Raw genomic sequence first — 115,343 nt, forward strand, 5'->3', positions numbered from 1 at the left:
CGGCAAGATCGCATCGCAGGTCGGCTGGGGCCGCTACCGACTTGAAGTCGAAAGCCCCGAGACCGATGGCCCGGTATCAAGTGTTGAATTCAATGCCGGATGGATGGTGGAGGCTGTCTCGAGCGAAACGCCAGACGGCCTTGAAATCGCACTCGACAAAGCGAGCTACAGGACAGGCGAGACGGCGAAGCTCAAGATTTCTTCGCGTTATGGCGGCGAGTTGATGGTGACGGCCGGAACGGAAGACCTCATCGCCGTACAAAATGCCACGATTGGCGAGACTGGCGGCGAAGTGGAGATCCCAGTCACCGCCGAATGGGGCGCTGGCGCCTATGTGACCGCAACTCTCTTCCGTCCGGGCGACGCACAGGACAGCCATATGCCGATGCGCTCGATCGGCATCAAATGGCTGAAGGTCGATCCCGAGCAGCGCGCACTGCAGGTAACAGTCAATGCACCGGAAAAAATGCTGCCGCGCGCTCCGTTGAACATCAGCCTTGCGGTATCGGGTGCTGGAGCCACTGAGGATGCTTATGTCACGGTTGCGGCCGTCGATGTCGGCATCCTCAACCTGACACGTTACGAGGCGCCCGATCCCGAGGACTGGTATTTCGGCCAGCGCCAGCTCGGTCTTGAAATCCGGGATCTCTATGGCCGCCTGATTGACGCTTCTCTCGGCACGACAGGCAAGCTTAGAACCGGTGGCGATGGTGGCACGGTGGCGCTGCAGGCCAGCCCGCCGACGCAAAAACTCGTCGCCTTCTTCAAAGGTCCGGTGAAGCTTGACGCCGAAGGACGGGCGAATGTCCGCTTCGACATTCCGCAATTCAACGGCACGGCGCGTCTCATGGCCGTTGCCTGGTCCAAGGACGGGGTCGGCCACGGCGTCAAGGATATCGTCATCCGCGATCCGGTGGTCGTCACCGCCAGCCTGCCGAAATTCCTGGCGCCCGGCGACACGGCGCAACTGCGCCTCGATATCGCCAATACCGATGCGCCCGCCGGCGATTTCAGACTGCAGCTGATGGGCAACGAAGCCGTCGGCATCGAGGGGGCCGCAGCTTCCCGGACAATCCATCTGGATGCCGGTGAAAAATCCGATTTCACGCTGTCGGTGATCGGCAAGCAGCCCGGCAACGGCCTTGTTTCGATCAATCTGTCGGATGCATCTGGACTGTCGCTTGATCAGACAGTCGACATACCGGTCCGCCCATCGTCCCTGCCCGTGACCGAAAGGCGCGTCATCGCCTTAAAACCGGGGGCGAAACTGAGGGTCGACCAGGAACTTCTGGCCAACAGCGTTTTGCCGGGCGCCTCGGTCAGCGTCAACGTCACGCGTTCGGCCGCCTTCGACATTCCCGCACTGCTGATGTCGCTCGACCGTTATCCTTTCGGCTGCGCCGAACAGACGACGAGCCGCGCGCTGCCGCTTCTTTATCTCAGCGATCTTGCAAAACAAAACGGGCTCGAAGGCGATGCCGACGTCACGAAGCGTGTCCAGGACGCGATCTATCGTGTGCTGTCCTATCAGGCATCGGCGGGCAGCTTCGGCCTTTGGGGACCCGATTCAGGCGATCTTTGGCTCGACTCCTATGTCACTGATTTCCTGACGCGGGCGCGTGAAGAGAACTACGACGTGCCTGACCGCGCGCTGGTCCAAGCGCTCGAGAACCTGCAGAACGCGCTGAGCTACGACGTTGACGTCAAGACGCAGGGCGATCAAATTGCCTATGCAATCTATGTTCTTGCCCGCAACAGGAAAGCCTCGATCAGCGATCTGCGCTACTACGCCGATACGATGATCAACGACTTCCCGACGCCGCTTGCCAAAGCTCACGTCGCCGCGGCTTTGGCACTTTACGGAGATGCGACGCGGTCGAAGAATATCTTCGTCGACGCTTTGCAGATGACCGAGGATTCCATCGTTCAGCGCGTCAATCTTTCGCGCACCGATTACGGCTCTATTCTGCGCGACGGTGCGGCCATCCTGGCACTTGCGGCCGAAAGCCGCCCCGTCCCGCCAGTCATACCGGAACTGGCAAAAGCTGTTGGCCGCGAATGGGACCGCAGCAAGTGGACGAGCACCCAGGAACAGGCCTGGACGCTGCTTGCTGCGCGCGCGATCCAGAGCGGCGATGATTCGCTGAAGGTGGACGTCAACGGCGCGCTACATACAGGTGCCTATATGGCGAAGATGAGCGGCGACGCGCTGATGAACAATCCCCTGACGCTGACGAGCGCCATGGCCGAGCCGGTGTCGGCGGTCGTCACGACAGTTGCAGCACCCGTCACGCCGCTGCCTGCAGGAGGCAACGGCTTTGCTATCGAGCGCACCTATTACACGTTGGATGGCGAGCCGGCAAATGTCAGTGAGGCGCAGCAGAACGAGCGTTACGTGGTAGTGCTGCACGTCACCGAAACCAACGCCTGGCCGTCGCGCGTTGTCGTGACCGATCTGCTGCCAGCCGGCCTCCAGATCGATAATCCGAGCTTGGTCGACAGTGCTCAGCTCACCAATTTCGACTGGATCGGCGAACAGACGGCGGCACACACTGAATTCCGCAACGATCGCTTTGTTGCCGCCTTCAATCGGACCACCGACGACAACCGGGAAATCAATGTCGCCTATATCGTGCGGGCCGTCACCCCGGGCGCTTATGACCATCCGGCGGCGACCGTTGAAGATATGTACCGTCCCGAGTATTCGGCTCGCACGGCGACCGGCAAGATGGAGGTTGTCGCAGCAAGATAATGCGGCTCTGGCGCAAGCTCACGATTGGTACTGCGGCCGGTTTCATTCTTGCCGGCGCGGTTCTTTTTGCGCTGGACACTGCCGATAGGGCCTTTCCGCCGCCGCTCGATAAGACCGGTGCGGTGTCGGCCGAAGTGCTTGATGCCGATGGTCAGTTGCTGCGCGCCTTTGCGACGCCGGAAGGGCGTTGGCGTCTGAAAACCACGGTCGCGGACGTTGACCCGCAATTCATGCGCATGCTGATTGCCTATGAGGACCGGCGCTTCTACGAGCATCGGGGCATCGATCCGCTGGCAATCGGGCGCGCAGGCCTGCAACTGGTCACCAACGGTCGCATCGTATCGGGTGCCTCGACACTTTCCATGCAGGTGGCGCGGCTGATCGAACCGCGCGCCGGACGTTCGCTTTCGGCGAAAATCCTCCAGGTGACGCGCGCCATTCAGATCGAGCGGCGGCTTTCGAAGGAAGAGATACTCGATCTTTATCTGACATATGCACCCTATGGCGGCAATCTGGAAGGCGTGCGGGCCGCAAGCCTTGCCTATTTCGGCAAGGAGCCGAAGCGGCTGACAGTTGCACAGGCTGCCCTTCTCGTTGCCCTTCCCCAGCTTCCTGAACGACGACGCCCCGACAGGAACCTGGCGGCAGCGGAAGCCGCACGAAAACGCGTTTTGAATCGCGCTGCCGTGGCCGAAGTCATCGGCGAGGGTGAGGCCGAGCGCGCCGAGGCGACACTCGTTCCGGCAACGCGCATGCAGCTTCCGGCCCTTGCCGCGCATCTTGCTGAAGCAGCGCTTGGCAGCAAGCCGAGCCAGCGCGAACATCGCACGACGCTGAAAAAGCAGATACAGGCAGGGCTTGAAGCGACGGCGAAAAGTGCCGCGATGAAACTTCCTGCGAAACTTTCGCTCGCAATCGTGATGGCCGATGCGCGCACCGGCGAAATCGTCGGCGAAGTGGGCTCGGCGGACTACTTCGACGCGAGCCGTTCCGGCTGGATCGACATGACGCGTGTCAGCCGCTCGCCCGGCTCGACCCTGAAACCCTTCATCTATGGTCTTGCCTTCGAACAGGGACTGGTCAGCCAGGAAACGATCCTCGAGGACCGGCCTGCCGATTTCTTCGGTTACCGGCCGCGTAATTTCGACATGAGTTATCAAGGCGACGTGACGGTCCGCGAGGCATTGCAGCTTTCCTTGAATGTGCCGGCCGTCCGGCTGCTTGACGCCGTCAATCCGGCGCGGCTCTTGGTCCGCTTCCGCCGGGCCGGCGTTCGCCCCATCCTGCCGCCGAACGAAGCGCCGGGACTGGCGATTGGTCTCGGCGGCGTAGGCATCACGTTGAAAGACCTCGTGCAGCTTTATGCGGCGCTTGCCAACAGGGGTGAGCCGGTTCGCATCGGCGACGGCGTAACTGCCGTGCCCGGCAAGATAGACGGCGAGCCCTTGCTGGAGCCGGTCGCCGTTTGGAATGTTTCGGATATACTTTCCAGCGTCATTCCACCGGCAGGCGCCCCGCAACGCGGCATCGCCTACAAGACGGGGACCAGCTACGGCTATCGCGACGCCTGGTCAGTCGGCTACGACGGGCGGTATGTGCTCGGTGTCTGGGTGGGAAGGCCCGACAATGGCGCGGTGCCGGGATCGACCGGTTACGGCACGGCAGCCCCCATCCTGTTTGAGGCTTTTGCAAAATCGAACATTGCAACCACACCTTTGCCGCGCCCGCCCTCTGGCGCCATGCGCATCGCCCAGGCGGATCTGCCGGTGAGCCAGCGGCGTTTCTCGACAGATGCCAGCGGACTGCTTTCCACCTCCAGCCGAGAGCAGGCGCCACAGATCGTCTATCCGCCGGAGGGCGCGCATGTCGATCTCGGCGCAAGAAGCGGTGATCTTTCGCCATTGATATTGAAACTGCAGGGCGGCCGGGCGCCGTTCCGCTGGCTTGCAAACGGCAAGCCGCTACCCGATCTTTCTCGCCGCCGCACCAATCAATGGATGCCGGATGGTGGCGGCTACTCGAAACTGACGGTGATCGATGCGATCGGCCGTGCGGCAAGCGTCGGTGTCTTCATCGACTAAATCTTGAGCTGAGGGGAACAAAGAACCCGTTGTCACCGTTGCGGGCCGTCTCCTCCGGAACGGCAGGCGAACATGATACTTCCGACATCGACTTACCGCATTCAATTCCGCAACGGCATGACATTCGACCGGGCCATAGAATCTGTGCCCTATCTCAAGGCCCTTGGCATCAGCCATCTTTACGCTTCACCGATCTTTGCCGCGACGAGAGGTTCCACGCATGGCTATGACGTAACCGATGTCAATGAAATCGAGCCGGCTATCGGCGGACGCGACGGCTTTGACCGCTTGTGCCATGCTTTGAAAGACGCCGGGCTCGGCCTCATCCTCGACATTGTGCCAAATCATATGGCCGCCTCGACGGAAAACCCCTGGTGGCGAAGCGTGTTGAAGCTCGGTCAAGAAAGCCCCTATGCGGGCCATTTCGATATCGACTGGAGCGAACGGCTCACCCTGCCGATCCTTGGCAAGCCGTTCAACGATGCACTGTCGGATGGTGAACTACGCCTTAAACGCGATCCTGAAAGCGGCGAGCTGGCGCTCGGCTACTGCGATACACTCTTGCCCCTGAACCCCGACAGCACCAATCTTGTTCCAGCAAGCGCGGACGAGCCAGCGTTGGTCGACCTCGCATTAGACCAAGAGCTCATCGTTAGACTGCACCAGGCCCAGCATTGGCGGCTGACATATTGGAAAGAGGCGGCCAGACATCTGAGCTACCGGCGATTTTTCGAAGTAACGGGTCTGGTCGGACTGCGCGTTGAGGACGAGCAGGTTTTTGAAGATAGCCATCGGCTCATTCTCGAACTCGTCCGCTCCGGTCAGGTAGAGGGCTTGCGGCTCGACCATATCGATGGCTTGGCCGATCCGAAGCAATATCTGCAAAGGCTTCGCTCTGAGACAGGACCTAAGACCTATATAGTGGTCGAGAAGATCCTTGCCCATGACGAGACACTGCCCGCAAGCTGGCCGATCGCGGGGACCACCGGCTACGAATTCATTTCGGCGCTTGGCCATCTCTTCGTCGACGGAGGCGGCCTGCAACAGCTGGATACCATCTATGCGAATATCGCCCCGGACATGGTCGATACCGCTGCCGGTCTTCGCAAGGCCAAGCAATTGATGGTCTCGCGGTACTTCGAAGGCGAGACGACCCGGCTGGTGAAGATCGTCCATGGCGTTTATCCCGACCTTGACCGCCCCGCCATTGCGGCAGCCATCCACGAATCACTGATAGCCTTTCCCGTCTATCGCATCTATGGCAGCAAGGGTCGCCTTGAAGCACGCGATGCGGACGTGCTCAGCCGGGTCATTTCCAGCGCGGCAGAAAAGCTTGCTGACCGGCGAGCGATCGACGTTGTGGCAAGGTTATTGAAAGGTGAAGTACGGGGAGCAGCGGCGAAAGAATTCCGCCGCCGTTTCCAGCAGTTGAGCGGACCGGTCATGGCCAAGGCAATGGAGGACACCTTCTTTTATCGCTACACTCGGTTGCTTGCGGTAAACGAAGTCGGCTGCGATCCGGATCTCAAGCCGGGCGGCGTCGAGGCTTTCCATGCGTTGATGCTGAGGCGCGCGCAGACTCATGCACACGGGCTTTCGGCGACATCGACGCATGATACCAAGCGCGGCGAGGATGCGCGTGCAAGGCTTTACAGCTTGAGTGAAGGAGCCGATGTCTGGGCGCAGGCGGTGGAGCGCTGGCGCGAGATGAACCGTGATTGTCTGGTCGAGCTGCCGGGAGGGTTGACGCCGGAACCGAATGTCGAGTGGATGCTCTATCAAGCACTTGCCGGGATATGGCCGGAGGATTTCTCAAACGGTGAGGCCGAAGCGCTGATCGGGCGCTTCACGGCCTATGCGCAAAAGGCGATTCGTGAAGCAAAGCTCGGCACGAGCTGGAATGAACCGCATGCCGGCTACGAAGCAGCGGTCACAGCTTATGCAACAGCGTTGCTTTCATCGACCAACCTCGTCTTCCACGAGGATTTCGCAGCGCTAATGCGGCCCTTCATTGAGGCCGGCTATCTAAACACCCTGTCACAGACGCTGATTAAGCTCATGGCGCCCGGTGTTCCAGACATTTATCAGGGGGCCGAGATCCTGGATTTGAGCTTCGTCGATCCTGATAATCGCAGGGCTGTCGACATGACGGCATTGCATGCCAGCCTCCTGGAAGGAGCGCCAATTGCTAGTTTGACGGTGCCCGCGCTGAAGCAGCGCATCGTCCAAATCGGTCTTCATCTTCGAAAGCGGCAGCCGGCGCTTTTTGCGAAAGGAAACTATGTTCCGCTTGAGGTGTCAGGCAACCGCAAGGATCATGTTGTTGCCTTTGCACGAGAGTTAAACGGAACCTATGCAATGACCGTCGTTCCACGGTTGATGCTCGGGTGGCTCGATCCAGGCGTCCTATTCGCCGGTCCGGAATTCTGGAACGATACGGCAATCCAGGTGCCGGCCTTTCTTGAAGGGCGCCGCTGCGATCTCCTGACTGGTCAAATTCTCGATCCAGGAGGCAAGCTGCCACTTTCGGCGCTCCTTGGCAGCCAGCCTGTGGCGCTCGTAGAATCTGGTGGAACCGACGGAGGACCCTGACCATGAGGGTTCAGGGATCAAGGGTGAGAGCGCGTGGGAGCGGGAACAATGTTATCGCCCGTCGTCGGTCGAAATGGTCGTCAAGGCACAGCGCTCGCGCGCCAATAAAGGGGCGCAATTGACCGGGTCTCGGCCGTGTTCGTACCGGCCGTCGTTGTAACAGCGATAGCGGCCTTCGTCGCCTGGGACATGTTCGGGCAGGACCGCCTGTGGCCATCACCGCTTGCCCGTGCGCACTTGATCTTGCGACGCCGATGTCGATCATCAATGCGACGGTTCATGGCGCGCAGGAGGACGTGCTAATCCAGGATGCTGAAGCATTGGAGCGTTTCTCGAAGGTCGATTGCATTGATCCTCGACAAACGCTTGGCGTGCCAGTCGCTGCAGGCGTTTTCTAGCCGGTCTCGGGCTTTTTAAAGTTCGACGCAAGGCCTCGGTCTTGGTGATATGGCTTCCTGGGAGCCAGCTGTTTCGCAATCTCGCTTGGAATGACGAGAGGCATTCGCACGGTCCCGTTTAGACGATATAGCGCAGGCATCTCCGCAAGCCGAGACCAAGGGTGGTTCCTCCCATTTGTCAAAAAACATCAGAGGAACGGGAATAAAACCTCACGGGCTGTCGTATACTCAATCATGGAACGCAACGAACGGCCATTCGACGTTATCGGGCAGCTCGCAGCGCTGAGGCGCTACGCACGTGCGTTGGTGCGCAATTCGGATGACGCCGAAGATCTTCTCCATGATGCGCTGGTGCGCGCCTTCGAGAAGCGGCAGAGCTTTAGGCGCGGCGGCAACCTGAGGACCTGGCTGCTCTCGATTCTCCACAATGCCCATATCGACAGGGTTCGTCAGAATCGGTCCATAACGCGCCGGCACGATAAGGCAGCCATCGAGGCAGACCAGTCGCTGCCGGCGGGACAGGAGCATGCAGTGCGTCTTCAGCAGGTTCGTGATGCTTTCTTTGACCTGCCGGAAGAACAGCGCGAAGCACTGCATCTCGTTGCGATCGAGGATCTTTCCTACCAGGAAGCTGCAGCCTCGCTGGGCATTCCGGTCGGAACGCTGATGTCGCGCATTTCGCGCGCCCGGACCCAGCTTCGCGAGTTCGAGGCAGCGACGCCTCGTGCCTCACACCTGAAACTAATCGGAAGGAACGGCAATGAAAGCAGTTGATCCGATCATCGATGCCGACCTCGACGCCTATGTGGATGGCGAACTGGATGTGGCTCGCCGCATCCAGGTGGAGTCTTATCTCTCGGAGAATCCGGCGATTGCTGCAAAGGTCATGGCCGATCTGAGCATCAAGGGCGAACTGCGTCTGGCGCTCGCCGGAGAGAACGCCTTTGGCCGGATCGAGACCCGCGACGCCGCACGGCGTCTGGAGCGGGGACTTTCTTACGGCCGTATCCTGCATTCGGTTCAAAGGATTGCCGCCGTCGGCGTTCTCGTGATGGCAGGCTGGGTGGCGCACACGTCCTTTGGTGCCTTTACGGCGACGGAGGTCGCCGCATCCGTTCCCGCCCCGCCCTACGTCGAGGATGCGGTGCGCGCCTACCAGACAGCCAAGCTCCGCGAAACGATGCCTTCGCAGCCAGCGGCACAATATAATGCTGACGACATTCGTGCGGCGACGGCGATTGCGATGCCGGAGCTCCCGAAAGACTGGAAGGTTTCCGATGTCCAGATCTTTCCCTCTGAGTTCGGCCCCAGTGTCGAAATGGCGATCCGGGAACCGGACGGAAAGCAACTTTCGCTTTTTGCCGTGCGTCCTGGCGCGTTTGCCGTTCAGCCCGTCAGCCATCTGGCGCTCGACAATGCCCAGGCTGCTTACTGGCAGATTGGCGAGGTGGCCTATGCGTTGATTGCCAGCGACAAGGATCTTGAACTCGACCGGGCGGCCGAAGGGCTCGCCCGTTCGCTCTACTAGTGTCAACCCGAGGAGATCAAAATGAATCCGAACAATCCGCGATACGGCTACGGCTCCGCCGCAGGCTCGCAGGCCATCTTCGACGAGGGCCTCCGCCAGCATATGCTGCGCGTTTACAACTACATGGGTCTCGGCCTTGTCATCACCGGGATCGTAGCATTCATCGTCGGCAGTACGCCGGCCCTTTACGTGCCGATCTTCCAGTCGCCCTTGAAATGGGTCGTGATGCTCGCGCCGCTTGCCTTCGTCTTCTTCTTCACGTTCCGCATCCAGACGATGTCGGCAAGTGCTGCGCAAACGACTTTCTGGGCGTTCTGCGCGGTCATGGGACTTTCGCTTGCCTCGGTTTTTCTGGTCTTTACCGGCACGAGCATCGCGCGCACTTTCTTTATCGCCGCGACGATGTTCGGCGCGACCAGTCTCTATGGCTACGCGACAAAGCGTGATCTTTCACGCTTCGGCTCATTTCTGATCATGGGCCTGATCGGCGTCATCATCGCCAGCATCGTCAATATCTTCCTGGGTTCGAGCGCGCTGCAGTTCGCCATATCGGTGATCGGTATCCTCGTCTTCGTCGGCCTGACCGCATGGGATACGCAGAACATCAAGGAGCAGTATTCGGAAAATCACGATCAGGAATCGAACCAGAAGCTTGCTGTTTTCGGTGCGCTCTCGCTCTACCTGAACTTCGTGAACATCTTCCAACTCCTGCTCAACTTCACAGGCGAGCGGGAATAAAGACTGCGCTTCTGGGGGCAATGGAAGCGCAAGAACGCCCGGTTCGCCGTCTGTGACAGGATGGCGGGCCGGGTGTTCACTGAAATAGTCGGCCGGGCACCGTGCCCGGCCGTTTTGTCTCAGATGATACCCCAGGCACGGTAGCGTCCCCGGCCGGTGATTTCGCGGATGCCTATCTCGTTGAGAAGATTGAGTGCGCCCCGGCTCGTCACCCGCAACTGACGCGCAACCATCGTCGAGGAGACCATGGGCCGCGATAGGACGAATTCGGCAAGCTGCGGCAGGCTGCTGTTCGAGCGACGATCCCTGAATCGCAGTTCCATCTGCGTGCGGGCAAGCGACAGACGATCCATATCCTTAAGGCCGGCCGCCGCACTCTCACGCATTGCCTCGAGGAAGGCGAGCAGCCGCGTCGCCCGATCTCGCGAGCGGCGGCGCTCATGACGGATTACCTTCAATCCGGCATAGAAGGAAAAGAGATGAGAGGCGACCTTGCCCCGCGAGCGCAGGTAGCTCGAAACCAGAAGCCCGCCCAGCCAGTGCTGGCGCCGAAGCGGCTCAGTTCTCTCCCATGCCTCGAAAAGAACCGCTGCACCCAAGGCGGCAGGCAATTCATCGGCGAGCGGAATAACCGCACGCCAATCCGATAGACGCTGGGCCTCGTCCCATTCATCGTCGGCGAACAGGCCAAGCGGGTCGACAGGCGTCGCCTTCGGCCTTTCTTCCACCTTAGAACCTCTGGCGAGATGCGTATCGAGCAATCGCTGGGAGCGCGCGAGTACGGCGTCGATCTCGGCAAGTTCCAGTGACAGCAACGCTTCGCCTTCGTCCATTTCCTGTTCAGGCGACGCTGGCATGCTCCTAATTTCGGGTGCCCGCCCGGCATCATCTGGACCGCTGCCGGCAAGTACGTTCAATCCGGCGCCGCTCAGCGCCCAGAGCGGGTCGGCTGTCCAGATGCGGCGCCGCGCACGCAGCACGGCATGGGCAATCGTCAGCTCGTGGCTCGGCGTCCGGCTGTCCATATGTGCATCATGCAGCACCAGGTCTTCGACGTGCACGAGTTCTCCGGCAACCCAGAGCGCGCTTGCAGCGTCGAAAAAATGCCCCCGTTCGGCAAAACCAGCGCCGACTGGCGAACGGGCCACCCTCTCATCCAGCCTGGCCAGCATATCCTCCGCCAGCGCGAAAGCGGGCAACAGGTTCTTCAGCAGGGTATTGTCGATTTCGTAGCGCATCTTCTCGGCCGGAAGTCATCTTGCTGTTTACTTCCGCTATTTGTGGGATGATTCGCAATAGAGCTGTTGTGGATTCTCAGGAGGCCGGGCTGAAACGGGCAACAAGCGCGTGGCGGTCGCCGGGATAGGTAAAGCGCACATGCGTCACAGGCCCGGCACTGCTCCAGGTGCGGCGCTCGATAACCAGGCATGCTGCCGCGCGGGCAATGTCGAGCGCTGCGGCTTCCTCAGCACCAGCCGCAAACGCGTAAATCTTGTGCTCCGCCTTGCTCCACGGAACCAGTTTCAAAAGCCAGGGGCCAGGCGCGATTGCGCCAAAGTCGGCATCGGCCGCTTCCGTAACGGTGCCCAGATTGATCAGGCGCTGTTCAAGACAGAAAGGCCGGGTCCCTGCAAAATGAACGCAAACGACCTCCTTAACGAAGCCGCCGGCCGGAAGGTCTAGTTTGTCATCCGCCCTTGCTTTGCGGTTTGCATTCTTCATGACCGAATACGCGTACGGCAGATTCAGCGATTGAACTTCTGCTTTGATGTCATGAATTTCCAGCACGGCGGACTGCGCCTGCGGCTGGGTGACGAAGCTGCCCGACTTCTTGCGGCGCTCGATCAATCCGGCTTTGGCCAGCTGCGTCAGCACCTTGTTGACGGTCATTCGTGAGCAATCGTATTGCGCGGCGAGATCGACCTCGAAGGGGATGCGATATCCCGGCGGCCACTCACCGGAAACGATGCGACCTTCGATCTCGCTCAAGATGCGCTGATGCAGGGTCGCATCCTTGCTATCGTTCATTATTCTCTCCGCTTCGCGCCACCTGCTCTATTGCCAATGCAGCAGCAAGGAAAGACTTAGGCGGCAAGCAATTGGCGCATTGCAGCAAGGAAACGTCGGCTGATCGCCTCACGCTGCCGATGACGGCCGGCTTCGACCTGCTTGCGGCCAAGTGCCCAGAGGCAATCGACCGCGACGCTGCCGGCGAATATCCAATGGTCAAGGATTTGATCATGTGTGAGATAAGGCACCTGGCGGCAGTCAAGGGCGATGATATCTGCATAATTGCCTTCGGCGAGGCCCGCGGCAGCACCAAGCGCGCAACCACCACCCAAGAGCGCGTGATCGAACAGCGCTCGGCCCGTCGAGCCGCTGGTCTCTGCAATCACGTTGCGGGCGCGAAGTGCCAGTCGCTCGGAATATTCGAGCTGGCGGAGTTCCCCGGGAAGCGTAATCTGCACATTTGAGTCCGAACCAATGCCAAACCGTCCGCCCTCTTCAAGAAAGATCGGCGCTGGAAAAACCCCGTCTCCGAGATTGGCTTCAGTGATTGGGCAGAGACCGGCGACCGATCCGCGTTTTGCCATGCGCCGCGTTTCATCCTCGGTCATGTGAGTGGCATGGATGAGGCACCAGCGGCGGTCGACGGACGCATGCTCCAGGAGCCACTCGACGGGTCTCGCGCCCGACCAGGCGATGCAATCATCCACTTCCTTGAGCTGCTCGGCGATGTGGATATGGACTGGACCGCCTTCTGCAAGCGGCAGGAGCTTTGCCAATTGATCAGGCGTGACGGCGCGAAGGCTGTGAGGTGCAATCCCGATCTTTGCGCCGTCAAGCTTGCAGGTGATCGTGCGTGCCCGCTCCATCAGCCTGCCGAAGCCCTCAAGCGAGTTGACGAAGCGCCGCTGGCCATCGAGGGGAGCAGCACCGCCGAAGCTCGAATGGGCGTAAAAGACCGGCAGCAACGTCAGGCCGATACCGGCCGTCTCGCTCGCCGCGCCGATGCGTTCTGCCAACTCCGCAATATTGGCATAAGGACTGCCGTCCTTGTCATGATGCAGATAGTGGAATTCGCCGACGCGCGAAAAGCCGGCTTCGAGCATTTCCATGTAAAGCTGTGCGGCAACGGCCTCGACATGCTCCGGCGTCATAGAAAGCGCGAACCTGTACATGACCGTGCGCCAGCTCCAGAAGCTGTCGGCTCCGGGACCACGGGCCTCGGCAAGGCCCGCCATGGCGCGCTGGAAGGCATGGCTGTGCAGGTTGGGCATCGCAGGAATGACGAGTTTGTGGCACTCGTCGCCCGCCTCGGCCTTTGCGCCGACCGCAATCTTCGCGATAAGGCCGCCATCAAGTGTGAGACGCACGTCGCTTCGCCACCCCTCAGGCAGGAGCGCGCTCGCCGCATGAAGTGTCGTCATCGCCTTTTCCCTTCCTGTGGGCCTGTCATCTTTCTTTTCCATGGAAACGCCCAAATTTCCACTTGTCACCGGGTTATTATGTATATACATGTTTCGACAGAAGGAAAGGCGTAAAGCTGATGAACGGGAACAATCTTTTTGCGCGAGAGCAGAGGCCGAGCCTCTGGCGAAATGGCCGGCTGGCGACGCTCGACCCGGGTAAGCCGGGACTGGGTATTGTCGAAAAAGGCGCAATCGTCACGGAAAGCGGCCGAATCCGCTATGCTGGCCCGGAGGGCGAATTGCCGGTTTCCGTCATCGAACGTGCCGAAATCATCGACCTTGAGGGCCGCTGGGTGACGCCGGGACTCGTCGATTGCCACACCCACATCATTCACGGCGGCAACCGGGCGCGCGAATTCGAAATGCGGCTTGGCGGCGCGACCTATGAAGAGATTGCCCGCGCCGGCGGCGGCATCGTCTCCTCGGTCAAGGCAACGAACGCGCTTTCTGTCGAAGGCCTTGTGCAAGCTTCCCTGCCCCGCCTCGATACCTTGCTTGGCGAGGGGGTGACGACGATCGAGATCAAGTCGGGCTACGGTCTCAGCATCGCTGGCGAAGTGAAGATGCTGGAAGCTGCCCGTGTTATCGGCAATATGCGACCGGTGCGCGTCAAGACCAGCTATCTCGGCGCCCATGCGACACCGGCCGAATACAAGGACCGCAACCGTGAGTACATAACAGACATCGTGCTGCCCGCTCTCGAAGAGGCGCACGCCAAGGGCCTTGTCGATGCCGTCGATGGGTTCTGCGAAGGCATTGCCTTCTCAGCGGAAGAGATCGGACTTGTCTTTGATCGCGCCGAGGCACTTGGCCTTCCGGTGAAGCTGCATGCCGAGCAGTTGTCTAATCTCGGCGGAGCTGCACTTGCTGCCGAGTATGGTGCGCTCTCTGCAGATCATCTCGAATATCTCGATGATGACGGCGTGGTCGCCATGGCGGCAGCCGGAACCGTCGCGGTGCTGCTGCCGGGCGCATTCTATTCCATCAACGAAAAACAGAAACCACCCGTCAAGGCGCTGCGCGCCGCCGGTGTTCCGATCGCGGTCGCGACGGATTGCAACCCGGGCACATCGCCTCTCACCTCCCTGCTTTTGGCGATGAATATGTCGGCGACGCTCTTCGGCCTAACGGTTGAGGAATGTATTGCAGGGGTCACACGCGAAGGCGCTCGCGCACTCGGCGTCGTTGCCGAAACGGGCACGATCCAGGCCGACAAATCCGCCGATCTTGCCATCTGGGAGATCGAGAGTCTGGCCGAACTTGTCTATCGAATCGGCTTCAACCCGCTCTTTGCGCGTGTCTTCAAGGGCGAAAGGATCGACCGTTGACCATCATCCTCCACCCAGGTTCCGTTTCGCTGAAACAGCTGGAAAAAATCTACTGGACCGGCGAAGCGGCGGAACTCGATCCCGCATTTGATGCCGGCATAAGGAAGTCGGCGGCGCGCATTGCCGAGATCGCCGCCGGCAATGCCCCCGTCTACGGCATCAACACAGGCTTCGGAAAACTCGCTTCGATTAAGATCGACAGTGCCGATGTTGCCACACTCCAGCGCAATCTCATCCTCTCGCATTGCTGCGGCGTCGGCGCACCGTTACCTGAAAACATCGTGCGTCTCGTCATGGCGCTGAAGCTCGTGTCACTCGGCCGCGGCGCCTCGGGCGTGCGACTGGAGGTGGTGCGGCTGATCGAAGCGATGCTGGACAAGGGCGTCATACCGGTCATTCCGGAAAAGGGTTCCGTCGGCGCCTCGGGCGATCTTGCGCCGCTTGCCCACCTGGCGGCCGTGATGATGGGAGAGGCCGAGGCCTACTTCAAAGGCGATCGGCTTGAAGGCGCGGAAGCCTTGAGCAAGGCTGGCCTTGCGCCGGTCGTTCTGGCCGCAAAAGAAGGCCTTGCGCTGATCAACGGTACGCAGACTTCAACCGCGCTCGCACTTGCCGGCCTGTTCCGTGCGCATCGTGCCGCCCAGGCGGCCCTGATCACCGGCGCCATGTCCACCGACGCGGCCATGGGCTCTTCGGCACCGTTCCATCCGGATATCCATACACTTCGCGGTCACCGCGGCCAGATCGACACTGCCGCGGCTTTGCGGGCGCTGCTAGAAGGATCCGTTATCCGGGAAAGCCATATTGAGGGCGACGAGCGCGTGCAGGATCCCTATTGCATTCGCTGCCAGCCGCAAGTCGATGGCGCCTGCCTCGATCTTCTGCGGACGGTTGCACGCACGCTTGAAATCGAAGCCAATGCAGTGACCGACAATCCGTTGGTACTTTCCGACAACTCCGTCGTTTCCGGCGGCAACTTCCATGCGGAGCCGGTTGCCTTCGCTGCCGATCAGATCGCGCTTGCGGTCTGCGAGGTCGGTGCAATTTCGCAGCGCCGCATCGCCCTGCTCGTCGATCCGGCTCTCTCCTACGGGCTTCCAGCCTTCCTTGCCAAGAAGCCAGGACTGAACTCCGGTCTGATGATCGCGGAGGTCACCTCTGCCGCGTTAATGTCCGAAAACAAGCAGATGTCGCATCCAGCTTCCGTCGACTCGACGCCCACTTCGGCGAACCAGGAAGATCATGTTTCCATGGCCTGCCATGGTGCACGCCGTCTGTTGCAGATGACCGAAAACCTTTTCGGCATCATCGGCATAGAGGCATTGACGGCCGCACAAGGCGTAGAATTGCGCACACCGCTTGCCACCAGCGGTGAACTGCAAAAGGCGATCGCTGCCATTCGCAATGTGGTGCCGACACTGGAGGTCGATCGCTACATGGCCGGCGACCTGCAAGCCGTCAGCGAACTTGTTGCAACCGGCGTATTGAACGCGTCGGTTTCCGAAAACATCCTTCCGTCCCTGGAGATCTGAGATGAGCAATCCCCGTCACAACATCCGCGAAATCCGGGCACCTCGCGGACCGGTGCTCAATGCCAAGAGCTGGATGACCGAAGCGCCGCTTCGCATGCTGATGAACAATCTCGATCCAGATGTGGCAGAAAATCCCAACGAACTCGTCGTCTATGGCGGCATCGGCCGCGCTGCCCGTACCTGGGAGGATTTCGACCGCATCGTCGCGACATTGAAGACGCTTACCGAAGACGAGACGCTTCTGGTGCAGTCCGGCAAGCCGGTCGGCGTCTTCCGCACGCATAAGGATGCGCCGCGCGTCCTGATCGCCAATTCCAACCTCGTGCCGCACTGGGCGACTTGGGACCACTTCAACGAGCTCGATAAGAAGGGCTTGGCGATGTATGGACAAATGACGGCAGGCTCATGGATCTACATCGGCACACAAGGCATCGTCCAGGGGACCTATGAAACCTTCGTCGAGGCGGGCCGGCAGCATTATGGCGGCAACCTCAAGGGTAAATGGATCCTGACCGGCGGCCTTGGCGGCATGGGTGGCGCCCAGCCGCTCGCTGCCGTCATGGCCGGCGCCTGCTGCCTTGCCGTCGAGTGCAATCCGGACTCGATCGATTTTCGCCTGCGTACCCGATATCTCGATGCCAAGGCCGAAACGCTGGACGAAGCCCTCGCCATGATCGGTCAGTGGACCAAGGCTGGCCAAGCCAGATCGGTCGGCCTTCTTGGCAATGCCGCCGAAATTCTTCCTGAAATGGTCCGCCGCGGCATCCGTCCGGATATCGTCACCGACCAAACGTCAGCCCACGACCCGATCAACGGCTATCTACCGAAAGGATGGACGATCGCGCAATGGAAGGCGATGCGCGAAAGCGATCCGAAGGCTGTCGAAAAAGCGGCTCGCGCCTCCATGCGCGAGCATGTCGAAGCGATGATCGCATTCTGGGATGCAGGCATTCCGACGCTCGATTACGGCAACAATATCCGCCAGGTTGCTCAAGACGAGGGTCTCGAAAACGCCTTCGCTTTCCCCGGCTTCGTGCCTGCCTATATCCGCCCGCTCTTTTGCCGCGGCATCGGTCCCTTTCGCTGGGCAGCACTCTCGGGCGATCCGGAAGATATCTACAGGACCGACGCGAAGGTGAAGGAATTGCTGCCGGACAACAAGCACCTGCACAACTGGCTGGACATGGCCCGCACGCGTATCGCCTTCCAGGGTCTGCCGGCGCGCATCTGCTGGGTCGGCCTTGGCGACCGTCATCGTCTTGGGGTTGCCTTCAACGAAATGGTGAAAAGCGGCGAGTTGAAGGCGCCGATCGTGATCGGACGCGACCACCTCGATTCCGGCTCGGTTGCATCGCCGAACCGCGAGACGGAAGCGATGAAGGATGGTTCTGATGCGGTCTCAGACTGGCCGCTGTTGAACGCTCTTTTGAACACCGCCTCCGGCGCAACGTGGGTTTCTCTCCATCACGGCGGCGGCGTCGGCATGGGCTATTCGCAACATTCAGGCATGGTCATCTGCTGCGACGGCACCGACGATGCGGCCCGCCGCATCGAACGCGTGCTTTGGAACGACCCGGCGACCGGCGTCATGCGCCATGCCGACGCCGGCTACGATATCGCGCTTGATTGTGCCAAGGAGAAGGGGCTAAGGCTGCCGGGGATCTTGGGAGACTGAACCAATGCAGATCCTTCGCGCGGCCGATCACCGGCGCATGCCGTGGAAGAACGGCGGCGGCGAGACGGTGGAGGTGGCCGTTTGGCCGCCCGGTGCGGGCCTTTTCGATTTCGACTGGCGGGTCAGCATGGCCACGGTTGCTTTCGATGGACCCTTTTCGATTTTTCCCGGCATCGACCGCACACTTTCAATCCTGTCCGGCAGTGGCATGATCCTTAAGATCGACGGCAAAGAGCCTGCGCTCCTGGCACAGGACAGCCCGCCATTTGCTTTTTCGGCCGACATTGGCGTCACGGCACGACTTGTGGCGGGGCCGATCACAGACCTCAATGTCATGACGCGGCGGCACGCCTTTGCCCACAAGGTCGTAAGGCTGCATATCGAGCAAAGCTGGAGCGGCTCTCTACCGGCCGCAGTATCGCTTGTGCTGTGTCACGAAGGCAAAGCAGCATTTGAACTGGCCGAAGAAAGCGGCATGATTCATACCGGCGATGTCTTGATGATCGAGGCTCATAACCGCGAAGCTTTGACGCTTGCTGGTGCTGCCACCTGCTACTTGATCAGCATTATGGAAGCCGATGACTGAAGGAGCCGGCATCATCGACCCTCGTGGAGCCGCTTGGTTTTGAGATCTGCTCGCCGCGTTTGCAAAGACAAGCAGCGAAGGCGAGCATGGACCCACTATCGGCAAAGCATTGAGCGGGACGGCGAGCCGGCGTTCCGGCTCGCTATTGCCTGCCCCTGAACCGCCGCTGATAGGAGGCGTCGTAAAGAGCGCTTTCGCGAAAATCGCAGGCAGCAAGCGTCGGACCGACGAAGATGATCGCCGTGCGCTCGATCGGTTCGAGGGCGACCCTCGCCTCGATGTCGGCAAGCGTGCCATGCACGACGCGCTCGTCCGGCCAGGAGGCTTTGACGACGATCGCAACAGGACAATCAGCGCCGTAAAGTGGTGTCAGTTCTTCAACGACCTGGCTGAGCGCATGAATTGCCAGATGTATTGCAAGCGTCGAGCCCGTGGCGCCAAACTTGGCGAGCGTTTCCTCACTCGGCATCGGCGAAGCGCGGCCCGAGACGCGCGTAAGCACCAGGCTCTGAGCAACGGCCGGAATCGTCAGTTCCCGGCCCAGGGCGGAGGCCGCAGCAGCAAAGGCCGGAACGCCCGGTGTCATCGTGTAGGCGATGGCATGCTTGTGAAGACGCCGAACCTGCTCAGCAACAGCGCTCCAGACGGATAGATCGCCCGAGTGCAGACGAGCCACATCCTCCCCCGCGTTGGTCGCACGCACAAATTCCGCCTCGATCTCATCGAGTGACATCGGTGCGGTATCGATGATGCGCGCATCCGGCGGGCAATAGTTGAGCAGTTCGGGCGATACGATCGATCCGGCATAAAGGCATACCGGGCATCTGCCAATGAGGTCCCGGCCGCGAACGGTGATGAGATCAGCCGCACCTGGGCCGGCTCCTATGAAGTGAACCGTCATTTCTAGTCCTTGATCCAGCGCCATTGCACCACCGGCATTGCCGGGCGCCAGCCGCTCATTGCGCCGAGCGGGGCGGCTCGGCAAACCTCGATCCTTGTCAGAAAGCCGCCGCGCCTGGCTTGTTCGGCAAGCAGAACGGTCTCCATTTCCAGTGTCACCGCATTGGCCACAAGGCGCCCGCCGCTTTTGAGCGAGATGATTGCGGCATCCATGACGCCTGGCTCGCTGCCGCCTCCGCCGACAAATATGGCGTCAGGTTCCGGCAATCCCCTCAAAGCCGCAGGGGCTCTTCCCTCGACGACGGCAAGGTCGGGCACCCCGAACGCGGAAGCATTTCGCGCGATCCGGCTGACGCGACCTGGCGATTGCTCGATAGCGACCGTCTTCAGTGATGGGTCGCAGAGCATCCACTCGATGCCGATCGAACCCGAGCCGGCTCCGATATCCCACAGCAGTTCCCCATGGCGCGGTGCAAGTGCCGACAGCGTCAGAGCGCGGATTTCTCGCTTGGTGATCTGCCCGTCGTGCTCAAAGAGTTCATCGTCGCGGCCGGGGGCAAATGGCAGGATGCGAGCTTCATTTCCCGCCTTGACCTCGACGGCGCAGACATTGAGAGGGTCGATATCCCTAAACTGGAAGTCTTCTGCAGACGTGCTGAAGATGCGCTCGCGCGGGCCGCCGAGCGCCTCCAGAACCGTTATGCGGGAGTGGCCAAAGCCGCTGTTTGACAGCAGCACAGCCAGTTCCCCCGGCCCCTTCCCGTCGGATGTCAGCGCAATGATGCGCCGTCCGGAATGCAGATGCGGGCGGATGAGATTGATGGAACGGCCATGCAGCGAGAGGCAGGCAGTTTCCTGCATCGGCCAGCCTAGACGCGACGCGGCCATGCTGAAGGCTGACGGAGCTGGGATCGTGCGCATCTCCTCGGCATTTACATGCCGCGAGAGTGTTGCGCCGACACCGAAAAGAAATGGGTCACCGGAAGCGAGTACGACGACCGGTGTACCGCGCCGCCTAACAATAGCATCGATCGACTTTTCGAAGGGGCTTTGCCAGACAAGCCGCTCGCCGGCAATCAGACTATCCATCAGCGCATGATGCCGTTCGCCGCCGAAGACGGCAGGCGCGCTCAGAATCAGCCGCTTGGCGTGCTCGCCAAGTCCTTCTGGACCATCCTCGCCGATACCGATAATGGTCAGCCAGGGTTTCGGAGTGAGGCTAGGCATATCAGACATGGCAAAAATCCGCGTGCTGATACTGGGCGGGACGAGCGAAGCGCGTGCCTTGGCACAGATGCTTTCCAAGAGGGCCGGCTTTGACATCCTGCTGTCCTTGGCCGGCCGCACAGAAAAACCCTCCGTCCAGCCTGTCCCCGTTCGTATTGGTGGTTTCGGCGGAGTGGAGGGCCTTGCTTCTTTCCTGCGCGACGGACGATTTGACATTCTCGTCGATGCGACACATCCCTTTGCCGCACGCATCTCGGCCAATGCCGTCGCCGCAGCGCGACTTTCCGGAATTGCGGCCCTTGCCCTCCACCGGCCCGAATGGATCGAGCGACCGGGTGACAAATGGACCGCGAGCAGTAACATCGCGCAGGCAATCGCCGCGCTTGGGCCCGTTCCCCGCCGCGTCTTTTTGGCGATCGGGCGTCAGGAGGCGCACTATGCCGAGGCGGCGGCACATCATTTCTATCTTGTTCGCAGCGTCGATCCCGTCACCCCGCCGCTCGATATCGAAAACGCCGAGTATATTCTCGATCGTGGCCCCTTCGATGTGGACGCCGAGGCCGCGCTTTTTGCCTCTCACCGCATCGATGCTATCGTCGCCAAAAACAGCGGCGGCGCTTCGACCTACGCAAAAATCGCGGCGGCTCGCCATCTCGGCATTGAAGTCTTCATGATCGCCCGTGCGCCCGCTCCTGCCATGAGAGCGGTCGAAACCGTCGAGGAAGCGCTTGGCGCGATCGATCAACTGTTTCCTCCCGCCATAGAACGGGGAGTATAGACGAGCTCGGGCCTGCCGCCGCCGGAAATGATCCGTGTTTCTGGCGACCCGATGATGATGCATGTCGCCATATCGGCAATTGAAGCGTGGGCGTCACCGAGGGGCTGAATGATGATTTTTTCGTCGGGACGTCCGGCTGCGCGCCCGAAGATCACCGGCGTCTGCTGCGGCAGTTGCGCGCGCAGCAATTCAAAGGCCTTGCCGAGCTGCCAGGGCCGCGCTTTGCTGATCGGATTGTAAAGCGCAATCACGAAGCCCGCCTTGGCAGCCAATGTCAGGCGCTTTTCGATGATCTCCCAGGATTTGAGGTTGTCCGAAAGCGAGATTGCGCAGAAGTCGTGGCCGAGCGGGGCGCCGACACGCGCAGCAACCGCAAGCATTGCGGTGATGCCCGGAACGACGACCAGTTCGACGGAACGCCATTCGGCCGGACCTGTGTCGATTGCCTCGCAGACTGCCGCTGCCATGGCGAACACACCGGGATCGCCGCCGGAGACGATGCAGACCTTGCGGCCGCCTGCCGCCATCGTCAAAGCATCCGCTGCCCGCCTCATCTCCTCGCGATTGTCGGAAGAATGACGATTTTGGTGGGCGCGAAGCTGCAGCCGGTCCAGATAGGGCCCATAGCCGAAGAAATCGGTCGAGGCCGAAACCGCTGAATGCGCTTCCGGTGTCATCTGCTGTGGGCTGCCAGGACCGGTGCCAATGACGAACAGGATTCCACTCATCGACTTGCCTCCCAGCCTGGTACCAGCACCAGCGAGAAATACGGCGCGTCACCCTCCGGCCGCTCCGCAAGCTTCGCCATTGCGGCATTCGCCATCGTCCCACGCTCGACATAGACGGCTTCGCTAAGACGCCCTGCTGCTTCAAGAGCGCGGCGGATCTTCGGAAGATTGCGGCCGACCTTCATAATGACGGCTGCCTGGGTATCGGCAAGCCGCCGGGTCAGTTCCGCTTCGGCCATGGTGCCCGGCAGCACGGAAAGGACATCGTCACCTTGTACGATCGGCATGCCGGCAAGCGACCAGCAACCGGACATGGCGCTGATGCCCGGAATCACCTCGGTCGGATAGCGACCGGCAAGGCGCACATGCAGGTGCATATAGGATCCGTAGAACATCGGATCGCCTTCGCTGAGGACAGCAACGGTTCTTCCCGCATCGAGGCGCGCTGCGACCGCGGCTGCAGAATCATCGTAGAAGGCAGTGATCTGGCTTTGATAGAACGTCTCGCTTTTTTCGATTTCAGTGGTCACCGGATAGTAGAGCGGCAGCAGTTCTGTCTCGGGACTGATCAAGTGCTGGACGACCGCCCGGCCGTTGCCGGCCCTGCCCTGTTTGGCGAAATAGGCAATGACATCCGCAGCTTCGATCGCTTTCTTTGCCTTGATTGTCAACAGATCCGGGTCTCCTGGACCCGTTCCGACGCCGATCAGTCGGCTTGGCCTGGTCATAGTCCCGACCTCGCCAGCGCGTTGATTGCGGCGGCAGTCATCGCACTGCCGCCCAGGCGACCGCGAACGATCGCGAAGGGCACGCCATAGGAATTTTCCGCCAACGCGTCCTTTGATTCTGCCGCACCGACGAAGCCGACCGGCATGCCGATGATGGCCGCCGGCCGCGGTGCGCCGCCGCGCAATCGTTCAAGAAGGTGGAAGAGTGCCGTTGGCGCATTGCCTATCGCGACAACGCTGCCGGCCAGACGATCGATCCAAAGGTCGACGGCCGCCGCCGAACGCGTGTTGGCGCTTGCTTCTGCCATTTGCGGAGTGCGGGGGTCGCGCAGAGTGCAGATCACGTCATTGTTTTCTGGCAGCCGGGCGCGTGTGATGCCGTGGGCGACCATTTCCGCGTCGCAGAAGATCGCTGCGCCCTTTTTGAGCGCGCCGCGCGCTGCATCGACGAAACCCGGCGAAAAGTCGAAATATGTCGCGGCTTCGACCAGCCCGCAGGCATGGATCATGCGCACGGCAATCTCGGCCTCTTCCGTCGAAAATCGCGAGAGGTCGGCTTCGCTGCGGATAATCGCAAAGGAGCGCTCGTAGATCGCCTCGCCGCTGCGGATATAATCGTAATCTGGCATTCCTATTCCTGTTTCAGCGCCTTCACGATCGTCTGGGGGCCAAGCCGCCTCAGGCAGGCAGCAGCCGATTCGTCAGCGCTCTTGTTGTTCTCGACCAGCCGGGCGAGCTTCTCTATAGCGAAATCAATCTCGCCGCCAGCAATCGTTGCATCAGGGCTGTCGCCTGCAAGTCCGCTCAACACAATACCATAACCGCTCGCCATTCCAGTCAACGCCAGCGCCGGTCGCGGATGAGCGCATCCCTTGGGACAACCCGAGAGATGAAATGTAAGCGATCCATCGAAAAGAACCGGTGAATGCCGCAGCAAATGCTGTGCTTGCATCCTCGTTTCATAAAAGCCGGAGGCGCAGGCACCCGCACCGGCGCAAGCGGCAATATTTGCAGATGGATCATCGGCATCGGAGCTGAAGCCATAATCCTTTGCCGCTGCCTGCAACGCCTTCGCCGCCTCCGTGCTGCAGCCCGTGACGAAGAACTGGCGGCCCGGTGCCAGGCGAATTTCCGCCGCACCGAGGGGCTCGGTCTGTCCCAGGAATCGTGATAGGGCACTAGCCTTCATCTGGCCGAAACGCGGTCTGAGGCCAAGGACCGCGCTGTCATCGCAAAGCTGATGAAGGCCGGGCCTCGGCATTTGCGAATTTGGTCCGGCGGCAAATTGCAATTCCATTGCCGGAAACACTTCGCGCAATGCAGTCGGTCCAATGTCGCGCGCTCGAGAATTCTTGCCGATTTCCATGAGCATCGCCAGCAATCGCCCGACCGCCCGGGCGGCGTCGTCTGCGGAACCGATACAAACCGGCTTTGCCGCTTTTGCATCACCGTCGATCGCGACCAACCAACGGCCTTCGTCCAGAGCGTCAACGCGGATATCGGCCGATAGACCGGATAGACCGAAACGTCCCCCACCGTCGACGATGATGGAGAGCTTCGGGGCCAAGAGTGGTGAAGACAGCGCGATCTTGTGCTCATTTCGCAGCCGGGCTTCGATCGCGGCGGCATTTCCTATCTCACCCGGGTCGATGCCATGCAATGGCGACAGCTCGATCGGCGGACCTGCGGGCACGAGGATCCCAGCCGCATCAACATCAGCGGCGAGCCGCCCGACAGTTTCCGGCCGCAGTCCGCGCACTTGCAGACTTCCCCGCCCAGTAATTTCCAAAACGCCGTTGCCGTTTGCCGCTGCGGAGACTGCAAGCATGTTCAATTGCGAAGGCGTCAGCGCACCCCCGGCTGGACGCAGCCGTGCTAGAAGGCCATCACCGGTCGCCATGGGTGCAGCAAGCGTCGGACAGGCGCCTCGGCGCGAGCCTGGTGCGGCAATTGCACGCCCTTCCATGTCGATCTCTCTTTCGCCGGCAAACCCCATGGCTCGTCCTTTCATGCATGCCTTTACGGGGCGGCACGCTCGCGGTAAAGCGCCCCGACTCGACCTGCCGGGCTAGTCGTGAACGTCGCGGGCTTTGCGCAGCAGGTAGATATCCATGATCCAACCGTGCCGTTCGCGCGCTTTGGCCCGGATCGTTACGATGTCATCGGCGACGTCGCCGAGCCGCCCGGACCGGATGATTTCGTCCTGCGTGCCAAGATAGGCTCCCCAGAAGATCTCCGCATCAGGGTCGTCGATCTTCGTAAACGCCTGGATGCCATCGAGCATCACGACCGTACTTTCCCTCTTGAGCCCCTCTTCGGCGAGCCTTCGGCCAGTCGTAATCTCCACAGGCTTGCCCACGAGATTGATAGGAACGCGGTGGCTGGCGGCAAGCGCCTGAATGCTGGTAATGCCCGGGATGACGGTGAGATCGAAATCCACTTTGTCCCGCACCCGTTCCAGGATGCGCAATGTGCTGTCGTAAAGGCTCGGATCGCCCCATACAAGGAAGGCAGCCGTGCCATTTTCAGGCAACTCATTGATCAGATGACAATAGGTCTCAGCAATTGTGGCGTGCCATTCATCGACGCTTTGCCCATAGCTGCGCTCCTTCGTTTCGCGAAGAGGCACCGCAAATTCGATGATCTTTCCATCCGCCTGCTTAAGATACCGCTCACAGATTTCGCGGCGGACATCTGCAAGCTCTTCTTTCTGTGCACCTTTTGTGGGAATGAACACGAATTCGGCGCCGTTCATGGCGTTGATCGCCTGAATGGTCATGTGCTCCGGATTTCCGGTGCCGATGCCGATTGCGTAAAGATGCTTCACTGAGCCTCCTTGCGGTCTTGTGCCCTCAGGCGATCAAAAGCGCCGTGCCGTAGAGCCCGATGGCGAAGACGGTATGCGCGATCAGATTGAGCGCGCGCACCTTGTTCGGGTTCGGTGTCTTCGACGCTGCCCAGCCGATGCCAAGTCCGGGCTGCAGCAGGAACCAGCCGGCCCCGACCGTGACAATACCGAGGATCCAGGCGGGCAGGAAAGTCGGTGCTGCCAGCCAGGGTGGACCCATGATAGCCGCAAGAGCAAGGCCATAGATGATGCCGGTCGCATAATGGCCGATCCACCCGATTGCCAGCTCGTGTCTATAGGGTTCTGCATTGGCGATATTGTCATGAAATACCTTGCCGCGCCCGAGGTGCCAGAACCACCGTCCGACAGGCGCCCAGTTGGCGGGCCCCTGACCGAAGACCCGGAAGAGGACGATTGCCCAAATATCCATGAGGAAGGTCGCACCGATCCCCATACCAATCCCGCGCCATAAAATATCGAACATGAAGAAGATCCAGACTCGTAAATTGCTGGACTGTCTTAAACAGGCGCGGCAGGCCCTGCAACAGCGCTCTTGCACTTAGGCGCGATCCCTGCAAACGGCGCATTTCAATTGATCGGAAAGGTGACTACCCCTAAATTCCGGCAAAAAGGAGAGTGCGCAATGAAGCTCGATCAGACAGCCAAGGGCGTCTATGCCATCGCCGCAACGCCGTTTCATCCGGACGGGCGGCTGGATCAGGTGTCGGTTGACCGGCTCACCGATTTCTATCTCGGGTGCGGCGTGAGCGGGCTTACCATACTTGGGATCATGGGCGAAGCGCCGAAGCTTGAGCCGGAGGAGTCGCTTGCAATCACCCGGCAGGTCGTGAAGCGCGCCGGCGTTCCGGTGATCGTCGGTGTCTCGGCGCCGGGATTTGCGGCGATGCGTTCACTCGCGCGCGGCGCCATGGATATTGGCGCCCAGGGCGTCATGATCGCCCCACCGCCGTCTCTTCGGACGGATGATCAGATCGTCGGCTACTATGCCCAGGCGGTCGAGGCGATCGGCGATGATGTTCCCTTCGTCATCCAGGACTATCCGCTGACACTGACCGTGGTGATGACGCCTGGCGTCATCCAGAAGATCGTCAACAATCACCCGTCCAGCGTGATGCTGAAGCACGAAGACTGGCCGGGGCTCGAGAAGATTTCCCAGTTGCGGGCAGCGCAAAAAGCGAACGAGATGCGCGACATTTCGATCCTTTGCGGCAACGGCGGGCTGTTTCTCGATTTCGAGATGGAGCGCGGTGCCGATGGCGCGATGACCGGTTACGCCTTCCCCGATATGCTGGTCGACGTCGTGAATTTCCAGCAGACCGGAAACCGCGAGGCGGCACATGACCTCTTCGATGCACATCTGCCGCTCGTTCGCTATGAGCAGCAGCCGGGAGTTGGGCTTGCCGTGCGCAAATATGTCCTCAACAAGCGCGGCGCGATCGCCAGCGACTCTCAGCGAAAGCCCGCGGGAAACATTTCAATGAGAGCAAAGGCCGAGATCGATTACCTCCTTTCACGCATTGCAAGATATGACACGCGTGCGGCGTTCAGGGACTAGACCGCCAATTTTCCATTCGGCACTGCATGTTCCTCGATCACTTTTGAGCGGATCAAACAAGTTCCAAAGCAATCTCGCTCCTTGTCAGTGCTAAACTGCGCCCTGGCCCGGCGATGGCGGCGTCGTGGCGAGAGCGCTTCGATCGACTGTAAATTTTGCCATCTGCCATGAGGTGGGGCTCAGATCGGCCCTGCTCTTTTCATCCGTGGCAGCACGCTGCCAGCAAAAACGAGCCTCCGGGTCCGTCTGGGCCATCTCCTGCGACAAGTCCTCCGGCCCGTTTCATTTCGTTCCTATCGGCTCTTTCGAAGTCCGCGCTGGATTTTTGTGCCGCCCAGAGACGTAGAGGTATCGAGAAGACATCACCAAATTGCCGCAGCCCGGTTTGATCGATTGAGGGCTGCGAAAACAGACGTATAATAGTTTCAGAAATTTCTGAAAGTTTAGAAATAACGGAATCGCCAATGAACCTCCCGCCGCTCGTTCAATCCTTCGTTCTGCATTTCGGTGAGATGGGCTCGCGTTGGGGCATCAATCGCACGGTCGGCCAGATTTATGCGCTTCTTTATGTTTCGCCATCGCCGCTTTGCGCCGATGAGATCGTCGATGCGCTCAACATCTCGAGATCGAATGTGTCGATGAGCCTGAGGGAGCTGCAGGCATGGAACCTCGTGCTTTTGAAACATCGACCTGACGACCGCAGGGATTTCTTCACGACACCTGATGATGTCTGGCACATCCTGCGCACCCTTGCTGAAGAGCGGAAGAAGCGCGAGGTCGATCCAACGCTCTCGGTTCTGCGCGAAATCCTGATGCAAAGGCCGGCGAGCGAAGCCGAACGCTTCGCCCAGGAGCGGATGAGCGAAATGCACGGTCTGATCGAGCAGCTGACGCATTGGTACGAGGATGTGAAACAGCTTGAAACGGAACGCCTCGCAACGCTACTCTCCTTAGGAGCAAAAGTTACGAAGCTTCTGGAAGCCAAGGACCGGGTGGTTTCACTCGGCCGTGGCCGCCGGCCCGCCAACAAGAGCTAGCGCTATGGGGACTGCTTTGTTCGACGAGGCAAAAGCCCATGCAGCCGGAGCGTCAAAGACTGGCTTGCCGGCCCGCTCGGCCCGGCCTTTATGTCTTCGTCATGCCGCTTCGCTTCAAACCGCTGCCTCTTTCTTGTGGATCCCGCAAGCTGGTCTGCTTGCTCATGCCGTCGGGCGTATTGCAGATGGCGACGGTCTCAGTCATGTCCTTTGGCCCGCCTTTTTTGTGTTGACACTCGGAATTGCAAAGGCGCTGCTTGACGCGGTTGGCGGCCAGATTGCCCTCGACAGCGCGCGGACCGAACTGAGTGTGAGGAGACAGTTTGCCGTTGCAGCGCTTGCCCGGCGATCGCCGATCGACGGCACACGTCCTGCTTCCGGGCAAGTTGCGAGCGTTCTCGGCGAGCAGGCGGAGCTTGTCGTTCCCTACCTCGCGCGCTATTTTCCCGCGCGCATCAAGGCGAGCGTCATCCCTGTCGTCATGCTTGTTTGCGTGCTAGCGATCTCCTGGGTTGCCGCGCTCGCGCTCTTCATTTCTATGCCGCTTATACCGCTTTTCATGGCACTCATCGGCTGGCGCGCACAGTTTGCAAGCGAAAAGCAGCTCGCTGCAACAGGCAAGCTCAATGCATTCCTTCTCGACCGGCTCCGTGGGCTGGCCACGATACGCTCCTTCAATGCAGTCGAGCTGACTGCCACGCGGCTGCGGGCAGATGCTGAAGACCTCAAGACACGCACCATGGCGGTACTTAAAATCGCCTTTCTCTCCTCGGCCGTGCTGGAGCTCTTTGCTGCGCTTGGCGTTGCAATGGTCGCCGTCTATGTGGGCTTCAGCCTCCTCGGCGAAATTCACTTCGGGACGTGGTCGGGCAAGATCAGCCTGACCGAAGGGTTTTTCATACTCCTTCTCGCACCCGCCTTTTTCGAACCGTTGCGCGAACTTTCCGCCGTTTGGCACGACCGTGCTGCCGGAGAAGCGGCGATAAAGGCGCTGGACAGCCTCGGCGAGTGCGGCGGTATTGAGATCGTCGATACGCACAGCACCGGCCCGGCGCCGGGCTTTGACCGGCTCGACATTGAATTCAAAAATGTCAGCTTCCGTTACGATTGCCTGCGGCCCTGCGCGCTGACCGGCTTCAACTGTCTTATCGAAGAGGGTGAGCATGTCGCGCTTTCAGGTGCGAGCGGCGCGGGAAAATCCACGCTGCTTGCGCTAATTGCCGGTCTGGCACCTCCACAGACGGGTCGAGTCCTGATCGATGGCCGGCCCGTCGATGCGGGCGTGCGCAGCACCATGGCCTGGATCGGCCAGACGCCGCATATATTCGCCGGAAGCTTGGCGGGCAATGTCTTGCTGCACAGACATTACGGCGTTCTAAAGGAGGCTTTGGCGCTTGCCAGACTGGACGGCGTTGCGGCCGCCTACGGCAAACGGCCGCTGGGCGAAGGCGGTGCCGGTCTTTCCGGCGGCGAAGCCTTGCGACTTGCGATCGCACGGGCGGCCGCCAATCCTTTCATTCGCATCATCCTGGCGGACGAACCGACGGCGCATCTCGACGCAGTGACTGCTGCGGAGATCACGGAAAGCCTGATTGCCCTTGCCAGCGAGCGGACGCTTATCGTTGCCACGCATGATGCGCGTCTTGCTGCGCGCATGGACCGCATGATCCTCATCGATGCACCGTTCTCAAAAGAGGCTGCTGTGTCATGCGAAAACTGATCCGGATGCTTGCGCCGATCCTCAAACTTTTCTTTTTTGACAGGCCGCGTCGTCTGTTGGCCGGTGCCTTGCTTTCTGCCGTCACGGTCGTTGCGGGTCTTGCGCTGCTCGGCTTGTCGGGCTGGTTCATCACCGCCGCGTCGATTGCCGGCCTATCTGCAGCAGCCGTCGCCTTCGACGTATTTGCGCCGGCAGCCGCAATCCGCTTGCTTGCAATCAGCCGTACGGCTGCCCGCTACGGCGAGCGGATGACGACGCATGATGCAACGCTGGGCATATTGGCGGCACTTCGCGAGAGGCTTTTTCGCGGCTGGGCGGGACCTGGTGCCGCACGCAATCTTCTCAGGCGTCCCTCCAAAGCGCTATTTCGCCTGACGGCCGATATCGATGCACTGGATTCGCTCTACCTCAGAGTTCTCGTTCCCATCGGTGCCGCCATGGGTGCTGGGGTTGTCGCTGTCGTGGCGCTGGGCATCATGCACCCCGCCTTCGGGCTCACGGTCGGTGCAGCTTTGGTTGGCTGCGGGATCTGCGTCCCGATCGCTGCAGGCGGCCTTGCGCGAAAGCCTGCCCGGCGTCGCGCTTACGGCATCGAGGCGCTTCGCTCGCGTGCCATCGACCTGACCGCGGGCCAGGCAGATCTCATGATGGCATCGGGAATGGAAGCGCAATGCATGTCCGTTCTCGCTGCCGATCGCTATACCGCCAGGGCCGATCGTCATCTCAATCGGATCGAAACGGGCGTCACTCTGACCTTCGGCCTCGTCACGGCGATCCTGCTCGCCGGCTCGCTTCTTGCGGTAGCGGCGCTCACCGAAGCAAGGGCGATCACTGCACCGGTCGCCGCATTGGGGCTGCTGATCGCCTTTGCAGCCGTCGAACCCTTCACGGCCCTGCGACGCGGCGCCCTGGAATTCGGCCGTGTCCTGGTTGCAGCAAAGCGGATTGGTCCGCGCCTGACTGAAGAGACCTTGCGACATCAAAGAAGTGTCCCTGAAGCCGGCATCGCAGTTGGACTGCGGGAGGCAAGCGTCAGACATGACGGGTCGGCCGGAGATGCGCTTCATGCAATCAGCCTCGAATTGAGATTGGGTGAAACATTGGCTGTCATCGGCCCGAGCGGTGCCGGAAAAACGACACTGCTGATGCTGCTCGCAGACGAAGTGGAGCCGCGCGTCGGGACTGCTGCATGCGTCGATGCGACGCTGCTGACGCAAAGGACAGAACTCTTTCACGATACGCTCGAAGGCAATCTTCGGCTCGCCAAGCCGGAGGCGAGCGACGCGGAACTGCGCGAAGCGCTTGCCGCCGCGGGGCTGCTTTCGGATATCGAGGCCTTGCCGAAGGGGCTCGGTACGCCGCTTGGCGAAGGCGGCTTCGGTCTTTCGGGTGGTCAGTCCCGTCGCCTTGCGCTTGCACGCCTTTTCCTTCGCGACACGCCGCTTTGGCTGCTCGATGAGGCGACGGAAGGTCTCGACAGCGCAACGGCAAACGATGTCATGTCCCGGCTGAAGCAACGGGCGTGCGGCCGTGCCGTCGTCATTGCATGCCATACCCGCCGCGAGGCTGCGATCGCCGATCAGATCGCAGTCATCGAACGCGGTCGCATGACCCAACTATCGCGCCGTGGAGAGGCGGCGTTCGAAAGCGCGCTCGAGCGGCTAAGGCCGGATTGAGTGCTGCGCCAACTGCGGACGCCGACCGGCGCCCGTTCGACATCCTGTGGGACTGTGGAAGAAAAACAATGGAACTAGATATCGTCGCGCTCTCGCGCTTCCAGTTCGCCCTGACGGCGCTTTATCACTTCCTGTTCGTGCCGCTGACGCTCGGTCTGTCGGTGCTGCTCGCCATCATGGAAACCACCTATGTGATGACCGGCAGGCAGATCTGGCGGCAGATGACGAAATTCTGGGGCACGCTCTTCGGCATCAACTTCGTACTGGGCGTGGCGACCGGCATCGTCATGGAGTTCCAGTTCGGCATGAATTGGAGCTACTACAGCTATTATGTCGGCGACATCTTTGGTGCGCCGCTGGCGATCGAAGGGCTGATGGCCTTCTTTCTGGAAGCGACTTTCGTCGGCCTCTTCTTCTTCGGCTGGGACAAGCTGTCGAAAGTGGGGCACCTGATTGCCACCTGGGCCGTGGCGCTCGGCTCCAACTTCTCGGCGCTCTGGATCCTGATCGCCAACGGCTGGATGCAGAACCCGGTCGGCTCGGCGCTCAATCCGCAGACCATGCGTATGGAGATTACGAGCTTCTTCGACGTGGTCTTCAATCCCGTCGCCCAGGCGAAATTCGTGCATACGGTTTCTGCCGGCTACGTCTGCGCCTCGATCTTCGTGCTCGGCGTCTCGGCTTGGTACCTGCTGAAAGACCGCCATATCGAGCTTGCCAAGCGCTCGATGACGGTTGCCGCCTCCTTCGGACTTGCCTCGGCTCTCTCGGTGGTCGTACTCGGCGACGAGAGCGGCTATCTGGCGACTGAAAACCAAAAGATGAAGCTCGCCGCAATCGAGGCAATGTGGGAGACGGAACCGGCACCTGCAGCCTTCACGGCCTTCGGCTTTCCGGACCAGCAATCGCGTGAGACGCATTACGCCATTCATATCCCGTGGGTCATGGGACTGGTCGGGACACGCTCGCTGACCACCGAAATTCCAGGGATCGACAAGCTTGAACAGCAGGCCGAGACCCGTATCCGCGAAGGCATCAAGGCCTATGATGCGCTGATGCAAATCCGCGCGGCTCCAACACCGGACGGCATTGCGCACGAGGTTCGCAGCGCCTTTGAAGACCTTGGCCATCAGCTCGGCTACGCGCTTTTATTGAAGCGCTATGTCGATGATCCGCGCCAGGCAACAGATGAACAGATTGTCCAGGCTGCACGCGACACGATCCCGCATGTTCCGACCCTTTTCTGGTCGTTCCGCGTCATGGTCGGGCTCGGCATGTTCTTCATCGTGCTGACGGCAGTCTTCTTCTGGCTGTCAGCCCGCCGCCACCTCGACAAATATCCGTTGCTCCTGAGGGTCGCCGTTTTCGCCATACCCCTTCCCTGGATTGCCATCGAAGCTGGCTGGATCGTCGCCGAGATCGGTCGACAGCCCTGGGTCATAGAAGGGGTTCTGCCGACGGCAATGGCAGTTTCCAGCCTGGGGGCAAGCACGGTGCTTGCCACCATCATCGGCTTTGCCGCACTTTATACGACGCTCATCGTCGTCGAAATGAGCCTCATGATCAAAGCGATCCGCCAGGGGCCGGATCCGGACGAGGAGCCGGACGCCGCACTCATTTCCGAAACAATCGTTCCAGCAGCGGAGTGATCGCCATGGTCCTTCATGAACTCGTCGACTACGAAACCCTACGGATGATCTGGTGGCTGCTGCTCGGCATATTGCTGATCGGCTTTGCGGCAACCGACGGCTTCGATCTGGGTGTCGGTGCGTTGTTGCCCTTCGTGGCCAAGACCGACACGGAACGCCGCGTCGCGATCAACACGATCGGCCCGGTCTGGGAAGGCAATCAGGTCTGGCTGATCCTTGGCGGCGGCTCCATCTTCGCCGCGTGGCCGGCGCTCTATGCCGTTTCCTTCTCGGGCTTTTATCTCGCCATGTTTGCGATCCTGCTTGCGCTCATCTTGCGCCCGGTCGGCTTCAAGTACCGTTCGAAGCGGGAAAGTGCACGCTGGCGCAACAACTGGGACTGGGCGCTGTTCATCGGCGGCTTCGTGCCGTCGCTAATCTTCGGCGTTGCCGTCGGCAATGTATTGCAGGGAGTGCCCTTCCGTTTTGCCGACGACATGCGCATTTTTTACGAAGGCTCATTCTTCGGCCTTCTCAATCCATATGCGCTGCTTTGCGGCCTGCTCTCGGTCTCCATGTTCGTCCTGCACGGCGCATCCTGGCTGGTGCTGAAGGCGAGCGGTCCCGTTGCCGAGCGCGCCAGAAACTATGGAAGCGTTGCTGCCCTATGCGTTATCGTACTCTTTGCCCTTGGCGGCCTTTTCCTGGCGCTCGGCATCGATGGCTATCGCATCACCAGCGCCATCAGCCCCGGCGGTCCGTCAAATCCGCTCTTGAAAACGGCGCAGCATGACGGTTCGTGGCTTGCAAACTACAGCACCTATCCGTGGCTGCTGATTGCTCCGGTACTCGGCCTGCTGGGTGCGGCACTTTCGTTTGCTGCAATGCGGGCGAGGCGCGAGGTCTCGACCCTGCTTTTCAGCAAGCTCTCGATCTTCGGCATCATAGCAACGGTCGGCGTCTCGATGTTTCCCTTTATTCTGCCCTCCTCGCTCGATCCGCGATCAAGCCTGACAGTCTGGGATGCTTCCTCGAGCCACATGACGCTTTTCATCATGCTCGTCGTCTCGCTGATATTTCTGCCGATCGTCGCCGCTTACACCGCCTGGGTCTACAAAGTGCTGTGGGGCAAAGTCGACGAAAAGTCGGTTACCGACAAGAACGGACACGCCTACTGAAGGAGACAAGGTGATGTGGTACTTCGCATGGATGCTCGGGCTGCCGCTGGCGGCCGCCTTCGCCGTCCTCAACGCCATGTGGTACGAACTGGTCGACGACGAATCCAGGAAGAAGAAGCAATGACAAAAAACTCAGGACAAGCGCCCGGCCGTGAATGCACCCTGCCACACCGCCGGCCCATCCTCGCAGAGCCTTTGGTCAATCTGGCACAAGGATTGCCTATTAATACCCGTCTGAAGCGTGGCAGGAGAAGATATGATGGTGTCAGTCACGGATATGATTGGTGCGACATGGCGTCTTGAGGATGCAATCCGGGAGGTGATCGCGGACAGGCATATTTTTCCTAATGAAACCAAAGCAATGAAGGAAAAAGCTAAAGTTCTACCCCATCTTCTGGTGCAGAAATATCCACATCTGTCGGATATCGAGAACGAATTGCGCGGCGTCTTCGAGACCTGCCGCTTGGCGATTGACCACAAATCGATCAGTCCGGTCGTTGTAAAGGCAGCAATTGCCATTGCCGACGAATACCGGGAGATCATCATCAAACTGAAGCACTGAACTTGCCGAAACGCGCGACCTTAAAAACTTGGGGACAGAGCGGTTCCCCGCGCAGCATTTGCTTGACCTTGCGTCATTCATGGTTGACGTGGCGTTCCGGGGACACTAGCACGCTTGTCGAAGGCATTCTGGGGACGTTTCCATGGAAATCTTTACTGCTGCGGGCCTGACTGCACTCCTGCAGGTCATCGCGATCGATCTTGTTCTTGCCGGCGACAACGCCGTCATCATTGGTCTTGCTGCCGCCGGCCTGCCGGTCGCTCAGCGTAAGAAGGCCATTCTGGTCGGCATTCTTGCCGCCACCGTTCTGCGCATTCTTTTTGCATCCGTGACGGTTCAGCTCTTGAGCATCGTCGGTTTGCTGCTTGCCGGGGGCCTGCTCCTGCTCTGGGTCTGCTGGAAGATGTGGCGCGAGCTTCGCTCCCAGCATGCAAACGGCGGGGAGATCGGTCTGGACGGCGAAGACTCCACCGGACCCAAGAAGACCTTCATGCAAGCTGCAACCCAGATCGTCGTCGCCGACGTTTCGATGTCGCTCGACAACGTGCTGGCCGTTGCCGGTGCCGCACGCGAGCACCCGACCGTGCTTGTGCTGGGCCTTGCGCTCTCGATCGCCATGATGGGTGTCGCGGCGAACATCATCGCCCGCCTGCTCAACCGCCATCGCTGGATCGCCTATGTCGGCCTGCTGATCATCCTTTACGTCGCCCTCGACATGATTCATCGTGGCGTCCTGGAAGTGTGGCCGCATCTCTAGTCGTAAGAGCTGATGCAATTGCCTTTGAGGCGGATCGGCGAAAGCCGCTCCGCCTTTACTTTTTCACAAACAGCAATGCTGACAGGCAGCGACTGCAGCACGCCCTGCGCTTGACGCCTGACCTGTCGCGCTGCCTTTTGTGCAAGATGGCGCCAGGTCGTCCCCGGTGCGGATGCGACCGGCCGCTAGCGACCACTACAATCGCGAAGCGCTGACAGGTGTCGACGTGCGCGACGCAGGCTTCATCGAGATCGCAGGAGATGTTGCCGGTGATCAGCAGAACGATGCGTCAGACGAGGCGCTCGCCCGCATCGAATGCTCTTTACATGAAATGTGGGATGCAGTGACGCCAGCAAAGTCATTCCCCCGGTCTGGGCGATCGCCCCGAAATCGCCGATCGTTGCGCTTGCCATATGTCGATGGTCATTTGCGATCTTGAGTTGGGCCCGGTCTTTGCGCGCCATCGCCGAGATTGCGGTCAAGCACGATGATGGCGTGCACTGATTTCGCGCTGTCTTCTATCAACGGCGAGCCTGGGCCCGGCTAGCGCACCGCATGAAATTCACCGCCGGCAAGCCGATGAAACCACCCTGCTTGGCATTGATCATCCATTTGGAGCCAATGGCTGGTCCGTCGACGCAGTCCTCATACCGATTAAGGCGTGATCCGTGAACCCGGTGCCGCTACGCACACGCCGCCTTCCGGGTGAGCAGCCAAACCAGATATGGACCGCCAATCAGAGCGGCAAAGAGCCCTACGGGAACCTGATAGGGATAGATGACGACGCGCGAAAGCCAATCGGCGAAGATCAAAATGACAGCACCGATGAGGATGCTTGCGGCAAGCTGATGCGCCGGTTTCTGGAAGCCCATCAATCTCGCAAGATGCGGAGCCATAAGACCCGTCAGACTCAGTGGACCAACGAGAAAGGAGGCGATTGCCGTCATCAGTGCTGCAATCATTGCCAGCACCAGACGGCTCATCCTGGCCGACAAGCCGAGGGCGCGCGCAGCCGAGCCACCGAGCGGCAAGATGGCCAACCATCGGCCCAGGAGGGGTAGCGGCGCGGCCAGACCCGCCAATGCGGTCAAAGCTGTCCATGCCTCGAACGGCCCTGCCCGGTTTGTCGAGCCCGAAAGCCACGTGAGAAGGATGTAGCTGCGCATGTCGCCTTGCGCGAGGACCATCGTTACGATGGCCATCGAAAAGGCGCCGATGGCGACACCGGCGAGCAGCAAACGCTCCGGCGAAAATCGCGCGCGCGCAGCAATCCCGATGATGACAAGAAATGCCACAAGGGCGCCGAGCGACATCGCGCTCAGCATGACGATCGGCGACGGAAAACCGAAGATGAAGAGTGCAACGGTGAGACCTGCTCCGCCGCCGGCGCTCACGCCTAACACCTCCGGACTGGCAATCGGATTGCCGGTCAGGCGCTGCATGATGAAACCTGCAGCCGCCAGTATCGCTCCGGCTCCGCCCGCCGCTGTGGTGCGCGGCAGGCGAAACGGCAGGAGATCGAAGAAGAGCGCGCCGCTTGCGACGTGCCATCCGTCGCCGGCGGGAGCCGACGTCAATGCGAGCGCAATGACGCCCGCAAGAGCGATCAACAGCACAAGCAAGCCGGCGGAAGGCTTGCCGAGGCGCCGAAAGGCAAGCGGAGGCTGAGGAGCTTCGGCCGGGAAGCAGTGGACGCGCGGCAAAAGGTACAAGAGCAGCGGTCCGCCGAAGAGAGCTGTTGCCGCACCTGCTGGCGCCAGGTCAGTAAAACCCGGTCCGAGCAGTTGCGTGATGCAGTCCGTCAGGAAAAGCAAAGCTGCGCCCGTCAGGGGCGCGGCCATCATCATCTGGCCGGTCGTTCGCGCACCGGCAAGACGGGCGATCGCAGGTGCAGCGAGCCCGATGAAACCGATGACGCCCACCTGCGCCGTGACCGAAGCCGATAGCCAAACGGCAAGTGCCACTACGCCAAAACGGGCCGAATGCAGCGCCAGACCGAGGCTTCTTGCCCCGGCATCATCCAGCGAGAGAACGCGAAGCGGCCGAAGCAGCAACAGGCCGGCTGCAAAACCGAGCAGAAGCCGCGGGGCGAGCGAAATCACGCCGTTCCAATCCTGCTGGCTGAGCGAGCCGGCTCCCCAGATGAAGATCGACATCGCGTATTCGCCGCGCGCAAGGATGATTGTGACGCTGAGTGCCGAGGCGATCAGGGTGACGATCATGCCCGACAGCGCGACGGTAACCGGATCTAGCCCTCGCCGCCAGCCCAAGGCAAGCACGATGGCCACGGCACCAAGCCCTCCTGCAAAGGCTGCAAGCTCGCGCGAAATACCGAGCAGCAGCGGCGAAGCGCTCGCCACGATCGTCAGCGCCAGCTCGGCGCCGGCTGCGACCCCGAGCGTCGAGGCGTCAGCGATCGGATTGCGCAAGACCCTTTGCAGCAGCAAACCGGAAAGCCCAAGAGCCGCACCGGCAATCAGCGAAAGCGCGGCACGCGGCATCATGCTTTGCCAGAGCAGGACCGCGTCGAGCGCAGCTGCCTCCCCTGAGAGCTTCGGGCGCAGCAGGACAAGCAGCGCGAAGACGACGAGGCAAAGCCCTGTCAGAAAGAAGCTCATGGCGCGTGGCTGCCGGAGCCGGCTTGCGGAGATCACGCGGTTAACCGTTCCAGGCACTGGAAAGCGCCTCTGCCAGTAGATCGGCAAAACGCATCGCCGCCGGCAATGCGCCATAGGGGTTGATGGAGCCGAGAATGATCACCCGTTTTTCAGAAACCGCGGGAAGCGCGTTCCAAAAAGCGCTCATCTCGAGTGTCGCCAGGGCGTCCTTCGGGTGCGGTGGGATCACAACAATCCAGGCATCTGGCATCGACGCGAGCGTTTCGATCCCGACCGGCGCCACGGCCGAATAGCTGGTCGCGCCCTGCCAGGCATTTGTCAGTCCTGTGCGTTTCAAGACAGCACCAAACATGCTGTCGGAGCCGAAGACACGGTAGTGCCGTGCATCGCCAAGATTGATGGGGATGACGGGGCGCCCGTCGCCTTTGGCAAAGACGGCACGAAAGCGTTGAAGTTTCCCGGCCAGCTCTTCCGTAAGCTGTCTTGCCGCCCCAAGTTCAAGGCGCTCGCCGATCGAAAGCGTCGTCTGTTGCGCAAGATCGTATGGATCTTCGCCCGGCTTGTAGACCGCGTGGTTCTCGACCGGCGCGATCGGACGCATGCGTGCATCTGCCCAGGCATAGAAATTCGAGCTGAAGATCAGATCGGGCCTGGCGAAGCGAAGCACCTCGAAATTCGGTGTGCCGCGCAGTCCAAGGTCGGCGACTGATGCCGGGACCTCGGGTTTAACGACGATCTGGCCGAATTGCCGCAGCTCGGGTGCGGCAACGACATTTGCGCCGATTGCAAGAAGCGTCTCGAGCAGTGCCCAGTCGAGCGTGGCGACCCGTCGCGCTTCGCCTGCCCTGACGAGAGCCGGGGTTGCGAGCGCAGCTGTCAGCGCCATGAAATGCCTGCGGGTAAAATGCGCCATCGCCGTCACAGCAGATAGCTGACGGGTTCGCCGCGTGCAGGATGCGAAAAAACACCCATGCCGATCCCGAAGATGGTCTTCAGCAGGTCGGCCTGCATGATCGTGCCTGGGCTTCCCTTGGCAGTGATGCGGCCATGATTGAGCGCAATGATCTCGTCACAGTAGCGCGCAGCGAGGTTGATATCGTGCAGCACGATCACCACGCTCAGTGCACGCTCGCGGCTCAGCGACTGGATGAGCGAAAGCACGGATGCCTGATGTGCAAGATCGAGCGCAGAGGTTGGCTCGTCCAGCAGCAGGCAACGGGCATTCTGCGCCAGCATCATGGCGATCCAGGCACGCTGGCGTTCACCGCCCGACATATTTGCCACCATTGCGTCGGCGAACGCCTCAAGATCCGTTCGCGAGATGGCGTCCTCGACGAGCTCGCGATCGATCTTTCCGAACCGGCCAAGCGTGCCATGCCACGGAAAGCGACCGAGAGACACGAGCTCGCGGACCGTCATTCCATCGGTGGGAGGCGCAAATTGCGGCATATAGGCGATGTTGCGCGCGAAGGCCCGGCCGCCCCATTTCGCCGCCGCCCTGCCCTCGACGGAGACCGTTCCGGCAACCGGCACAATCTGACGCGCGATGATTTTCATGAGCGTACTCTTGCCGGAACCATTTGGCCCGATCAGCCCGTAAACACGTCCGTGCTCCAGTGCAAGGTCGATGCGCGAAAGGATTTTCCTCGTGCCCATCGAATAGTCGACGCCCGACATCGTCAGAAAGGCTGTGGACACCATCAAGTTCCCCGTTGTTGCATCGAAACCCATTCGGAAGAGCACCTCGCTGCCGCACTGGGCTTCCGCACTGGCGGCTTCCTGCAAAACTCTACTTTGATTGTCAACTTACCACTTCTTGCTGAGCTTGAAGGTGATCGCGCGCGCATCGCCGTAACCGCAGGTGCTGAGACCACCGCAGCCCTTGACGTATTCCTTGTCGAAGAGATTGGTGACGTTGATGGAGGCGCCCCAATCTTCTTTCTCATATCGGATTGCGGCATCGAAGACGGCGGCGCCTGGCACCTTCTTGTTGTTCTCATTGTCTGCCCAGGACCAACCCTGATAGCGCACACCACCGCCCACGCTTAGGCCTTCCAGCACACCCCGCAACACGGTGTAGTCGAGCCATAAACTTGCTTGAACTTTGGGCTGGAGGTAGGGAGTGTTGCCGACGAGCGCCGAATTGGCGTCCTCGGTGATTTCAAGATCAGTGTAAGAGAAGCCGGCAATCGCTTTCCAGCTATCGGTGAGATTGGCTTTGCTCTCGAATTCGAAGCCGCGCGAACGCACTTCGCCAAGCTGACTTGAGAGCATCGTCGAGGGATCCGTTACGACAACGTTCTTCTTCGTGAGTTCGAAGAGCGATGCGGAAACTGTGCCGTCGAAGAAGGTCGGTTCGTATTTTATGCCGGCCTCGATCTGATTGCCTTCCTCCGGTTTGATATTACGGGTGAGGCTGGTTGCGACGATGGGGTTGAAGAAGGTCGCAATGCTGACATAGGGCGTTACGCCGTTTGCGAATTCATAGGCGAGGCCTGCACGCCCGCTGAAGGCTGTCTTGTCGTAACCATAAGCAAAATTTTGGTTCGGTGCCCAAAAGGTAGGACCGTTACGCGTTTGTGTATCGACATAGTCGTAGCGTCCGTTGAGGGTCGCCAGCCAGCCCTCGCCGAAATGGATCTGATCCTGCACGTAGGCTCCGACCTGCTGCTGGGTAATGACCTGATTGAGATAGATGCTGTTTTCCGGTTGTGGATTGCCGTAAACGGGATCGATAGGGTCAATCGGCATGGCGGCAGACGCGGCCTGAACGTGGTCGAGCCTGTAATATTTATAGTCAATGCCGACCATCACCTTATGCGTGCTCCGGCCAAGGTCGAATTCGTTCTCGGCGCGGTTGTCCATCGAGTAGGAATCGCTCGTGGATTTGTGTTCGAAACCGATACGGTTGAGCCAGTAATAATTTGGGTTGGTGGGATCGGTCGTGTTGATATATCCGAAACCATAAGGGCCAATCTCATGTTTTCTCAGATGACCGTAGCGAGCGCTCTGGGTAATTTTCCAGCCACTATCGAACTCGTGCTTGAGCTCGTAGCCGACCATCTGCTGCGCATAATTGCCTTGATCGATGTCGGGCTCACCGAGGAAAGCGTCGCGTGGAATCTTGCCGAAGGGAGCGTCGGCGACTGTGCCCTCATAGGGGAAAAAGCCGTTCCCGGTATGGACTTGATCCAACGCACCCACGTAGCCCCAGACGTTGACCATTGTCGCATCATCCGGAACCAGTGTCAGCTGCGGCATGATGAAACCACGCAGGTCATGGGAAAAATCGGAATAGTTATCGCCGCCGGCGACTTTGCCTGTCAGCCGATAGGTCATGGTATCGCTTGACCCGACCTTGTCCGAGAAATCCACGCCGGTGAAGGCGTTTCCATTACTGTTGATGCCGATATCTGTATAAAAGAGCGGCTCGTCGATTGGTCGCTTGCGAACGAGGTTGACGATCCCGCCCGGATTGGAGCCGCCATAAAGGACCGAGGCCGGCCCCTTGAGAACCTCGACGCGCTCCAGCATGAAAGGATCAATCTGGAAGCCGCCGAAACCATAGCTAAAGAGGTTGAGGCCGTCCATGAAGACACCCGTCTGCGTGGCGTCGAAGCCGCGGATATAGAACCAATCAGTATCGCCATCATTGCCGAAGGGTTGGGCATTGACACCGGGTGTGTAGGTGAGTGCCTCATCCACCTTGTTCACGACACCGCGGTCCTGCATTTCATCAGAACCGATAACCGACACCGATTGCGGTATCTGTCTCAGCAGTGTGTCGGACTTGGAACCGGTCGTGGAGCGCTTCGCCACATAGCCCTTGACGGGGCTCGTCCCAGTCGCCTCGGCGTTACCAGTTCCCCCCTCGGCCTGGATGATGACAGGCTTCAGCTCCGTTGCTTCCTGCGACGAAGCAGGCATTGCAGTTACGAGCCCGACGATGGCCATGCCCGTCGATAGCTGCGCCTTGAAGATGAGCCCCTTTGCATGCCCACGCATAATGTCTACCCCACTCGCACCGAGAAGCCTGTACCCCGCGGCCATGTCCTTTTGATAAGCTGAGCTTTTAACTCAAATTAAGGGTAGTGGATTGTCGCATTCGGTGGAATTTGAACGTTCTTGGGCAAATTATCGCATTGTCAACAAAAGCCCGCGCGGCGTTGTTTCAGGCAACCTGCGCCTTTTTCCAGTGGGCCGGCGTGGTGCCGACATTCTTGCGGAAGACACGCGTGAAATGCGCCTGATCGGAAAAGCCCGTCTCCGCGGCGATCGCCGGGAGCGTGAATTCGCCCTTTGAGAGCAATTGCTTGGCCCTGGTCAGCCGGGCGTTCGTTTGCCACTGGTGCGGCGCAACACCAGTGGACGCCTTGAAAGCGTGACTGAAATGCGATTGCGAAAGGCCAGTGAGATTTGCGAGCTCTTCCAGCCTGATATTGCGAAGGCAATTCTGATCGATAAACTCCAGTACGCGTCGAAGCTGCCAGCTTGCGAGCTTGCTTCGCTTGCGTGTCGGCGCTTTCGTGAGCTTCATCACGTCGATTATCAGCGATAAGCAAAGCCCATCACCATAAAGATCATGCAGGGGTTCGGGATTGATGCATTCCGTGGCGATCAAATTTGCGAGTGTCAAAACGCGCTCGTCGTGAAAAAGCAGCCGCGCATCATCGAGCCGCTTCGGATCGATATCCTCCATCAGCCGACGGCTGATGATATCTGCGTCGAAATGGATATCCAGATGACGGACGGAATGGACATCGACGAGATCGGCCCAAAGTTCCATGCCGGCCGGAACATAGGAAATCGGCCGTAGCGCGGTATCCTGAACCAACCCGCTGTTGTTGGGCGCCAACTTGATCCGCGAATTGCCCGGACCTCGCAGATCGAGAAGAATGAACAGCCGCGGATCGCTGGCAACATAATAGCCACCGGCATAAGGCGCGCACTCGACATCCCACACGTCTGCGACGATGCCGTTCCAGTTCCGGCGGTTCATCCCGCCAATTATGGAAAAGCCTTCGATCTTGTTTTGCATCCGCGGCTGAAATGTCATACCCGATCCCGCACGACTGCGTCATGAAAACCTTCATCAAAATCATGTTTTCCTATCCAAAACCTCGCGGATGAGCAATAGAAAAGCGGATACACACGTTGATAAGACTGCCTGCCCTGTCAAAGTCCGTAAAATCGCTCGCCGTTTGAGGCCCAGATCTTTTGCTTGTCGGCAGCAGGAAGGCTCTTCATGGCGTGTTCGAGCGTCTCGATCCAGGCGCTGTAATCGCCGACGAGATTAACCACTGGCCAGTCGCTGCCGAAGACGAGGCGATCGGGTCCGAAAATATCGAAGACCGCCTCGAGATAAGGTTGAAGCCGCTCCGGCGTCCAATCCGGACCGTCCTCGGTCACGATACCGGAGATCTTGCAATATACATGGTCGAAATCGCGGAAGCGTTCCATATCGCGTCGCCACGGTTCAAAATTGCCACTTCCGATTTCGGGCTTGGCCATGTGATCGACGATCACCGGCAGATCTGGATAGCGCTCGATGAACCTCACGATGTTGAGGATATGCCGCGGCTTGATCAATGCGTCGAACCGCAGACCATGTTCGAGCATGGCGCGGAAAGCTGGATCAAGTTCTTTCTTCAGGATCCAATCCTCTTCAGGCAGATCCTGAAGATAGGGACGGATGCTCTTCAGCTTAGCAAAGCGTGCCCAGCCACCAAGGTCGGCGGCAGCCGTCGGCGCGAGAAGATCAAGCCAGCCAACCACGCCCTTGATGAAATCCCGCCCGTCGGCAAGGCCGAGAAGATAACCGGTTTCATGAACGGAAGACGCAGCCGAAACGACAACGACGCCTTCGACGTTGTTCTTCTCCATCAGCGGAAGGGCGTCGCGCGGCCCATAATCGCGATAGAGCACCTTGTCGTCCGGCGACATCCAGAGTGAATAGTAGGGCTCCATCGCCAGCGTCCAGAAATGCATATGGCAGTCAACGCGCCGCATCGCTTACCTCCCTCAAAATGTCTCGCCGCGCCACAAAGAAGTCAGAAAACCGGCCTGCTCGCAAGTGCATCCAGGTTCGAAATGCGATTGAAATTCCTCGAGCATCAGATACTTTTCCAGGTCTGTTCAATCCCGATCCTGCTGGTCCTGTTGCCCATGAGCTTTGAATCCGTCCGCGCATTTTTCAGTGCACATGCACCTGAGATCGAAATCATCGAAACCGCCGAAAGCTCTTCGACAGTGGCGCGTGCAGCCGAAGCGCACGGAGTCGAGCCGGCGCAAATCGCCAAAACGATCTGCCTCAGGGTCGGTGATGAGACGATGCTCGTTGTGGCAAGCGGCACGGCTCGCCTCGATAACCGCAAATTCAAGGATGCATTCGGCGGCAAGGGCCGCATGCTGGGACCGGAAGAAGTCCTGGAAGTCACCAGCCATCCGGTGGGCGGCGTCTGCCCCTTTGGATTGCCTGCCCCAATTCCAGTCTATTGCGATGTTTCATTGAAGCGTTTCGACGAAGTCGTACCGGCCGCCGGCTCCACGCATTCGGCCGTTCGCATCACGACCGAACGGCTCGCCGAACTCACCAGCGCTACATGGGTCGACGTTTGCCAATAAGTCGGGTCGGCGAGCTTCAAATTGACGAGACAATACCTATATTACCTCGCAAACATGCCATGGTTGTTGCATGACAGGAGATATGATGCAGAGTGCCGTTTCGCGTTTTGCCAAGATTGCGGCGATAGCCGTTCTGACGAGCGCTACCGTTTTTGCTGCCTATAGCGATGCCGAGGCGCGCCGCGCTGGAAGTTTTGGCGGGTTCGGCAGCCGCGGAACGCGCACCTTTCAGGCGCCGCCGGTCACACGTACCGCGCCAGCCCCGGCCGCGCCGATGGAACGGTCGATGACGCCGCGCCCGCAGACACCTGCTACCGCCCAACAGCCTGTTAACGCCCAGCGTTCGGGTGGTCTATTCGGCGGCTTTGGCCGTTCGATGATCGGCGGACTGATCGCCGGCGGGCTGCTCGGCATGCTCCTCGGCCACGGTTTCGGCGGCGGCTTCGGCTTCCTGGGCATGCTGCTGCAGATTGCCCTGATCTTTGGCGCAGTCATGCTTGCCATGCGCTTGTTTGCAAATCGACGCCAGCCGTCCTACGGTGCGGCAGGCGGTGCGGCAGGCGGCCGGAGTGCCTCCTCCTACAGCAACATGTCGTCGAACAGCAATTCATCGTTTCGCATTCCGGCGATCGGCTCGGGTGCTGCAGGCTATCAACAGCAACAGCACCAGCGCAATGACAGGCCAAGCGACGAAATCGGATTGACGCAGGCAGATCTGGATCAGTTCGAGGAGCTGCTGACCAAGGTGCAGACCGCTTACGGCGCCGAGGACTATAATACCCTGCGCAAACTGACAACACCCGAAGCCATGTCCTATCTCGCCGAAGAACTCGGCGAAAACGCCACGAACGGCGTGCGCAACCGCGTCACGGACGTCAAGCTCCTGCAAGGTGACATCGCCGAAGCCTGGCGCGAGGACGGTCAGGATTATGCAACACTTGCAATGCGCTATTCGTCGATCGATGCAATGGTCGATTGCGACAGCGGACGCGTCGTTTCCGGTGACGATCGCCACCCTGGCGAAAGCACCGAAATCTGGACCTTTGTACGCAGAACCGGCGGCGACTGGAAGCTTGCAGCCATCCAAAGCACAGAGCAGCGCGCTGCCTGAAATCAGCCCTTGAAGGCGTAGTCGATGATCGATTGCGCCTTCATTTCAATTGAAAAACCAGGCTTTGACGGCGGCATATAGGCCGCGTCCTTAATCACGCACGGATCGAGGAAGTGTTCGTGCAAATGATCGACATATTCGATCACGCGGCCGTCCTTGCTGGCGGCCACGGCGACATAATCGATCATTGACAGATGTTGCACATATTCGCAAAGGCCGACGCCGCCCGCATGCGGCCATACCGGAAGACTGTATTTTGCGGCAAGCAGCAGTACGGCCAGCACCTCGTTCAGACCGCCCATCCGGCACGAATCGATCTGCACGATGTCGATCGCGCCTTCGGCGATGAATTGCTTGAACATGATCCGGTTTTGGCACATCTCGCCGGTTGCCACCTTGACCGGCCTGATTGCCTCACGAATTTTCCGGTGTCCGGCCACGTCATCGGGACTTGTCGGCTCCTCGATGAAGTAGGGATTGGCGAAGGCCAGTTCATTCACCCAGTCGATCGCCTGCTTGACCTCCCAGACCTGATTGGCATCGATCATCAAATAGCGGTCCGGACCAATCACCTCTCGGGCGATGCGCAGCCGGCGGATATCGTCCTGGAGATCGCGACCGACCTTCATCTTTACATGATCGAAGCCTGCGTCGATCGCTTCCTGGCAGAGACGGCGCAGCTTTGCATCATCATATCCGAGCCAGCCGGCAGAGGTCGTGTAGCAGGCGTAACCTTCTTTCTCGAGCGTTGCGATGCGCTCGGCCTTGCCCGCCTCGGCACGTCTCAGGATTGCGACCGCCTCGTCACGCGTCAGCACGTCGGTGAGGTAGCGGTAGTCGACGATGTCTGCGATCTCCTCCGCTCCCATCTCCGCGACCAGCCGCCACACAGGCTTTCCCGCCTGCTTTGCAAGAAGATCCCAGACAGCGTTGACCACGGCTCCCGTTGCCAAATGGATGGCGCCCTTTTCCGGACCAATCCAGCGAAGCTGGCTGTCGCCTGTCAGATGCCGCCAGAATCCACCTGGATCGGCGATAACCTCGCTGAGATCTGCGCCGACAACCAAATGCTCGATCGCCTTTATTGCCAGGCAGCAGATGTCGTTGCCTCGGCCGATCGTGAAGGTGAGCCCGTGGCCAGAAAGCCCCGGCTCGTCCGTATTCAAGATAACGTAGGCCGCCGAATAGTCCGGGTCCGGGTTCATCGCATCGGAGCCGTCGAGGCTTTGCGAGGTGGGAAAGCGAAGATCAAAGACGCTAAGGCCGGTAATGACGGTCATGGGTTCCTCCCGAACTGGCCGGGCGGTTAGATCGTCCAGCCGCCGTCGATCGCGTAGGCCTGTCCGCTTGTATAGGTAGCACCGGCAAGATAGACGGCAAGATCGCCAATCTCCTCCGGCGTACCGAGACGGCCCATCGGCTGACGAGAAATAAAGGCAGCTCGCGCCTCATCATAATCGCCCTGCGCGCGCATGCGATCCTGCAGCGACGGGCTTTCGACCGTGCCGGGGCAAATGGCGTTGCAACGGACGCCGTAAGCGACGTAATCGGCGGCAACAGACTTCGTAAGGCCGATTACTGCCGCTTTCGTGACGCCATAGGCAAAGCGGTTCGGCACACCCTTGATGCTGGAGGCAACCGAAGCCATGTTGATGATCGCCCCGTCCTTGCGCTCCAGCATGCCGGGTAGCACGGCGCGGATCGTGCGGATCATCGCCTTGACATTGAGGTCGAAAGCGAATTCCAGGTCGCCATCCTGCATCTCCAGAATGGATCCGGCATGCACAAAGCCGGCGCAGTTGAACAGCACGTCGACCGCGCCGATTTCAGCGACCAATGCCTTCACGGCCCCCTCATCGAGCACGTTCAACTTGTGCGTCGACACCCCGGTGTCAGCGGCAAGCGTAGCCAGTGCATTCATATTGATATCCGTCGCGTGAACCTTGGCCCCGGCTTTCTGAAAGGCGATTGCGCTGGCACGGCCGATGCCTTGCGCTGCCGCGGTGATCAGAACGGTCTTGCCGGAAAGAGTGATGGTCATGTCTTGGCCTTCTCAAGGTTTCAATACGTCGGTTAGCGCTCGGTTTCATCGGTGCCGAACCTGAACGGCGGCTCTTATGGTGTCAATCGAATAGTGAAACTGTCTATCCCTCGACGTCGACGGAGACTATATCCAGGTCGTGGTCGTCAAGTCCTGGCTGGCGATTTGAAGGCCCGTTCCACCAATTTGCCCGCAGCGTCAAAACACGTACACTCTAGCCTGGCGAGGTTGACGACCAGGTATGCTCGGATCGTTTTTCAAAAAGAAAGCCGCATCTGCAGGAGTGCCTCATTGAAAACCCGGGCAAGCGTCCCAAGAATAACCCAGCCGCCTGGGTTCTGGCGGCGACTTTGCAGTCAAGCAGCATGCGCTCCGATGCTGGCAGCGACAAAAGCATCGGGGCGCAAAATCGGGCAACCCGTCGATTGACCCCGCGCCGGCGCATTTGGAACATTCGATATTCCAGAGTGTTTCCACGACAAGCGAACGAAGGAGGGTTCTCATGCTCTCCATTCAAGAAAATGTTGTCAGTTGCACGAGGCGCATCGGCGCATATGCCGTCGGACTTTTGTGCGGATTGGCGCTTGCCCAGCCGCTCGCCAGTCAGTCGGATCGCTGCCAGGCGCCAGACCAGCCGCAGAATCCGGCCCGCGCCTTTGAGAACGGCACTTCACCACCCAAGAATGGGTCGTCGGACACTTCGAAATTGTCTGATTGCAACGGCGTGCTAAAGCCGCCGTCGATCGGCGACGGAGACTTGGTCAAGCCTGCGCCGCCTATCGGCAACACTCCCGTAATCCGGCCGGATCTTCCGCAGCAGCAGTAGGCACAATTGTGCCCGGATGTACAAACATGACCAGTTGCGACGACTAAGCTGCCGCGCTCGTGCGGATCGTGCTGGAGGCGAGAACCTGTTCGTCATCTCTACACACAAGGAACCTTTTCAAACATTATCACGTGCCCCTGAGGAGACCTGAAGACGAACCAGCCGGCGGCTAGACGTTGCTCGGATCCCGCATGTCTTCGATGCTTTTTGAGCTGCCTCAGTATTTCGGCGGCACGTAGAGCTCCGGCGGAAGGACTTTGCGTTCGTAGTCGGGGTTAAATACTCGCTCCGGGAGCGTGATGTCCTCATGCGCCACGTCTTCGTAGGGAATCTGCGTCAACAGGTGGTCGATGCAGTTGAGGCGGGCCCGCTTTTTGTCGTTGCCTTCGACAATGTACCAGGGCGCCTCAGGGATATTCGTGCGGGCGAAGGTCTCTTCCTTTGCCTTGGTATAAGCTTCCCACCGGACCCGTGATTGCAAATCCATCGGCGACAGCTTCCACTGTTTCAGGGGATCGTGGATGCGCATCAAAAAACGCATCTGCTGTTCCTCGTCGGTGATCGAGAACCAGTATTTGACCAGTCGGATGCCGGAGCGCACCAGCATGCGCTCGAACTCGGGCACATCGTTGAAGAACTGTTCCACCTGGTCTTCGCTCGCAAAGCCCATGACGCGCTCAACACCGGACCGATTATACCAGGACCGATCGAAGAGCACGATCTCGCCACCGGCTGGCAGATGTGGCACGTAACGCTGGAAATACCATTGCGTTTTCTCCCGGTCCGATGGCGCCGGCAGCGCGACCACTCTCACTACGCGGGGGTTGAGTCGCTGCGTGATGCGCTTGATCACGCCACCCTTGCCGGCCGAATCGCGCCCCTCGAAGATCACGACGACCTTCTCCCTGTGATAAGATACCCAGTCCTGCAATTTGATCAGCTCGGCCTGCAGCGCCAGGAGCGCGCGGAAGTAATCGACGCGCGGCATTGGGGGCGGATGCGACGTGCGATAGATCTTGCGGATTTCTTCCGACAGCGCCGGTTCGGAGAGCTCGAGTTCGTAGTCCTCATCGAGCGTATCGGCCAATTCGGCTTCCAGCCATTCTGGTTTATCGAGATCATCCTTTGGCATATTCATATCTTTCTCTCCCCGCATGTGCCACGCAATGGCAATTTGTTTCACGCCTGTATGACGGGATTTTGAAGCCATAGTGAGCTCAACGACCCGTGCGGCTGATGGGTTCGATATAGCGGTTAATGCAGGCGTGCGTAAAACAACGTCTCAAGAAAGCGCGCTGCGTTTTTGAAAACGACGATCCCCGCCATTCTGTGGGCTTGACCTTGCCGAAAATGCCATTAACCACGAGGCGGCCGTGGAAGTTGAGAGTTAGTGGGCTGAGTGACAAGACCTGCGATTTCCTGCGGGCTCACCGATGGCGACCGGCGAATTCCTAAATTTGACGCGCGATGCTTTGGCGTTCATTCTGCGCCCATGATCAGCGGAGTACTTCTGGATCTCGCTGGGGTTGTCTACGACGGCGAGGACGTCATACCGGGCGCTATCGATGCTGTTGCACGTTTGCGCGGAGCCGGCTTGCTCATCCGGTTCGTGAGCAACACGACACGCTCGAACAAACCGGCGCTTTTGACGCGACTTTTACGAATTGGACTTCACACCACAAGCGATGAGCTGTTTACCCCGGCGCAAGCCGCGCGCCAATGGCTGGTTGAGCACGATCGATCGCCATACCTATTGGTTCATCCCGATCTCGAACCGGACTTCCACGGTCTCGCAGGAGGATCAAAGAAAGCTCTTGTTGTCGGTGACGCCGGCGAGGCTTTCGACTACCAGACCCTGAATGCCGCATTTCGCGAGCTGCTCGAAGGCGCGGAATTCCTAGGGTTAGCGCCGAATCGGACCTTCCAGGATGTCGACGGCAAACTCAGTCTCGACGCGGGCGCGTTCATCGCGGCACTGGAGTACGCAAGTCAGAGGCGTGCCACCATCCTGGGAAAGCCGTCACCCGAATTTTTCCTGTCCGCGCTCGCCGGAATGAACTGTCCGAAAGCAAAGGCCGTAGTGGTAGGCGATGACGCAGAATCGGACGTCGCTGGCGCCTTGCGGGCCGGACTTTCGAAAGCAGTGCTCGTGCGCACAGGCAAGTATCGTGGCGGAGACGAGACACGCTTCAAGCCTGCACCAACTGTAACGGTCGACGATATCTCGGCTGCGGCGGACTGGATACTTGCGGCACGCAACATCCAATGAAACCCGTAGCGATGCATCGCAGCGGCAGCCGCTTGGCGAGGGTTTTCAAATCCACCGGCGAACTTCCCACGGGTTCAGCTCTGCGACCGCTCCGCACGAGGCTGGCTGCTATCGCCACTGATACGATACGCCGCCGGTCGCCTTGGCCCCTCGACAGCAATGGGGAGTATTCTCATGCGGCAATTTCAGTGTTTGTGTTTGTCGCACTTTATCTCGCAACGCTGTCAGCGCTTTCGTTGCATTAACCGGCGCGCCCTGAACGCGCACTTCCTTTTGCTGTCGGATGGAAGCCAGCCTATGACTTCATCGTCGTATTACCCCGACCCTCGCCAGCACTTCGTCGGGAATCCCATATCGTTTGACGAAATCCGCATTATTGCGGAGTCCGCAGATCTCCCGCTGAATGAACAATGCCCAGACAGCCTCCGAGGCGTCATTCAACAAGCCTTCTCGATCAGCTGTGCGACTATCGTCTCGCCTTGAGGCAGCAAGCTTAGCAAGTGCCGCCTCGACTTTACGGCCCTGACGGCCAAGTGCATTGGCCCGCTCCGAGGCAAGTTCATATTCCAGGGGGCTGATTGCCGTATTCGCCCGATCCGAGAACGATCGCGGTGGTCTGAAACTCACGAAATGCCTTTCCAGGTTAGCAAGCTTTGCCATCAGCCTCAATGGGAACTGTGACCGGCCGTGACGCCTGCTGATCAAGCAAAGCGACACGGCAATGCCGACCAGAAGCCCGATTTCGAAGCTTCGAACGGCGCTGGCGTGACGATCTCGCAAGCGTAAAGAGGAACAGTTCCGCCTCATGCAAGTTTGGTACTATATGACGCAAGATCAAGAGGAGGAGACAGTGTGGATAATCTCGATTGGCGCAATTTTCATCATATGCGGCATTCTTCTCCTTTGTCGGGAGGCTCTTGATCGACGGCCTCTCAGCGATCCTCACCAATCATCCCTTAGCGGGCGGACACTGGAACCCAGGAGCCAAGGAGTCCGATTTCTAGGGTTGACGAGGAACTGGCTAGGTGCGGGCCTGATTGCGGCCGGAGCAGCGTTCTTGTCGCTGGTAGCGTTCATGTAATGCGTTTGAATGCGAGGTCGTTTGGGGCTGGCTACGCGGAGCATTGTCGGCATTCTGCTGCCAATGCTATCTTAGCCATCCGAAGCGAACTAGGTGGAAAATGCCATAAACGCGCAGCATCGCGAAGCGTCGATTTGTCAAGCTTATCGAGGGGTTGAAAGCGTGGGCTACCGGGCGAAATGAACGCCGAAGTACCGATCAAATGACGGGCAGTCAAAGGCCGAACCTTCCAATCCCGAAAAGCCCCCTTACCGCAACACGTTGATTTGCCGTCCTGCCGGCAACCACAGCTTCGCTTGGCAGATGCCTTGTGAACGGCCACCCCAACCATGGCAAAGAAAAGCGCTAAGTGAAGTGAGCGGGGCGCAGTGGCAAAGGGAGGTTTGAAGCGTGCACCGGTTCTGAGCATGAATTGGTTCGCTCCGCCGATCGCGACACCGAAAGCGATCCGCAGGTGGCCCACCAGCCAAGCAGAATTGGCCGTAAGGGCCTCGGAAGGATCGACGAGAAAACCGCAACAACCACACCACCAGCGGCAAAGGCAGCGGTGGTCGTGGGGCCTGTAATAAGGTCAGTCGATGTCCTTCAATGCGTCGAGGGGGCCGGCCAGCGCCGTGCGGGGCTTGATGAGTTCCGGCCGGATCATATGAACGGTTGGTGCGGACCGCGGCTCTTCCATGACCTCGAATGCCTTTGCCAGCATGCTCTCGATATCCTGCCTTATCATGATCACGGGAAAGGGCAGGAAGGACGCGAAGGGATCATAGTCGTAGCAGCCGACCACCATGTCGGCGAAGGTCTCGTGTGGATGACCAGCCATGAAACGAAGAAAACCTTCGAAGTTGATGGATGAATTGACGAAGAGTGCGCGCGGCAGCCGGCCTTCCTGCTTGTAGAATGCTTCGAAGGCGATGCGCGTGTTGTTTGGCGAATAGCCTGTCGTTTGAATGCAAATGTCGGGGTCGCCTGCGAGCAGCTCGCGTTTGACGGCGCGAAAGCCGCGGATGCGCTCGTGGCTTGCATGGTCGTTGCGGCCGCCGAAGAGGTAGAGCTCTTCGGGTGCAAGGGGCTTATCTGCGGGAAACTGTCGGATAATCGCTTCCGTTAACATCCGCCCGCCCTCGTAGTTGTCGCTGATGACGGAGGCAACCTTGCTGCCTGGAAGATCGATGTTGATGTGCTTCAGCCCTGCCTTCTCGCAGACCTCGTGTACGCCGTCTGGATCGGTCGCACCGCAGATGAAGAGCTCATCGATCGAATAGGAAATGAGCGTCGCTGCCGTATCGCGCTCTTCCTGGGGATCGCGGCTGGCGCTGACGACGATGGGGCACTGGCCCTTGCTGCGCACATGCGCCTCGAAAGTCTGGGCCATGGAGGAGAAGTAGCGGTTGTCATGGACCGGCAGCAGCAGACCGACCAGACCAGACCTGGAGCTGCGCAGTCCCTGGGCCTGCCGGTTTGCAGTATACTGGTACTTCTCTGCAAGATCGCGGATCAGTGCGGCGGTCGTTTCCTTGATACGCCGCTTGCGCCAAGTGCCGTTCAGCACGGCGCTGACTGTCGAGGGCGAGTTGCCCGACAGCACCGACAGGTCGTAGATCGTCGCCTTCTTCCTCATGCCGTTCTTCATGCAAAACCTTGAATTTTCCTTAGTGCCGATTTCGAAGCGGCGAAAGGCGTTTCCGCTTGACGAAAATATAACTCTGACCGATAGTCTTTGCACTATCGATTGTGCACGTAAAAATATCGATTGTGCAACGGTGGCGCTGCTTGAGGAGGCGGCTTTCAAGGGAGGCGGGAAATCACATTCTTCGCCAGTTACTTGCAACGGGAGGCCGGCGGTCTTCAGCAGGCCCTGTGCCCATCCCGAAACGATCGAGGAGGAACAAAATGAGGAAATTGCTCGTCGCCGCATTCGCGGCTTCGCTGTCGCTGGCAGCCGCTTTTGGCGGCGCCCTTGCGCAGGAGGCCGGAAAGGTCGGTGTCGTCGTCAAGATCGGCGGCATTCCATGGTTCAACGCGATGGAAGCCGGCATCAAGGAAAAAGGTGCCGCGCTCGGTATCGATGCCTTCATGATTGGGCCGACCAGTGCCGATCCGGCGCTGCAGGTCCGCGCCATCGAGGATCTCATAGCCCAGGGCGTGAAGGTGATCGGTGTCGTACCCAACGATGCGAAAGTGCTGGAGCCAGTCCTCACCAAGGCGAAAGAAAACGGCATCATTGTCATCACGCATGAATCACCCGGTCAAAAGGGTGCGGATTGGAATTTCGAACTCGCCTCGGCCAACGGATTCGGCGAAGCGCATGCCGAGCTTCTTGCAAAGAAGATGGGCGGCAAGGGAAAATATGCGGTCTTCGTCGGCTCGCTCACCGTACCGTTGCACAATGCTTGGGCCGATGCGGCGATTGACTATCTCAAAGAAAAATATCCGGAGATGGAAGTGGTCGGCGAGCGTTACGGCGTTGCAGAAGATGCCGACAAGAGCCGATCGACTGCGCTCGACCTGATCTCGGCCAATCCAGACCTCAAGGGCTTCCTCGCCTTTGGCAGCCAGGGGCCGATCGGCGCCGGCCGTGCCGTGGAAGAGCGCCGCAAGGTTGGCGAGATCTTCGTACTCGGGCCCTTCTCGCCGGGCCAGGGCCAGAAACTCATTAAATCCGACGCGATTTCCGGCGGCTTCATGTGGAATCCGAAACAGGCCGGCGAAGTCTTCGTGACGCTCGCCGACAAGCTCATGAAGGGCGAGAAGATCAAGGCAGGTGACGAGATCGAGGGCCTCGGGAAGATCAATCCGACCGGAAATGATATTATCGTCGATCAGCTCGTGACCATCAACAAGGATACGGTCGACGAACTCGCGGCCATGGGCCTCTAAACCTTTCGAAGGCACCTCCCAGACCGCCGGGCTGGCTGCGGCCGGCTCGGTGGACTGTGAGCATGGCCGGCGACCACTACGGCAGGCGCGATATGGAATCTCCAGCTGGCGCAGACGTCCAACGATCTCTGTTGTCGATGAAGAACATCAACATGACCTTCGGCGGTGTGCGCGCGCTCCGCGACGTCTCCTTCGAGGTGCGACCGGGCGAGGTGCATTGCCTCGCCGGCGAAAACGGCTCCGGTAAAAGTACCCTCATCAAGGTCATCACCGGGGTCTATCGCCCGCAGGCCGGTGCTGCAATCGAATATGACGGCCAGAAATATACCCATATGTCGCCGGTCACGGCACAAGCCTCCGGCATTCAAGTGATCTGGCAGGATCTCGCACTCTTCCCGGAAATGTCGGTGGCAGAAAACATCGCTTTCCAGACCGTGCTCGGCCATCGCCCGCGCCGGGTCAACCACACGGCCATGCGCGAGACGGCCGAGCGCGTGCTGGCGCGCCTTGGCGTTATGCTCGACGTCGACCTGCCGCTGCGCGAATACGCTGTCGCCCAGCGGCAGATCGTGGCAATCGCACGAGCCTTGGTCGGCGAGGCAAAGGTCGTCTTCATGGACGAGCCGACTGCTTCACTGACGCAGTCAGAAACCGACCATCTGCTGGAGATCGTGCGTAATCTTTCCGCCTCGGGCGTCGCCGTCGTCTTCGTCAGCCACCGACTGGCCGAGGTGCTGGAAATATCTGACCGTATCACTGTGCTGCGCGACGGCAGGCTCGTCGGCGTCTATCCCGCCGAAGGCATGACGCAGTCGCGCATCACCGAACTCATGACGGGCAAGTTTTTCGACCACGCAGTGCGCGCCCAATCGCATGATGGGGCTGCGCCTGTCATTGCAGTTGAGGGCCTGACACGGCGCGGTGAGTTTACGAACATCTCGTTTTCCGTCCGCCGCGGCGAGACGCTCGGCATCACCGGCCTGCTGGGCGCCGGCCGCACGGAACTGGCACTGACGCTCTTCGGCATGCGCCGTCCAGATCGCGGCACCATCGAGATCGACGGCAAGCCGGTGCGCTTTTCGTCCAATCGGGACGCGATTGCTGCCGGCATTGCCTATCTCTCCGAAGATCGCCTGTCGCTTGGGCTTATCCAACAGCAGTCGATTGCCGACAACCTGGTGATCGCCTCGCTGGGTAAGATTTTGCTCCACGGGTTCATTTCGGAACGTAAGAAGCACGGGCTGGCGGCGCGCTGGATTGCCGATCTCGGAATAAGGATTGGGCTGCAGGATGATGCCATCTCGACTCTCTCCGGCGGCAATCAGCAGCGTATTGCCATTGCGAAATGGTTGGCGACTGACCCTAAGCTGCTGATCCTCGACGCACCTACGGTCGGCGTCGACGTCGGCGCGCGCGCCGGTATCTTCGACATCGTGGCGCAGCTTGCGCAAAGCGGTCTTTCCATCATCCTCATCTCCGACGAGGTGCCCGAGGTCTATTTCAACGCCGACCGGGTGCTGCACATGGCGCAGGGCGAGATTGCCGGCGAATATGATCCACGCGCGACCTCGCTTAGGGAACTGGAGGCCGCGGTCTATGCGTAGGCTCTTGCGCACCCATACGACGGAGATCTGCCTGCTCGTCGTCATCGTTCTGATCGGCGCTTTTCTTTCCTTTGCGACGCCGCGTTTCTTTACGCTCGGCAATGCTTTCGACCTTTTGAACATCAGTTCAGTCAACATCATCTTCGCAGTCGGTCTGCTCGTTGTACTGATCGCAGGTGGCATAGACATCTCGTTTGCGGTCGCCGCCTCGGTCGTGCAGTACGTGACCGCCCTCATCCTCGCCAAGGTCGGCGGCGGGGGCTGGGCAAGTGGCCTGCTGATCGCCGGCGGCATCGGCACCCTGCTCGGCGCGTTCAATGCTTTCCTGATCCACCGGTTCAAGATCATCTCGATCGTCGTTACGATCGCCACCTTCAATATCTACTTCGGACTTTTGATGTTCTTCACCCGCGGCGTATCGATCTACACGCTGCCCGACTGGTGGACGGAGCGGATCATCCTCTACGAAAGGGAGATGGCTGACGGCAGCTGGGCCGAGATCCGCCTTCCGGTTCTTGTCATGGCAATCTGCGTTGCGGCAACCTGGTTTTTGATCCGCCACACCACGACCGGGCGCCAGCTTTATGCCTTCGGCGACAATCCCGAGGGTGCGCGCCGCTTCGGAATCTCGATCGGCGTCATGCAGTTCATCGCCTTCGGCTGGTTGGGGCTCATGGCCGGCATTGGCGGATTGATCCAGGCACATTATGCCCAGGAAGTCGTGCCAAATGCGCTCTACGGCCGCGAACTGGACGTGCTTGCCGCCGTCGTGCTCGGCGGCGCCCGCCTCGGTGGCGGCAAGGGCTCGGTCCTTGGCTGCGTGCTCGGCGTGCTGCTGATCTCGATCACCCAGAACGGCCTCAACCTGATGGGCGTTTCCCCTTTCGCGTTCAAGATGATTATCGGCGCCATTATCCTCGTTGCGATTACACTCTCGAATTCCCGTATCGAAAGGCTGCTGCCTATCCTCAAGACCGAGCGGAGGCACAGATGACGACGCTGGTCCGGCGCACTCGCCACCTCCTGGGATCGGAAATCGCGGGATCGGTCGTCGCCTTCGTCGCGGTGGTCGTGGTCTTCGGCCTCGCTTCGCCGCAGTTCCTGTCGCGGGCCACTTTCGGTTCCGTTGCCTTCCAGCTTCCGGAGCTCGGACTTCTCACTCTTGCCATGCTGTTGCCGATCCTGACGGGAGGGCTCAACCTGGCGATCACATTTACCGCCAACATCGCAGGCCTCACCGTGGCTTGGACGCTGCAGGCCAACGGCGGCCTCGACGCGGGCCCGGGATCCTTCCTGCTCGGCGTGGCGCTTGCGCTTGCCGCAGGTGCGGCAAGCGGCCTCGTCATGGGTCTTGTCATTGCCTATACGAAGGCACATCCGATCCTTGTCTCGCTGTCGATGATGATCTTCCTGCGCGGGCTCGGCGAGTTCTTGACCCGCGGCGGCGACGTGTCGGGCTTTCCGGCCTTCCTGCGCCCGTTCGGCCATGGCTCCTTGATGGGGATTCCGGTGCCGCTCCTCATATTCATCCTGTGCGTCGCGCTCTGGCATGTGCTGCTTTCGCGCACCAGGCTTGGCTTCAACACCTACATGATCGGTTCCAACATCGAGGCTACGCGCTATTCCGGCGTCAACACCCGCAGGGTCATCGTCCTCGTCTATACGCTATCGGGCGCGATGTGCGCCGTCGCCGGCATCATCATGCTGGCGCGCTTCAACTCGGTGCGCGTCGGCCACGGTGAGTCCTACCTGCTTATCACCGTGCTCGCCTGCTTCCTCGGCGGGGTAAATCCCTTCGGCGGCTTCGGTCGGGTGATCCCGGTCTTCGCGGCGCTGGTCGTTCTCCAGCTCTTTTCGTCGGGGCTCAATCTTCTCGGCGCCAACCAGCATCTGGCGACGGCGGTGTGGGGTGTCCTGCTCGTCGGCGTCATGATCCTGCGCTGGCTTGCCGGCCACTTCAGAACCGTTCTGCGCAGAAAGGAATAAGACGATGCAAGGCTTCGGCGTACATACCAGCATGTGGACAATGAACTGGGACAGGGCAGGCGCCGAAAAGGCGATTGCAGCTGCGGTGTCCTATAAGATGGACTTCATCGAAATTGCGCTCCTCAACGCACCCGCAGTCGATGCGCCACACACCCGGGGGCTTCTCGAAAAGCACAACTTGCCAGCCGTCTGCTCGCTTGGACTGCCCGAGCACGCCTGGGCATCGGTGCGGCCGGAGGCGGCAATCGAGCACCTGAAGGTCGCGATTGACAAGACGGCCGACATGGGCGCATTGGCGCTATCCGGTGTCATCTTCGGCGGCATTGGCGAGCGTACTGGCGTGCCGCCGACGGAGAAGGAATATGACAACATCGCCCGGGCGCTGACGGCCGCAGCCAAGCACGCCAAGTCCCGCAGCATCGAGCTAGGCGTCGAGGCAGTGAACCGCTATGAAAACCATTTGATAAATACAGCAAGGCAGGCAGTTGAGATGATCGAGCGCGTCGGCGCCGACAATATCTTCGTGCATCTCGACACCTATCACATGAACATCGAGGAGAAGGGCGCTGCCACGGGCATCCTCGACGCACGCGCACATCTGAAATACATCCACCTGTCTGAAAGCGACCGTGGCACGCCCGGTTATGGAAACGTCCCTTGGGACGAGATATATACGGCGCTTGCGGCTATCGGATTCAAAGGTGGCCTTGCTATGGAGAGTTTCATCAACATGCCGGCGGAAGTCGCCTACGGTCTCGCAGTCTGGCGTCCTGTCGCCAGAAACGAGGCAGAAGTGATGGGCAACGGCCTGCCGTTTCTGCGCAACAAGGCGAAACAATATGGCCTGATCTGAGGCCGCAGGACGGGCGGTTGACATTCCGCAGACGGCAGAAAGCATGATGACCGGCCCGTTTCAATCCTAACGCCACCCGGAAGGACGCCACGCCGACGGCCGTGTTGGTCCGAGGCGATCTCGTCTCAAGGCTGGAGCTCCCGAACCCGGTCCGGTCGTGACCGCCATGGCGCCCTTCACGATCTGGCTGGACTGAGCGCAAGGAACTTTTAGGATGGGGGCGCTAGTCCCTGGCGAATGAGGCCGGACGCACTGACGGAGATGGCGTTCGAGGATCGCAGATGCAAACGATGCGTTATGGCCGAAGGCGCAGATCCAGACACCCGCACACCGCTCGCGCGCGGTTAATTTGGCACTGCGTTGCCATGAAAAGGCTGGCTTGGGATGTGAGAACAGTTCCGCAATCACTTTTCACGACTGAGCCTGTTTCGAAAAGATCTGAAAGCAGAGTCAATGTCGTCTTTCCTCCGTACCATTGCGCGCTAATTGCTTCAAAAGAACCAGCCGGCAACAAATGGAAAGCACCGCAGACAGCTCAAAACAGACTGGCAGCCCAAATCAGCCTGGTGATCGCATCGCCGGTTCTGCACCGCTGCCGAAGAGCGAGGGATTTACGGCTGAAGGCCCTGAAGTAGGAACCAGGGTTCACCAGGGACCACCCGGATCTTCAACATCGCTGGAACAATCCAAAGAGGCCGTGAACCCATCCTCGCCCTTTGGTCAAAGCGCACGAGCCGTTCGTGACCTGATTGTCGCCCTCCGTCATGATATGCGTGCGCTTCTGCAAAGAAGCCCGTTCTGGATGAGAAGGGACATCGCCACCATCAAGCAGAAAGGACAGACGTCCGGCACTCGAGTGCCCAATGAGAAGTTTCGGCGGATATACGCCGCCTTTGCATCGCTTTCATCCAAAGCGCGGTCCCGCTCGCCAGAACTTCTGGCCGGTTTGACCCGCATAAAGCAGGCCCGTCCACCGAAACTGCGGTCATGGAAAGGGCTTGTCGCGGTCGCTTCCTTGCTGGGCTTGCTGATCGGAACCGGCGTTTTGACTTGGGCGTTGAAGGATGTGCCATGGCAAGAGATTGCCGATGGTACCATGAAGCCGGTCATTGTATTGGAAACGGCGGATGGCGAACCTCTTGTTCGTCAAGGGCCCTATCAGGGACCCTATGCAGGATACAAACAATTCCCCCCTCACCTCGTGGATGCCGTGCTTTCAATCGAGGACCGCCGGTTCATGGATCACCACGGCATCGACTTGAAAGGCATCGCGCGCGCGCTGATACGGAACTTAGAGGCAGGCTCCGTCGTCCAGGGCGGAAGCACGATCACACAGCAGTTGATCAAGCTGCAATATCTCGAAAGCGACCGAACGCTGAAGCGAAAGATCCAGGAACTGGTAATTTCGTTCTGGCTGGAATGGAAGCTCGGCAAGCAGGAGATCCTGACGCGGTACCTGAATTCCGTCTATCTCGGTTCCGGCGCTACGGGAATGCCGGCAGCAGCACGGATCTATTTCAACAAGGATATCGGTGCACTCGATATCACGGAATCGGCGATGCTGGCAGGTCTGCTGAAGGCTCCCAGCCAGTTGAATCCGATCGACAATTTCGAAGGCGCACGCCAACGCACGGCAACCGTGCTCGACGCGATGGCCGCCAACGGCAAGCTTACGCCGCAAGAGGCCGATGCCGCCAAGAAAGATTTTGCCGAAGTGCATCCGACGACACTGACCCCGCGCTCCGGCAGCTGGTTCGCCGATTGGGTCTCGCCACAGGCGAGCGAAATCGCCGGCGCTTCTCCCGGCTCGACGACTGTGCGTACGACGCTGGTACCGCGCCTGCAGGAAATTGCCGAACGGGTGGTGAGACAGGCTCTCGATGAAGAAGGAAAGGCTCTCGGCGCATCGCAGGCGGCGCTGGTCGCCATGACACCCGATGGCGCGGTTGTCGCAATGGTCGGCGGACACGACTACAAGACCAGCCAGTTCAATCGTGCCGTCACGGCGATGCGTCAGCCAGGCTCCACATTCAAGTTGTTCGTTTACTATGCTGCATTGAAAAAGGGGCTTTCTCTGTCGGATCAGGTCCTCGACGGCCCTATCGAGATAAACGGATGGTCGCCCCAAAACCCCGGGGGTGGTTACCGCGGATGGGTTACGCTGGCGGAGGCCTTTGCTCGCTCGTTAAATGCCGCCACCGCAGCCCTTGCTCAGGAGGTGGGACTGGACAGTGTGGCGGCGGCAGCCAAGGAGCTCGGCATAAACACGGCCCTGACGACTGCGCCAGCCTTGTCGCTTGGTGCGTCGGAGGTGAGTTTGCTCGATCTGACCGGCGCCTACGCATCGGTTCGCCTTGGAAGGGCGCCCGTCGAACCGTGGGGTGTCATCGATTTCCAGGCATCTGGCCAGCCCAGGGGCTTCCGCGTGGGTGCGCAAGTGCCGGTCTCCATCGACCTCTCTCGATATCAGCCGGACCTTCTTGCGTTACTGCAGTTGGTCGTTGAGCGTGGGACCGGCCGCGACGCCGATCCCGGCATTTTTGCGGCCGGCAAGACAGGTACCAGTCAGGACAACCGCGACGCCTGGTTCGTCGGCTTCACGGACACCCTGGTCGCCGGAGTCTGGGTCGGAAACGACGATGATGCGCCGATGAAGGGTGTCACCGGAGGCGAACTTCCGGCTCGCATCTGGCGGGAGTTCATGCAGGCGGCGATGGCTGAGCCTGCACCGCAAATCGATCCTGACACAGGAGCGATGACGAGCGAGGAGAACGTCGCGCCATCCTGCAATATCACGGCCTGCTCGCGCAGTTATCGGTCGTTCCGCGCTTCTGACTGTACCTACCAACCCTACTATGGTGCTCGGCGGCTTTGCGAGAAATAGCCAAATCGTTTGTTGCTCGCCGCAACGTGGGTGGAAACCGCAAAGGCCGAGCCAATGCAGAAACGACGGATCTGAGAACAAAATTTCCCGCCTTGGAGGCTTCCACATTGACGCCGAACACTCCTTCAAGGCAATCACGGACACTGGCAGACGATCGCCGGAAGCTTCATCTCGGCGGTCTGAGTCCTTGGTCGATCGGCATGCTTCCTTCGACAGGCGTCAGCGCGCATGAAGAGGCCATCCCAAGCAATGATCGGACGCCATCGCGATTGATCACGGTATATCACCTGTTCTTGCTTGTGACGCTGGTATCGGGGCTTGGCCGCTTCGAACAGGCCGTGACGAAACAATGGCTGGGCTTCATCGCGAAAGCCATCACGTGGCTGCTGGCTGGGCAAATTCCTCCGCTCGCACCGATTTTAAGGATCGGCGATCTTGCCATCCATGAGATGAATGCGTCGCCCCATACGGGCCGCCATGTCGAGATCATGGGTGACGGCGATGACCGTCTTGCCGCGTTCGCGCACGAGCCCTTCAAGGATCGAAAAGACCTGCTCGGAATTTTGGCTGTCGAGGCTTCCCGTCGGCTCGTCTGCAAGCAGGATGGGTGGATCATTGGCAAGCGAGCGTGCCACGGCGACCCTCTGGCGTTGACCGCCGGAAAGCTGATCTGGCCTCTTGTCGATATGACCAGCAAGACCAAGCGACGCCAAGAGTTCCTCTGCCCGCGCCTGCATGGCCGACCGGCTCAAACGGCCAAGCTTGCGCATCGGGATCTCGACGTTCTGTCGCGCCGTGAATTCCGGCAGGAGAAAATGGAACTGGAAGACGAAGCCCAGCATCGAGAGGCGGGTTTCGGCGCGTTGCCTTTGGTCCATGGGGTCGGTATCTCTGCCGCCAATCAAAAGCCTGCCGCTCGTCGGCTCGTCGAGCAGCCCCAACAGATAGAGCAGCGAAGATTTGCCGGAACCGGAAGGTCCGGTGATTGCAACGAATTCCCGCTCACCGATCGTCAAAGACACATTCTCGACCAGCGTTACCGGGACAGTTTCCGTCAGGATGCGTGTGAGGTTCTTTGCTTCAATCAAGGCGCTCATGTCGCACCCCTGATGATATCCACGGGATTGAGGCGTGCAGCCCGCCTGGCCGGGAGATAACCGGCAAAAGCCGCCGCGCTCAGCGCGAAACCTGAGGCAATCACGTAGTGCAGAATGCTCCAGGCAATCGGCAGACGTGTCATTTCCTGCCCTGTCGCGGCAAGCTCGAAGCGCACCAGAGACAAGGCATAGACGAGCGAAAAGCCAAGCAGCCAACCAAGCGCTGATCCGCCGGCCCCGATCGCAATTCCTTCGAGCAGAAACAGACGCCGCATGTCAGCCTCGGCAAACCCGAGCGACTTCATGATGGCGATATCGCGCGCCTTTTCGTGCGTAATCGTCGAGATAATATTGTAAATGCCAAAACCAGCGACCAGCATGATTGCTGCGACAACGGTGTACATGATGACATTGCGGATCACGAGCGCTTCGAGGAGCGATTCATTGGCCTCCTGCCAAGCCTCGGCCCTGTAGCCGAGTTCGGTCTCGATCCGGCGCGCCACCGCTGGTGCGTCATCGGGATTGGCAAGCTTGATGCGGATTTCATTGATGGCGTTGGTACGCGCGCTCAGGATCTGCGCGTTCTTCAGCAGTACATAAGCTTCGCCCTCATCCCGAGCGGTCGTGCCGGTATGAAAGAGGCCGACGATCTTGAAATTGCGCGAGAGCCCCTCCGACGAAACCGCCGCCACGGTATCGTTCAATCCGGCGCCGAGGCGCTCTGCCATCGTGTCACCGATGACGATACTGTTCCCGCCCGCCGCAAGGGCTCCGAAACTTCCCTCCACGAAGTCGCCGATGATCGGCGAGACGCCGCGCTCGGCCGCCGGTTCGATGCCGATCACCGATGCTCCGACCTCGCGGCTGGAGTAACGGATGACAGCGTGCAGCTTCAGGTCTGGAGCCAGCCGGCCGGGTATCCATGCCTCGAGCCAGGAACGCGCGGCTGTCGGATTGATGATGCCGCGGCGGTCCTCCCGCGGCCTCAGTCCGAAGATCTCCGTCGCATGGAAGACGGTTTCGGCAGGCTGCCGTCGCGCCGTTCGCTGCTCGTCGGTGATGTCAACATGGGGCATGGTGTTGATCAACTGTTCCACAAAATCGTCCTGGCCGCCCTGCATGAGCGCCGCCATGGCGATGGAAAAGCCGACACCGACGGCAACGCCGAACACGGCAACAAGCGTCTGCCGGCCGCGGCCGGCAATATGGGTGACGGCGATCTCGAAAATCAGCCGCATCGCAACCTCACTTTGCAGTACCGGTTATCGTGACCCGGGCCCCATCCATCAGATCTTGCGGAAACGGTGAAATCACACGCGTCGTTTCATCCAGACCGGATATGATCTCGATGCCATTCGGTCCGCGGATTCCTGATTTGATCTCGCGTAGCCGGGCAAAGTTTCCTTCGACAGTGAAGACCTTCTCGGCCTGCATCGCGATGGTGGGGACCAGAAGTGCGTTTTCCGAGACGCGCACGATGATGTTCACATCAGTCGACATACCGATCATCAGGGGCGTGTCGTTGGGAAGACGCAGCTTTACGCGATAGGTCTTCGTCACCGGATCGCCCTTCGGCGTTATGCTGCTGACGGTTGCTTCGAGGGTCTGATCCTTGAAAGCATCGGATTTGAGCAGGGCCTTGTGCCCCAGCCGGACCCGCGGAATATCCTCCTCGTTGACGTCCGCGACCACGAGCAGCGGTTTCTGTTCCCCGACCCAGAAGAGCGCCGTTCCTAGATCGGCAACTTCGCCCACCTCGCCGTCCTGGCGAAGCACGACACCATCGATCGGAGCGCGGATGATATAACTGTCAAGGCGTGCCCTCTGACCGGCCGCCAGCGCCTTGAGCTGCTCCACCTCACTGCTCGCCCGGTCGACTGACTGCTGGGCTGCTGTGTTTTTTTCCAGCATCAAATTGTAGCGCCGAAATTCCTGCTCCGCCAGCGCAAGCCGCGCCTCGAGTTCGGCAAGGGCCGCTCTCGCCTCGCTATCATCGAGGCGAGCAAGTATATCGCCCTTTTCTACGGCTGCACCTTCGCAATTGCATTGCTCGACGACCCGTTCGCGCACCAGCGGCGTGACTTTCGCCCAGGTCAGCGGTTCGACAACGCCACTGGCATAGACGATTTCGGCAGCACGACCGCGCAAGGGGACGACAACCGATACTGGGATGGGGTGCCAGACATACCAAGCGGCCAAACCGCCTGCCACGGACAGAGCGACGACAACGGAAAGCAAGCGGAACGGTCTCACGCCATCTGCCTCGAACTGCTGCTGTTGTCGACCCTATAGCATTAGACCGACCGTCGGTCTATAAAAGCAGCTGAAGAATTCGGCCACAGCATCGAATTCCGCTAGTCAGGAGACCCCCCGAAAGAAGTGAGAGCGTCGATGCGTGTCAAAAAACACCCAGACATCCGCTCGGGCGAACTGTTGGATTGCGCCCAGAGGCTCTTCTTCGCCCACGGCTACGACAATACCACGATTAACGACATCATTCGCGAAGCAGGCGTGTCGAAGGGCGCCTTCTACCACTATTTCTCCTCCAAGGAGGCGCTGCTTGAAGCTATCGCTGCTCGCCTTGCCCGCGGAAGCCTTGAAGAGATTCGACCGCTCCTGAACGATCCTACGCTCAATGCCGTGGAAAAACTGAACAGCTTGTTCGCCGGGTCGCGGCGCCTGAAGGTCGAGCTTGCCCCGCAACTGCGAACAATGTTCGATGTCATCTTCCGCCCGGAAAACATCGTGCTGTTCCACCGCGTCGATCAGGCTGTGACCCGCATCGTAGTCCCGCTTTTGGCCGATGTTCTCCGAGAGGGAACAGAGGAGGGTCTCTTCGATGCGCCCGATCCCGAAGCGTTCGCAGAGATGCTCCTGCTCTTTCGGCTTTCCCTCAGCAGCATGATGCACGAGGCCCTGCGAAAGAGCCGCGAGGGCAACATCGAACAGGCCGTCAAGATGCTCGACGATCGCCTCAAGCTCTATGGTACTGCCATCGATCGCGTCCTGAAGTTGCCCGATGGAACGATCGAAGTAGCCGAAACTGGCTTCGTCCGGGCTTTGCTTGATGATCACAAGAAAGGCTCCGAATAGCTTTCCCAGCCAGCTAGCTAGTCGGCTGGACCTGGACGGTTCGCACGAGGGAGGAAAGGCGGTTCTGGCCGAGATTGATCCTCCTGCTTCAAAAAATGATGCGACCGTCGGCGGTACCTGAAAGGCTCTCAGCGAGCCTCAAGTGAAAGACAATGTCGCGCCGACGCAGCGGTAACAGATCCTGGCGATTGGTACCCTTTTCACTTTCCACCGATATCTGCTAGCCACCGCCAAGAACGCGCGAGCGGCATTGCCGATTTCCATCCCACCTTCATCTTTATCAGCATCAGCATGCGCCTTTTAGTCGCCGCTAATTTAGATAGTCGATTTCCCAGCAGTGCGGTAAAATTGAAATATCGGGCGCCCTAAGCGGGAGGTGATCACACTCCAGGTTGGCGCTTCTCGCGAAAGTGCGTCACTCTTGTTTGGCAAATGACATGGAACAGAGACTAGCCGCGATCATGGCAGCCGACATGGCAGGCTACAGCCGGCTGATGGAGATCGATGAAGCAGGTACGCTCGCCCGCCTGAAAACCCACCGAATCGAATTGATCGACCCCGCGATTGCGAAGAACAAGGGTCGTATCATCAAGACGACAGGGGACGGCATGCTTGTCGAATTCCTAAGTGTTTCTGATGCAGTGAAGTGCGCCGTGGAGATCCAGCAGCGCATGAAGCGACGCAATTCGGATGTGCCGCAAGATCGGCGGATTGAATTCAGGATCGGGATCAACCTCGGCGACATCATCTTTGACGATCAGGATATTTTCGGCGACGGTGTCAATATTGCTTCTCGCATCGAGCAGTTGGCCGACGTCGGCGGCGTCTGCATCACCGCGGCGGTGGCGACACAGATTGTCGACCGGCTTGAAGTCGCCATTGAGGATTTGGGAGAAAAGACGCTCAAGAATATTAGCCGTCCGGTACATCTCTTTCGTGTCGGGCTCGAAGCCCTGCCAGGTCAGCTGGATGACCTGGATGCGAAACGATCGGTCGGGAAGCCTTCGATCGTTGTGCTGCCGTTCATCAATATGAGCGGCGATCCCGATCAGGAATTTTTCGCCGACGGGCTTACAGAGGACATCATTACCGAACTATCGCGCCGTCACGAGCTGTTCGTCATCTCGCGAAATTCGAGCTTTGTCTATAAGAACCAGGCCGTGAACGCACGGGAAGTCGCCGAAAAGCTAGGAACGCAGTACTTGGTGGAGGGAAGCGTCCGCAAGATTGGCGACAGGGTGCGTGTGACCGTCCAGCTCATCGATGCAGTCAACGATGCTCATATTTGGGCAGACAAATACGACAGGAAGCTTGACGACATATTCGCGATACAGGACGAGGTCACCGGAGCGATAGTGGCCACGTTACCCGGTCGCGTCGAAGCCGCCCAGCGTGACCGGCTCGAGCGAACAAAACCGGCGAATATGGCCGCATACGAATGCGCGCTCGCCGCCAAGGTACTGCATCACAGAAGCACGGCGCTGGACAACCAACAGGCGCAACTGCTCATAGACCGTTCAGTCATGCTGGACGCCGGTTATGCCCACGCCCATGCGTGGCGTGCATGCATTCTGGGCCAAGCTTGGGTCAACGGCTGGTGCGAAGACAAGGATGCTGTGTGGAATGAGATCGTTGCCGCGCTAGATCGCGCGCTGGCGCTGGATGACAACGACGCTGACGTCCACAGAATTTTAGCTGCGGTGAATGTAAACAACAATAATCTGACCACAGCCCGGTATCACCAGGAGCGCGCACTTTCCCTCAATCCTAACTACGACCTAGTCGTGGTTCAGCAAGGAGAGTTGTTGACGTGGCTGGGACGACCCGAAGAGGGGCTAGAATGGATCCGTCGGGCGATGCGGCTCAACCCCCATCACCCCGAGCGATTCTGGAGCCATCTTGGAAAGTCGCATTTTGCCGCGCATCAGTATGTCGAGGCGATCGAAGCCTTCATGCATCTGTCGGTCATGGACTACGTCCAGCACGCCTTTGTCGCGGCATGCTATGGCTGGCTTGGTGACGAAATCGCCGCGGCAGGTCATCTGGAAAAAGTCAGGGCGCTTGCTCCACATTTCGACGTAGACGATTTTCTTGCAACGATGCACTACGCTCAAGAATCTGATGCACAGCACCTTCGCGACGGCCTTGCCAAAGCGGAAGAAAGCCGCCGCACCTCACCATCAAAGGCAATTTGAATTGGCGTTTTTTCAGCTGCGCGACTGACTGCCGCTTGGTCTGGCCTGGTGGACATGGATAAAGCAGATCCGGGCGACGACAATGAAAACGTTCCTCTTAAAAAAATCCCCATGGCTCAGGTCCGTCTCGCTTGGGCGGTCCGGTGCGCCCTGATGGGCTTTCCGAACAGGATCAGGTTACCTGCGAGCGCTAAAGCAAGACCGAGCACAGCCTCGGGCGTCCAGGCGTAGCCTTCAAAAAGTGTCGAGACCGTCAAGGCGACAAGCGGAAACAGCACTGTCGCATAGGACGCACGTGCCGGGCCCCATTGGCCAACGAGAGCCAGATAGGCGAGGAACCCGATGACACTGCCCGGAATTGCAAGATAGAGCAGTGCACCCGTGTAGGCCAGCGATGGATCGAAGGAAAGAGGCAGTCCACGCGCCAGCACGAGGACGCCCAGCGCCGCCACACCGCAGACCATCGCATAGGCCGTCGTGGACGACAGATCGAGCCCGATCCTTTGGTGTCGAGCCGAAAGGAAATTGCCGAGCGAAAAGCAATAGGTGCCGACAAGCGCCAGCAAAAGGCCAAGTCCGCCATCAGGCGTGGTGTCAAGCGCGCGCAGCTCATCTGCAAAAAGAAGCACCAGGCCTGCGAGTCCAACCGCGCCTGCCAGTATCACACGGGCGCTCGGGCGATTTCCTTGAAGGAGCCAGCCATTCGCCGCGTTAAACAGGGTTGCCATTGCAAAAACGACCGAGACGATGCCGCTCGGCAACATACCGGCGGCATAATAGAAGCAAAGAAAATTGCAGCAAAACAGGCAAAGGCCCTGAGCGCCGACCGTCAGCCAATGCTTCAATGGCGGCGGCAGCAGGCGCCGGCGCAGCGCCAGTAATCCAAGCAGCAGAATGGCTGCGAGCGCGAAACGGTAGAGGATCGATACCTCCGCGGGCACGATGCCGACCTGCAGCTTGATCGCATACCACGTGGTGCCCCAGATAAGGACGGTAAGAAGGAAGAGAAGCGGCGCCATTGGCTGTCTTTCTTGTTGAAGGCATTGAACGGCGTCTTCTATGGCGGTGCACCAAGCGCAGCTATCATAGACTTGCGCGACTATCGAATTCTTGCGGTCTTCGGCAGCACCCAGTTGCAGGAGATGCCGCCGCGGGCTTATGACAAAGCATGCGAACGGCATCGATTTCATCCGCTTTGGAAAATGTGGGCGCCAAGCTGCTGAGGCAGGTTGATCTCGGCGGCGGCCTGTCGATTGCGCAATGGCGAAACTTCGCCAACAGCCGCCTTTGCTATCGCGATCCCGGCCACCACACCGTTAGCCTTTATCTCGATGGTACCGTGCGCCGCATGGACAGCGGTCAGACCAAGATAGGCTCGTCGGGAGCGCTCTGTCTGTTGCCGGCAGGTGGTGACAGCGCCTGGCACGTACTCCGCGACGTCTATTTCTGTCATATCTACATCTCTCAGAGCCGGTTCCAGCGGCTGGCCGGCGAGGTCTTCGATCGCGATAGTCGGACTTTGACGCTTCCCGACCTGAGTTTCTTATCCGACGGCTTCGTTGCGGAGATCATCAACAGGGCGATCCTGCCGAACGACTGGTCGGAAAGGGCCAATCGCCTTTTACTTGCCCAGGCGGCCGATCTCATCTTGCTCGAAGTGCTGCGCAAGAACGGTCCGGTCCGCTCCAGCGGCCTTGTCCTCCAGGGCGGGCTTTCACCCCACGTTTTGAAACGCGTTACACAGTTGATCGATGCCGATCTCGCCGGCGACCTCAGCCTCGACCGGCTCGCCGCGGAGGCGGGCCTCAGCTCCTATCATTTCGCCCGCATGTTCAAACGGACCACGGGCCAGTCACCACACCGGTTCGTGCATGAGCGGCGGCTTGCGGTGGCTTACGAAATCGTCCGCGCCGGCAAGGTCAGTATCACCGAAATCGCCGCCGCCTGCGGATTTTCGACACCGGCGCATTTCGCCGCGAGCTTCAAGGCGAAGTTCGGGACAAGCCCGTCCGCCATTCGCGTCTGACGGCACGAAAATGCTCCCGTCGACATGTCGATGACCTTGCAAAGCCGAAGTACTTCGGGCTTCGCCGGCGCTGGGGGACTGAGATAGTCGGGTGTACGGCAGTCTTGACAAAAAGCCGTGCGGGCTCGCGTTGCAGCCACTGCGTCAATCATTTCCGCCGACTGTCTTCCTTGTGCGCCAGCATCAGCAAAAGTCCCTTCAGCTCCGGCTCCTGCACCCGCCGTGCGGCCTCGTAGCAGGAGACCCACTCCCGCCTTCGTTGACCGTTCTCACGAAAATCCGTCTCCGTCCCGTCGACCTTCAACAAGTGAACCTGAACGACGCAGGGCACCTGCCTGCCGGTATCGAGCTTCTTCAGATAGGTGAAATAGCCGAATGGTTTCTTCTTCACCTTGCCGCGAATGCCAGCCTCTTCGAGCGCTTCCTGCGCGGCGACTTGGTAGTCCTTCTTCCCTTCGATCGGCCAGCCCTTCGGTATGATCCATCGGCCACTTTCGCGCGATGTCACGACCAGAACCTGAACGCCGTCGGAGGCTGGCCGGTAGCAAAGCGCCGCGCATTGCTCATAACAGGGCTGGGATAGCGCATCGTAATGCTCTGCCAGCTTTCCAAACGTGCGGCTCTTCTTGCCGGCCATTTTCTGTTGCGGGGTAATGACGCTGGTCCTCATGCCTATTCGGTGGCACTGCTCAGTTAAATCGCCGTGGTAGGCATTCTGTTCCTCATGCGAATTTCTTTTAGCCTCCTCTGACCGAGCCGCGCCAAACCAATTCGGCATGCAGCATCAGGGATTGGCTCTCAGCCCGGCTTTCGTCATTTTTTCCAAGCCAGGCGACAGCTTGCCCGGCAATGGCCTGGACGGGCTGCGCGAATGTCGTCAACTGGTAGGAAGACCAAGACGCCTGGTCGATATCATCAAACCCGACAACGCAAAGCTGATCTGGAATAGCCATGGAAAACTGGTGGCGAGCGGCGTCCATGAAACCACAGGCAAGAAGATCGGTGGCGCAGAATACGGCGTCGGGGCGGTCCTTTCTGGTCAACATTCGCTGTGCCAGGACTTTGCCAGCCTCGTATCCGGTCCAGCCGTAACGCTCAACCATGATGTCCAGGCCAAGGGCTTTGGCAGCGGCAGCGAAACCATATTCCCGCGCCATGAGGCTGGGCGTGCCTGCTTCGGAGTTTGCAAACGCCAGCTTGCGGCAGCCAGCGCGAAGAAAGGCTGTTACCACTCGTCCCGCGGCTTCGCGATCATCGAGGTTGATGCGAAGCGGACCAGGCTGATCATCGTCGCGATTGATCAGGACGAGCCTTTGTCCGTTTCTCAGGCAAAGCTGCGTGATCGACTTATCCGGCAAGCCGGACAGAATGATTGAAGCATCGGCACGGTAGCGAATGGCTTGGCTCAAAGCCCGATCCACACTGCCGTCCGAGCGGTCCGTGTTCACCAGCATCGCAACTTTGCCGACGCTCTGCAGCTGCTGCGTCAATTCCCGCAGCAGGGCCGAGCGATAAGGTGTGGCGACCTCTGAAACGATGAGACAGACGATACCGCTTTCATTGCGCATCAATCCGCGCGCCAGATGGTTGACGTGATAGCCGAGCTCGTCGGCGGCTTCCATTACCTTTCGCCTCGTCTCAGCCGACACGCTCGCGCCGGGCGTGAAAGCCCGCGAAACAGCAGAGCGCGACACCCCTGCTCTTTTGGCTACTTCGTCGGCGCTGACAAAAATCTTGGACGACACAGCTCCTCCCATCCACTCATCGGATTTTGCTATGCTTTGCAATGGCGTGCAAGCTCTCCTGCGGCGGATTATCACGACAGAACCTGTGAAGAATACAATTGACAGCCTTTGATGTCTCATGCACCATTTGCACACGCTTGCAAAAAGCGAACGGCGTGGAGGCGTCGCGATAATCAGGAGGAAATGATGGGTTCGGTAAAAATTGCCGCGGCAGCGCTTGCCGCGAGTGTGACTTTTGGCGCCTATTCGGCCCACGCTGCTGGCGACCTCAACCTCATCTGCTCCGCAGACGTCGTCATCTGCGAAATGATGAAGGATCGTTTTGAAAAGGGAACGGACGTCAAAGTGAACATGGTTCGGCTGTCGTCGGGCGAAACCTATGCGAAAATCCGCGCCGAGGCGCGTAACCCGAAGACCGACATCTGGTGGGCGGGCACGGGCGATCCGCATCTCCAGGCCGCAAGCGAAGGGCTGACGCAAGAATACAAGTCGCCACTGCTCGACCAGCTCCAGGACTGGGCAAAGAAGCAGGCCGAAAGCGCCAATTTCCGGACGGTAGGCGTTTATGCTGGCGCGCTCGGCTGGGGCTATAACACTGACATGCTGCAGAAGAAGGGACTGAAAGAACCAAAGTGCTGGGCAGATCTCCTGGATCCGTCCTACAAGGGTGAGATCCAAATCGCAAATCCGAATTCGTCGGGCACTGCCTATACCGCCCTTGCGACGCTCGTTCAGATTATGGGCGAAGACAAGGCGTTCGAATATCTCGGCAAGCTCAACGCCAACATCTCGCAATATACAAAGTCCGGCTCGGCGCCGGTCAAGGCAGCCGCTCGCGGCGAAGCGACGATCGGCGTCGTGTTCATGCACGATGCGGTCGCCCAGACAGTCGAAGGCTTCCCGGTCAAATCGGTCGCACCTTGCGAGGGGACCGGCTACGAAATCGGCTCCATGTCGATCATCAAGGGCGCCAAGAACCTCGATAACGCCAAAAAGTGGTACGATTGGGCACTGTCTGCCGATGTTCAATCCCAGATGAAGGATGCGAAATCCTTCCAGCTGCCGTCCAACAAGTCGGCGACGGTTCCGAAGGAATCGCCGAAGTTCGAGGACATCAAGCTGATCGACTACGACTTCAAGGCCTATGGCGACCCCGACAAGCGCAAGGCGCTGCTTTCGCGTTGGGACAAGGAAATCGGCGCGAAGGCAAACTGAAGCCGATGATCGGGAGGTGACGGCCGGCGGCGAAAGCGTCGGCTGTCGGATCGATACGGCCGAGCCTGGAGCGGACTTCATGAAGAACCACAATCGCAGGCTTGGTCTCGCCCTCGTCTTTGCTGTCGCCGCCCTGACGATGCTCCCGTGGCATCGGATCGAAGGCGGCTTCTTCGGTCTTGGCTGGCTCTCTGCCTTTCCAGGTGAAGCCTCCGCAGCTCCCGCCATACTCCAGATCGTCCAGCACGGCCGATGGTGGCTCGCAATCGCCGTCTTCCCTATCTTGCTTGGCGGGGTCGCGCGATTGCTTCCCGATCATGCGCAACGTGGAACACTGCTTTCCTGGGCTGGTGGCCTCGGCCTTTTGGTTCTGGCGCTTCAGGGACTTGCGATCGGCTTTTCAGGATGGACCTGGACGATCAGCGAAAGCCTTCTTGGCGCATTGCCAGTCGGCCAGCCCTCCATGGGAGCCGGTGCGGTTGTTATCGGCCTCGTTTTCGTGCTGCTCTTTGCCTTTGGCCTCGCCGAGCGCGGTTTTCTTAAGGGTGATGCCTTCGTCACCGGTGCCATCGCCACGCTCGTGCTCCTCGTTGCAGTTTTCGTCTTCTATCCGATCGGCAGCATGTTTGTTGGCGCATTCCAGGATCTCGACGGCTCCTTCAATCCGGACGGCTTCGTCAGCAATATTCAGGATCCGTCCGTCTGGAGCCTGGGCTGCATCGCCGGCGGCGGGCACTGCGGTGTCGCCTGGCGCACCTTGTGGCTCGCAATCATGACGGCGGCAGGCTCAACGACACTGGGGCTCTGCTTTGCCCTCGTCGCAACCCGCACACGCTTTCCGTTGAAGAAGGGCCTTCGGCTGCTGACGATCCTGCCGATCATCACGCCGCCTTTCGTGGTCGGCCTTGCGCTCACCTTGCTTTTCGGTCGCTCGGGCGTTGCAACGCAGTTCGTCTCCTCCTTGCTCGGCCTTGAGCCCGGCCGCTGGCTCTATGGCCTGACGGGCATCTGGATCGCCCAGGTGCTCTCCTTCACGCCGATCTCCTTTCTTGTTCTCATCGGCGTCGTCGAAGGCGTCAGCCCGTCGATGGAGGAGGCATCACAGACGCTGCGGGCGGATCGTTGGCGGACCTTCTGGCGTATCTCGCTGCCACTGATGAAGCCGGGGCTGGCGAATGCGTTCTTGATCGGTTTCATCGAGAGCATGGCAGATTTCGGCAATCCACTCGTGCTCGGCGGCAGCCATGGCGTGCTGTCGACTGAAATCTTCTTTGCCGTCGTCGGCTCGCAAAACGACCCGTCGCGCGCCGCGGTCCTTGCCATGGTCCTGCTCGGCTTCACGCTTTCGGCGTTCCTGGCCCAGCGTTTCTGGCTGTCGGGCAAGAATTTTGCGACGGTAACCGGCAAGGGCGATTCTGGCCGACACATCGCGCTGCCGTATGGCCTTTCAATCGCCATCCATGCAATCGTCATCCCCTGGATGATCTTTACGATCGTCGTCTATGCGATGATCCTTTTCGGCGGTTTCGTGCGCACCTGGGGCCTCGACAACACGCTGACATTGGAACACTACATCCGCGCCTTCTCAATAGGGTTGCGGGACGACGGTGGACTGGCATGGACGGGGGTTGCCTGGAGTTCGTTCTGGACAACAATGGAAATCGCCCTGATCTCCGCCCCGCTCACCGCTGTCGTCGGCCTTTTGACCGCCTATCTTATCGTGCGGCAGAGATTCGCAGGGCGGAATCTCTTCGAATTCGCGCTGATGATGAGCTTTGCAATCCCCGGCACCGTCATCGGTATCAGCTACATCATGGCCTTCAACCTGCCCCCGCTCGAAATGACCGGCACGGCGCTGATCCTCGTCGCCTGCTTCGTTTTCCGCAATATGCCGGTTGGCGTACGCGGTGGCGTAGCCGCCATGAGCCAGTTGGACAAGAGCCTCGATGAAGCCTCGCTGACGCTGGGCGCCGACAGTTTTCGCACGATCCGTAAGATCATCCTGCCGTTGCTGCGACCAGCCATCACCGCCGCTCTCGTCTATTCCTTCGTGCGCGCGATCACCTCGATCAGTGCCGTGGTTTTCCTCGTCAGCGCACAATACAACATGGCGACGTCCTATATCGTCGGCCTCGTGGAAAACGGGGAATACGGCGTTGCCATCGCCTATTCTTCCGCGCTGATCGTCGTCATGGTCGCCGTCATCGCGGGATTCCAGTTCATGGTCGGCGAACGGCGGCTCCGACGCGAAAATCGCGTTGGTCTTGCCGTCACGACCGCCGCTGCTGCCGCCACGATTGGCCAGGAGAAGACCGCATGAGCGTCAACACACCCGGTTCCGTCGTCTTTGAGAACGTCCGCAAGACCTTCGGCGCCTTCACTGCTATATCCGACCTGTCGCTGACGATCGAGCCCGGTACACTCGTGACGCTGCTTGGTCCTTCGGGCTGCGGAAAGACGACGACATTGCGCATGCTGGCAGGTCTTGAACATCCTTCGGCGGGCCGCATCCTTATCGGCGGCAAGGATGTGACGATGCTTCCGGCCAATGAGCGCGATGTCTCGATGGTTTTTCAGTCCTATGCGCTCTTTCCGCACATGACGGCACTCGACAACGTCGCTTATGGCCTCGAATCCTCCGGGTTGAGGCGCAAGGAGGCCCGCGAGCGCGCCGAAGACGGCCTGACGCTCGTCGGTCTCGCCGGGATGGGCCAGCGCCTTCCTGCCGAACTGTCCGGAGGCCAACAGCAGCGGGTTGCCGTTGCCCGCGCGCTGGTGCTCGAACCACAGGTGCTGCTCCTCGACGAGCCGCTGTCGAATCTCGATGCCCGGCTTCGCCGCCGAGTGAGAACGGAGATCCGCGACTTGCAGCAGCGGCTTGGCTTCACCGCCGTCTACGTTACCCATGATCAGGACGAGGCGCTTGCGGTCTCTGATCAGATCATCGTCATGAAGGACGGGGAAGTCGCACAGAAGGGAGCGCCGCGCGATCTCTACGATCAGCCGGTATCGGCGTTCATTGCAGATTTCATGGGCGAGGCAAACGTCGTGGCCTGTGATGTCATCGGTACCGAAGGCGGAGAAGCGACGATCAATGTCGAGGGTCTCTTGCATCGCGTCCCCGGCCGCAATGTCCGCCCCGGACCGGCTCAGCTCGCGGTGCGCCCGAACGCCATTACGCTGTCGGCGCGAAACGGCGGCGCTTTCAGCGGACAGGTCACTCATGCAGCCTATCTTGGCGACCGTGTGGAATACGAAGTGAAAACGCGCAACGGCACGCTTTTCGTCGTCGATCCTGCGGTGGAAAGAGCACTACAGCCTTTGACGGAGGTTGAGATCAGCTTCAAGGATCGCGGGATTGCCATCATCGGCGGCTGAGCCGCGTTTCATCAAGGGAAGATTCCATGACATCGCATGTAGCACGCCTCGAAGCCCGGCTCGCGCTTGCCGAAGCCGTAGCCCGCGAAGCCGGCGCTATGGCGCTCGATTACTTCAAGCGCCGCGAGACGCTGGTAATTGAAACCAAGCGCGATCCGCAAGATGTCGTTTCGATCGCCGACCGGGAGGTCGAAAATCTGATCCGCGGCCGCTTCAACGAAGCCTATCCCGACGATGGCGTGCTCGGAGAGGAATATGGGCTCGAAGCCGGCACGTCCGGCTACACATGGGTCGTCGATCCCATCGACGGCACCAGCCCCTTCGTCAACGGCATGCCGAACTGGTGCATTTCGATTGCTCTGTTGCATGAGGGCGTTCCTGTCGTCGGTGTGATCTGCGCACCATGCCACGACGAGCTTTATGCGGCAGCACTCGGGCTCGGCGCAACATTGAACGGCAAGACGCTTCGGCTCGACCCCACGCGCACCATCCGCAACAGCGTAACGGGCATCGGCGCGAACAACTATGTGACGCCAGCTTTCGTGGGCAAAATGGTTGAAAGCCTGCTCACTGCGGGTGGCAACTTTATCCGAAACGGCTCGGGCGCCCTGATGCTCGCCTATGTCGCGGCAGGCCGTCTGGTCGGCTATTACGAACCTTACATGCACGCCTGGGACTGCCTTGCGGGCTATTGTCTGGTGAAGGAAGCCGGCGGCTGGTATCAAGCCTTCCCTACGGAGGGCGAAGGGCTGACGAAAGGCGCACCGGTCCTTGCCGCTGCCCCCGGGGCCATCAAGGATCTGCGACAGGTGGCAGGCTTATGAAAGGCACATGCTGGACAGAGCAAGGGGCTGCGCTAAGTTGCGCCGAACGCGCTTCCAGCAACACCGGCATTTCGTCTTTCAGGATTGCCGTTGAACAGGATTTCCACGGGCGGTCGAGGAGGATCGTCCGTGGAATATTTGGATGCCGGCTTGCCGGCTCCACCCAACAAACAGGGAGGAACTAATGTCCATTCGTACAGGTCTCTTATCGACAGCGGCGATCGCCGTTTCGCTTGGCGCAGCATCGCAAGCGTTTGCACTCACTGAGCTGCAGTGGTGGCACGCCATGTCCGGCGCAAACAATGAGGTCGTCGAACAGATTTCAAAGGAATTCAACGCAAGCCAGGCGGACTATAAGATCGTTCCAGTCTTCAAGGGCAGCTATCCCGAGACCCTAAATGCCGGCATCGCCGCGTTCCGCGCCAAGCAGGCGCCCGCAATTCTTCAGGTGTTCGATGCTGGTAGCGGCGTTATGATGGGGGCCGAAGGCGCGATCATGCCCGCCGCCCAGGTGCTGGAAAAGGGCGGCTACAGCTTCGACAAGTCGGAATATCTTCCAGGTATCGTCGCCTATTATTCGAAGCCCGATGGCACGATGCTGTCCTTTCCCTACAATTCTTCCTCGCCGATCCTCTACTACAACAAGGATACCTTCAAGAAAGCGGGCCTGGATCCAGAAACTCCGCCGAAGACGTGGCCGGAGGTGTTTGAGGCCGCCAAAAAGATCAAGGCGAGCGGCGCATCCCCCTGCGGCTTGACATCCACCTGGCTCACATGGATCCAGACTGAGAACTTCGCAGCCTGGAACAACGTATCCTACGGATCAAATGAAAACGGCCTTGGCGGGACCGACGTGACGCTCGCCTTCAACAGCCCGCTTTTCGTCCAGCATTTTCAGGCGATCGCCGACCTCGCCAAGGATGGCACGTTCCGCTACGGCGGGCGCACCTCCGAAGCCAAACAGCTCTTCACCTCCGGTGAATGCGGCATCATGACCGAATCGTCAGGCGGTCTCGGCGATATCGTCAAATCCGGCATGAACTACGGCATCGGTCAATTGCCGTATTATGAAGGCGAAGGTCGGCCACAGAACACGATTCCCGGCGGGGCCAGTCTCTGGGTCTTTGCCGGTAAGAGCGACGCTGAATACAAGGGCGTTGCCGAGTTCTTCCACTTCCTGTCGCAGACAAAAGTCCAGGCGCGGCTGCATCAGGTTTCCGGCTACATGCCGGTCACGATGGCCGCTTACGAGGAAACGAAGAAGTCGGATTTCTACGACAAGAACCCGGGGCGGCAAACGCCAATCCTGCAGATGATGGGAAAGGCACCGACCGAAAATTCCAAGGGGGTGCGCCTCCCGAATTTGCCGCAGGTCCGTGACATCATGAATGAGGAATTCGAGGCCATGCTTGCTGGAAAACAGGATGCAAAGGCGGCACTCGACAAGGCTGTCGAACGCGGCAACGCTGCCATCAAGCAGGCCGTTAGCCAGTAGTGGTCCAGTGTTTCGCGCCCGCGGCCCGAGGCTGCGGGCGTTCCTTCACGCCAAGGAGTTCTCCGTGCAGCGCGTTGTTTTTCCAAACAAGATTCTTCCCTATTTCCTGCTTGCACCGCAAATTATTCTGACCGTTGTTTTCTTCTTCTGGCCGGCAAGCCAGGCGCTCTACCAGTCGATACAGCGCGAGGATCCCTTTGGCTTGAAGAGCGGTTTCGTCGGCCTTGCAAATTTCCGCGACGTCTTTGCAGATCCCAACTATCTGCATTCTCTGCAGGTCACGATCCTCTTCAGCGTACTGACGGCACTGCTGTCGATGGTCATGGCTTTGGCGCTCGCAACGGCCGCCGATAAAGTCGTGCGTGGAAAGACCTTTTACCGCACGCTGCTGATTTGGCCCTATGCAGTGGCACCCGCCGTGGCCGGCATGCTCTGGCTTTTCATGTTCAATCCGGCAATGGGCACGTTTGCCTATCTTCTGCGGCGCAACGGCTTCATGTGGGATCCGCTGCTCAACGGCAATCAAGCAATGATGCTTGTTGTCATGGCGGCTGCGTGGAAGCAGATCAGCTACAACTTCCTGTTCTTCGTCGCCGGCCTGCAAGCCATTCCGAGATCGCTGATCGAGGCTGCGGCAATTGACGGAGCGCGCGGCAACCGACGCTTCTGGACGATCGTTTTCCCGCTTTTGGCACCGACGACTTTCTTCCTGCTCGTCGTCAACACCGTCTACGCCTTCTTCGATACGTTCGGCATCATCCATGCAGTCACCGGCGGTGGTCCCGCCAAGGCAACAGAAACGCTCGTCTACAAGGTCTATAATGACGGTTTCGTGAACCTCAATCTCGGCTCGTCGGCGGCCCAATCCGTCATCTTGATGATCATCGTCATTGCCCTGACCGCTTTTCAGTTCCGCTTCGTCGAGAAGCGCGTGCACTATGCGTGAGATGCGGCGATGATTGAAAAGCGCCCTCTCGCCAATCTTATCGGCCACCTGATGCTGATTATCGGCATCATCATCGTCGCATTCCCGATCTATTACACGTTCGTCGCCTCGACCATGACGTCGGCGGAAATCATCAGGCCGCCCATCTCGCTGTTGCCCGGCGATCATTTCATGGACAACTACACCTCAGCACTTTCAGGCGGTGTTGAGCAGGTCGTCGGAGTGAGCCTCGAGCGCCTGCTGTTCAACACATTTGTCGTCGCGGTCCTGATAGCGGTCGGAAAAATCCTGATCTCCTTTCTCTCGGCTTTCGCGATCGTTTTCTTCCGTTTTCCATTTCGCATGGCCTTCTTCTGGATGATCTTCATCACCTTGATGTTGCCAGTCGAGGTCCGTATCCTTCCAACCTATAAGGTGATCGTCGACCTGGGCATGATCGACACCTACGCAGGATTGACACTGCCGCTGATGGCATCTGCCACGGCGACATTTCTGTTCCGTCAGTTCTTCCTGACAATCCCGGGAGAATTACTGGAGGCGGCGCGCATCGACAGCGCCGGCCCGTTCCTCTTCATGCGCGATATACTGCTACCTTTGTCGAAAACGAATATCGCAGCGCTCTTCGTGATCCTCTTCATCTATGGCTGGACCCAATATCTCTGGCCCTTGCTTGTCACCAATGACGCGAAGATGAATACCATCATCATCGCTCTTCGAAAGATGATGGATTTCGCCGATGCGGCAACCCCCTGGAACTACGTGATGGTGACGGCGATCCTTGCAATCATTCCGCCCATTCTCGTCGTCGTGCTCATGCAGCGCTGGTTCGTAAAAGGTCTTGTGGAAACGGAGAAGTAATGGCCAAGATCAATCTGAAGGATGTTCGCAAGACCTATGGCGGCGGTATCGAAGCCATCAAGGGGGTCTCGATGGAAATCGCAGACGGCGAGTTCGTCGTGCTCGTCGGCCCCTCCGGCTGCGGCAAATCCACGTTGCTGCGCATGATCGCCGGTCTCGAAGGTATCACATCGGGCCAAATCGCCATTGGCGATCGCGTCGTCAATCGGCTGGAGCCATCCGAGCGCGACATCGCCATGGTCTTCCAGAACTACGCACTTTACCCGCATATGACGGTCAGGCAGAACCTTGCTTACGGCCTGAAAAACCGCAAGACACCGAAGGACGAAATCGAGCGCCGCATCGAAAAGGCTGCAAGGGCGCTCGAGATCGAGGCGTTTCTCGAGCGCAAACCGAGGCAGTTGTCGGGCGGGCAGCGTCAGCGTGTGGCGATGGGGCGCGCAATCGTGCGAGAACCGGCTGCCTTCCTGTTTGACGAACCGCTATCGAACCTCGATGCCAAACTGCGCGTCCAGATGCGCGTCGAGATCAAGCGCCTGCAGCGTTCGCTGGCGACAACAAGCGTCTACGTGACGCATGACCAGATGGAGGCGATGACGCTGGCCGATCGTCTTGTGGTGTTGAACGGTGGCCAGATTGATCAGATCGGTACACCAATCGAGCTTTACGAGAAGCCGGCCACGACCTTCGTTGCAACCTTTATCGGCTCGCCCGCCATGAACCTCTGGGACCGGTCGGGTGACAGCAGAGGCTTCTTGCTGTCACCCAGTATCGCCCTGCCCGCCGGCGCCGTCACGCTTGGGGTCCGACCGGAGGACCTTTACATTTGGCAAGATGGCAGAGCGGATGCTTTCAGGGCTGACGCGCGGGTTGGCGCCGTCGAACTCGTTGGTGCCGAAAGCTATGTCCACGCTTGGCTTTCAAACGGTCGGCCGATCGTCTTCCGGGTTCCCGGCCGGTCCCGGATCGCCATTGACGAAGCCGTGTCGGTCTGTGCGGCTGCCGAAAGCCTTCACCTCTTCGACGACGGTGGCAGACGCATGACTTGGTAGAGCGCCCGGTTGCAGGAGCTCGCTTGCAGTCGCAAACAACGTCATTGCCTTGGCTTGCGGCCGCAGCATTCATCTCGGCTCCCGTTGACCTGGATTCCAGCTTGTCGCAATAGCGACCGCCTGAAACAACGCCTGCTCGGCCCTGATGAAACCGGCCTGCATGAGATCAGTGCCCTTCAGTGCGACAGTGCCTTAGCCGAGCCTCGATCTGTGCGATCAGCCATCGAACTGAACGGCTCAGTGACATAGGTGTCAGCGCTGCTTTGGGGAACCTTCACGCGGTCTCGGATACTTTTGCCGGCAGCAAGATAAAGCCGGCACGAACGGCGTTGCTCGCGAGGTCATGCGACCTCCCAAGATGGGGACAATGGGGAGCATGCGATCGATCCGTTATCGCGAATACACAAAATCGGCCGAGCCTGCCTTGCCTAAGCGGCCAAACTCTTGGAAGTTGCAGCTTGAGGATATGCCGGTGAGTAGACGCGTCCTGCAATGCAGATTCGAAAGATTTAATTGTGGCTGTTTTATCCCCCCGCACCTTTTTGACATCGCTGTTCCACGCCGCTGTGCGTGCAGCCGATCCCTTGTCGGGCATCAAGGCGCATCTGCCTGCGAAGCCAAAAGGTCGAACGGTGGTGATCGGCGCGGGCAAGGGAGCAGCACAAATGGCTCGCGCGCTCGAAAGCGTCTGGGACACCCCGCTCGATGGCGTTGTCGTGACGCGCTATGGCTATGGCTGCGAAACCAGAAGGATCGAGATCATCGAAGCCGCCCATCCCGTGCCGGATGTCGCCGGTCTTGCGGCATCGAAACGATTGGTCGAAGCACTGAAGGACCTGACGGCGGACGATCTGGTGATCGCGCTGATCTGCGGCGGCGGTTCGGCGCTTCTGCCGGCGCCGCCCGAAGGCCTGTCGCTCGAAGATGAGATCGCGCTCAACGAGATGCTGCTGGCGTCAGGCGCGCCGATCTCGGCGATGAACGTCGTGCGCAAGCACTTATCCACCATCAAGGGAGGGCGGCTCGCGGCAGCCACGAAAGCGCGCCTCGTCAGCTTGATCGTTTCGGATATTCCCGGCGACAATCCCGCCCATGTCGCCTCAGGACCCACCGTTCCTGATTTCTCCACGAGGCATGACGCGATCGAAATCGTCCGGCAATATGGCCTGCGGCTTCCGAAGGCAGCGCTCGATCACCTGGCCTCCCCCGCCGCAGATGCGCCCTTTCCGGACGATCCGATCTTTGCCGGACACGAACATCACATCATCGCTTCGGCCAGTGTGTCGCTCGAGGCCGCCGCTCAACTGGCAAAGTCCAGTGGCATCACCCCGGTAATCCTGTCGGATTCGATCGAGGGCGAATCCCGTGACGTTGCACTGGTGCACGCGGCAATAGCCCGTGAGGTGCTTGGCCGCAACCGACCGTTCGAAAAGCCTTCCGTCATTCTTTCAGGCGGCGAGACGACCGTGACACTGCGGGCCAGAGGTGGCAAAGGCGGGCGCAACGGCGAATTTGCGCTTTCCGCCGCACTTGCAATCGACGGATACGACATCCATCTCCTGGCAGCAGACACCGACGGCATCGACGGCTCGGAAGACAACGCCGGCGCATTTGCCGACGGCACCTCCGTCAGGCGCCTGCGCGAAAGCGGTCTCGATCCACGCCGCCTTCTTGATGGCAATGACAGCTATTCGGCCTTCCAGGCTATCGGCGACCTCTTCGAGACCGGCCCGACAGGCACCAATGTCAACGATTTCAGGGCGATCCTGGTTCGCTGATGGCGGGCCGGGCGCCGTCGTCTACATTGTCGGCGCCACTTTCCTGCTTTCCCGGCGGAACGCATCCGGGCTCGTCGACATCCATTTGCGGAAGGCCCGGAAAAATGCGCTGGGTTCCGAATAGCCGAGTTGTGTTGCGATGTCGCCGATCGTCTTCGGACTATTGAGCAGCATATCGACGGCCATATCGCGGCGGATGTCATCTTTGATGCCGGCATAGTTCTGCCCTTCGTCACTCAGGCGATGACGCAGGGTGGATACCGGCATGCGCATGTCGGCTGCAAGATCGGCGAAATTCGACCAGGCAGCCGGTGGCAGGCTGCTCAGGCGTCGCCGGACACTGGAAGCAAGTCCGGCATCGTAGCGATAGCGCACGAGGATGTTTGCCGGTGCGCCACGCAGGAACTGTTTCAGTGCCTGCTCGGTCCGCGAAACCGGCAGGTCCAGCATGGCGCTGTCGAACCCCAGCCGGCTGATGGGTTGAGAGAATGCGACGGGGGCACCGAAGAAAAGCCGGTAATCGGCTCCCTGTTTCGGCTCATCACAGCGGAAATCGACGAGCCGGATGGGGATCCGGCGACCCACTAGCCAGCACGTGATGCCGTGCAGAATGATCCAGTAGGTGCGATAGGCGAAAGCCGAGCGAGGTCCGCCGGCGTCTGCAAGCGTGATCTCGGCCAGGCCGTCGCGGACGACGAGTTCGCCGTGCGGATCCTCCAGGACGACATTGAGGAAGCGCAGTGCCCGACGTAACGCCTGGCCGAGGCTTCGTGCATGCAGCACGCAGTGGCAGAGCAGGGTGAAGCTTCCGCTGCGCATCGGCCTACCGCCCATTCCGAAGAACTCATCATTGAGCTCGGCGGCAATCGCAAGCCACAATGCACCGTAGCGCTCGGCCGATATCGGCTGGTTGACACCTCGAGGCAGTCCGAGCGCAGCAATGAGCGGGGCAGTTGGTTTTCCCATGCGGCGCAGGCTTTCGAGTGCCTCTTGGACGAATCCCGGTGCAATCATGCGCCTTTCGAGTTCAGGCATCGCCTTACCTCTCACTATGGTAAAATTGTCCAGAAATATGAAACAACTCTGTCATCGCTTGCAATAGTGGGACGACATAAAGTCCGTGCTATTCTGGCTGGGCTCTCCATGAGGGGAGAAGGGACTGGCTGTGGGAGATGAGCCATGCTGATTCGTGGAGGAACCTTCATCGTCACCGGCGGCGGATCCGGTCTCGGCGCAGCAACCGTGCGGATGCTGGTCGAAGACGGGGCGCGCGTCGTCATTGCTGATCTCAATGAAAAGGCTGGTGAAATGGTCGCCGCAGAGCTCGGCGGAGAGGTTTCATACTTGTGTGCCGACGTAACGAGCGAGCAAGATGGTGCGCGCGTTGTCGCCGCTGCGCTTGATACCTTCGGTGGCCTGCGCGGGCTCGTCAACTGCGCCGGCGTTGCCCCGGCCGAAAAGGTCATTGGACGTGATGGACCGCATCGGCTCGAAAGCTTTTCACACGCGATCGCCATCAATCTGATCGGCACCTTCAACATGACCCGCCTAGCCGCCTGCGCCATTCAAGAACAGGAGCCGGATGGCGAAGGCGAGCGTGGCGTCATCATCAATACCGCCTCGGTCGCAGCCTTCGACGGCCAGATCGGCCAGGCGGCTTATTCCGCCTCCAAAGGTGGTGTGGCCGCCATGACGCTGCCAATTGCCCGCGAGCTTGCCCGCCACGGTATTCGCGTCGTGTCAATTGCTCCCGGCATCTTCGAAACACCGATGATGGCAGGCATGCCGTTTGAGGTTCGCGAATCACTCGGCAGGAGCGTGCCCTTCCCGCCGCGGCTCGGCCGGCCCGCTGAATTCGCCGCTCTGGTGCGCCATATATGTGAAAACAGCATGCTAAACGGCGAGGTCATTCGCCTCGACGGCGCATTGCGGATGGGCGCGCGTTAGGCGCCGTCAGGGAGGAGAAAATGCCATTGCAGGATCCTGTCGTGATTGTCGGCTCGGCACGCACCCCGATCGGCGGATTTCAGGGCGAGCTCAAGGATGCTACGGCGCCCGCGCTCGGAGCCGCCGCAATCCGGGCCGCACTTGAACGCAGCCGCGTCGAGGCCGGGACCGTTGATGAAGTGGTGTTCGGATGCGTGCTGCCGGCCGGCCAGGGCCAGGCGCCGGCGAGGCAGGCGGCCATCGGCGCTGGCCTTGCCTTTTCGACCGGCGCCAGCACCGTTAACAAGATGTGCGGCTCCGGTATGAAAGCGACGATGATTGCTCATGACCTCATTGCCGCAGGAAATGCCTCGATCACCGTCGCCGGCGGCATGGAAAGCATGACGAATGCGCCCTATCTCCTCGATCGGGCACGTAGCGGCTACCGGCTCGGCCACGGGCGCGTTGTCGATCATATGTTCCTCGACGGGCTTGAGGATGCTTACGACAAGGGACGTTTGATGGGCACTTTCGCGGAAGACTGCGCCGAGGCCTATCAATTCACACGCGCCGCACAGGATAATTATGCGATCGCCTCGCTGACGCGGGCGCAAAAGGCGATCGAGGCCGGCTATTTCGATGAAGAGATCACACCGGTGACCATCAAGACCGGCAAAGGCGAACTGACGGTTGCCCATGACGAACAGCCGGGCAAGGCAAAACTTGAAAAGATTCCGGCCTTGAAGCCTGCCTTCCGCGACGGCGGGACGGTGACCGCTGCCAATTCAAGCTCGATTTCCGATGGTGCGGCCGCCCTCGTCCTCATGCGCCGCTCGGAGGCCGAACGCCGCGGATTGCAGCCGCTTGCCACGATCACTGCCCAGGCTACCCATTCGCAGGCCCCCAATCTCTTTGCAACGGCGCCGGTCGGTGCTCTTGAGAAGCTTTCCGATCGCGCCGGCTGGTCGTTTGATACAGTCGATCTTTTCGAAATCAATGAGGCTTTCGCCGTCGTCGCCATGGCTGCGATGCGCGACCTCCATCTGCCGCACGACAAGGTCAACGTGCATGGTGGCGCCTGTGCGCTCGGCCATCCGATCGGTGCATCGGGAGCACGCATCATTGTCACTCTGCTTGCGGCTCTTAAGCGATACGACCTGAAGCGCGGCATGGCCGCACTTTGCATCGGCGGCGGCGAGGCAACTGCAGTCGCCCTCGAACGGCACTAAGGGAGGAAGCGATGATTCTTTCCGACCTGCAGCAGCAAATTCGCGATCTCGCGCGCGATTTCGCCCGCGAGCGCCTGGCGCCTGGCGCAGCCGCCCGCGACCGGAATCACGCCTTCCCCCGCGAGGAACTGAAGGAAATGGGCGAGCTCGGCCTGCTCGGCATGCTCGTTCCGGAAGCCTTTGGAGGCTCCGACACCGGCACTATTGCCTATGCTGCCGCGCTCGAAGAGATCGCCGCCGGCGACGGGCCGTGCTCGACCATCATGAGCGTCCATAGCTCGGTCGCCTGCGTGCCGATCCTGAAATTCGGCAATGAAGAACAGAAGCAGCATTTCTTGCCCAGGCTTGCGAGTGGCGAATGGATCGGAGGTTTCGCACTGACCGAGGCCCAGGCAGGCTCGGATGCCTCAAACCTGCGCAGCCGCGCGCGCCGCAACGGCGATCATTATGTGCTCGACGGCGCCAAGCAGTTCATCACGTCGGGCAAGAATGGCCAAGTGATCATCGTCTTCGCAGTCACCGATCCTGATGCCGGAAAGAAGGGCATCACCGCCTTCATCGTGCCGACCGATACACCCGGTTACGAAGTCATCCGTGTCGAAGAAAAGCTTGGCCTCCATTCGACCGATACCTGCCAGATCGCCTTCAACGGCATGCGCATCCCCGCCGAACAAAGGCTCGGTGCGGAGGGGGAAGGTTACCGCATTGCGCTTGCCAACCTCGAAGGCGGGCGGATCGGCATTGCCGCGCAGGCGGTTGGCATGGCACGGGCGGCCTATGAGGCGGCGCGCGACTACGCGCGCGAGCGTGTCGCTTTTGGCAAACCGATCATCGAGCACCAGGCCGTCGCCTTCCGCCTTGCCGACATGGCGACCCAGATCGAGGCCGCGCGCCAGCTCGTCCTCCATGCAGCGGCATTGCGCGAAGGCGGCCTGCCCTGTCTTTCGGAAGCGTCGATGGCGAAGCTCTTTGCCTCCGAAATGGCAGAGCGGGTCTGTTCCGACGCGATCCAGATTCATGGCGGCTACGGCTATATGGCCGATTATCCGGTCGAGCGGATCTACCGGGATGTCCGCATCTGTCAGATTTATGAGGGAACGAGCGATGTGCAGCGCATGGTGATTGCGCGCAATCTGTAACACCAAGGATGAGCCGTCGCTTCCTGGAGGAGAGGAGCGGGCGGCAAAGGGAGGAATGAGACCATATGACGGAATTCGCTCAACTGAGCTTGCACGTCCCCGAGCCCGCCGTCCGTCCGGGCGGCCAGCCTGATTTTTCCAACGTCAAGATCGCCAAGGCAGGCGCGGTACCGCGACCTGAAGTGGATGTCGCGTCAGAGGACATCCGCGAGCTCGCCTATTCGATCATCCGCGTACTTAATCGCGACGGTGAGGCAGTCGGCCCGTGGTCGGGCATGCTTTCTGACGACGAACTACTTACCGGCCTTCGCCACATGATGAAGCTCAGGGCCTTCGACGCCCGCATGCTGATGGCGCAACGCCAGGGAAAGACATCCTTCTACATGCAGCATCTCGGGGAGGAAGCCGTCAGCTGCGCCTTCCGCAAGGCGTTGCGCAAGGGCGATATGAACTTTCCGACCTATCGCCAGGCGGGACTGTTGATCGCCGACGACTATCCGATGGTCGAGATGATGAACCAGATCTACTCGAATGAGAGCGACCCGCTGCACGGCCGGCAGCTGCCGATCATGTATTCCTCGAAAGACCACGGTTTCTTCACGATCTCCGGAAATCTCGCCACGCAATATGTTCAGGCAGTCGGCTGGGCGATGGCGTCCGCCATCAAGAACGACAGCAAGATCGCCGCCGGCTGGATCGGCGATGGCTCGACAGCCGAATCCGACTTTCACTCCGCGTTGGTTTTCGCCTCCACGTACAAAGCTCCGGTGATCCTCAATATCGTCAACAATCAATGGGCGATCTCGACGTTCCAGGGCATCGCCCGCGGCGGCTCCGGTACTTTCGCTGCCCGCGGTCTCGGCTTCGGGATCCCGGCGCTGCGTGTCGACGGCAACGACTATCTCGCCGTCCATGCCGTTGCCTGCTGGGCAGCCGAGCGCGCCAGGCGGAACCTCGGCCCGACGCTGATCGAATATGTGACCTATCGCGTCGGCGCCCATTCGACGTCTGACGATCCAAGCGCTTATCGTCCGAAGACCGAGTCTGAGGCCTGGCCGCTTGGCGATCCGGTTCTTCGCCTGAAGAAGCATCTGATCGTCAGGGGCGTCTGGTCCGAAGAACGTCATCTTCAGGCGGAGGCCGAGATCATCGACGAGGTTATCGAGGCGCAGAGAAAGGCAGAGCAGCACGGCACACTGCATGCGGGCGGCAGGCCCTCCGTGCGCGACATCTTCGAGGGCGTCTATGCCGAGATGCCGCCGCATATTCGCCGCCAGCGGCAGAAAGCGGGTTACTGAGATGGCCAGAATGACGATGATCGAGGCCGTGCGCAGTGCCATGGACGTATCAATGGCCCGCGACGACAGCGTCGTGGTGTTCGGCGAGGACGTCGGTTACTTCGGCGGTGTTTTCCGCTGTACGCAAGGGCTTCAGGCAAAATACGGCAAGACCCGCTGTTTCGATACGCCGATCAGTGAATCGGGCATCGTCGGAACGGCGATCGGCATGGCGGCCTACGGGCTAAAGCCGTGCGTCGAAATCCAATTTGCCGATTACATGTATCCTGCCTACGACCAGATCACTCAGGAGGCCGCCCGCATCCGTTACCGCTCGAACGGCGATTTCACCTGCCCGATCGTGCTGCGTATGCCAACCGGCGGCGGTATCTTCGGCGGTCAGACGCACAGCCAGAGCCCGGAGGCGCTCTTTACCCATGTCTGCGGCCTGAAGGTTGTCGTGCCTTCCAATCCTTTTGATGCCAAGGGCCTGCTCATCTCTTCCATTGAGGATCCGGACCCGGTGATGTTCCTGGAGCCGAAGCGGCTCTACAACGGTCCCTTCGACGGTCATCATGAGCGCCCTGTTACTCCCTGGTCGAAGCATGACCTCGGCGAAGTACCTGAGGGACATTATACCGTCCCGATCGGCAAGGCCGAGATCAGGCGGTTGGGATCAGCCGTGACCGTCATCGCCTATGGTACCATGGTGCATGTGGCGCTTGCAGCTGCGGAAGATGCCGGCATCGATGCCGAAGTCATCGACTTGCGGAGCCTCCTGCCCCTCGATCTCGATACCATCGTACAGTCGGTCACGAAGACCGGCCGCTGCGTCGTCGTCCATGAGGCAACGCTTACGTCCGGCTTTGGCGCCGAAGTGGTGTCGCTCGTGCAGGAGCATTGTTTCTACCATCTGGAAGCGCCGGTCATGCGTGTCGCCGGTTGGGACACGCCCTATCCGCACGCACAGGAATGGGACTATTTCCCCGGGCCTGCGCGTGTCGGGCGGGCACTTGCAGAAGTCATGGAGGCGTAAGCCATGGGTGAGTTCACGATCAAGATGCCCGATGTCGGCGAAGGCGTGGCCGAGGCTGAGCTTGTCGAATGGCACGTGAAGGCCGGTGACCCCGTGCGCGAGGACATGGTGATCGCCGCCGTCATGACCGATAAGGCGACGGTCGAAATCCCTTCTCCCGTTACCGGCACCGTCGTCTGGCTCGGTGCAGAGATCGGCGACCGGATCGCCGTAAAGGCGCCGCTGGTGCGCATCGAAACGGCCGGTGAAGGCGGCGAGAGGAAGACCGAAATCCCTGCGGCTGTACCACCCGCGAAAGCTCCTGAGCCACCGTTGCCTGCATTAGACCTCACAAAGGCAACGGTACCAAAAGCCGGTATTGCGCCTCGTGCAGTTGCTGCGATGCCCGCCGAAAGGCCGCTCGCCTCCCCTGCCGTCCGGCTCCTTGCCCGGGAAAACGGCGTCGATCTCAGGCAGGTGACGGGAAGCGGTCCTGCGGGCCGTATCCTGCGCGAGGATATCGACCAGTTTCTCGCCCGCGGCGGGGCCTCATTCCCGGCGCAAACGGTTCCAGGAAGAAAGACTGCCACGGAAGAGATCAAGCTTACCGGCCTTCGCCGGCGCATTGCCGAGAAGATGTCGCTGTCGGCCTCCCGCATTCCCCACATCACCTATGTCGAGGAGATCGACATGACGGCTCTGGAGGAACTGAGAGCCACCATGAACCGGGATCGCAGGCCGGAACAGCCGAAGCTTACCGTCCTGCCTTTCCTGATGCGGGCGATCGTCAAGGCGGTTGCCGGACAGCCAAACCTCAACGCCACCTTCGACGATCACACAGGCGTACTCACCCGTCATGCGGCCGTCCACATCGGCATTGCCGCGCAGACGCCCGCCGGGTTGGTGGTACCTGTCGTGCGACATGCAGAGGCGCGCGGCATCTTTGATTGCGCCAGCGAGATGAACCGGCTTGCGGAGGCGGCGCGCACGGGTTCAGCGACGCGTGATGAGCTCGGCGGCTCGACGATCACCATCAGTTCGCTCGGCGCGCTCGGCGGCATCGTCTCGACGCCTGTGATCAATCATCCCGAAGTCGCCATCATCGGCGTCAACAAGATCGCCATCCGTCCGGTCTGGGACGGCACGCAGTTCGTGCCGCGCAAGATGATGAACCTCTCCTCAAGCTTCGACCATCGCATCATAGATGGTTGGGATGCTGCCACCTTCGTCCAGCGCGTCCGGGTTCTTCTCGAAACGCCGGCACTCATTTTCATCGAAAGCTGAGTTTTATGAAAGAGATCGTCTGCAAGCTCCTCGTCATCGGCGCCGGTCCTGGAGGCTATGTCTGCGCCATCCGGGCGGGCCAGCTCGGCATCGACACCGTCATCGTGGAGGAAAGCAAACCGGGCGGAACCTGCCTGAATGTCGGCTGCATTCCGTCCAAGGCGCTCATTCATGCGGCAGAAGAGTTCGCCGCAGTCCGCCGTATGGCTGCCGGAAGGAGCCCGATCGGCATCCGTGTGGGGGACGCTGCCATCGACCTGGCGAAAACCATCGGTTGGAAGGATGGTATCGTTGGCAGGCTCACCAGCGGTGTCTCAACGCTGCTTCATAAGGCGAATGTCAAGATCGTCCACGGACGCGCGGCTTTTCGCGACGGCAAGACCGTGGAGGTGGAGACGGAAACCGGCGCGCAGATCATTCGCGCCGACACCGTGGTCATCGCCACCGGCTCGGAGCCGGTCGAGCTTGCAGGTCTTCCCTTCGGTGGCCGCGTCATATCCTCAACCGAGGCCCTGTCGCTTAAGGATCTGCCGGAGAGGCTTGTGGTTGTCGGCGGCGGCTATATCGGCCTCGAGCTCGGCACCGCCTTTGCCAAGATGGGCTCCGAGGTAACCGTTGTCGAAGCGATGCCGCAGATCCTGCCGCAATATGATGCCGATCTCGTGCGCCCTGTGTTGCGCAAGCTCGGAGAACTCGGCATTCACGTGCTGACCGGTGCAAAAGCCAAGGGTCTCTCTGGCGAGGGAAATGCACTCTTTGTCGAGACGGCGGACAGTCAGGAACAGCAGCTGCCGGCCGACCGCATCCTGGTCACCGTCGGACGCAAACCGAAAACCGCAGGATCGGGGCTGGAAGAGCTCGATCTAGATCGTTCAGGGCCTTATCTGCGCATCGACGAGCGCTGCCGCACGTCGATGCGCGGCATATATGCGATCGGCGACGTCACCGGCGAGCCGATGCTTGCCCACCGCGCCATGGCGCAGGGCGAAATGGTGGCCGAGATTGTGGCCGGCCGGAAGCGGGCCTGGGACAAGCGCTGCATTCCGGCGGTTTGCTTCACGGACCCCGAGATCGTGACGGCGGGTCTTTCCCCCGGCGAGGCCCGTGCTCAGGGCTATGAGATCCGCGTCGGCCAGTTTCCCTTCAGCGCCAACGGCCGCGCCATGACGATGCATTCGGACGAAGGCTTCGTGCGCGTCGTGGCACGAGCCGACACAAATCTTGTCCTCGGCCTTCAGGCCGTCGGCGCCGGGGTTTCGGAGCTTTCGGCCACCTTCGCACATGCCATGGAGATGGGCGAGCGCCTGGAGGATATTTCCGGTACGATCCATGCCCATCCGACCCGCAGCGAAGCCATCCAGGAAGCAGCCCTTAAGGCACTTGGCCATGCATTGCACATCTGACGCGCAGTTGCAGTCCGTAGATTGCGATGGTCGGATTAGCGCGCCAATGTCAGAGCCCAGTTCTTGCATCTTCCATTTCCGCGCGTCCTATGAGCACGGCAAGAGTGGTTTTCAATCGGGCAGACGTCATGTGCGTTTCTCGCGGCTTTTGGTAAAGTCGTCCCGATCATGACATCTATGAGATTCTCCATCTGGCGGTGGCCTTAAGCCACTGTCTGGTTCTTGCCTCTGGATCGCTGTTCAGAGTGATGTCGGTCACAACGGCCGCGCTGTCTGCGCCATGGGCAAAGACGCCGTCGATGCGATCGACATTCAGCCCGCCGATGGCGACAAGCGGCAGGCCGGCGATGCGTGTTTTCCATTCGCTGAGCCGTTCCAGCCCTTGCGGCGCCCATTTCATCTGCTTCAGGATTGTCGCATAGACTGGACCGAGCGCGACATAGTCCGGCTTTGCGGCGAGCGCTGTCTCCAGCTCGGCACCGTCATGGGTGGAGAGCCCGAGCTTCAGACCGGCCTTCCGAATCGCTCGACGATCCGCTCCGGCCAGATCCTCCTGTCCCAGATGGAGGAAATCGCATCCCTCCTCGATCGCCAGTTGCCAGTAGTCGTTGATGATCAGCTGGCATCCATTTGCAGAGCAGATCGTCTTTGCGTTGCGGATATCAGCACGGATTTCCGCCTCCGTCCGGTCCTTGATGCGGAGTTGAACCAGCTTGACGCCAAGCGGGACCAAGCGGGCGATCCACTGTGCACTGTCGACAATCAGATAGAAGGGATCGAGCCTCATGCAAAGACCGCCCTACCGATCACCGGTGTCGAGGGCACGGCCATCTCGCGCGGCTCCAGCATGCCGGCACCGAACGCCTGATGGCCGGCCGCGACCGCCCTGGCGAAAGCCTCGGCCATGGAGACAGGATCGCCGGCGCCAGCCACCGCGGTGTTGAGAAGAACCGCATCGAAGCCGAGTTCCATGACGGTTGCTGCATGCGAGGGCCTGCCGATGCCGGCATCGACGATCAGCGGCACCTCGGGAAAGTGCGCGCGCATCGCCCGAAGGGCCGAGAGATTGAGCGGCCCGGCGGCACTACCGATCGGCGCGCACCAGGGCATCAAAACCTTGCACCCCGCTTCCAGCAAGCGTTCCGCCACGACAAGATCATCGGTCGTGTAGGGGAAGACTTCGAAGCCCTCACCCGAGAGGATACGCGCGGCTTCGACCAGCCCAAAGACATCGGGCTGCAGCGTATCGTGATTGCCGATCACCTCAAGCTTGATCCAGCTGGTCTGAAACACCTCGCGCGCCATCTTGGCCGTCAGCACCGCTTCGGAGACGCCATGGCAGCCGGCCGTATTGGGCAGCACACGTACGCCGAGCGAGCGGATCATGTCGAAGAATGCACCACCGTTGCGGCCGCCGGCGGTTTCACGGCGCAAGGAAACGGTGACGATTGCAGTCTGAGATCGCTGGACGGCTTCGGTCAAGATTGCCGGTGAGGGATAGCGGGCCGTTCCGAGAAGAAGGCGCGAGGCAATTTCGGCTCCATAAAGCGTAAGCATGGTTCAACCTCCCTGCATCGGGGTCAGGATTTCTATCCGGTCATTCTCGTCAAGCGCATGGTCAGCCCGATCCTCCCGGTGGACGAGCTCGCCGTTGACGGCGGTCGCGAGCCACTCGCCTTCGTAGTCCATCAGCCTCAGCAGCTCGGAAAGCGTATTGGCACAGATATTCTGAGCTTCGCCATTGATGATCAGTCTCATGAAAACATTCCTTCCCGTTGGCTTACGTGTTGGAGTTTGCCGAATACAAGCTCCGCAGCTTCGGCCGCTATTGCCGGTGCCAGCAAAAAACCGTGGCGATACAAGCCGTTGACAAATACTGTGTTTGCGTCGCGGACGGCGCGGGGAAAGTTGTCGGCGAAGGCGGGGCGGATTCCGGCCCCGGTCTCGGCGACGGCTGCCTCTGCAAAGGCCGGATGAAGCGCGTAGGCGGCGTTCAGCAGTTCCATCAACGAGCGTGCCGAAATCGGCCCGTCGAAATCGGTTTCGATCATCGTGGCACCGACCATGAAAAGCCCGTCGCCGCGGGGGACGATGTAGAGCGGGATGCGCGGATGCAGCAGGCGAACCGGGCGTGCGAGTTGCACCTCGCAGCTCTTAAGATAGAGCATCTCGCCGCGAACGCCACGCAGCCCGCCGGCCTTGCCAATCTGCGCCGCACCCGTGCAGTCGACACGGTCGTCGAAGCTGCCCTCGTCGGCATCTCGAATGAACGACACACCTTGTGTTGCAAGCCTCTCGCGCAGCCTTGCAAGCGTCCGGCGCGGATCAAGATGGGCTTCGCGAGGAAAAAACAGACCTTGCTGGAAACGCCCGGCAAGGTCGGGTTCCAGCTCAGCAATGGCTTTACCATCGAGCCATTCACAGCCGGTCGTGCGGCTGGCGAAGCGTTGCAGTTCACCAAGATCGCGGGCCGGCGCGACCACGAGCGTACCGTTGCGTCGCACTTCTCCCGGCACCATCGCCTCCCACCGGTCGGCGGCATCGCGGCCTTGTAAAAGAACAGCCTCGCCAGCACTTTCCCGTTCGCACCAGGGCGCCAGCATCCCGCCGGCAAACCAGGATGCGGCGCCCTTGAAACCCTCATTCGGATCAACGACCGTCACATCGCCACCGCGGGCGTGAATCGCATGGGCAACGGAGAGGCCGGCAACGCCGGCCCCTTTGACAAGTATGCGCATGTTAGCCGTCCAAATGCTTTAGCGCTTCGACCGGAACATAGAGATCGCCGCCCTCGCGGTATTTTGCCGCCATCGCATCCAAGCCTTCCTTCTGCGCCTCGGCGCGAATGTCGTGCGAAATCCGCATGGAGCAGAATTTCGGGCCGCACATCGAGCAGAAATGCGCGACCTTGTGCGCCTCCTTCGGCAGCGTCTCGTCATGGAAGCTGCGAGCTGTTTCCGGGTCCAGCGAGAGATTGAACTGATCTTCCCAACGGAACTCGAAGCGGGCACGCGACAGTGCGTCGTCGCGAAGACGCGCGGCCGGATGTCCCTTGGCGAGGTCGGCGGCATGCGCCGCGATTTTGTAGGTGATGACCCCGGTCTTGACATCATTGCGGTCGGGCAATCCCAAATGCTCCTTTGGCGTGACATAGCAAAGCATGGCCGTCCCGAACCAGCCGATCATCGCAGCCCCTATGCCTGAGGTGATATGGTCGTAGCCGGGTGCGATGTCCGTCGTCAGGGGCCCGAGCGTATAGAAGGGTGCCTCGCCGCAGACGGCGAGCTGCTTGTCCATGTTTTCCTTGATCTTGTGCATCGGAACATGACCTGGTCCTTCAATCATCACCTGGCAGTCCTTCGCCCAAGCAATCTTCGTCAATTCGCCAAGGGTTTCGAGCTCGGCGAACTGCGCTGCGTCATTGGCATCGGCAATCGAGCCCGGTCGCAGGCCGTCGCCGAGCGAGAAGGACACGTCATAGGCGCGGCAGATATCGCAGATCTCCTCGAAATGCTCGTAAAGAAAGCTCTCACGGTGGTGATGCAGACACCACTTCGCCATGATGGAGCCGCCGCGCGAGACGATTCCGGTGACTCGGTTGACAGTCAGCGGGATATAGTGGAGCCGCACGCCGGCATGAATGGTAAAATAGTCGACACCCTGTTCCGCCTGTTCGATCAGCGTGTCACGATAAACCTCCCATGTCAGGTTCTCGGCGATGCCTTCGACCTTCTCCAGCGCCTGGTAGAGCGGCACGGTGCCGATCGGCAGTGGCGAATTGCGGATAATCCATTCGCGGATATTGTGTATGTTGCGGCCGGTCGAAAGGTCCATGACCGCATCGGCACCCCACCGCGCCGCCCAAACCATCTTTTCGACCTCTTCGGCCATCGACGAGGTCACGGCGGAATTGCCGATATTGGCGTTGATCTTCACCAGGAAGTTGCGGCCGATGATCATCGGTTCGGCCTCTGGATGATTGATGTTGGCGGGGATGATCGCGCGGCCTGCGGCAACTTCCTGCCGGACGAAGTCAGGTGTGACATAGTCGGGGATGTTGGCACCAAAGCTTTCGCCGTCGCGAACCACCGCCTCGCATTGAGCCGTCCGGCCGAGATTTTCGCGGATGGCGATGAATTCCATTTCCGGAGTGATGATGCCGGCACGCGCATAGGCAAGCTGGGTGACAGCCTTGCCGTTCTTTGCCCGCAGCGGCTGGCGCTGGCCTGGAAATTCGGGCGTCAGCCGTTCACCGCTGGCAAAACCATTGTCTTCCGGGCGAACGTGGCGACCCTGATAGGCCTCGACGTCGCCGCGGGCGAGCACCCAGTCACGCCGAAGTTGAGGCAAGCCCCCTTCGATGCGAATATCGGCTCCTTCGACCGTATAGGGGCCAGACGAATCGTAGACCCTGACTGGCGGCTCGCCTGCGGTCGGATGAACGCTGATCTCGCGCATAGGCACGCGAATGTCGGGATGGATATCTCCCGCAATGCAGACTTTGCGAGATGCCGGCAGCGGACCGGTGGTAACGGTGGGGGTGATGGTCTTTGCGGCGATATTCATGGTTTGAGGCTCCAAGTTGTGATTGGAGACCCAGTCCTTAGCCGGAATGATGGAAAGACGCCGGCATGGATTCCACGCGTGAATTCCAAGCCTTTCGAGCGCTCGCACCGTCCCTACGCCAGTATGAACTGGATCAGGTTCAACGGGTCACTGCGCGCGACAGCAGTATCTCAGCCCCTTGCCGGGACCCCCCTGGTGAATGTTCAAAGGTTAGGGGCGCGTGTCGCCGGTGTCAAGCGAGTGGCTCACGTCACTTCCTTCAACAGGCAGATGGGATGCCTACAAGGGAAAGATTAAGACACGTCTGCCTTTGGAGATGCAACCCTTCCCGTCAGCGTGCCAACCAGCCGCCGTCGACCGGCAGCACGGTGCCATGGACGTAGTCGGACGCGGACGAGGCGAGAAACACCGCCGCACCGCCGAGTTCGGCGGGCACTCCCCACCGTCCTGCCGGGATGCGCGCGAGAATGGCGGCACTGCGGTCCGGATCTTCTCGGAGCGAAGTCGTATTGTTGGTGACAAAATAGCCAGGCGCGATGGCGTTGACGTTGACGCCTTTGCCTGCCCATTCGCAGGCAAGCAGCCTCGTGACGCCGGCAAGGCCGCTCTTCGACGCCGTATAGGACGGAATGCGGATGCCGCCTTGGAAGGACAGCAGCGAGGCGATGTTGATAATCTTGCCCCTGCCCGTTTCGATCATGTGGCGGCCAGCGGCCTGAGACAGGAAGAAGGCCGTCTTGAGATTGGTGTCGATAACGGCGTCCCAGTCTTCCTCGGTGAAGTCGATCGCATCGGCGCGGCGAATGATACCGGCATTGTTGACGAGGATGTCGAGTGCACCGAAGGCCGAGAGCGTTTCGGCAACGATACGCTTTACCGGCGCGATCGTGCCAAGATCGGCCTTGATGGCATGGAAGCGCGCGCCCTCCTCCGTGACCATCGCCTCGGTTTCATCCATGGACGAGCGGCCGACAGCGACAATCGAGGCACCTGCTTGGGCAAGTGCCATCGCAATGGCCTGCCCTATGCCAGTATTGGCGCCGGTGACAATGGCCACGCGGCCGGAAAGATCAAACTGGTTTGCCATTGGACTTACCTTAAATCTGCGATCGCGATCTGATCCATGTCGGTGAAGCTCTTGTTGTCACCGGCCATCGCCCAGATGAAGCTGTAATTCTTGGTGCCGGCGCCCGAATGGATCGACCACGGAGGCGAGATGATCGCCTGCTCGTTTGCAATCAGCATGTGCCGCGATTCCTGCGGTTCGCCCATGAAATGGAAGATGCGCTGATCGGCATCGAGATCGAAGTACAGATAGGCTTCCATGCGCCGGTCATGGATGTGACTGGGCATGGTGTTCCAGATGCTGCCCGGCTCCAGCATCGTCAGGCCCATGGTGAGCTGGCAGGACTGGCAGACTTCGGGATGGATGAATTGGAAGATTGATCGTTTGTTGGCAGTTGCCGCTTCGCCAAACGTTAGATGCCGAGCCTGCTCGCGCGTCAAGAGCACCGCGGGATGCGGTCGATGTGCCGGCGTCGAAACGAGGTAGAACTTGGCGGGATTACCGGCATCAGTACTTTCGAAGCGGATGTCCACCGCACCCTTGCCGACATATAGGCAATCGTATTTCGAGAGCTCGTACGCCTTGCCGTCAATCAGGACGCGGCCCGCTCCCCCAATGTTCAGCGCACCGAGCTCGCGTTCGGCAAGAAAGGTCTCCTGGCCGATGGCCTTTGGCGCCGTCAACGTGAGGGCGGCGCCGAGCGGCATTGCGCCACCGATCACCATACGGTCGTAATGCGAATAGGTAAGCCGGATTTCGCCGCCTTCGAAGACATGGTCGACAAGAAAGTGGCGTCGCAGTGTGTCGGTGTCGTAGGCGCGAACGGCCTCGGGATGGGAAGCGTGCCTTACGTCGACTTTCATTGAAACAAACCTTTTTTTTCAGTTGATAACATAGGTTTTCTCGCGTCCTCGATAAAGTAATTCGGGTCCCAGATCGCGGCCTTTTCAACCTCGTGCAGTAGTTTGCCGAGATGGATGTCCATGGCCTCGACGGCGCCCTTCTTGTCACCCTTGCGCATGCAGCCGATGACGGTCGAATGCTCCTCGAGGACGCGGGCGAGACGGCCATCTTGCGGCAAGGTCAGGAGGCGGTAACGGTCGGAATGAACCTTGACCTGCTCTATGATTGCCCAGATGCCGGAAAAGCCGGCGATATCGCTGATCAACTTGTGGAAGTCGATATCAAGCCGGTGGAATGCCGTCACGTCGCCATTGCTCAGGCAGGCGCCAAGATCGTCCAGATTGCGGTCGAGCAGCCGGAGGCCGGCGGGCGTCATTCTTTCGACGGCATGGCCGACGGTGGTTATCTCGAGGGCTTTTCGCACGAGGATGGCTTCATAGAGCGCGCGGCGCGGTATGCGCGATACGAAGGTGCCGGATTGGGGAAAGATATCAACGAGACCATCGTCGGAAAGTCGTAAGATCGCCTCACGGATCGGCGTGCGGCTGACGCCGAAGTGGGCCTCCAACTCCTTCTCGCTCAACAAGTCCATGGGCTTGCGCCGAAGCGAGAGTATGTCGTCGCGCAAAACATCGTAGACCAGGGTTGCGGCGCGAGGAACTGCGGCACGCTGGTGGGAAAGTTGGGTCACGCCCGCCAAGGAACGCTTCTTGCGCGCTTCACTCATTCGTCACGCGTTTTTTCAAATCGCAGTTTGCAATACCGATTGGCATGCACCGATTGCCCTCCCAAGTCCTCAGCGGAAGTAGTATATTAGTATCCGACTGCGGGCAACAGAAAGTCGCTGAATGGAAAACGCCTGCACATGGCCATGGCCAGGATCAATGGCTGTCCATGCATTATCGTCACGCAGATCGAGAGCGGCTGGCATCAAACCTGTAAACAGAGCTGATTTTGCCAACAGTTCCTCGCGTCGATGAGAAGAAGGAGGTGCGTGTCAGCGTCCCTTCTATTGCGGGTGACAATCACGGTAACTCATTGAAGTTTTTCACGAGTAAGGGCCCGCCGTATTGCCATTGCCGAGGCGGCTCACCTTGCTGCTTTCCGACATTTTCAGAGATCGGCGCGAGAGCCCAAATCTTGTGCACTGCAGAATTTGCCTAAAAATTCACTTGACGCGTCCGTCAATTTGGTCTGGATTGAACCAATATTCAATTGGTACGGACCATTTTCCAATGGACGAAGCCGCCGGGAACTCAAACCTTGCACTGGACAGGCTCCGGACGCTGCTGCGCTCCGGCAGACTGGACGCGGACGGCAAGCTGCCGACGGAGCGCGCGCTTTCGCAAACCTTTGGCGTTAGCCGCCGCGCTGTGCGCCGTGCACTGGAGGTCCTGGAAGCCGAGGGGCTCATCTGGCGTCGTCAGGGTTCGGGCACCTTTGCCGGGCGACGTCCCGATGGCTGGAGCGAGCATGTCGATTCGATCGTCGCCGGGACCGACCTCATGGAAGTCATGGAGGTGCGTTTGCGCGTTGAGCCGCAGCTGGCCCAGCTTGCCGCAATGCGCGCCAAGAGCGTCGATATCGAGCGCATGTACGAGCTCATCAAGAAGATCTACGAAAGCACCGATGCCGACGGCCGAGAACTTTGGGATGGGGCACTGCACCGGCAGATCGCCCAGTGCGCCGGCAACCAACTCTTCCTGGCAATCTTTGATGTCATCAACAGGGTGCGTCAGGACGAGGCTTGGCAGGTGATCCGCGAGCGCGCCCGCAGCGCCAGCAAGACGCGTACGGTCACTTATGGCCAGCATACCGCAATCGTCGAGGCAATTGCTGCCCGCGACCCTGCCAAGGCCGGCGAGGCCATGCGCCAACACCTGTTGACGCTCCAGGAAAGCCTGATCCGCATCACCTCGCTGGACCACCATGAACCGAAGATCAAAAAAGAACTTGCCTGAGCGAGCCCGACTGCAGAGAGGCCGATACCGCCCCTCATGAAGCAAAGAACGACAGAGGAGAATGGCATGACGACCGCCAGATTCGCGACGATCCTTCTTGCGGGCGCACTGATTGCGCTACCCGCTTTCGCTGCCGAGCTAAAAATTGGTCTGCAAGATGATGCCGATGTGCTTGACCCCGCACAGTCACGCACCTTCGTGGGCCGTATCGTCTACACGGCAATGTGCGACAAGCTGGTCGATGTTACGCCCGACCTGAAAATCGTGCCGCAGCTTGCAACCGAGTGGAACTGGTCTGGCGACGGCAAGCTTCTGACCATGAAGCTGCGCGAGGGCGTAAAATTCCATGACGACACGCCGCTTGATGCCGAAGCGGTCGTCGCCACGATCGAGCGCAACATGACGTTGCCTGAATCGCGCCGCAAGAGCGAGCTCGCCTCTGTTGAAAAAGTCGAAGCGGTCGCACCTTATGAAGTCAAGTTCACGCTGAAGAGCCCGGACGTCACCTTGCTCGCCCAGCTTTCAGACAGAGCCGGCATGATTGTCTCGCCAACGGCGGCAAAGGAACTCGGCGCGAATTTCGGCAACCGGCCGGTCTGTGCCGGTCCGTTCAAGTTCGTCGAACGCGTGCAGCAGGATCGTATTGTGCTCGAGAAGTTCAAGGACTACTGGAACAAGGACAATATCTTCATCGACAAGGTCACCTACCTGCCAATCCCTGATACGACCGTGCGCCTTGCCAACCTTCGCTCAGGCGATCTCGACATGATCGAGCGATTGGCCGCCACCGACGCAGCTTCGGTCAAGCAGGATGCGAACCTGACCTACGCGGACGTGGTCAATATTGGCTACATGGCGCTCTATGCGAACATCGCCAACGGCCCGCGCGCCGACACTCCGTTCGGCAAGGACAAGCGACTGCGGCAGGCTTTTTCACTTGCCATCGATCGCGAGGCGCTGAACCAGATCGTCTACGAAGGCACTGCCGTGGGCGGCAATCAGCCGTTTCCGCCCAAGAGCCCTTGGTTCGACAAGGACATTCCAGTGCCTGTCCGCGATCTCGACAAGGCAAAAGCGCTCGTGAAGGAAGCCGGCTTCGATCGCGTACCCGTAGAAATGCAGATCCCAAACAACCCGGTCGCCGCGCAGATGATGCAGATCGTCCAGTCGATGGTCGCCGAGGCAGGGTTCGACGTCAGTCTGAAATCGACGGAGTTTGCGACCCTTCTGTCCGAGCAGACGGCAGGCAACTACCAACTGAGCCGCTCCGACTGGTCCGGCCGAGTCGATCCCGACGGTAACATCCACCAGTTCATCACCTGCAAGGGCGGAATCAATGACACCAAATATTGCAACCCTGAAGTCGACAAGCTGCTGAATGAAGCCCGTGCCTCGACCGACGATGCCGTGCGCAAGCAGAAGTATGACGCCGCCGCAGCAATTCTCAACGAGGACCTGCCGATCATTTATCTCGGTCACCAGTCCTGGATCTGGGCGCTGCACAAAAACATTACCGGCTTCGTCCCTTCGCCGGACGGCATGATCCGCCTCGCCGGCGTGAAGAAAGCCGGCTGATCCGAACAGATCTGCATGGCGGATCAGTATCCGCCATTCACCCGGTGCCGTGTCAGGACCTGCTCATGTACACCTATATTGCCAAGCGGCTTCTGGTCGCCATTCCGACGCTGGTGATCATTTCGCTTTTCGTCTTCTCGCTGCAGAAGCTCTTGCCGGGCGACCCCATCCTTGCCATGGCAGGCGAGGAGCGCGATCCGCAGGTGATAGAATACCTGCGCGAAAAATACCGGCTGAACGACCCGGTTCCCTATCAGTATGTGTCGTGGCTCGGCTCGGTCCTGAAAGGCGATCTTGGCATATCGCTGCGTACCAACCAGCCGGTTGTGGAACTTGTGGCGGAAAAACTGCCGGTGACGATCCAGCTCGCGATCATGTCGATGCTTTTCGCTTTCGCCATTGGCGTGCCGATGGGGATTTTAGCGGCAATCAAGAAGAATACGGCCTTCGACTACCTCGCAAATCTTTTCGCGCTTTCGGGTCTATCGATCCCGAATTTCTGGCTCGGCATCATGCTGATCCTGCTGGTCTCGGTGGAGCTCGGCTGGCTTCCCGCTTCCGGTTACGAACCTTTCTTCAAAAACCCATTACGCTCGATTGAAACGATGTTGATGCCATCCTTTGTGCTTGGCAACGCACTCGCCGCCACTTTGATGCGTCACACCCGCTCTGCGATGTTGAGCGTGCTCAGCGCCGATTACGTCCGCACCGCCCGCGCCAAGGGTCTTTGCGAGCGGAAGATCGTGCTTGAACACAGCTTTCGCAACGCCGTCCTGCCGATCGTGACGCTGAGTGCATTGCTCTTTGGCGAATTGCTTGCAGGTGCGGTCTTGACCGAACAGATCTTCACCATTCCCGGATTTGGCAAACTCATCGTTGATGCCGTTTTCAATCGTGACTATGCGGTCGTCCAGGGCGTGGTACTTTGCACGGCAATCGGCTTCATCGTGATGAACCTGCTAGCTGACATCGTCTATGTCCTTCTCAACCCGCGAATGAGGGCCGCCCTATGACCGCTCTCGATCAGATCACCATTGCCACGGATCATCGCCCGCCAAGACGAGCCTGGCGCAAGCTGAAGGCGAACAAGGGGGCGATCGCAGGCCTCGGAATCATCGCCTTCTTCGCCATTCTCGCGACGGCAGCGCCGCTATTGCCGATCCCGGACCCGAATGCGACGAGCTGGTCTGCAATCCGCAAGGCGCCGTCAGCGGCCCACTTGTTGGGAACCGATGACCTTGGCCGTGATATTCTCTCCCGCATGATCTGGGGCGCACAGGCCTCGCTGATGGCGGGTGTCTTTTCGGTAGCGATCGCGGTAGTGGTCGGCGTGCCGTTCGGCCTCATCTCCGGCTATTTCGGCGGGTGGACGGATCAGATCATCTCCCGCGTCACCGAGGCCTTCCTCGCCATGCCGTTCCTGATCACCGCGATCGCACTTGCGGCGTTCCTCGGCCCAAGTCTGACGAATGCGATGATCGCCATAGGTCTTTCGGCCATGCCGATATTCGTCCGGCTGACCCGCGGCCAGGTGCTCGCCGTCAAGACCGAGGAATATGTCGAGGGCGCACGTTCCATCGGGCTTAGACACTTTAGCATCATCAGCCGCTATATCCTGCCGAATGTCTTTGCGCCGATCCTGGTGCAGGCGACGCTGACGATCGCCACAGCGATCATCGCCGAGGCGAGCCTTTCCTTTTTGGGCCTCGGTCAGCAGCCGCCTGCCCCCAGCTGGGGCTCGATGCTCAACGTTGCAAAGAATTTCCTCTCCCAGGCGCCCTGGATGGCGATGTGGCCGGGTGCGGCAATCTTCCTCGTCGTGATTGGCTTTAATCTTTGCGGCGACGGGCTGCGCGATGCGCTGGATCCGCGCGAGGCATGAAAGGATTCTTAAAATGACCACGTTCACCACCCGTCCCGAGATTTTGGGCACCTTCGGGGTTGTCACATCAACCCATTGGATCGCCTCCGCCGTTGGCATGAGCATCCTCGAAAAAGGCGGAAACGCGTTTGATGCAGCGGTCGCCACAGGTTTCGTTCTGCAGGTGCTCGAGCCGCATCTTTGCGGACCGGGCGGCGACATGCCTGCGATCTTTTATTCGAAGAAGAAGGACAAGGTCGAGGTCATCTGTGCCCAGGGGCCGGCGCCGGCAGGCGCCACAATCGAGCACTATACGTCCGAGGGGCTCAGCCTCATCCCCGGAAACGGATTGCTTGCGACGGTCATTCCCGGCTCTTTCGATGGATGGATGCTGATGCTTCGAGACTATGGACGCCTGACCGTCCGCGACATCCTTGAACCAGCAATTCATTATGCCAAGCACGGTCATCCACTCCTAGAGCGGGTGTCTGCGACAATCTCCGGCCTGGCAACTTTCTTCGAAAAAGAGTGGCCGACCTCACATGAGACCTGGCTGCCCGGCGGTTCGGTCCCGGCGCCGCAGTCGAACTTCAAGAACCCGGTGCTTGCGCAAACCTGGAAGCGCGTCATCGCAGAGGCAGAAGTAAAACAAGGCCGCGAGGCACAAGTCGAAGCTGCGCGCGATGCCTTCTATCGCGGTTTCGTTGCTGAAGCGATTGACAAATATGCCGGCTCGACGGCGGTGATGGATGCAAGCGGCAGTCGGCACAAGGGTGTGATCAGCGCAAACGACATGGCAAAATGGTCAGCTGCGATCGAAGAACCGCTGATCTATCATTATCACGACTGGACGGTCGCAAAGACCGGTCCATGGGGCCAGGGGCCGGTGTTCTTGCAGACGCTCTCGCTTCTGAAGGAGATCGACATCGCCGGAATGGATCCGGCGGGCGCCGAATTCGTCCATACGCTCACCGAGGCGATGAAACTCGTCTTTGCCGACCGCGAAATCTATTATGGCGACCCGAAATTCGCGGAAGTCCCGATCGAACATCTGCTCTCGGATGCTTATGCCAATGCACGCCGAAAGTTGATAACCTCCGAGGCATCGCTTGAATTGCGTCCGGGACGCATTCCCGGATTCGAAGCCCAATACGAACTCACCATGGACATGCTTAACGCCACCTCGAAGACAGGCGCCGTCTACGAGCCGACCATGGCACACCTCTCCGAAAGAAGGGGCGACACCGTCCACATCGATGTGATCGACCGGGAGGGCAACATGGTATCCGTCACGCCCTCAGGCGGTTGGCTTCAGTCTTCACCCATCGTGCCAGGCCTTGGCTTCTGCCTGAATTCGCGCGCGCAGATGTTCTGGCTGAAGCCCGGCCTGCCGACGTCGCTTGCTCCAGGCAAGCGTCCACGCACGACATTGACGCCATCCTTAGCTCTGTATGAAGGCCGGCCGACGCTCGCCTTCGGCACGCCCGGCGGCGACCAGCAGGAGCAATGGCAGCTTTCCTTCTTTATGCGCTATGTGCATCACAAGATGAACCTGCAAGCTGCAATCGATCAGCCTCTCTTCCACACTTCACATTTCCCGGGCTCCTTTTATCCCCGCTCCCGCGAGCCAGGCAGCTTGATGGCGGAGGCGAATTTCGGCACCGAGGTTCTCGATGCGCTGCGCAGCAAGGGCCATAATCTGACAGTCGCCGATCCATGGACCGTCGGCCGCCTCACTGCTGCGCGCCGCGACGCCGATGGCCTGATGCGGGCAGCAGCAACGCCGCGCCTGATGCAGGCCTATGCTGTCGGGAGATAGGCCATGACCTGGTCGATCGTTGCCCGTGACTGCGAAACCGGCCAGCTCGGCATTGCCGTTGCCAGCCGCTTCTTTGCCGTCGGCGGCCTAGTGCCGCATATTCGCGGGGGCGTCGGCGCGGTTGCGACGCAGGCTTTCGTCAGCCCGCTATACGGTGTCGACGGTCTTGCTGCGCTCGCGTCAGGACAGGCTCCAGTAGAAATCCTGCGTGAATTGACCGCCCGCGACCAAGGCCGCGATCAGCGGCAGTTCCACTTAATCGACGCCAGGGGGCGGAATGCAGCTTTTACGGGCGCAAGATGTATCGATTGGGCAGGTCATCTTGTTGGGCAGGACATATCCGTGGCCGGAAATATGCTGGACGGACCGCAGGTGCTCGAAAAGACGCTCGCCGCCTATGGCAAGACGTCCGGGTTGCCGCTTGCCGAGCGGCTGCTGGAAGCCATGCAGGCCGGTGAAAATGCGGGCGGAGACAAGCGCGGCAGGCAATCGGCGGCCCTGCTCGTTTATCGCGATCAGGATTACCCCTGGCTCAGTATCCGCGCCGACGACCATGCCGACCCGCTTGGCGAACTTCGCCGCCTCTACGCCGTCGCAAAGGAGCGCTATCTGCATGTCGCCGAGACGATGGCGACGCGTCAAAACCCGAGCGGATTGATCGACCGCCGCGTGATCGACGAAAAGATCGCCGCCCTTGAAGCCGCACGTATCGCCGAAGGCCGCCCTTCGGCCTCCTTTGCAACGCCGCTTAAGCTTTCACACGCAAAACCATAAAGTAGGGAAACGAAATGGGTGAAGCTGCAAAACCCGTGCTCTCGGTCAATGACCTGACGATCTCCTTCCTCGTCGATGGCCAATGGAAGCCGGTGGTCCGCAACATCGCCTTCGACGTCATGCCAGGTGAAACTGTGGCCATCGTGGGCGAAAGCGGCTCCGGCAAGAGCGTCACCTCGCTCTCGATCATGCGCCTGCTGGCCAGGAACCAGAGCCGCATTGACGGCAAGATCGTTCTGAACGGCAAGGACATCCTTGCACTTACCGAAAGGGAGATGCGGCACGTGCGCGGCAATGATGCCGCAATGATTTTCCAGGAGCCGATGACGAGCCTCAATCCCGTTTTTACGATCGGCCGGCAGATTTCCGAAGCGATCACCTGTCACGGCGACATCACCCGGTCCGAGGCGCGGCGTGAAACGATCCGTCTTCTGGAAAAGGTCCGTATCCCGAATGCCTCCTCGCGCTTCGATGAATATCCTCACCAGTTTTCCGGAGGCATGCGCCAGCGGGTGATGATTGCCATGGCGCTTGCCTCCAGGCCGAAACTCTTGATCGCCGACGAACCAACGACGGCGCTCGACGTGACGATCCAGGGACAGATTCTCGACCTCATTAAATTACTGCAGGAAGAGGAAGGCATGTCCGTTCTCTTCATCACCCATGACATGGGCGTCGTCGCCGAAGTCTCGGACCGGACGATCGTGATGTATCGCGGCGAGGCAGTCGAAACCGGCCCGACCAGTGATATCTTCCTCCGCGGCAAGCACCCTTATACGCGCGCGTTGCTTTCGGCCGTGCCGCGATTGGGTTCAATGGCCGGTCAAAATTGGCCGCTCCGGTTTCCTGTTGTCGATACCGCAACTGGCGAGCGGAGCGAGCCCGTCGCGATCGCCGATACGGTCGTCGGCAAGACGCCGGTCCTCGAGGTCCAGAACCTCACCACGCGCTTTCCCGTTCGCGGCGGGCTTTTCGGTGCAAAGACCGGCGCCATTCATGCGGTCGAGAATGTCTCCTTCGAGCTTTTTCAGGGAGAGACCTTGTCGCTCGTCGGCGAATCTGGTTGCGGAAAATCGACCACAGGCCGATCGATCACCCGCCTTGTCGAACCGAACGGGGGAAAGGTCAGCCTTGACGGCTATGAGGTGACAAGCCTTGATTCCTCGGACCTGCGCCGCATGCGGCGCAGCATTCAGATGATCTTTCAAGATCCGTTTGCCAGCCTCAATCCGCGGATGACTGTGGGGGCAGCGGTCGCAGAGCCGATCATCGAGCATGGTCTCGCCAGCCGCGTCGAGGCTCGTAACAAGGCTGCCGACCTATTGGTACGTGTCGGTCTGAACGCGGATATGATGACGCGCTTTCCGCACGAGTTCTCCGGGGGGCAACGTCAGCGCATCTGCATTGCCCGGGCCCTGGCGCTCGATCCGAAGGTGATCGTCGCCGATGAAAGCGTCTCGGCCCTCGACGTCTCGATCAAGGCGCAGGTCATCAATCTGATGCTGGACCTGCAGCAGAGCCTCAACCTCGCCTTCCTGTTCATCTCGCACGACATGGCCGTCGTCGAGCGCGTCAGCCATCGTGTTGCGGTCATGTATCTCGGCGAGATCGTCGAGATCGGTCCGCGCGCTGCCATCTTCGGCAACCCGCAGCACCCTTATACGAAGACGCTCATGGCAGCCGTTCCCGTGCCCGATCCGGATCGCCGGCGCATGAGACGCGGACTATCGACGGAGGAGCTGAAAAGTCCGATCCGACCGCTAGATTATGTCGGACCGACGCCCAGTTACCGCGAGGTCGGCGCTGGCCATCTCGTCCGGCTGGAACCTGCGTGGGCATAGGTTGTCGATGGCAGGTAACACGTCGCGAAGACCCCACCGCAACCCCTGCATCAACAATATGACCGTCACGACAATCAATCGTAGAGCTCGCCATGGCCGATCTGCTCTTTTGCAGCGCCACTTATCGAAGAATTGCCAGCCGGGTCAGGCTCCTTGCGATGGGCATCCTTGAGGAAATTTGCAGCCTCGGCAAAAGCGACGGTGATTTCTTCAGTGCCCCATCCTGCTTCCTGGGCGTTTGCAATCAGCTGTTCCAAAGCCTTGCGCGCGGCATCACTTGCTTCTTTGAAGCGTCGGGAAGGAACGTCTGTCATCGGTGATGGGAAGGTCATTTGGTAATCCTTCAATCTTTCGTGGAACTCGCAGTTCAACGCGGCTGCATCGAAATGGATGCAGCAGCGAGTATCTTTTCTCAGCCATCTCCATCGTGCGGCTTGATAAGACATCGTTGAGGGCACCTTTTGAAACGTCGTTCCTCGGCGGTATGGTAGCCCCCACCCTCGATGACACAGTCGCATCATGGCGATCCGGGAACTGCCGGCACTATTGGCAATCTGGTGCGGCAGGCGCAGTTCATGGTCAAAAGCCTGCCGTCAGCGAACCCAGTCCGGAGATCGGACGTACCTAAGGATGAATATCAACTTCAGTACCCAACCAGTTGAAATATCGGATCTTTCCATCGTCGCCATTTGACAAGTTATTGCCTCCGATGAAACTCGGGAGACCTCTATGACCTCTACCAACGACTTTATTGCCGAAATCATCCGTGCCGCCAACAGGGTCGAAAAGCTGAGCACTTCCGAAAGACGCCTACTGCTGCAACGTGCAGTCGAGGCAATACATAAGCTGCGAGAGCGCACCGGGATACCGAGCAGCAATACGAACCACGATGCGATCTTCGACTTGCAAGCGATCGAAGTGACAGTCGAGCGACGCAAGACCGGTGAAATCAAGACAGCACTTCTGTTGGCCGCCGACATGATCCGGACGCTGCATATCGTGCTGGATTCGGGAACACAGATTAAGACCAAGGTGGCGGAGTAAGCGGTGCGGCTCGCGTCGGCAGGCGCGGGTCAGCCGGCAGAACAGCACACTGCGCCGCTTCGGATCGAAGGCGCGAAAGGCAAGCCGACAACAGGTGGCACCGGCAATTGTCCGCCGTAGGTGAGTTGCGAGTTTGAAGCATGGGAATGGTTTGGCCGCCTGGGCGTTCCCCAATATTGCGGTCCGTGCTCGGTCCATCGAACCGCAAGCGGCCCTCCGGCACGCCCTCGGCAATGCACTTGCGCCTCGGATATTCGTCAATACATTCAAGAACCTCGTTTAAGTTCTTTATCTCTTCACTGAAGTTCTTCCTCGGACCAAACCAGTGGATCAAACTGAAACCTGCCGATTTCAACTTTGTCTTCGGGCGTGTCTGAAGCGGCAAATTTCAGGTCATGCGCAAAGACCCATCGCCTTCGTGGAACCGGACCATTTCGACACTTTTTGTCAATCTGCTGAAGAGGCTTCCGCAATGATCGCAAGTCCGCGCTCGTATTTTAGCGTGTCGCTTCCCATTTGCCGCGCTTGGTCAAGATTGTCCTCGAGATCCGCCTGCTTGACAGGCCGTGCCAGCCGGTTGGCGATTGCCCGCCGCACAAAGACCTCGTCTTCCTCGCCTTGCCTTTTCGTCAAGGCATCGACCGCGGTGAGGACGGCCTGGGAAAAGCCCTCTTCCTTCAACCGATCCAGCGTCCATCCCCAAGCCTTCTCAGGCACATCGTGAAGGTAGGCGACCACTTTCTCTTCGTCGCCAGAGACCGCGTCCGCGACCCTTCGGCAGTGGTCAAAGTAAGGCTTTCCGAGTTTGTCCTGCTGGCCGTCGTGAGCCTCGGTTGCGATCTGAATAGCGTGCTGGAGATGCTGTTCCGATTGCATCTAGTTTCTCCTATCGGCGCGATTTCGCCTCGAGGCGAGCGACGATCAAGGAGATCGCGACCGTCGCGATCGCATTCACAGGAAGGTGTCTCAGCACCCGCACGCCAAAAGCGGTCGCGGCCATGGCACCGGCAAGCTTCGCCCAAGGGTAGCTGCCGAGTTGGTCATGAGCGCTCGCGTCGGCCCATTCGAGATTGGACTTGGCGACAACTACCGCCTGCTGTTTGACGACTGACAGCCTTGAGCGGATATTTTCGATCTCGTCCCGCACATGATCAAGGTCTTCTCTCACCCGCTGGAAAGAATATGCTTGCGGCGGGCCGCTGTCGGACGCCGTTTCGGCCTCAAGCGCGGCGAGATGAGCCTGTAGCTCGACGTCGGCGTCGAGGTCTTGCGAGAGGGTTGTGTCGCCTTTAGCCATGATGTTTCTCCTATAGATTTGCGGGTCACATCACAGCGCGCAATGGCACTGCGAACACGCGCCGGGCGCCTCTTACAGGCCTCGACCGGATTGTCCTGTGATCGCTCGTGCGCTCAACTCCTGCCGGAAAGGATGGTTCCTGAGCCGATTGTCGTTTTCACCGCGATGTCTCGACACTCTTACCTGCTGAAACGATGCCGATGCGTAGGATGCGACCCTCGTGCCTTTGGATCTTCTCTCAAACTCGTCGAGACCGTCGTCCCGTTCTTGCGGACGCGATACCCATTTGCCAGCCCCACCCTTTGGGTTTGCCCCAGGTCCCAAGAGCCGATACGCTCTTTCACGCAAGGGTGATGCTTCACGTTCGGCCACTGGCGCCTCCTTGTGCGGACGGTCGCTAAGGAGCGACAGCGCGGCGGACGTTCCCGTGGACTTGCTGACATGTGGGAGGCTTTAATGTCTCATGAAATTTTATCCAGCCTGGACGCCCTCGAACCGCGCAGGGGAAGTCCTAGTCCTCGTCTCGATGAGAGGGAATTCAAGAAGCGGTTCCTGAACCAGTTCAGGGACAAAGCTTTCGCAGATTTGGCAGCCGAAATCGATAAGGTGGCATCTGCAGCCTGGCAGGCCTATCTGCATTCCCGCAAGAGTCCAGTGACGAGGAAAGCTGGCCCGAATTTCTTCGACCCAGACTACGAGCTTTCTGCGGACTGGCTCAAGGCTCGGCGCGCGGTTCAGGAGGCGCAATCGCGCCACGAGGATGCAAATGGACCGTCGAGGGTGCTTTTGATCAATGGATCGTCGCGCAGCGAACACACCTGTCCCGGCGAACTATCGAAAAGTTACAGGATGATCCAACTGGCGAAGCAGATATTCCAGGAAAGCTCCGATTTCAAAGTCAAGGTCCTCGACCTTAGCCGTATTGCGTCGGAATATGGGCGGCAGATCCATCCATGCAAGTCGTGCTTCTCCACAGCGGCACCCCTATGTCACTGGCCGTGCTCGTGCTATCCGAACTACTCTCTCGGGCAAATCCACGACTGGATGAACGACATCTATCCGCTGTGGGTCGAGGCACACGGCATCATGATCGTAACCCCAGTCAACTGGTACGCGACCTCCTCTCCACTGAAGCTCATGATGGACCGACTTGTTTGCGCAGACGGTGGCAATCCGGATCCGACAAGCACACATGGCAAACACGCCCGCGAAGCAAAGGCAATTGAGGTAAAGGGGTGGAACTACCCCAGGCATCTCAAGGATCGCCTGTTCTCGGTCGTCGTCCACGGGGATACGGAAGGGGCAGAGAATGTCCGGCGAAGCGTATCAGACTGGTTGCGCTCGATGGAGCTGATCTCCGCCGGAGCGCTCGCTGAAATCGATCGCTACATCGGCTACTGGGAGGCATATGCCACCAGCCACGTCACCTTCGAAAAGGATCTCGATATGCAGAACGAGGTCCGAAACGCAGCAAGGACACTGCGCCAGGCCGTTATTGCAAAGCGTCGCGGCAATATGATCGAAGCTGGAAGAGACGTGGAGCATTCTCGCAAAAAATAGGGTCAGTCGCAAAACGGCTATCGCGCCAAGCCATCGCCACCGGTTCGAAGGTTCATAACCGGGCCGCTCAGATTTTCGGCGCGTGTGGCTTTCTGGTGATTGCTCATTGTCCGTGGGTCGCTATCGTCGTCCAAAAACGGGGTAACCATGGCAAAGACGGACTGGCCGAAGGAACCGCTGACAAGCGAAACCTTGAACATGCTCGATCGCGTTCTTCGCGAATGGTGTACCGAGCAAGATTGCGAGCCCTCGAGCGAGGCGGCCATCGTGCAGGCGAAAGCCCTCATTGACTGGTTTGAATTCGGCGTGCGGGACGAGGCGGAGCTTTCGAAACTGCTTCGCGACACGCTTACGACAAAGCAATCGTAGGAACTCTAAGCGTCTTTGGAAGTTGTTTTAAGACACAGCCAAGGAGACCCGAAACGCGTTCCAGTCGCCTGCATCGCCCCGGCAACCACTCAGGGGCACAAAAGCGGGCAGATCAATCGTCACGCGAACGCTAGGCGCCGTCCAGCTTTCGAGGATCATCTCCAAATGGCCTAAGAACCTTAACACGCAATCCGGGAGATCGCCATGCCACACTATCCTGCCCCGCCCTTCGACACCCCGAGACAGCCAATGCCCGGATCGACGAAAGCCATGTCGCCATTGCCTGACCATGGCGAACATACGTACCGTGGTTCTGGTCGCCTCAAGGACAAGAAGGCGATCATCACCGGCGGCGACAGCGGTATTGGCCGCGCCGTCGCGATCGCTTACGCTCGTGAAGGTGCCGATGTTCTCATCGCCTATCTGGACGAGGATGACGACGCAAATGAAACAAAAAAATGGGTCGAAAAAGCCGGTCGCAAAGCCATCCTCATGCGCGGCGACATCCAAAATCCGGTGCATTGCCGCCACATCATCGATACGGCCAGGGCAGAACTCGGCGGCATCGATATTCTCGTCAACAATGCCGCTCACCAGGCAAGCTTTAGCGACATTGGAGAGATAAGTGACCAGGAATGGGAGCTGACATTCAAGGTCAATATCCATGCGATGTTCTACCTTTGCAAAGCAGCTGTTACGCACATGAAACCGGGCAGCGCCATTATCAACACTGCCTCGATCAACGCTGACAGTCCAAGCCCACACCTGCTTGCCTATGCCACAACAAAAGGCGCCATCCAGAACTTTACCGCTGGCCTCGCCCAAATGCTTGCGGACAAGGGAATTCGGGCGAATGCAGTGGCACCCGGGCCAATCTGGACGCCACTGATCCCGTCAACCCTGCCGGAGGACGCAGTCAGGAACTTCGGAAA

100 protein-coding genes, 1 pseudogene and 1 riboswitch (2 of these 102 cut by a window edge) are annotated in these 115,343 nt (G+C 59.7%); of the genes and pseudogenes, 61 read left to right on the plus strand and 40 right to left on the minus strand.

Translation table 11 applies throughout. The annotated features are described in order from the left end of the window. The 7 genes and pseudogenes from EV130_RS16055 to EV130_RS16085 form a co-directional block, all read left to right on the plus strand. Window positions 1–2,752: the 3' portion of an alpha-2-macroglobulin family protein gene (locus EV130_RS16055; RefSeq protein ID WP_132660830.1), read on the plus strand. Its footprint begins 2,717 nt before the window's first position; only the last 2,752 of its 5,469 coding nucleotides appear in the window; its start codon lies off the left edge, out of view; the stop codon is at window positions 2,750–2,752. Next, complete coding sequence (gene pbpC / locus EV130_RS16060; protein WP_132660832.1) at window positions 2,752–4,833, plus strand: penicillin-binding protein 1C; 2,082 nt, start codon at window positions 2,752–2,754, stop codon at window positions 4,831–4,833. Before EV130_RS16055 ends, pbpC begins: the two co-directional genes overlap by 1 nt. A 72-nt stretch (window positions 4,834–4,905) precedes the next feature. Continuing rightward, complete coding sequence (gene treY, locus EV130_RS16065) at window positions 4,906–7,425, plus strand: malto-oligosyltrehalose synthase (protein WP_074064563.1); 2,520 nt, start codon at window positions 4,906–4,908, stop codon at window positions 7,423–7,425. Between the two features lie 67 nt (window positions 7,426–7,492). Then, window positions 7,493–7,775 (plus strand): annotated as a pseudogene (locus EV130_RS16070) (copper-transporting ATPase); the annotation flags it as partial. Window positions 7,776–8,057: 282 nt separating this feature from the next. Next, a complete protein-coding gene (locus EV130_RS16075) occupies window positions 8,058–8,597 on the plus strand; it encodes a sigma-70 family RNA polymerase sigma factor (RefSeq protein ID WP_132660834.1) in 540 nt (179 codons plus the stop codon). Continuing rightward, the gene (locus EV130_RS16080) at window positions 8,584–9,351 is read left to right on the plus strand and encodes an anti-sigma factor family protein (RefSeq protein ID WP_132660836.1); all 768 of its coding nucleotides are present in this window, start codon (window positions 8,584–8,586) and stop codon (window positions 9,349–9,351) included. Before EV130_RS16075 ends, EV130_RS16080 begins: the two co-directional genes overlap by 14 nt. A 21-nt stretch (window positions 9,352–9,372) precedes the next feature. After that, window positions 9,373–10,089: a Bax inhibitor-1/YccA family protein gene (locus tag EV130_RS16085; RefSeq protein ID WP_074064559.1), complete on the plus strand. Its 717-nt coding sequence runs from the start codon at window positions 9,373–9,375 to the stop codon at window positions 10,087–10,089. A 119-nt stretch (window positions 10,090–10,208) separates the two neighbouring features. On the opposite strand, the gene EV130_RS16090 is transcribed toward EV130_RS16085, so the two are convergent. The 3 genes from EV130_RS16090 to EV130_RS16100 form a co-directional block, all read right to left on the minus strand. After that, on the minus strand, window positions 10,209–11,327 hold the full coding sequence (locus tag EV130_RS16090; protein WP_074064558.1) for an RHE_PE00001 family protein: 1,119 nt from the start codon (window positions 11,325–11,327) through the stop codon (window positions 10,209–10,211). A 76-nt stretch (window positions 11,328–11,403) separates the two neighbouring features. Next, entirely contained in the window at window positions 11,404–12,117 is a 714-nt protein-coding gene (gene hutC, locus EV130_RS16095) for a histidine utilization transcriptional repressor HutC (RefSeq protein WP_132660838.1), read from the minus strand. A gap of 56 nt (window positions 12,118–12,173) precedes the next feature. Further along, complete coding sequence (locus EV130_RS16100) at window positions 12,174–13,520, minus strand: formimidoylglutamate deiminase (protein ID WP_132660840.1); 1,347 nt, start codon at window positions 13,518–13,520, stop codon at window positions 12,174–12,176. Window positions 13,521–13,639: 119 nt separating this feature from the next. On the opposite strand from EV130_RS16100, the gene hutI reads away from it, so the two are divergent. From hutI to EV130_RS16120, 4 genes are read left to right on the plus strand one after another with little or no spacing between them, the layout of a single operon-like run. Next, window positions 13,640–14,890: an imidazolonepropionase gene (gene hutI / locus EV130_RS16105; RefSeq protein ID WP_132660842.1), complete on the plus strand. Its 1,251-nt coding sequence runs from the start codon at window positions 13,640–13,642 to the stop codon at window positions 14,888–14,890. Then, entirely contained in the window at window positions 14,887–16,422 is a 1,536-nt protein-coding gene (gene hutH / locus EV130_RS16110) for a histidine ammonia-lyase (RefSeq protein ID WP_074064555.1), read from the plus strand. The genes hutI and hutH overlap by 4 nt, the downstream gene beginning before the upstream one ends. 1 nt (window position 16,423) lies before the next feature. Further along, on the plus strand, window positions 16,424–18,097 hold the full coding sequence (gene hutU, locus EV130_RS16115; RefSeq protein WP_132660844.1) for a urocanate hydratase: 1,674 nt from the start codon (window positions 16,424–16,426) through the stop codon (window positions 18,095–18,097). Between the two features lie 4 nt (window positions 18,098–18,101). Beyond that, window positions 18,102–18,683 carry a HutD/Ves family protein gene (locus EV130_RS16120; protein WP_074064553.1) on the plus strand — a complete coding sequence of 194 codons (582 nt, stop codon included), beginning with the start codon at window positions 18,102–18,104 and terminating at the stop codon, window positions 18,681–18,683. Window positions 18,684–18,825: 142 nt separating this feature from the next. On the opposite strand, the gene cobM is transcribed toward EV130_RS16120, so the two are convergent. Beyond that, window positions 18,826–19,584: a precorrin-4 C(11)-methyltransferase gene (gene cobM / locus EV130_RS16125; RefSeq protein ID WP_074064552.1), complete on the minus strand. Its 759-nt coding sequence runs from the start codon at window positions 19,582–19,584 to the stop codon at window positions 18,826–18,828. Window positions 19,585–19,586: 2 nt separating this feature from the next. After that, on the minus strand, window positions 19,587–20,819 hold the full coding sequence (cbiE, locus tag EV130_RS16130; protein ID WP_132660846.1) for a precorrin-6y C5,15-methyltransferase (decarboxylating) subunit CbiE: 1,233 nt from the start codon (window positions 20,817–20,819) through the stop codon (window positions 19,587–19,589). Between cbiE and EV130_RS16135 the strand changes: the two genes are divergently transcribed. Then, on the plus strand, window positions 20,818–21,588 hold the full coding sequence (locus EV130_RS16135) for a cobalt-precorrin-6A reductase (protein ID WP_074064550.1): 771 nt from the start codon (window positions 20,818–20,820) through the stop codon (window positions 21,586–21,588). The two genes, cbiE and EV130_RS16135, sit on opposite strands and share 2 nt — an antisense overlap. On the opposite strand, the gene EV130_RS16140 is transcribed toward EV130_RS16135, so the two are convergent. The 6 genes from EV130_RS16140 to EV130_RS16165 all read right to left on the minus strand — a co-directional run bounded on the left by EV130_RS16140 (window position 21,552) and on the right by EV130_RS16165 (window position 26,376). Further along, a complete protein-coding gene (locus EV130_RS16140; RefSeq protein ID WP_074064549.1) occupies window positions 21,552–22,316 on the minus strand; it encodes a precorrin-3B C(17)-methyltransferase in 765 nt (254 codons plus the stop codon). The genes EV130_RS16135 and EV130_RS16140 overlap by 37 nt on opposite strands. Next, window positions 22,313–23,044 (minus strand): precorrin-2 C(20)-methyltransferase, encoded by a 732-nt coding sequence (locus tag EV130_RS16145; protein ID WP_074064548.1) that lies wholly within the window; start codon window positions 23,042–23,044, stop codon window positions 22,313–22,315. The genes EV130_RS16140 and EV130_RS16145 overlap by 4 nt, the downstream gene beginning before the upstream one ends. Then, window positions 23,041–23,673 carry a precorrin-8X methylmutase gene (locus tag EV130_RS16150; RefSeq protein WP_074064547.1) on the minus strand — a complete coding sequence of 211 codons (633 nt, stop codon included), beginning with the start codon at window positions 23,671–23,673 and terminating at the stop codon, window positions 23,041–23,043. The genes EV130_RS16145 and EV130_RS16150 overlap by 4 nt, the downstream gene beginning before the upstream one ends. Before the next feature lie 2 nt (window positions 23,674–23,675). After that, window positions 23,676–25,040 carry a precorrin-3B synthase gene (gene cobG / locus EV130_RS16155; protein ID WP_245520064.1) on the minus strand — a complete coding sequence of 455 codons (1,365 nt, stop codon included), beginning with the start codon at window positions 25,038–25,040 and terminating at the stop codon, window positions 23,676–23,678. A gap of 72 nt (window positions 25,041–25,112) precedes the next feature. Beyond that, entirely contained in the window at window positions 25,113–25,871 is a 759-nt protein-coding gene (gene cobF, locus EV130_RS16160; protein WP_074064545.1) for a precorrin-6A synthase (deacetylating), read from the minus strand. Window positions 25,872–25,896: 25 nt separating this feature from the next. After that, the gene (locus tag EV130_RS16165; protein WP_132660850.1) at window positions 25,897–26,376 is read right to left on the minus strand and encodes a DUF2938 domain-containing protein; all 480 of its coding nucleotides are present in this window, start codon (window positions 26,374–26,376) and stop codon (window positions 25,897–25,899) included. A 159-nt stretch (window positions 26,377–26,535) separates the two neighbouring features. Between EV130_RS16165 and EV130_RS16170 the strand changes: the two genes are divergently transcribed. The 9 genes from EV130_RS16170 (at window position 26,536) to EV130_RS16210 (ending at window position 36,026) form a co-directional block, all read left to right on the plus strand. Then, entirely contained in the window at window positions 26,536–27,468 is a 933-nt protein-coding gene (locus EV130_RS16170) for a dihydrodipicolinate synthase family protein (protein WP_132660852.1), read from the plus strand. Window positions 27,469–27,932: 464 nt separating this feature from the next. Beyond that, window positions 27,933–28,505 carry a GbsR/MarR family transcriptional regulator gene (locus EV130_RS16175; protein WP_074064542.1) on the plus strand — a complete coding sequence of 191 codons (573 nt, stop codon included), beginning with the start codon at window positions 27,933–27,935 and terminating at the stop codon, window positions 28,503–28,505. A 4-nt stretch (window positions 28,506–28,509) separates the two neighbouring features. After that, window positions 28,510–30,225 carry a thiol reductant ABC exporter subunit CydD gene (cydD, locus tag EV130_RS16180; protein ID WP_132660854.1) on the plus strand — a complete coding sequence of 572 codons (1,716 nt, stop codon included), beginning with the start codon at window positions 28,510–28,512 and terminating at the stop codon, window positions 30,223–30,225. Further along, window positions 30,213–31,901, plus strand: coding sequence for an amino acid ABC transporter ATP-binding/permease protein (locus tag EV130_RS16185; RefSeq protein ID WP_132660856.1), 1,689 nt, complete (start codon window positions 30,213–30,215; stop codon window positions 31,899–31,901). The genes cydD and EV130_RS16185 overlap by 13 nt, the downstream gene beginning before the upstream one ends. A gap of 68 nt (window positions 31,902–31,969) precedes the next feature. Continuing rightward, a complete protein-coding gene (locus EV130_RS16190) occupies window positions 31,970–33,550 on the plus strand; it encodes a cytochrome ubiquinol oxidase subunit I (protein ID WP_132550671.1) in 1,581 nt (526 codons plus the stop codon). 5 nt (window positions 33,551–33,555) lie between these two features. Continuing rightward, the gene (cydB, locus tag EV130_RS16195) at window positions 33,556–34,707 is read left to right on the plus strand and encodes a cytochrome d ubiquinol oxidase subunit II (RefSeq protein ID WP_132660858.1); all 1,152 of its coding nucleotides are present in this window, start codon (window positions 33,556–33,558) and stop codon (window positions 34,705–34,707) included. 13 nt (window positions 34,708–34,720) lie between these two features. Further along, complete coding sequence (cydX, locus tag EV130_RS16200; RefSeq protein WP_132660860.1) at window positions 34,721–34,831, plus strand: cytochrome bd-I oxidase subunit CydX; 111 nt, start codon at window positions 34,721–34,723, stop codon at window positions 34,829–34,831. Window positions 34,832–34,963: 132 nt separating this feature from the next. Continuing rightward, window positions 34,964–35,269 (plus strand): hypothetical protein, encoded by a 306-nt coding sequence (locus EV130_RS16205; RefSeq protein ID WP_132660862.1) that lies wholly within the window; start codon window positions 34,964–34,966, stop codon window positions 35,267–35,269. Window positions 35,270–35,411: 142 nt separating this feature from the next. Next, window positions 35,412–36,026: a TerC family protein gene (locus EV130_RS16210; protein ID WP_132660864.1), complete on the plus strand. Its 615-nt coding sequence runs from the start codon at window positions 35,412–35,414 to the stop codon at window positions 36,024–36,026. A 683-nt stretch (window positions 36,027–36,709) separates the two neighbouring features. On the opposite strand, the gene fhuB is transcribed toward EV130_RS16210, so the two are convergent. From fhuB to EV130_RS16240, 6 genes are all read right to left on the minus strand, one after another. After that, on the minus strand, window positions 36,710–38,644 hold the full coding sequence (gene fhuB, locus EV130_RS16215; protein WP_132660866.1) for a Fe(3+)-hydroxamate ABC transporter permease FhuB: 1,935 nt from the start codon (window positions 38,642–38,644) through the stop codon (window positions 36,710–36,712). A gap of 40 nt (window positions 38,645–38,684) precedes the next feature. After that, complete coding sequence (locus EV130_RS16220; protein WP_132660868.1) at window positions 38,685–39,557, minus strand: ABC transporter substrate-binding protein; 873 nt, start codon at window positions 39,555–39,557, stop codon at window positions 38,685–38,687. A 5-nt stretch (window positions 39,558–39,562) separates the two neighbouring features. Beyond that, window positions 39,563–40,345, minus strand: coding sequence for an ABC transporter ATP-binding protein (locus tag EV130_RS16225; RefSeq protein ID WP_425375574.1), 783 nt, complete (start codon window positions 40,343–40,345; stop codon window positions 39,563–39,565). 105 nt (window positions 40,346–40,450) lie between these two features. Then, window positions 40,451–42,649, minus strand: coding sequence for a TonB-dependent siderophore receptor (locus EV130_RS16230; RefSeq protein WP_132660870.1), 2,199 nt, complete (start codon window positions 42,647–42,649; stop codon window positions 40,451–40,453). 166 nt (window positions 42,650–42,815) lie between these two features. Beyond that, window positions 42,816–43,700, minus strand: a complete 885-nt coding sequence (locus EV130_RS16235; protein ID WP_074064530.1) for a helix-turn-helix domain-containing protein — start codon at window positions 43,698–43,700, stop codon at window positions 42,816–42,818. A gap of 119 nt (window positions 43,701–43,819) precedes the next feature. Next, complete coding sequence (locus tag EV130_RS16240) at window positions 43,820–44,653, minus strand: amidohydrolase family protein (RefSeq protein WP_074064529.1); 834 nt, start codon at window positions 44,651–44,653, stop codon at window positions 43,820–43,822. 156 nt (window positions 44,654–44,809) lie between these two features. Between EV130_RS16240 and EV130_RS16245 the strand changes: the two genes are divergently transcribed. Together EV130_RS16245 and EV130_RS16250 are read left to right on the plus strand one after the other, a co-directional pair. Further along, the gene (locus tag EV130_RS16245) at window positions 44,810–45,268 is read left to right on the plus strand and encodes a YbaK/EbsC family protein (RefSeq protein ID WP_074065656.1); all 459 of its coding nucleotides are present in this window, start codon (window positions 44,810–44,812) and stop codon (window positions 45,266–45,268) included. An 85-nt stretch (window positions 45,269–45,353) separates the two neighbouring features. Next, window positions 45,354–46,379, plus strand: coding sequence for a Tim44 domain-containing protein (locus EV130_RS16250; protein WP_132660872.1), 1,026 nt, complete (start codon window positions 45,354–45,356; stop codon window positions 46,377–46,379). Window positions 46,380–46,381: 2 nt separating this feature from the next. Here the strand turns inward: EV130_RS16250 and EV130_RS16255 are convergent, their stop codons facing one another. Then, window positions 46,382–47,659 carry an L-fuconate dehydratase gene (locus EV130_RS16255; RefSeq protein WP_074064527.1) on the minus strand — a complete coding sequence of 426 codons (1,278 nt, stop codon included), beginning with the start codon at window positions 47,657–47,659 and terminating at the stop codon, window positions 46,382–46,384. A 26-nt stretch (window positions 47,660–47,685) separates the two neighbouring features. After that, complete coding sequence (locus EV130_RS16260) at window positions 47,686–48,420, minus strand: SDR family oxidoreductase (protein WP_074064526.1); 735 nt, start codon at window positions 48,418–48,420, stop codon at window positions 47,686–47,688. A 502-nt stretch (window positions 48,421–48,922) separates the two neighbouring features. On the opposite strand from EV130_RS16260, the gene EV130_RS16265 reads away from it, so the two are divergent. Next, on the plus strand, window positions 48,923–49,246 hold the full coding sequence (locus EV130_RS16265; RefSeq protein WP_081377237.1) for a hypothetical protein: 324 nt from the start codon (window positions 48,923–48,925) through the stop codon (window positions 49,244–49,246). Between the two features lie 217 nt (window positions 49,247–49,463). Here the strand turns inward: EV130_RS16265 and ppk2 are convergent, their stop codons facing one another. Next, window positions 49,464–50,384, minus strand: coding sequence for a polyphosphate kinase 2 (gene ppk2, locus EV130_RS16270; RefSeq protein WP_132660874.1), 921 nt, complete (start codon window positions 50,382–50,384; stop codon window positions 49,464–49,466). A gap of 354 nt (window positions 50,385–50,738) precedes the next feature. On the opposite strand from ppk2, the gene EV130_RS16275 reads away from it, so the two are divergent. Then, window positions 50,739–51,515, plus strand: a complete 777-nt coding sequence (locus EV130_RS16275) for a TIGR01458 family HAD-type hydrolase (protein ID WP_074064524.1) — start codon at window positions 50,739–50,741, stop codon at window positions 51,513–51,515. A 303-nt stretch (window positions 51,516–51,818) separates the two neighbouring features. Here the strand turns inward: EV130_RS16275 and EV130_RS33375 are convergent, their stop codons facing one another. Both EV130_RS33375 and EV130_RS16290 read right to left on the minus strand, forming a co-directional pair. Next, a complete protein-coding gene (locus tag EV130_RS33375) occupies window positions 51,819–52,142 on the minus strand; it encodes a DUF6665 family protein (RefSeq protein ID WP_074065654.1) in 324 nt (107 codons plus the stop codon). A 1,025-nt stretch (window positions 52,143–53,167) separates the two neighbouring features. After that, the gene (locus tag EV130_RS16290) at window positions 53,168–54,226 is read right to left on the minus strand and encodes a substrate-binding domain-containing protein (protein WP_074064522.1); all 1,059 of its coding nucleotides are present in this window, start codon (window positions 54,224–54,226) and stop codon (window positions 53,168–53,170) included. 260 nt (window positions 54,227–54,486) lie between these two features. Here EV130_RS16290 and EV130_RS16295 point away from each other — a divergent pair, with 260 nt between their 5' ends. From EV130_RS16295 to EV130_RS16320, 6 genes are all read left to right on the plus strand, one after another. After that, complete coding sequence (locus EV130_RS16295; protein WP_074064521.1) at window positions 54,487–55,473, plus strand: autoinducer 2 ABC transporter substrate-binding protein; 987 nt, start codon at window positions 54,487–54,489, stop codon at window positions 55,471–55,473. Between the two features lie 92 nt (window positions 55,474–55,565). Beyond that, window positions 55,566–57,077 (plus strand): sugar ABC transporter ATP-binding protein, encoded by a 1,512-nt coding sequence (locus EV130_RS16300; protein ID WP_074065652.1) that lies wholly within the window; start codon window positions 55,566–55,568, stop codon window positions 57,075–57,077. Further along, window positions 57,070–58,071: an ABC transporter permease gene (locus EV130_RS16305; RefSeq protein WP_074064520.1), complete on the plus strand. Its 1,002-nt coding sequence runs from the start codon at window positions 57,070–57,072 to the stop codon at window positions 58,069–58,071. The genes EV130_RS16300 and EV130_RS16305 overlap by 8 nt, the downstream gene beginning before the upstream one ends. Beyond that, window positions 58,068–59,063 carry an ABC transporter permease gene (locus EV130_RS16310; protein ID WP_074064519.1) on the plus strand — a complete coding sequence of 332 codons (996 nt, stop codon included), beginning with the start codon at window positions 58,068–58,070 and terminating at the stop codon, window positions 59,061–59,063. The genes EV130_RS16305 and EV130_RS16310 overlap by 4 nt, the downstream gene beginning before the upstream one ends. A gap of 4 nt (window positions 59,064–59,067) precedes the next feature. Further along, complete coding sequence (locus EV130_RS16315; protein ID WP_074064518.1) at window positions 59,068–59,916, plus strand: sugar phosphate isomerase/epimerase family protein; 849 nt, start codon at window positions 59,068–59,070, stop codon at window positions 59,914–59,916. Window positions 59,917–61,012: 1,096 nt separating this feature from the next. Next, window positions 61,013–62,800: a PBP1A family penicillin-binding protein gene (locus EV130_RS16320; protein ID WP_420493402.1), complete on the plus strand. Its 1,788-nt coding sequence runs from the start codon at window positions 61,013–61,015 to the stop codon at window positions 62,798–62,800. Between the two features lie 419 nt (window positions 62,801–63,219). Here EV130_RS16320 and EV130_RS16325 read toward each other — a convergent pair whose 3' ends face one another. Genes EV130_RS16325 through EV130_RS16335 form a run of 3 tightly spaced genes read right to left on the minus strand, consistent with a single transcriptional unit; the run spans window position 63,220 to window position 66,150 of the window. Next, window positions 63,220–63,897: an ABC transporter ATP-binding protein gene (locus tag EV130_RS16325; protein ID WP_074064516.1), complete on the minus strand. Its 678-nt coding sequence runs from the start codon at window positions 63,895–63,897 to the stop codon at window positions 63,220–63,222. Continuing rightward, window positions 63,894–65,135 carry an ABC transporter permease gene (locus EV130_RS16330; protein WP_132660876.1) on the minus strand — a complete coding sequence of 414 codons (1,242 nt, stop codon included), beginning with the start codon at window positions 65,133–65,135 and terminating at the stop codon, window positions 63,894–63,896. The genes EV130_RS16325 and EV130_RS16330 overlap by 4 nt, the downstream gene beginning before the upstream one ends. A 7-nt stretch (window positions 65,136–65,142) precedes the next feature. Then, a complete protein-coding gene (locus EV130_RS16335) occupies window positions 65,143–66,150 on the minus strand; it encodes an efflux RND transporter periplasmic adaptor subunit (RefSeq protein ID WP_132660878.1) in 1,008 nt (335 codons plus the stop codon). Between the two features lie 138 nt (window positions 66,151–66,288). Between EV130_RS16335 and EV130_RS16340 the strand changes: the two genes are divergently transcribed. Continuing rightward, a complete protein-coding gene (locus EV130_RS16340; protein ID WP_074064513.1) occupies window positions 66,289–66,990 on the plus strand; it encodes a TetR/AcrR family transcriptional regulator in 702 nt (233 codons plus the stop codon). Window positions 66,991–67,427: 437 nt separating this feature from the next. Then, window positions 67,428–69,185: an adenylate/guanylate cyclase domain-containing protein gene (locus EV130_RS16345; protein WP_132660880.1), complete on the plus strand. Its 1,758-nt coding sequence runs from the start codon at window positions 67,428–67,430 to the stop codon at window positions 69,183–69,185. A 116-nt stretch (window positions 69,186–69,301) separates the two neighbouring features. Here the strand turns inward: EV130_RS16345 and EV130_RS16350 are convergent, their stop codons facing one another. Next, window positions 69,302–70,204 carry a DMT family transporter gene (locus tag EV130_RS16350; protein WP_132660882.1) on the minus strand — a complete coding sequence of 301 codons (903 nt, stop codon included), beginning with the start codon at window positions 70,202–70,204 and terminating at the stop codon, window positions 69,302–69,304. A gap of 149 nt (window positions 70,205–70,353) precedes the next feature. On the opposite strand from EV130_RS16350, the gene EV130_RS16355 reads away from it, so the two are divergent. Continuing rightward, on the plus strand, window positions 70,354–71,211 hold the full coding sequence (locus tag EV130_RS16355) for a helix-turn-helix domain-containing protein (protein ID WP_074064511.1): 858 nt from the start codon (window positions 70,354–70,356) through the stop codon (window positions 71,209–71,211). A gap of 148 nt (window positions 71,212–71,359) precedes the next feature. Here EV130_RS16355 and EV130_RS16360 read toward each other — a convergent pair whose 3' ends face one another. Beyond that, entirely contained in the window at window positions 71,360–71,881 is a 522-nt protein-coding gene (locus EV130_RS16360) for an NUDIX hydrolase (protein WP_245520065.1), read from the minus strand. Between the two features lie 67 nt (window positions 71,882–71,948). Then, window positions 71,949–72,956 (minus strand): LacI family DNA-binding transcriptional regulator, encoded by a 1,008-nt coding sequence (locus tag EV130_RS16365; RefSeq protein ID WP_074064509.1) that lies wholly within the window; start codon window positions 72,954–72,956, stop codon window positions 71,949–71,951. A 186-nt stretch (window positions 72,957–73,142) separates the two neighbouring features. Here EV130_RS16365 and EV130_RS16370 point away from each other — a divergent pair, with 186 nt between their 5' ends. The 9 genes from EV130_RS16370 to EV130_RS16410 all read left to right on the plus strand — a co-directional run bounded on the left by EV130_RS16370 (window position 73,143) and on the right by EV130_RS16410 (window position 84,502). Next, window positions 73,143–74,171: an ABC transporter substrate-binding protein gene (locus tag EV130_RS16370; protein WP_074064508.1), complete on the plus strand. Its 1,029-nt coding sequence runs from the start codon at window positions 73,143–73,145 to the stop codon at window positions 74,169–74,171. 79 nt (window positions 74,172–74,250) lie between these two features. Continuing rightward, window positions 74,251–76,491: an ABC transporter permease gene (locus EV130_RS16375; RefSeq protein ID WP_132660884.1), complete on the plus strand. Its 2,241-nt coding sequence runs from the start codon at window positions 74,251–74,253 to the stop codon at window positions 76,489–76,491. Further along, complete coding sequence (locus EV130_RS16380; RefSeq protein WP_132550697.1) at window positions 76,488–77,549, plus strand: ABC transporter ATP-binding protein; 1,062 nt, start codon at window positions 76,488–76,490, stop codon at window positions 77,547–77,549. Before EV130_RS16375 ends, EV130_RS16380 begins: the two co-directional genes overlap by 4 nt. A gap of 26 nt (window positions 77,550–77,575) precedes the next feature. Then, window positions 77,576–78,373: an inositol monophosphatase family protein gene (locus EV130_RS16385; protein WP_132550699.1), complete on the plus strand. Its 798-nt coding sequence runs from the start codon at window positions 77,576–77,578 to the stop codon at window positions 78,371–78,373. A 184-nt stretch (window positions 78,374–78,557) separates the two neighbouring features. Next, complete coding sequence (gene ugpB / locus EV130_RS16390; RefSeq protein ID WP_132550701.1) at window positions 78,558–79,868, plus strand: sn-glycerol-3-phosphate ABC transporter substrate-binding protein UgpB; 1,311 nt, start codon at window positions 78,558–78,560, stop codon at window positions 79,866–79,868. Window positions 79,869–79,932: 64 nt separating this feature from the next. Continuing rightward, window positions 79,933–80,814: a sn-glycerol-3-phosphate ABC transporter permease UgpA gene (gene ugpA, locus EV130_RS16395; RefSeq protein ID WP_132550703.1), complete on the plus strand. Its 882-nt coding sequence runs from the start codon at window positions 79,933–79,935 to the stop codon at window positions 80,812–80,814. 9 nt (window positions 80,815–80,823) lie between these two features. Beyond that, on the plus strand, window positions 80,824–81,672 hold the full coding sequence (ugpE, locus tag EV130_RS16400) for a sn-glycerol-3-phosphate ABC transporter permease UgpE (protein ID WP_074064503.1): 849 nt from the start codon (window positions 80,824–80,826) through the stop codon (window positions 81,670–81,672). Further along, window positions 81,672–82,724 carry a sn-glycerol-3-phosphate import ATP-binding protein UgpC gene (locus tag EV130_RS16405; protein ID WP_132550705.1) on the plus strand — a complete coding sequence of 351 codons (1,053 nt, stop codon included), beginning with the start codon at window positions 81,672–81,674 and terminating at the stop codon, window positions 82,722–82,724. The genes ugpE and EV130_RS16405 overlap by 1 nt, the downstream gene beginning before the upstream one ends. Window positions 82,725–83,239: 515 nt before the next feature. Then, a complete protein-coding gene (locus EV130_RS16410) occupies window positions 83,240–84,502 on the plus strand; it encodes a glycerate kinase type-2 family protein (RefSeq protein ID WP_132550707.1) in 1,263 nt (420 codons plus the stop codon). Between the two features lie 21 nt (window positions 84,503–84,523). Here the strand turns inward: EV130_RS16410 and EV130_RS16415 are convergent, their stop codons facing one another. Next, window positions 84,524–85,537, minus strand: a complete 1,014-nt coding sequence (locus EV130_RS16415; RefSeq protein WP_132550709.1) for an AraC family transcriptional regulator — start codon at window positions 85,535–85,537, stop codon at window positions 84,524–84,526. 144 nt (window positions 85,538–85,681) lie between these two features. Here EV130_RS16415 and EV130_RS16420 point away from each other — a divergent pair, with 144 nt between their 5' ends. From EV130_RS16420 to lpdA, 7 genes are all read left to right on the plus strand, one after another. Continuing rightward, complete coding sequence (locus EV130_RS16420) at window positions 85,682–86,449, plus strand: 3-hydroxyacyl-CoA dehydrogenase (RefSeq protein ID WP_132550711.1); 768 nt, start codon at window positions 85,682–85,684, stop codon at window positions 86,447–86,449. Window positions 86,450–86,469: 20 nt separating this feature from the next. Beyond that, window positions 86,470–87,657, plus strand: a complete 1,188-nt coding sequence (locus EV130_RS16425) for an acetyl-CoA C-acyltransferase (protein WP_074064498.1) — start codon at window positions 86,470–86,472, stop codon at window positions 87,655–87,657. 11 nt (window positions 87,658–87,668) lie between these two features. Continuing rightward, window positions 87,669–88,796, plus strand: a complete 1,128-nt coding sequence (locus EV130_RS16430) for an acyl-CoA dehydrogenase family protein (RefSeq protein ID WP_074064497.1) — start codon at window positions 87,669–87,671, stop codon at window positions 88,794–88,796. Between the two features lie 65 nt (window positions 88,797–88,861). Next, window positions 88,862–90,094: a 3-methyl-2-oxobutanoate dehydrogenase (2-methylpropanoyl-transferring) subunit alpha gene (locus EV130_RS16435; protein ID WP_074064496.1), complete on the plus strand. Its 1,233-nt coding sequence runs from the start codon at window positions 88,862–88,864 to the stop codon at window positions 90,092–90,094. 1 nt (window position 90,095) lies between these two features. Next, window positions 90,096–91,109, plus strand: a complete 1,014-nt coding sequence (locus EV130_RS16440) for an alpha-ketoacid dehydrogenase subunit beta (RefSeq protein ID WP_132550713.1) — start codon at window positions 90,096–90,098, stop codon at window positions 91,107–91,109. A 3-nt stretch (window positions 91,110–91,112) separates the two neighbouring features. Next, the gene (locus EV130_RS16445; RefSeq protein WP_132550715.1) at window positions 91,113–92,372 is read left to right on the plus strand and encodes a dihydrolipoamide acetyltransferase family protein; all 1,260 of its coding nucleotides are present in this window, start codon (window positions 91,113–91,115) and stop codon (window positions 92,370–92,372) included. Between the two features lie 5 nt (window positions 92,373–92,377). Continuing rightward, complete coding sequence (lpdA, locus tag EV130_RS16450; RefSeq protein ID WP_074064493.1) at window positions 92,378–93,775, plus strand: dihydrolipoyl dehydrogenase; 1,398 nt, start codon at window positions 92,378–92,380, stop codon at window positions 93,773–93,775. A gap of 175 nt (window positions 93,776–93,950) precedes the next feature. Here the strand turns inward: lpdA and EV130_RS16455 are convergent, their stop codons facing one another. The 8 genes from EV130_RS16455 to EV130_RS16490 form a co-directional block, all read right to left on the minus strand. After that, window positions 93,951–94,562, minus strand: a complete 612-nt coding sequence (locus tag EV130_RS16455) for a thiamine phosphate synthase (protein WP_132550717.1) — start codon at window positions 94,560–94,562, stop codon at window positions 93,951–93,953. Beyond that, a complete protein-coding gene (locus EV130_RS16460; protein ID WP_074064491.1) occupies window positions 94,559–95,332 on the minus strand; it encodes a thiazole synthase in 774 nt (257 codons plus the stop codon). Before EV130_RS16460 ends, EV130_RS16455 begins: the two co-directional genes overlap by 4 nt. A gap of 3 nt (window positions 95,333–95,335) precedes the next feature. Further along, a complete protein-coding gene (gene thiS / locus EV130_RS16465; RefSeq protein WP_022717603.1) occupies window positions 95,336–95,533 on the minus strand; it encodes a sulfur carrier protein ThiS in 198 nt (65 codons plus the stop codon). After that, window positions 95,530–96,513 carry a glycine oxidase ThiO gene (gene thiO, locus EV130_RS16470; RefSeq protein WP_074064490.1) on the minus strand — a complete coding sequence of 328 codons (984 nt, stop codon included), beginning with the start codon at window positions 96,511–96,513 and terminating at the stop codon, window positions 95,530–95,532. Before thiO ends, thiS begins: the two co-directional genes overlap by 4 nt. A gap of 1 nt (window position 96,514) precedes the next feature. After that, window positions 96,515–98,341 carry a phosphomethylpyrimidine synthase ThiC gene (gene thiC, locus EV130_RS16475; RefSeq protein WP_132660886.1) on the minus strand — a complete coding sequence of 609 codons (1,827 nt, stop codon included), beginning with the start codon at window positions 98,339–98,341 and terminating at the stop codon, window positions 96,515–96,517. Between the two features lie 92 nt (window positions 98,342–98,433). Continuing rightward, a riboswitch (TPP riboswitch) is annotated at window positions 98,434–98,545 on the minus strand. 127 nt (window positions 98,546–98,672) lie between these two features. After that, window positions 98,673–99,428: a 2-dehydro-3-deoxy-D-gluconate 5-dehydrogenase KduD gene (gene kduD, locus EV130_RS16480; protein ID WP_132550721.1), complete on the minus strand. Its 756-nt coding sequence runs from the start codon at window positions 99,426–99,428 to the stop codon at window positions 98,673–98,675. A 5-nt stretch (window positions 99,429–99,433) separates the two neighbouring features. Beyond that, entirely contained in the window at window positions 99,434–100,270 is an 837-nt protein-coding gene (gene kduI / locus EV130_RS16485) for a 5-dehydro-4-deoxy-D-glucuronate isomerase (protein ID WP_074064487.1), read from the minus strand. Then, window positions 100,267–101,037: a GntR family transcriptional regulator gene (locus EV130_RS16490; RefSeq protein WP_074064486.1), complete on the minus strand. Its 771-nt coding sequence runs from the start codon at window positions 101,035–101,037 to the stop codon at window positions 100,267–100,269. The genes kduI and EV130_RS16490 overlap by 4 nt, the downstream gene beginning before the upstream one ends. A gap of 508 nt (window positions 101,038–101,545) precedes the next feature. Between EV130_RS16490 and EV130_RS16495 the strand changes: the two genes are divergently transcribed. The 7 genes from EV130_RS16495 (at window position 101,546) to EV130_RS16525 (ending at window position 110,141) form a co-directional block, all read left to right on the plus strand. After that, on the plus strand, window positions 101,546–102,271 hold the full coding sequence (locus EV130_RS16495) for a FadR/GntR family transcriptional regulator (RefSeq protein ID WP_132550723.1): 726 nt from the start codon (window positions 101,546–101,548) through the stop codon (window positions 102,269–102,271). A gap of 66 nt (window positions 102,272–102,337) precedes the next feature. Further along, window positions 102,338–103,846 carry an ABC transporter substrate-binding protein gene (locus tag EV130_RS16500; protein ID WP_074064484.1) on the plus strand — a complete coding sequence of 503 codons (1,509 nt, stop codon included), beginning with the start codon at window positions 102,338–102,340 and terminating at the stop codon, window positions 103,844–103,846. Window positions 103,847–103,911: 65 nt separating this feature from the next. Further along, entirely contained in the window at window positions 103,912–104,859 is a 948-nt protein-coding gene (locus EV130_RS16505; RefSeq protein ID WP_132550725.1) for an ABC transporter permease, read from the plus strand. Continuing rightward, entirely contained in the window at window positions 104,856–105,728 is an 873-nt protein-coding gene (locus EV130_RS16510; protein WP_074064482.1) for an ABC transporter permease, read from the plus strand. The genes EV130_RS16505 and EV130_RS16510 overlap by 4 nt, the downstream gene beginning before the upstream one ends. 13 nt (window positions 105,729–105,741) lie before the next feature. Further along, on the plus strand, window positions 105,742–107,526 hold the full coding sequence (locus EV130_RS16515; protein ID WP_132550727.1) for a gamma-glutamyltransferase family protein: 1,785 nt from the start codon (window positions 105,742–105,744) through the stop codon (window positions 107,524–107,526). A 3-nt stretch (window positions 107,527–107,529) separates the two neighbouring features. After that, entirely contained in the window at window positions 107,530–108,300 is a 771-nt protein-coding gene (locus EV130_RS16520; protein WP_132550729.1) for a DUF1028 domain-containing protein, read from the plus strand. Between the two features lie 14 nt (window positions 108,301–108,314). Then, window positions 108,315–110,141, plus strand: a complete 1,827-nt coding sequence (locus EV130_RS16525; RefSeq protein WP_132550731.1) for an ABC transporter ATP-binding protein — start codon at window positions 108,315–108,317, stop codon at window positions 110,139–110,141. A 74-nt stretch (window positions 110,142–110,215) separates the two neighbouring features. On the opposite strand, the gene EV130_RS16530 is transcribed toward EV130_RS16525, so the two are convergent. Then, window positions 110,216–110,473, minus strand: coding sequence for a hypothetical protein (locus EV130_RS16530; protein WP_074064478.1), 258 nt, complete (start codon window positions 110,471–110,473; stop codon window positions 110,216–110,218). A 397-nt stretch (window positions 110,474–110,870) separates the two neighbouring features. On the opposite strand from EV130_RS16530, the gene EV130_RS16535 reads away from it, so the two are divergent. Next, the gene (locus tag EV130_RS16535; RefSeq protein ID WP_132550733.1) at window positions 110,871–111,185 is read left to right on the plus strand and encodes a hypothetical protein; all 315 of its coding nucleotides are present in this window, start codon (window positions 110,871–110,873) and stop codon (window positions 111,183–111,185) included. A gap of 447 nt (window positions 111,186–111,632) precedes the next feature. On the opposite strand, the gene EV130_RS16540 is transcribed toward EV130_RS16535, so the two are convergent. Continuing rightward, the gene (locus EV130_RS16540; protein WP_132550735.1) at window positions 111,633–112,061 is read right to left on the minus strand and encodes an HD domain-containing protein; all 429 of its coding nucleotides are present in this window, start codon (window positions 112,059–112,061) and stop codon (window positions 111,633–111,635) included. 10 nt (window positions 112,062–112,071) lie between these two features. Beyond that, window positions 112,072–112,482 (minus strand): hypothetical protein, encoded by a 411-nt coding sequence (locus tag EV130_RS16545; protein ID WP_074064475.1) that lies wholly within the window; start codon window positions 112,480–112,482, stop codon window positions 112,072–112,074. Between the two features lie 456 nt (window positions 112,483–112,938). Here EV130_RS16545 and EV130_RS16550 point away from each other — a divergent pair, with 456 nt between their 5' ends. From EV130_RS16550 to EV130_RS16560, 3 genes are all read left to right on the plus strand, one after another. After that, window positions 112,939–114,042, plus strand: coding sequence for a flavodoxin family protein (locus tag EV130_RS16550; protein ID WP_132550737.1), 1,104 nt, complete (start codon window positions 112,939–112,941; stop codon window positions 114,040–114,042). Window positions 114,043–114,189: 147 nt separating this feature from the next. Continuing rightward, window positions 114,190–114,411 carry a hypothetical protein gene (locus EV130_RS16555; RefSeq protein ID WP_074064473.1) on the plus strand — a complete coding sequence of 74 codons (222 nt, stop codon included), beginning with the start codon at window positions 114,190–114,192 and terminating at the stop codon, window positions 114,409–114,411. 204 nt (window positions 114,412–114,615) lie between these two features. Then, a protein-coding gene (locus tag EV130_RS16560; protein WP_074064472.1) for an SDR family oxidoreductase crosses the window boundary here: on the plus strand, window positions 114,616–115,343 show its 5' portion. It continues 130 nt past the right edge of the window; only the first 728 of its 858 coding nucleotides appear in the window; the start codon lies at window positions 114,616–114,618; its stop codon lies beyond the right edge, outside the window.

The organism is Rhizobium azibense (assembly GCF_004342325.1).
Taxonomy (GTDB): domain Bacteria; phylum Pseudomonadota; class Alphaproteobacteria; order Rhizobiales; family Rhizobiaceae; genus Rhizobium; species Rhizobium etli_B.

Bases quoted from the DNA above. Each gene is read 5' to 3' on its own strand.
- EV130_RS16385 (WP_132550699.1), top strand. From the start codon at position 77,576: ATGACATCGCATGTAGCACGCCTCGAAGCCCGGCTCGCGCTTGCCGAA.
- kduI (WP_074064487.1), bottom strand. From the start codon at position 100,270: ATGAAAGTCGACGTAAGGCACGCTTCCCATCCCGAGGCCGTTCGCGCC.
- EV130_RS16500 (WP_074064484.1), top strand. From the start codon at position 102,338: ATGACGACCGCCAGATTCGCGACGATCCTTCTTGCGGGCGCACTGATT.
- EV130_RS16445 (WP_132550715.1), top strand. From the start codon at position 91,113: ATGGGTGAGTTCACGATCAAGATGCCCGATGTCGGCGAAGGCGTGGCC.
- EV130_RS16415 (WP_132550709.1), bottom strand. From the start codon at position 85,537: ATGCCTGAACTCGAAAGGCGCATGATTGCACCGGGATTCGTCCAAGAG.
- EV130_RS16240 (WP_074064529.1), bottom strand. From the start codon at position 44,653: ATGCGGCGCGTTGACTGCCATATGCATTTCTGGACGCTGGCGATGGAG.
- EV130_RS16515 (WP_132550727.1), top strand. From the start codon at position 105,742: ATGACCACGTTCACCACCCGTCCCGAGATTTTGGGCACCTTCGGGGTT.
- EV130_RS16190 (WP_132550671.1), top strand. From the start codon at position 31,970: ATGGAACTAGATATCGTCGCGCTCTCGCGCTTCCAGTTCGCCCTGACG.
- EV130_RS16340 (WP_074064513.1), top strand. From the start codon at position 66,289: ATGCGTGTCAAAAAACACCCAGACATCCGCTCGGGCGAACTGTTGGAT.
- EV130_RS16360 (WP_245520065.1), bottom strand. From the start codon at position 71,881: ATGAGGACCAGCGTCATTACCCCGCAACAGAAAATGGCCGGCAAGAAG.
- EV130_RS16140 (WP_074064549.1), bottom strand. From the start codon at position 22,316: ATGAGTGGAATCCTGTTCGTCATTGGCACCGGTCCTGGCAGCCCACAG.
- EV130_RS16520 (WP_132550729.1), top strand. From the start codon at position 107,530: ATGACCTGGTCGATCGTTGCCCGTGACTGCGAAACCGGCCAGCTCGGC.
- EV130_RS16425 (WP_074064498.1), top strand. From the start codon at position 86,470: ATGCCATTGCAGGATCCTGTCGTGATTGTCGGCTCGGCACGCACCCCG.
- EV130_RS16350 (WP_132660882.1), bottom strand. From the start codon at position 70,204: ATGGCGCCGCTTCTCTTCCTTCTTACCGTCCTTATCTGGGGCACCACG.
- EV130_RS16150 (WP_074064547.1), bottom strand. From the start codon at position 23,673: ATGCCAGATTACGATTATATCCGCAGCGGCGAGGCGATCTACGAGCGC.
- EV130_RS16440 (WP_132550713.1), top strand. From the start codon at position 90,096: ATGGCCAGAATGACGATGATCGAGGCCGTGCGCAGTGCCATGGACGTA.
- hutI (WP_132660842.1), top strand. From the start codon at position 13,640: ATGAACGGGAACAATCTTTTTGCGCGAGAGCAGAGGCCGAGCCTCTGG.
- EV130_RS16435 (WP_074064496.1), top strand. From the start codon at position 88,862: ATGACGGAATTCGCTCAACTGAGCTTGCACGTCCCCGAGCCCGCCGTC.
- thiS (WP_022717603.1), bottom strand. From the start codon at position 95,533: ATGAGACTGATCATCAATGGCGAAGCTCAGAATATCTGTGCCAATACG.
- ppk2 (WP_132660874.1), bottom strand. From the start codon at position 50,384: ATGAATATGCCAAAGGATGATCTCGATAAACCAGAATGGCTGGAAGCC.
- EV130_RS16085 (WP_074064559.1), top strand. From the start codon at position 9,373: ATGAATCCGAACAATCCGCGATACGGCTACGGCTCCGCCGCAGGCTCG.
- EV130_RS16495 (WP_132550723.1), top strand. From the start codon at position 101,546: ATGGACGAAGCCGCCGGGAACTCAAACCTTGCACTGGACAGGCTCCGG.
- EV130_RS16185 (WP_132660856.1), top strand. From the start codon at position 30,213: ATGCGAAAACTGATCCGGATGCTTGCGCCGATCCTCAAACTTTTCTTT.
- EV130_RS16230 (WP_132660870.1), bottom strand. From the start codon at position 42,649: ATGCGTGGGCATGCAAAGGGGCTCATCTTCAAGGCGCAGCTATCGACG.
- EV130_RS16345 (WP_132660880.1), top strand. From the start codon at position 67,428: ATGGAACAGAGACTAGCCGCGATCATGGCAGCCGACATGGCAGGCTAC.
- EV130_RS16490 (WP_074064486.1), bottom strand. From the start codon at position 101,037: ATGAGTGAAGCGCGCAAGAAGCGTTCCTTGGCGGGCGTGACCCAACTT.
- EV130_RS16250 (WP_132660872.1), top strand. From the start codon at position 45,354: ATGCAGAGTGCCGTTTCGCGTTTTGCCAAGATTGCGGCGATAGCCGTT.
- cobG (WP_245520064.1), bottom strand. From the start codon at position 25,040: ATGGGGTTTGCCGGCGAAAGAGAGATCGACATGGAAGGGCGTGCAATT.
- EV130_RS16540 (WP_132550735.1), bottom strand. From the start codon at position 112,061: ATGCAATCGGAACAGCATCTCCAGCACGCTATTCAGATCGCAACCGAG.
- EV130_RS16255 (WP_074064527.1), bottom strand. From the start codon at position 47,659: ATGACCGTCATTACCGGCCTTAGCGTCTTTGATCTTCGCTTTCCCACC.
- EV130_RS16245 (WP_074065656.1), top strand. From the start codon at position 44,810: ATGAGCTTTGAATCCGTCCGCGCATTTTTCAGTGCACATGCACCTGAG.
- cydB (WP_132660858.1), top strand. From the start codon at position 33,556: ATGGTCCTTCATGAACTCGTCGACTACGAAACCCTACGGATGATCTGG.
- fhuB (WP_132660866.1), bottom strand. From the start codon at position 38,644: ATGAGCTTCTTTCTGACAGGGCTTTGCCTCGTCGTCTTCGCGCTGCTT.
- EV130_RS16550 (WP_132550737.1), top strand. From the start codon at position 112,939: ATGTCTCATGAAATTTTATCCAGCCTGGACGCCCTCGAACCGCGCAGG.
- EV130_RS16175 (WP_074064542.1), top strand. From the start codon at position 27,933: ATGAACCTCCCGCCGCTCGTTCAATCCTTCGTTCTGCATTTCGGTGAG.
- EV130_RS16455 (WP_132550717.1), bottom strand. From the start codon at position 94,562: ATGAGGCTCGATCCCTTCTATCTGATTGTCGACAGTGCACAGTGGATC.
- EV130_RS16220 (WP_132660868.1), bottom strand. From the start codon at position 39,557: ATGGCGCATTTTACCCGCAGGCATTTCATGGCGCTGACAGCTGCGCTC.
- EV130_RS16300 (WP_074065652.1), top strand. From the start codon at position 55,566: ATGGAATCTCCAGCTGGCGCAGACGTCCAACGATCTCTGTTGTCGATG.
- EV130_RS16075 (WP_132660834.1), top strand. From the start codon at position 8,058: ATGGAACGCAACGAACGGCCATTCGACGTTATCGGGCAGCTCGCAGCG.
- thiO (WP_074064490.1), bottom strand. From the start codon at position 96,513: ATGCGCATACTTGTCAAAGGGGCCGGCGTTGCCGGCCTCTCCGTTGCC.
- EV130_RS16355 (WP_074064511.1), top strand. From the start codon at position 70,354: ATGCGAACGGCATCGATTTCATCCGCTTTGGAAAATGTGGGCGCCAAG.
- EV130_RS16380 (WP_132550697.1), top strand. From the start codon at position 76,488: ATGAGCGTCAACACACCCGGTTCCGTCGTCTTTGAGAACGTCCGCAAG.
- EV130_RS16310 (WP_074064519.1), top strand. From the start codon at position 58,068: ATGACGACGCTGGTCCGGCGCACTCGCCACCTCCTGGGATCGGAAATC.
- EV130_RS16210 (WP_132660864.1), top strand. From the start codon at position 35,412: ATGGAAATCTTTACTGCTGCGGGCCTGACTGCACTCCTGCAGGTCATC.
- EV130_RS16305 (WP_074064520.1), top strand. From the start codon at position 57,070: ATGCGTAGGCTCTTGCGCACCCATACGACGGAGATCTGCCTGCTCGTC.
- hutC (WP_132660838.1), bottom strand. From the start codon at position 12,117: ATGAACGATAGCAAGGATGCGACCCTGCATCAGCGCATCTTGAGCGAG.
- EV130_RS16295 (WP_074064521.1), top strand. From the start codon at position 54,487: ATGAGGAAATTGCTCGTCGCCGCATTCGCGGCTTCGCTGTCGCTGGCA.
- EV130_RS16235 (WP_074064530.1), bottom strand. From the start codon at position 43,700: ATGACATTTCAGCCGCGGATGCAAAACAAGATCGAAGGCTTTTCCATA.
- lpdA (WP_074064493.1), top strand. From the start codon at position 92,378: ATGAAAGAGATCGTCTGCAAGCTCCTCGTCATCGGCGCCGGTCCTGGA.
- EV130_RS16370 (WP_074064508.1), top strand. From the start codon at position 73,143: ATGGGTTCGGTAAAAATTGCCGCGGCAGCGCTTGCCGCGAGTGTGACT.
- EV130_RS16315 (WP_074064518.1), top strand. From the start codon at position 59,068: ATGCAAGGCTTCGGCGTACATACCAGCATGTGGACAATGAACTGGGAC.
- EV130_RS16330 (WP_132660876.1), bottom strand. From the start codon at position 65,135: ATGCGGCTGATTTTCGAGATCGCCGTCACCCATATTGCCGGCCGCGGC.
- thiC (WP_132660886.1), bottom strand. From the start codon at position 98,341: ATGAATATCGCCGCAAAGACCATCACCCCCACCGTTACCACCGGTCCG.
- EV130_RS16405 (WP_132550705.1), top strand. From the start codon at position 81,672: ATGGCCAAGATCAATCTGAAGGATGTTCGCAAGACCTATGGCGGCGGT.
- EV130_RS16325 (WP_074064516.1), bottom strand. From the start codon at position 63,897: ATGAGCGCCTTGATTGAAGCAAAGAACCTCACACGCATCCTGACGGAA.
- EV130_RS16100 (WP_132660840.1), bottom strand. From the start codon at position 13,520: ATGACGACACTTCATGCGGCGAGCGCGCTCCTGCCTGAGGGGTGGCGA.
- EV130_RS16320 (WP_420493402.1), top strand. From the start codon at position 61,013: ATGAAGCCGGTCATTGTATTGGAAACGGCGGATGGCGAACCTCTTGTT.
- ugpB (WP_132550701.1), top strand. From the start codon at position 78,558: ATGTCCATTCGTACAGGTCTCTTATCGACAGCGGCGATCGCCGTTTCG.
- EV130_RS16205 (WP_132660862.1), top strand. From the start codon at position 34,964: ATGATGGTGTCAGTCACGGATATGATTGGTGCGACATGGCGTCTTGAG.
- ugpE (WP_074064503.1), top strand. From the start codon at position 80,824: ATGATTGAAAAGCGCCCTCTCGCCAATCTTATCGGCCACCTGATGCTG.
- EV130_RS16090 (WP_074064558.1), bottom strand. From the start codon at position 11,327: ATGCGCTACGAAATCGACAATACCCTGCTGAAGAACCTGTTGCCCGCT.
- cobM (WP_074064552.1), bottom strand. From the start codon at position 19,584: ATGACGGTTCACTTCATAGGAGCCGGCCCAGGTGCGGCTGATCTCATC.
- EV130_RS16120 (WP_074064553.1), top strand. From the start codon at position 18,102: ATGCAGATCCTTCGCGCGGCCGATCACCGGCGCATGCCGTGGAAGAAC.
- EV130_RS16225 (WP_425375574.1), bottom strand. From the start codon at position 40,345: ATGGTGTCCACAGCCTTTCTGACGATGTCGGGCGTCGACTATTCGATG.
- EV130_RS16145 (WP_074064548.1), bottom strand. From the start codon at position 23,044: ATGACCAGGCCAAGCCGACTGATCGGCGTCGGAACGGGTCCAGGAGAC.
- EV130_RS16535 (WP_132550733.1), top strand. From the start codon at position 110,871: ATGACCTCTACCAACGACTTTATTGCCGAAATCATCCGTGCCGCCAAC.
- EV130_RS16260 (WP_074064526.1), bottom strand. From the start codon at position 48,420: ATGACCATCACTCTTTCCGGCAAGACCGTTCTGATCACCGCGGCAGCG.
- hutU (WP_132660844.1), top strand. From the start codon at position 16,424: ATGAGCAATCCCCGTCACAACATCCGCGAAATCCGGGCACCTCGCGGA.
- treY (WP_074064563.1), top strand. From the start codon at position 4,906: ATGATACTTCCGACATCGACTTACCGCATTCAATTCCGCAACGGCATG.
- EV130_RS16525 (WP_132550731.1), top strand. From the start codon at position 108,315: ATGGGTGAAGCTGCAAAACCCGTGCTCTCGGTCAATGACCTGACGATC.
- pbpC (WP_132660832.1), top strand. From the start codon at position 2,752: ATGCGGCTCTGGCGCAAGCTCACGATTGGTACTGCGGCCGGTTTCATT.
- EV130_RS16265 (WP_081377237.1), top strand. From the start codon at position 48,923: ATGCTCTCCATTCAAGAAAATGTTGTCAGTTGCACGAGGCGCATCGGC.
- EV130_RS16430 (WP_074064497.1), top strand. From the start codon at position 87,669: ATGATTCTTTCCGACCTGCAGCAGCAAATTCGCGATCTCGCGCGCGAT.
- EV130_RS16555 (WP_074064473.1), top strand. From the start codon at position 114,190: ATGGCAAAGACGGACTGGCCGAAGGAACCGCTGACAAGCGAAACCTTG.
- EV130_RS16290 (WP_074064522.1), bottom strand. From the start codon at position 54,226: ATGAAGAACGGCATGAGGAAGAAGGCGACGATCTACGACCTGTCGGTG.
- EV130_RS16510 (WP_074064482.1), top strand. From the start codon at position 104,856: ATGACCGCTCTCGATCAGATCACCATTGCCACGGATCATCGCCCGCCA.
- EV130_RS16375 (WP_132660884.1), top strand. From the start codon at position 74,251: ATGAAGAACCACAATCGCAGGCTTGGTCTCGCCCTCGTCTTTGCTGTC.
- EV130_RS16530 (WP_074064478.1), bottom strand. From the start codon at position 110,473: ATGACCTTCCCATCACCGATGACAGACGTTCCTTCCCGACGCTTCAAA.
- cbiE (WP_132660846.1), bottom strand. From the start codon at position 20,819: ATGTCTGATATGCCTAGCCTCACTCCGAAACCCTGGCTGACCATTATC.
- EV130_RS16275 (WP_074064524.1), top strand. From the start codon at position 50,739: ATGATCAGCGGAGTACTTCTGGATCTCGCTGGGGTTGTCTACGACGGC.
- EV130_RS16420 (WP_132550711.1), top strand. From the start codon at position 85,682: ATGCTGATTCGTGGAGGAACCTTCATCGTCACCGGCGGCGGATCCGGT.
- EV130_RS16135 (WP_074064550.1), top strand. From the start codon at position 20,818: ATGGCAAAAATCCGCGTGCTGATACTGGGCGGGACGAGCGAAGCGCGT.
- kduD (WP_132550721.1), bottom strand. From the start codon at position 99,428: ATGGCAAACCAGTTTGATCTTTCCGGCCGCGTGGCCATTGTCACCGGC.
- EV130_RS16170 (WP_132660852.1), top strand. From the start codon at position 26,536: ATGAAGCTCGATCAGACAGCCAAGGGCGTCTATGCCATCGCCGCAACG.
- EV130_RS16165 (WP_132660850.1), bottom strand. From the start codon at position 26,376: ATGTTCGATATTTTATGGCGCGGGATTGGTATGGGGATCGGTGCGACC.
- EV130_RS16545 (WP_074064475.1), bottom strand. From the start codon at position 112,482: ATGGCTAAAGGCGACACAACCCTCTCGCAAGACCTCGACGCCGACGTC.
- EV130_RS16505 (WP_132550725.1), top strand. From the start codon at position 103,912: ATGTACACCTATATTGCCAAGCGGCTTCTGGTCGCCATTCCGACGCTG.
- EV130_RS16460 (WP_074064491.1), bottom strand. From the start codon at position 95,332: ATGCTTACGCTTTATGGAGCCGAAATTGCCTCGCGCCTTCTTCTCGGA.
- cydD (WP_132660854.1), top strand. From the start codon at position 28,510: ATGGGGACTGCTTTGTTCGACGAGGCAAAAGCCCATGCAGCCGGAGCG.
- cydX (WP_132660860.1), top strand. From the start codon at position 34,721: ATGTGGTACTTCGCATGGATGCTCGGGCTGCCGCTGGCGGCCGCCTTC.
- EV130_RS16080 (WP_132660836.1), top strand. From the start codon at position 8,584: ATGAAAGCAGTTGATCCGATCATCGATGCCGACCTCGACGCCTATGTG.